The following is a 111156-nucleotide window of genomic DNA, read 5'->3' as shown; positions in this document are numbered from 1 at the left end:
TCGTTGTCGAGCAGGACCGTCCCGCGGGCCGCCACGTCCGCCGCAATATCACGGTGGCGCTGACTGTCGATTTCACCCACCTCATCGTCGTTTTCACCGTCGTCGGCAGCAGTCCGGCCGCCGTCCAGTCGCCCGAACCGGTCCATCTGCCCGAGCACCCGCCGCGCCATGTCCACCAGTCGGTCGGCTGGAACCTCGCCGCTGTCGATGGCCGCTGCCAGCGGGTCACCGAACAGGCCCGCGCGTGTCGCGTCCGGGATGCCGTCGGGCCACTCGTAGCTCCCGGTTCCGTCGTCGGGGACTTCCGCCACGCCGGGCATCTCCACGTCAAGACCTGCGTTGGCCGCGCCGACGGTGCTCTCCAGCCCGTACCAGTCCGAGACGACGTAGCCGTCGAACCCCCACGCACCTTTGAGCACGTCACCGACGAGGCGCTCGTGGTCGCTCATGTGCGTGCCGTTCACTCGGTTGTACGCCGTCATCACCGAGCCGACGCCGGCGTCAACGGCCGAACGGAACGGCGGGAGGTACAGCTCCCGGAGCGTCCGCTCGTCCACTTCCGCGCTGACGGTCGTTCGGTGGGTCTCCTGGTTGTTAGCGACGAAGTGTTTCACCGTGGCGACGACGTCAGCGGACTGAATGCCGTCGATAAGGCCGGCTCCGACAGCGCCGGCGTGGACGGGGTCTTCGGAGAGATATTCGAAATTGCGGCCACACTGCGGGACCCGGATGACGTTCACACCGGGCGCGAGCAGCGCGTCCTGTCCGAGTGCCGTCGCTTCGCGTCCCATCGCCGCGCCCTGTCGCCGGGCCAGATCGGTGTCAAACGTCGCTGCCGTCGCAATCGACGCGGGAAAGGCGGTCGCGCGATGGCCCTCTGCACGGATGCCGAGCGGCCCGTCGACGAGACGAAACGGCGGAATCCCGGCCTCTTCGACGCCCGGGAGGTACCCCGTCGCTGTGCCCTCTGGGTCGGTTGCGCCGCGAACGAGCGCGAGTTTCTGTGCGCGAGACAGCCGGGCGAGCAGCGCTTCGATGTGGTCCTCATCAGCCATACCGAAGTTCACGACCGGGCGGGCCTTAGGCTGTCGACTGGCTATGACACCGACTCGGACCGTTGCGTTGATTCCGCTCCGAGTCCCGAGACGACGAGTTTCGCGCCGCCTGACCGGCTTTCCGTCATCTCGACATCCCACCCGTGGGACTCGACGACGTGCTGGACGATTGCCAGTCCGAGGCCGGTCCCCGACTCGGAACTGCTGACGCCGTGTGTGAATATCTCCGCTCGTTTCTCGGGTGGGACGCCGGGCCCGTTGTCGCCGATTGCGAACCCTTCGGGGGTGGCGTCGACGCGTATCGTCACTGCCCTGTCCGCGGCGTCGTCCGACCGCCCGCCTGCGGCTCCGTGCTCCACACTGTTCCGAACCACGTTCTCGAACAGTTGCAGGAGCTGGTCACGGTCGCCGATAATCTCTCTGTCGCCGTCGATCTGCAGCGTCGCCTCGCCGGTGTCGACGTGACCCCAGGCCGCCTTCGCCAGCGCCGAAAGCCGTAGCTCGACCCGGTCGGTCGTCTGCTCGTCGCGGGCGAAGGCGAGCACCTCGTCGATGAGGCTACTCATCCGTTCGTGGGCTTTCTCCACACGGTCGAACTCCTCGGGGTCGTTGCGTTCCCGGGCCAGCGCCAGTCGGCCCGAAGCCACGTTCAGCGGGTTCCGCAGGTCGTGTGAGAGGACGGCGGCGAACTGGTCGAGCTGCTGGTTCCGGCGTTCCAGTTCTCGCTCCCGCTGCTTTTGTTCGGTGATTTCGTGGACGAGAAAGACACGCCCGACCAGCGCGTCGCGGGCGTCGTGCAGCGGTGTGAGCCGGATGTCGAAAAATCGGTCGCGTTGCTCGACGACGGCTGCTGTTTCTTCGGCGTCGTCGTTCAGACTGCGGTACTTTTCGAGAAGCTCAGGCGACGTTTCGAGCGCAGCCGCGACGGGCTGGCCGACGAGAGCTTCGTCTCCGAGGAGGCGGCGGCCAGCGTCGTTGGCTTCGAGTATCCTGTCGTTCGTGTCGACGACGAACACAGCGCTGTTGAGCGACTCGACGACCTCACGGTGGGCGACCGGCGAGATGTCCAGCAGTCGCCCCCTGAAGAACGCCCACGAGAGCGTGATTCCGGTTCCTGCCAGCAACAACGGTGTGAGTTCGATGCTGGTGTCGCCGAAGATGCTGAGAACGCTCCCGAACCACGGGAGGCCGATAGCCAGCAGAACGGCGTACACCTGCTTTCGGTACAGTTCACCGGAGCCGAGCCCGTAGTGGATGATGAGCGCACTCGACGCGGCGATGAGTGCGTAGGAGTACACGAGATGTCCCCAGAAAACAGGCCCGGCTGTGATCGTCCAGCCGTACATGCCGGTGTCCGTCGGGCCGGATACAGTGTATACCAGCCCGTCAGAGCCGGCGAGCAGCGCAGTAAAGAACACGACTGGCTCGATGCTCAGGAGCGCGTAAGTCCACCGATTGAGATACCGGTCGCGGTTGGTGTATGCCAGAGAGAACACGAACAGTCCGGCTATCGCGGGCATTACGCCGACGTACAGGCCATATGCGAAGAGAAGAGCCACGTCGGTCCCGCGCGTCAAGACACCGGCCGCGACACAGAGGTCCCAGACCGAGAGCCCGGCAAGCAGGACCGCGAGTGCGGTCCCGCCGGTGTAGTCGCGCCGCCCCCACGCGTACGCCGACAGCGTCCCGAGAACAACGGCCACGACGAGCAAAAGAAAGGCGTACGCAACAAGCAGCGTTGCCATTACTGAACACTCCTGCCCAGCGAGTAAATGGGTTCCGCCGGTTCGAGGGATTTACCCACTCGCTCGGCATACCGGCAGGTATGCCTGTCGACAAGCAGGAGTTCGACGAGATACTGTCGTTCGAGCTCCACGAACCTGCGGACATTCTCGACGCCGACAAACTGTACACTATCCCGGAAATCGCCCGCCTCCTGCAGGGGCTCCCGGCGGACGCCGAACTCAGCGAGGCCAACGAGTCGGTGTTCATCGACTGGGCCATCCCGTGGATGATATTCAATCAGGACGACCTCGTCATCGCCGACCCGCAGGACGATGATGTCGTCGGACTGTACGGTCTTGCCGAGTCATGAAGCTCCTCGTCGCCGGCAATGACCGCGTCGACGCGGGCAAGACCACGTTCAGCGTCGGCCTGCTCAAACGGACCAGCGCCCAGGGATTCAAGCCCAGAGCGGGCAACAACTACTGGTTCGACCACGACGACTATCAGCGGGCAACAAGCGAGGGGCGGCTGTACGGCAAGGACGCCAAGCGCCTCGCGGCCGCGTCCCCGGGCGACGTGGTCCCCGAGGAAATCAACCCGATTCACCGGCTGTGGCATCCCTCGCCGGGCGCGGAGACGGGCCTGCTCGGCAAGGACAACCAGCAGTTCGTCGTCGACCGGGTCGGCCGCCCGAGTGCCGAAACCGGCGTCGAGTACGTCGTCAACGGGACCGTCGACGTGCCCGACTCCGTCGCCGAGCGTCTCCCGCTCGCCGACGCGCCGCGGGTCACCTCGGTCGCCGACTTCAACGACCTGATGCGCGTGATGCACGTCGAGGCCCTGGAGTCACTCGCCGCTGACATCGAGTCGGCCGACCGGGCGGTCGTCGAGTCCTACGGCGACGTGGCCCGGCCGCTGTCGGGTATCGAACCCGACGCCGTGGCCGTCGTCGAACCGGGCCGAGCGCGTATCTACGACGGCGACCGGTACGCCAAGGCCTGTCAGATTGCCACGGGCGGCCCCGGCGACGGCCAGCTGGAGGAACGGGTGCCCAACGTCGTCGACCTCATCGAGCAGGTCGCGGCAGTACGGCTCCCCGCGCTCGACAGCGAACAGCGCAGTGACCCGGCGGCTGTCGCCGATGCCTACGACCACGCCTACGACGCGTTGCTGGCCTGTGCGTTCGACTGAAAACTGTGCGCTCGGCCGCGCTCTCAGAACTTTGCGGCTTGCAGCGCCAGTTCGATGTCCTGATACGGCGCATCGGTAACGCTCGGTCCGTGACCGGTGTGCATCTCCTGTAGGTCCTCGTCGACAACCGACAGCATTCGGTCGATGCTCTCGACGAGCAGGTCACGATTCCCTTCGTCGAGGTCGATCCGGCCGAAGCTCCCGTTGGCGAACACGAGGTCGCCGGCGAACAGGACGCCGGCGTCCGCAGAGTAGAAGCAGAGATGGTCGTTCTTGTGGCCGGGCGTGTGCAGCGCCCGGTAGCCGTGGTCGCCCAGCTGTATCGTCTCGTCGTCGGCGATAGCGTTCTCGATGCCGTCCTGCTCCGTGTCGTAGCCGTACACCGGCACGTCGAAAGCGTCGACGACGCTGTCGAGGTTCTCGACGTGGTCGTAGTGGGTGTGAGTGACGGCGATAGCGTCGATATCGTCGACGTGCTCTTTGACAGCCGACACCACGTCGAACTCGTTGCCGACGTCGACCAGCACGGTTCGGTCCCCGGTGACGAGGAACACGTTGCTCGTGAAGGCCTGTTGCCCACGGGCGAGATTTCGAATCATTACCCGCCTATTTGCCGTCATGCCGGATGTGGGTGTCGTTCTGTCACCGGTCGAGACGCGCTGCACGCCCGCACCCACAGGGCTATGTACGTGGATATGCAAACGGGGGATAGTAGAACATCATGTCAGATTCGGACCTACCTGTAGTGCTTATCGTCGAAGACGAACCAGACGTTGCCGAGACGTACAAACTGTGGCTCCAACAGGAGTACGAGGTCCGCATGGCACAGAACGGCGACGAGGGCCTGGAGCAACTAGACGCGGATGTCGACGTCGTCTTGCTCGACCGGATGATGCCCGGACTCTCCGGGGACGAAGTGCTGGAACGCATTCGAGAGCGTAATCTGGGCTGTCGGGTGGCGATGGTCACCGCCGTCGAGCCGGACTTCGACATTCTGGAGATGGGCTTTGACGCATATCTCTCGAAGCCGATCCGGAGCGAACAGCTCCACGAAACGGTCGACAATCTGCTGGACCGCTCCGAGTACGACTCCCTGCTACAGGAGTACTACGCACTCGTCGAGAAGCAGGCAACGCTCGAAGCGACGAAATCGAGCGCAGAGCTGGCGGAGAGCGACCAGTACGACGAACTGACCCAGAGAGTCGCGGAGATGCGAGACGATCTCTCGGACACACTCGGTGGCATCGAAGACGACTCCGATTTCATCGCGACGCTTCGCGGACTGAGCAACGATGAAGACAACTGAGCGACAAACAATGTATGATCTCACCTCAGTACTAGAGTTCGATGCGCTCAGTGAGGTCCGGCCAGGGTCCAGCATCCTGATCTCCGGCCCGGCAATGAGCGGGAAGGACCGGCTCGCATACGATATTCTCGCCGACGGTCTACGCGAGGGGGACGGCGCGGTGGTCGTGACGACCGGTGACGGCGCAGGCAGCGTCGTCGAGGAGTTCCGGTCGCTCGTTCCCGACCTCGACGACTCCCAGCTCGGTGTCATCGACTGTCGCGGCGAGGGTGGCACGGACGAGGAGGTAATCGGCAACGCCCACGCGCACCACGTCTCTTCGCCCGGTGACCTCACCGGCATCGGTATCGGCATCACGAAGGCGCTGGAGGGGCTGCACAATGCCGGCAACGAACAGGGCCGGCTGGCCCTCGTCTCGCTGTCGACGATGCTGACCTACACGGACAAGAAGACCGTCTTCAAGTTCTGTCACGTGCTGTCCTCGCGGCTGGATTCCGCGGGCTACATCGGCGTGTTCACCATCGACTCGGGCGCCCACGACGACCAGACCCTGCAGGTAATCAAGCAGGCGTTCGACGGGATGATCGACGTGCGCGACGCCGAGGGCGGCGGCCGAGAGGCCCGCGTGCTTGGCCTCGCCGGCGAGCCGACAGACTGGCAGGATATCTGAGTTCGGAGTCATCCGCGGGAGGTCCGAACGCCCTGCCGGCCCGGGAAGGAAGTATTTTGCCGCTCCGGGACACCCACCCGATATGGACGTAAAGCTGCTCGAAGCGACAGACGACCCTGAGGATCTCATCTGCAAGGCAGCACGCAACGACTACAGCGACACCTCCGTCGGCAGCCAGTCGTTCGAAGCGACGATGGCCGAGGTCGACGGCGACACACTTGACGACAAAAAGGAGACGCTCATCGGGCATCTGCTCGACCACGGCCACTTCGGCCCCTTCGAACACGCGCAGGCCACCTTCGCCGTCGAAGGCGTCTCCCGCTCCTGTATGGCACAGATCACCCGCCACCGCCACGTCTCCTTCGACGTGCAGTCGATGCGGTACGTCTCCTTCGACGACGTGGACCCAGAAGCCGTCCGCGAGGGCGAACTGGTCGTGACACCGCCGTCCGCGACAGACCCGGACTGGATCGGCCGGAACCAACAGAAAGCGAGCGTCTCCGACGAGGAGTTCGAGAAGCGCACGGAGGTATTCAAAGACACCATCGAGCAGGCGGTCGAGTCGTATCAGGAACTGCTCGAACTCGGAATGCCGCCGGAGGACGCCCGGTTCGTGCTGCCGATTGGCACCAGGGTGAACATTGTGATGTCGATGAACGCCCGGATGCTGATGCACGTCGCGGATATGCGAGCGGCGGCAGACGCACAGTGGGAAATCCGGGAGATGACCGAGGAGATGCTCGACCTGGCGGCCGACTGGTGTCCCAAGACCTTCGAGTACTACGAACGGGAGATGAAGGGACGCAAGAACCGGCTCGCGCCCTGACGTATCTGGGACCCCTCACGGCGATTCAGCGCGGCTGTCTCCGGCCGTTGGCATCGACGATTGTTGAATCGGCCTTGATACTCACAACGGTAATGGCAAGACGTAAGTCGTTTTCTTGCGTATACGGTCGGATTTCAGAGTATCAAAAGACGAAACGAGTACGACACATTCATTACCGCACATCCTAGATGAACAATTGTGTCTTACGAGGTTGAACGTCCCACCCGTCGGTCGGGAACTGCGTCTGATGTGATGTGTGCTGTCGACGATGTCGACGGCCAGCAGCGGTTCGTCATCGCCGATATTGCCCACGATGACACCTGGATTTCGATGGTAGCGGACGAGACCTGTACACTTACAGCCTGGCGATAGCGGACGACCACTGGCTGAAAAGTTTTTGGTGGCTGCTCTGTGACGTTGGAGTATGGAATACGACGATATGCTCGACCGGGCGATGGAGGAAACGCCGGATATCGACGGCACAGGTGAACGGTTCGAGGTCCCGGACCCGGATGTCCGACAGGAAGGGAACGTCACCGTCTACGAGAACTTCCAGTCGACGTGTTCCCGACTCGGACGCGAGGACGACCACGTGATGAAGTTCCTGCAGAACGACCTCGGGACGAGTGGCCACATCGACGAGAGCGGGCGGGCGCGGTTGACCGGCGAGTTCGACGCCGACCGTATCGAGGCGTCCATCGACGAGTACGTCGAGGAGTTCGTGCTCTGCTCGGAGTGTGGACTGCCGGACACGCAACTGGAACGGGAACAGGGCGCGCTGTTGCTCCGCTGTGAGGCATGCGGCGCACGCTCGGCAACAAGCGAGTAGTTACTGCAGTCCTTTCAGCGTCTGCAAGTCGTTTTCCGTGCGGGTAAAAACAGCGAGCCGATGGCTCGCATGACAGTTCGGGCAGTGGAACGTCGTGTCGTGTCGCGGCAAATCTGTCGGCGTCGACTCCCAGTCTTTCTTACACTCGGGACAGAGCAATCGGACGTACGCTTCTTCCATGTATGTTACTCACACACATATCCGATGATTAAAAGCCTTGGCGTCTCCCCATAAGTCTGCCTTCACCCGGGCGTCAGGCCGGGAGGTCCTCGGCTTCGAGGAGTTCCTTGTACCGGTTTCGGATTGTCACTTCGGAGATGTCAGCGACGTCGCTGACCTGACTCTGCGTGACTTTCTCGTTTGTCAGCAACGCGGCGGCGTAGACGGCTGCAGCGGCGATGCCGACCGGCGACTTGCCGGAGAGCATCCCGGACTGACGAGCGCCTTCGACGAGGTCGCGGGCCTGTCGCTGAGTCTCCTCGCTGAGGTCAAGATCGGAGATGAACCGCGGGAGGTAGTGTTCCGGGTCTGCCGGCTGGACTTCGAGGCTGAGTTCCCGGACGATATAGCGGTAAGTCCGTGTGAGCTCCATCTTTTCGACGCGGGAGACGCGGGCCATCTCGTCGAGCGACCGGGGGTTTCCAGCCATGCGGGCAGCCGCGTACAGGGCGGACGTGGCGACGCCCTCGATGGAACGGCCCGGGAGCAGATCGTCACCGAGTGCGCGGCGATAGATGACGCTGGCCGTCTCACGGACGTTCTGGGGCAGGCCCAGCGCAGAGGCCATGCGGTCGATTTCGCCAAGCGCCTGCTTGAGGTTACGCTCTTTGGAGTCGCGGGTCCGGAACCGCTCGTTCCAGGTCCGGAGCCGCTGCATCTTCTGGCGCTGCTCGCTGGAGAGGGAGCGCCCGTAGGCGTCCTTGTTCTGCCAGCCGATGTTCGTCGAGAGGCCCTTGTCGTGCATCATGTTTGTCGTCGGCGCGCCGACGCGGGACTTGCGGTCCTTCTCGGCGGAATTGAATGCACGCCATTCCGGGCCGCGGTCAATCTCGTCCTCTTCGATGACCAGTCCACAGTCTTCACAGACTGTTTCGCCATGCTCGGCGTCGGTAACGACGTTGCCACTACATTCGGGACAGGTCTCTACAGCCTCCTGTTCCGTCGGTTCGGTTATTTTCTCGTCTCGCTCTCGTGTGTTTGTCCGCGTTGTTGATTCACTCATGATTGGGAGTCCTGTTCTGCCGGGTGCAGAAATTTTAATATTGGTTGGGGAACTGTCTTACCCTATAGTTAGTTCGTAAAGTATATAAATCTTTCGCCGCTTTTTCCCTCGAACCGCAATACAACGGCATGATAGGTTTCACCATGGCTCGCTGTAAGGGTATATAATTTTGGCGGTCGTCTCCGACTCCCGTGTGTAGCGCACAAATCGGGGGGCCGCAACATCGTGTGACTCTGTCGGTGTACTGCAGAACAACCGCCGCCTTGCTGCTACAGTCACCCCGATTCAGTCGGAGACAGCGAATGGGCCCCGAAATTATCGGGCCAGTGGGAGTCACAGTGTGGTTCCGCACATCGTGGAGGGGTGATGAGGTGTAAAGAACGATGTTACCAGTCACTACATTTTAGTTACATATACATTCCAGATACGTACAGCAAGGACGGTGACATCCTGTTTGGGAAGTATCGCTGCGACCGCTCAATCGAGCGAGATCCACGCCAGAAACAGCAGCCCACCCAGTTCCAGTATCGCGACAAACGTCATCGCGCGGCCGGCGACAGGGGCGGCGTTTCGTAACAACACGGCGACCTCTGGGTCAAGCACGTAGTAGTAGACGGACAGGCAGTTCTCGGCGAGCAACAGGAACCCGAAAACCGTCAGTCCGAGTGCGTGTTTCGAGCCCACCGACAGGTAGTTGCGGGCCCAGACAGATAGCAACGCAAGCAGCACCACGACGTTGAGCGCAGACGCGACACTTGCCGCGGTCATCCAGACTGCCATCTGTCCCCTCCTATGCCGGCTCGTGGTAAAACTCCATGCTCGATTTCAGCCATTGTCACTCTATCTCCGCAATGATTTCTTCGATGGTGTCCCAGTACTGTTCAGTCCTGTCCGTCAGCGTGTAGACGGACCCGTAGTCGCCGCCGGTGTTGTCGACAACGCCATTGTCCAACAACACGTCGAGGTGATGCCGGACAGTTTTGTAGTCGAGGTCGAGGTCCTCCGCGAGTTGGTTGGCATTCCGAGGCCGTCGCTTGAGGGCTTTGAGGATACGGGCTCTGTTTGGCCCCCCACGGGTCCCTGAAAGAACATACCAGAGGACACCCTCCATCAGCGGACTCAACTCTCCGGGCACACGTATATCCTCTGGCCAACTCCATGATAGCTGCCTACGACCGAAACCAGGGCGGCTATGCATCAGCGGACGCAGCGGGACCCGGGTCGACCCGGCTGGACAAAAAGGAGGTGGTCGTCGGAGGAGGGCCGTTCTGGTTTGCTGTCATACCCACGCAAACTGTGGTGTGCGCCGGGCTATGGAAGCAAGACACCAGTGCCATCGACGTTGTCGCCGTTGATGGCGTGAATGTACCCGTTTGAGGCTTCGATGTTCGTGTCGACGATGGTGGCCTGGCCGCCGTTGAGGACGGTCCCGTCCACATCTATTTTCGCTCCGTTGAGTGTCGGCACCTGATCGGAGGTAGTGACCGACTCGGCGTCGCGACGACCCGGTGCCACGTGGTACGTGAGGATTTCGGCGAGGTCGTCTCGTTCCAAGAGTTCGTCCTTGCTAATACCTAAGACGTGCAGCAAGTTTTCGAACGCCGTATTAGTGGGCGCAAACACGGTCAGTTGTCTGTTTCCGTCGAGTGTCGCCACAAGGCCTGCTTCGCCCAGTGCCTCAACCAAGATCGTGAATCGGTCGTCATTCGAGGCAATGTCGGCAATTGTCTCGCCGTCTCTCGGCGGCGCGGCGCTCGCGGCACCGACGCACCCGACTGCGACTGCTGTTCCGGCACCGATACTCCGCAGGACACTGCGCCTGGTCTGTTTCATGATGTGACCCGGGAGATTCGGAGGACTGTTGACACTTAACCGATTGCCGAACTGAGACCCAAATTAGACCATAGTTTCAGACCGTAAACAGATGTCCTTCGGTCGGGACATCAAAGAGCCCGATACGTGCGCCCGCGTCCAGCCACGCGTGCCCGTACGAAAACGACGCCAGCGCGTTCACGAGGTCGTCGTCGTCTCTAAAGTGACGCCCATCTTCAAGATACGACGACGCCATCTCCTCGCACTCCAGAGCGGCGTCGTGCATCGGCGTTCCATCTGGAGGAGCGACTGATGCCGCGTCAAGTGCTTCGGCAAGCAGTCCCTCGTACCGGTCGGTTTTCTCTTCGAGGTCGGCGGCCATACCCCCAGCGAGCGGCGGCAGCGGCCTAAGCGTGTCGTCACGGTTCGAGTTCGGCGCACGACAACACAAGCTAAATACGGCCTGGTAGTCTAACTTGGCTAATGACAGAATCGGTCGAACACCGACGACTCATCGTCGCTGGAACGGGCGCAGCGGGACTGACAGCGGCTATCTACGCCGCCAGAAGCAACAATGACCCACTCGTTCTGGAAGGCGACGAACCCGGTGGGCAGCTCACGCTGACCAGCGAAGTCGAGAACTTCCCCGGCTTCCCGGAGGGCCTCTCCGGTCCGGACCTCATCAATAACATGAAAGAACAGGCCCAGCGCTTCGGCGCTGAACTCGAACACGGTATCGTCGCCGACATCGACGACAGCGAACGGCCGTTCCGCGTGGAACTGTCGAACGGCGATGTCTACACCTGCGACGCGTTCATCGCCGCTTCCGGGGCCAGCGCCCGCACGCTGGGCGTCCCCGGCGAGGACGAGCTGATGGGCTATGGCGTCTCGACGTGTGCGACCTGTGACGGCGCGTTCTTCCGCGGCGAGGACATGCTCGTCGTCGGCGGCGGCGACGCAGCCATGGAGGAGGCCCACTTCCTTACGAAGTTCGCCGACACCGTCTACATCGCGCACCGCCGCGAGGAGTTCCGCGCCGAGGACTACTGGATCGACCGCGTTCAGCAGAAGGTCGACGAGGGCGAAATCGAGATCATGCGGAACACCGAACTGCTGGAGATGCACGGCTCCCCCGAGGACGGGGTCGACCACGTCACCCTCGCACAGAACGACGAGGGCCATCCCAGCGAGAAGCTCGACGACGACGGGACCGAGAGCTTCGACTTCGACGTGGGTGCGGTCTTCATCGCTATCGGCCATACGCCGAACACCGACTATCTCGAAGACACCGGCGTCGAACTGGACGACACTGGCTACATCCAGACCCACGGCGGCACCGGCGGCGACCAGACCGCGACCGACGTGGACGGTATCTTCGGTGCCGGCGACGTGGTCGACTACCACTACCAGCAGGCCGTCACCGCCGCCGGGATGGGCTGTAAGGCCGCCATCGACGCCGACGAGTACCTCGAATCCCGGGCCGAGGCCGCCGCCGAGGCGGAGTCCGAGGCTGCGGCAGAAGCCGACGACTAGCGGTTCTGTTTCGCTGTCGTCGCTACATCCACAGACCCTTTAGGATAGCCCCCTGAGTCGGTGGCATGGCAACCGACACTGTCACGCTGACTATCGACGACGGCGAGGAGACCGACGAACTCACAGTCCCGAGCGAACTCGTGGACATCCTCCGGGAATCGCCCGAGGAGACGGACCCGCAGGTCGTCGGCGACATCGCGATGTTCGGCATGACCCAGCGGATTCACAGCGCCGTCCACCACGCTCAGGGCGAGCCGGACGAGCAGATCGTCGCGCTCGAAGCGGAGACCAGCGAGCTGTTCGAGGAGCGGTTCGGACAGTCCTTCGCCGAGCTGACCGGCCACGACCACTGATTTCCGACGGCCGAGTTCCTAAAACGTCCAGTGCAACACCACGCCGTCGTCAACCCGGTCGACGTCGGCCAGTTCCGGCTCCGGGAAGTCCTCGATGAAGCCGTCGCCGTCGGCCAGCGTCGGCGCGTCCCGGCCGCCGATGACCTTCGGACCGATGTAGACGAACAGGTCGTCGACCAGCGCCTCCTCTAGCAGGCCGAAGATGAGTTCGCCGCCACCTTCGACCATGAGCTGGTCGATGCCGTCGCCTTCCAGCTTCGCGAGCGTCGTCGTGAGGTCGACCCGGTCCTGGCCGGCAGCGATGACGTACGCCCCGGCGTCTTCCATCTCCTCAACGAAGTCCGGCGGCGCGGCTTCGCTGACGAGGAGGTAGGTCTGGGCGCGGTCGTCCAGTACCGTGGCGTCCGGTGGCGTTCGGATGCGGGAGTCAGCGACGACGCGTGCGGGGTTTTCCGGCTCGCCGCGGTCAGTCCGGGCGGCGCGGCGGTCGGGGTCATCGATAGTCAGTGAGGGGTCGTCGGCGAGAATCGTGCCGACACCGACCATCACGGCGTCGCTGTCGGCTCGGAGCTGGTCGACCCGGTCGAAATCCTCCGGTCCGGAGATAGCGATTTGTTCGCGGCGGCGGGAAGAGAGCTTCCCGTCGACACTCATCGCGGCGTTGACGACGACGTGCATACTCGTTCGTGCCGGTGACACGTCAAACGGCTTTTGGGTTACGCTCGGGTGGAGGTCGTCTCGGGGCGCTTCGAGAGCTTCCGGACATCGAGTTTCTTCACGGTGCCGTCGGCGGTTTTCAGCTTCAGCACCGTCTTTTTCAGTACGAGTTCTTCGACGTCGAGCGTCGTCTCGCTGGTCCAGCCCCGGAGTCTGACCATCCCTTCCTCGTCGATTTCGAGGAACGTGCGGGGCTTGCGCTGGGAGCCCATCGTCCACTCCTCGTCACCGACGGAGAGTTCCTGCCCGCCGCTTTTCGACCAGCGGAACACGCAGGCGAACTGCTCGCGGGGCTCGTCACCGCGATCGTGGTCGACGCGGGTCCACTGCTCGAAGTCGACGCCGAAATGTGCGGCCCACAGTTCCAGATACTCGAAATCGAACTTCTTCGTGCCGCCGTTGTTCCGACCGCTCCGCCAGATGACGTGGGCCTCGGATGGTTTCGACCCGAACAGACTTCCCATAGTCAGGCCCCCCGATGTCCGCGCCCAGTATCAGCTCCGATATTTTCCTGCCCGGTTAGCTTGACAGATTCGGTAACGGGACCTTCGGCCGTCTGAAACACACTAACTCGGTCAGAGAGCATACACTGAGAGATTGCAGTATCACAAATAAGAATTTTGGGCGATTTCAAACAGGTGTCGACGGCCATGCCCGCAAAGGCTGGCCGAAAACGCTTTTGAGTGCTCCCGTCGAACCGTCAGTCGATGTCTCTCGAAGACCATGCCGAGGAGCTCGCCTCCGACCTCGGTGTTGACAAAGAGGAGGTCACACGCGACCTGGAGAACCTCGTGAACTACTCCGTCCCGATGGACGAGGCCAAGCAGAGCCTCAGACGGAAGTACGGTGACGGCAGCTCGGGCGGCGACAACACGCCGTCGAGCAAGGCCATCAGCGAGGTCACGACCGACGACTCGAACGTGACGGTCACCGCCGTGGTGCTCACGTCCGGTCGGCGGTCCATCCAGTACAACGGGGAACAGCACGTCATCCGCGAGGGCGAACTCGCCGACGAGACGGGGAAGATATCCTACACCGCCTGGGACGGCTTCTCGGGCGACCTCCAGCCCGGCCAGACCGTCCGGCTCGGCAACGCCGGCGTCCGGGAGTGGGACGGCCAGCCCGAACTGAACCTCGGCGACAGCACCGACCCCGAGGTCGTCGACGAGACGCTGGACATCGACTACGAGGTCGGCGGCCGCGCCGCCCTACAGGACCTCGCGCCGGGCGACCGCGGCATCACTGTGGAGGTGCAGGTGCTGGAGTGCGAGCAGAAGGTCATCGACGGCCGCGACGGCGAGACGACGATTCTCAGCGGCGTCCTCGGCGACGAGAGCGGCCGGCTCCCCTTTACTGACTGGGAGCCCCACGCGGAGATCGAGGAAGGGGCGTCCGTACGCCTCGAAGAGACGTTCGTCCGCGAGTTCCGCGGCGCGCCGTCGGTGAACGTCTCGGAGTTCTCGACCGTGACCGCGCTGGACCGCACGGTCGAGGTAGCCGAAGACGCCCCGCGGCTGTCCATCCGCGAGGCCGTCGAGAGCGGCGGCCTGTTCGACGTGGAACTGGCCGGCAACGTCATCGAGGTGCGGGACGGCTCAGGCCTCATCGAGCGTTGTCCGGAGTGTGGCCGTGTCATCCAGAACGGGCAGTGTCGCTCCCACGGCGCGGTTGAGGGCGAGGACGACCTGCGGACGAAGGCGATTCTCGACGACGGGACCGCCACCGTCACCGCAGTGCTGGACGACGAACTGACCGCCAGGGTGTACGGGGGCGACCTCGACGACGCACGCGAGCACGCCCGGGACGCGATGAACAAGGAGGTCGTCGCCGACCGCATCGCCGACCGCATCGTCGGCCACGAGTTCGTCGTCCGCGGGTCGCTGTCGGTCGACGAGTACGGCGCGAACCTCACCGCATCGACGTTCGCCGAGGCCGACGACGACCCGGCGACGCGTGCGCGGACCCTGCTACAGGAGGCGGAGTCATGAGCGAATCCGGAGACAGCGGCCCCGGCCGCCGTGAAGTCGCCCATCGACTGTTCGCCGCGGAGTTCGACGACGCCGACTTCTCGTATTCTGAATCCGACGAGGAGCGCGCGCCGAACTACGTCGTCACGCCGACCGGCGCGCGGGTCAACCGCCTGTTCCTCGTCGGCGTCCTCACCGAGCTCGAACAGGTCAACGACGACGTGTTGCGCGCCCGTGTCGTGGACCCGACCGGCCCCTTCGTCGTCTACGCCGGCCAGTACCAGCCCGACGAACTGGCCTTCCTCGAAGCCGCCGACCCGCCGATGTTCGTCGCCGTCACGGGGAAGGCCCGGACCTTCCAGCCCGACGACAGCGACCGGGTGTTCACCTCGGTTCGGCCCGAGAGTATCAGCGAGGTCGACGGGGACACGCGGGACCGCTGGGTCGTGCAGGCTGCCGAGCAGACCGTCTCGCGCATCGGCCAGCTGGCCAGCGCGAAGCAGGCCGGCCTGACCGGCGACGAACTCAGACTCGCGCTGCTGGACCAGGGCATCGACGAGAGCGCCGCGGCCGGCATCACGCTCGCGCTGGACCACTACGGCACGACCGGCGACTACCTCGACGCGCTCCGAACGACGGCGCTCGACGCCGCTCGCGTCGTCGCCGGCGACACGGATGAAGCGGAAGGGTTGTCGCTATCGCCGGGCGACGGGACCGACGACCCGATTCCGCTGCTCGCCTCCCTCGACCTCGATACTTACCCTTCCACCCCGGAGACGACTGACGAAGACATCGCCGCGACGGCCGAATCGGGGTCGCCATCGGAGGCAGCGACTGACGACGGGGAAGCGACCGGGCCGAGCGCACAGACGGCCGAAGCGTCAGATATCGAATCATCGACGGCCGACGAGGCCGACGCGGCCGAGAGCGGTGCGCCCGCAGACGCCGCCGACGCCGAGCCGGCCCCAGAGTCGGCCGGGGCCCCGGCCGGCGACGAATCGCCCGAACCGGACGCCGACGCGGCTACGAGCGACGCACCCGCCGAAACACCCGAGCCAGCGACCGACGCCGAACCCGACGAGACGACCGCCGGCGACTCCGCGGGTGAGGACGCGCCCACGACGCCCACACCGAGTGAGTCCGTGAACGGATCTCCGGCACCGAGCGAGCCGGCGACCGACGCCGATTCGACGGTGGAGGACGAGCCTGAATCGTCGTCGGAACCCGGGGCGGACGAGGACCTCGGCGACTTCGACACCGAGTTCGAACTGGACGACGACGAGCGCGAGGAGATAGAGCAGGAGTACGGCACAGACTTCCAGAGCGGGACCGAGGTCGACGAGCCCGGTGAGGCCGACATCGAGACGCCGGACCCCGAAGACCTGGCCGAAGCGGCCGAAGAAGGGGCACCCGCAGACGCCGCCGACGCCGAACCGGCCCCCGAATCTCCGGGCGCACCCGCCGGCGATGAATCCCCCGAACCGGACGCCGACGCCGCCACCAGCGACGCTCCCGCCGAAACCCCCGAGACTGCGACCGACGCGGCGGCCGACGAGACCACTGCCGGCGACTCCGCAAGCGAGGACGCCACAGAGGACGTGGACCTCGAAGACGCCGCTATGGAAGTCATGGACGAACTCGACGACGGCAGCGGGGCCGACCGCGAGGAACTCCGCTCGACGGTCGCGGGCCGCTACGGCGCGGACGCTGACGCCGTCGAAGACGCCATCCAGGACGCGCTGATGGGCGGTCGCTGCTACGAGCCCGAGGACGGCAAGCTCAAGCCAATATAACCGAACGACGGCTCATAGCCAGTTCCGGGAGCGCTCTGGGATCGAGCCGCGGTGCTTTTTTCGCCCGACGGCTAACACAGGAGCGATGCGCGTCGAACCGCTTCCCGGCGTTCCGGCAGCCACAGTCGATACCGACGGAGAGCGGTTGCTGGCGGTGGCTGATTACCACGCTGGCATCGAAGCGGGGCTCAGATACGAGGGCGTCGAACTCAAGTCGGCCGCCGCGGACCGTCGGGAGCGGTTGCTGACGTGTCTGGACCGCGCCCGTGCCGACCGGCTGGTGGTCGTCGGCGATCTGGGCCACGCTATCGGCGACCCGTTCGACGACGAGCGGGCGGAACTCGAAGCGCTGTTCGACGCACTCGACGTGCCCGTGACGCTGGTGAAAGGGAACCACGACGGCAGTCTGGAGCCGGTCCTATCCGACCTTCCCGCCGATATCGAGGTGACGCCGGGACACGGGACCCGCATTGGTTCGGTCGGGTTCGCCCACGGCCACACCTGGCCTGCACCGGACGTGCTCGAAGCGGACGTGCTCTGTGTCGGCCACGAACACCCGGTCGTCCGACTCGAAGACAGCGTCGGCGGCGCACAGAAAGAGCGGGCCTGGCTCCGCGGCTCGCTGGTGAGTGAGCCCTTTGCCGAGCAGTTCGACCAGCCGGTCGACGACGCGCCGGATATCGTCGTCTTTCCTGCCTTCAACGACCGCTCCGGGGGGACGTGGGTCAACGTCGACGGCCAGGAGTTCCTCGCCCCGTTCCTGCCCGAGGGGCTGGCCGACGCCGAGGCGTTCCTGCTCGATGGCACGCGGTTAGGGGCCTACCAGCAGGTCTGAGCCGGCTGTCTACCTATTCTTCCGAAAGCGCTGCTTCGAGGTCGTCGACAAGTTCGGCGTTGCCGAGGAACGTCGGCGTCCGGTCGTGGATACCATCCGGTTCAACGGCGAGTAACGACTGCGACCCATCGCTGGAAGCGCCACCGGCCGCTTCGACGAGATATGCGAGCGGGGCCGATTCGAAGTGGACCCGGAGTTTACCGTCCGGATACCCCGTCGTCGCCGGATAGCCGAACAGTCCGCCGTACTCGAGGACCTGCGCCAGATCGGCGACAGTCGCCCCACCGTAGCGGAGCTTCAGGTCCCGCTCGAAGGCCTGGGCGATGTCGTTGAACTCGTCGCTGCGCTCGCCGGTCTTGCCCGCTAACCCGACTACCGTCGCCTCTGCTGGCAGTTCGAACTGGCCCCAGCGCTCGCTGTGCCCGTCCCGGAGGAGGTGCTCCTGGACGACATCGCGGTCGGACCGGGCGATTGTCAGCGTCGTGTATGGGCCGTATAGTACCATCAGCGACGCGACCATTTCCCGGCCCGCCGCGGGCAGTTCGGCGTCGTAGACCCCGATTATCGTCCCAACGGAGTTGTTCGAGGCGAGGTTCGAGGAGCCATCGAGCGGGTCGATAGCGATACTGTAGCCCTCGCCGCAGTCGACTACGCCGCTGCGCTCCTCGCTCGCGTACGCGCCGATACCGTCGATGTGTGCGAGCGCGTCGAAAAACAGGTCGTCGGCCCACACGTCGCCCCCGACCTGTTGTTCCCCGCTCGGGTTCTCGCCGGCAGCTCTGTTGGCGTAGTTCGCCAGGTTCCCGCTGACGTAATGCGCCGTATCCTTCACCGCTCGTTCGATTTCATCGAGCGTGTTCACGGGCCATCACCGGTCGCAGTTGCACAGGCGTCAGTCATGGTTTCACATGTCTCTGTGCAACGACATAAGGTTGTACCCGCCATTCCCCTGCAACGCCCGCAGTCCTTCGGTTACCGACAGCGGACGAGACGATGTGACACAACGTGTTTAACCCGGTGTAGTCGCTAGAAAGGGGCGATGACTGACGGGGTCGCTCGCGGCGATGACGCCTTTACCGCACTCGGTCCAGCCGTCCGCAGTGCGCTCTCAGAGCGCGGCTTCACGACGCCGACCGACCCACAGCGAAAAGCAATTCCGACCCTGGCTGACGGGCGGGACGCGCTGGTGGTCGCACCGACCGGTACCGGGAAGACGGAGACGGCGATGTTGCCGGTCTTCGACGCATTAGCACAGTCCGAGGACCGTTTTGGCATCGGCGCGCTGTATATCACGCCGCTTCGGGCTCTTAACCGCGACATGCGCCAGCGTCTGGATTGGTGGGGCGAAACGCTCGGCCTCGAAGTGGATGTTCGCCACGGCGACACGACGGACTACCAGCGCCAGAAGCAGGCCGACGACCCGCCGGACGTGCTCGTAACTACGCCCGAGACGCTCCAGGCGATGCTTACCGGGTCGAAGCTCCGGACTGCGCTGGCAGATGTCGAACATATCGTCATCGACGAGGTTCACGAGCTCGCCGCGGCCAAGCGCGGCGCGCAGCTGACCATCGGACTCGAACGGCTCCGAGAGCTGTCCGGGCAGTTCCAGCGCATCGGACTCTCGGCGACTGTCGGCGACCCACACGAGGTCGGCCGGTTTCTCACCGGCGGCCGGACGTGTGCCATCGTGGAAGTGGACATCGGCAGTCGACTGGACATCGAGGTGGTCCGGCCCCAGATTACCGACCGTGACGAAGAACTGTCGAGCACGCTCGTCACCGACGCTGGAACGGCCAGTCACGTCCGCTACATCGCGGACCTCATCGATGACCACGAGTCCGTCTTGCTGTTTGTCAACACCCGACAGACAGCCGAGGCGCTGGGCTCGCGGTTCAAAGAGTTGGGAACCGATCTCGGCGTCCACCACGGCTCGCTGTCGAAGGAGGCCCGTATCGACGTGGAGGACCGGTTCAAGGCCGGCGACCTCGACGCCCTGCTGTGTACCTCCTCGATGGAACTGGGCATCGACGTGGGCCACGTCGATCACGTCGTCCAGTACGGCAGTCCCCGGCAGGTGTCCCGTCTCGTCCAGCGGGTCGGCCGGGCCGGCCACCGGCGTGACCTCGTCTCCTCGGGCACGGTTGTCACCACCGACACCGACGACACGCTGGAGGCGCTGGCGATTGCGAGACAGGCCGAAGCTGGCGACGTTGAACCGGCCGAAATACACGATGGCAGCCTCGATACCGTTGCTAACCAGGTCGCCGGGCTAGTGATGGACACCGGCGAAATCCGGGCGATGCGGGCCTACGAGATACTGACCCGCGCGTACCCGTTCCGTGATCTCGGCGAGGCCCAGTTCAAGCAGGTCGTCGAAGAACTCGCAGCGAACAACGTCATCTGGCTCGACGAGGACCGGGACACCTTAGAGAAACGCCGCGGGACCTGGCAGTACTTCTATCAGAACCTCTCGATGATCCCTGACGAGGCCACCTACGACGTGGAAGACGTAGCCTCGGGCCAGCAGGTCGGGACCCTCGATGAGAAGTTCGTCGTCAACTTCGCCACGCCCGGCGAGGTGTTCGTCCAGCGCGGGGAGATGTGGCGCATCACGAACATCGACGAGGAGGAGGAGAGCGTGACCGTCTCGCCCATCGAGGACCCCGCCGGTGAGGTGCCATCGTGGGTCGGTCAGGAGATTCCCGTTCCGAGGGCCGTCGCTGCGGAGGTCGGTGAACTCCGCCGCGTGGCCGGTCGGCAGTTACAGGATGGGGCCGAGACTGACGCCGTCGCCAGAGACGTAGCGACTCGCTATGCCGCCGGCCCGGAAACCGTCGCGGACGGCCTCTCGCAGGTCGAGAAACACGAGGGGCCGATTCCCGACGACACGACCATTCTGGTGGAGTTCCACGGCCGGGAAGTTATCATCAATGCCTGCTATGGGCACAAAATCAACGAGACGCTGGGACGGATCCTCTCGGCGCTGCTCGGCCAGCGAGCGGGCGAATCAGTCGCGATGGAGGTCGACCCCTACCGGATTACGCTGGAAGTCCCGCGACGAATCACCGCCGGCGACGTCATCGAAGTCATCGAGGACACCGACCCCGACCACCTCCCGGCGCTTATCGAACTCAGCCTGAAAAACGCCGACGCGCTGAAGTTCAAGCTTGCACAGGTAGCGACGAAGTTCGGCTCGCTCAAGCGCTGGCGCGGTCGCGGGTCGACGGACTTCGGCCGCGACCGTCTGCTCGCTGCGCTGGAGGACACGCCGATGTACGACGAAGCCCTGCGCGAAGTGCGCCACGAGGACCTCGCCATCGAGGCGACGGCCGACCTTCTCCGAGACATCCAGAGCGGCGACGTAGCGCTCGAAACAGTGGGTGAGCACACGCCCATCGGGACCGGCGGTAGCTCCTCCGGGCGGGAGTTGCTCTCCCCGGAGAACGCCGACGCGAGCGTCATCAACACCGTCAGGGAGCGCATCCAGAGCGACCGTGTCATCCTCATGTGTTTACACTGCAAAGAGTGGGACCGAAAACAGCAGGTCAAGCGCGTGCGCGACCAGCCGTCGTGTCCGCACTGTGGCTCGACCCGCATCGCCGCGCTGAATCCCTGGGCCGAGGAAGTCGTCTCGGCCGTCCGGACCGATGACAAGGACGAGGAGCAGGAGAAGATGACCGAACGAGCCTACCGCTCAGCCTCGCTGGTCCAGAGTCACGGGAAGCAAGCGGTGGTCGCGCTGGCGGCCCGCGGCGTCGGTCCGCACAACGCCGCCCGCATCATCAATCATCTGCGTGAGGACGAAGACGAGTTTTACCGGGACATCCTTCGTCAGGAGCGAGAGTACGCGCGGACCCAGTCGTTCTGGGGTTGAGGGCCAGCGTACGCCAGCAGCCTAGCTCAATTCCCGGATCGCTTCCGCGAGTCGCGGCTCGATAGCAGCAGGCTCAGGCGCTTCTATCGTGAGTTTCGTGTGTCGCTCGTCGGCGTCAGTCATCTCCGAGAGCAGTCCGGCGCTGCGGTCGACCTCCAGATACACCGTGAGATGGCTGTCGTCGAACACCGGGACGACTTCCACCTCGTCGACCTGCTCCGCGAACTCGCCGCGCTGTGGCCGGAACTCGAACTCCTGAACGAAGTTCGTCGAGGTGGTAAACAGACTCCCGGCTGTGGCCTCACAGGCAGAGGCATGGAGCGAGAAGCCGAGCGAATCGAGCGCGTCGAACACTGCCTGCGTGCGGTGTGTCGGTTCGACCTCGATGTAATCCTCGTCACCGGGGTCGACCGCCATCGAGATATCGAGTCCGGTCTCGATTTCGACGGCCGTCGAGCGTGTCGTTACAGGCGTCACCCGGGGAATATGGACGGTCGTCTCGAAGCGACGTTCCTCACCCGCCTCGATGGTGAACGGCTCGGTGAGTTGCCACTGGTCGATGATGGCGTCCTTGTACCCCTCGTCGGATCTGTACTCAGTTTCCAGCGCGAAGTAGATCGCGTCGATATCCTGGTCCGTCGAGCCGCCCTCAACGTGAACTTCGGCACGGACGGACTCACCGGCTCTGACGGAATCTGCCGGCAAGACCGTGTCCACCGTAGCAGACCCGATGCCGATTCTGGAAAGCACGTCTTTCATTGGTAGTGTGCAATTCAACCGTCATATAGTATAAAGTTCAGGGCGATACGGGGCGAAGAAATTGCGTATCGACGGACACGGGCGCCTGCGCGTGGCGGCCCGTCAGCACATAGAGCCGTCGATACCGACTGGTATCTGCGACAGTTGCCCAATCGATCAGGTGTCAGGGGCATCCTGACCGAGTATGACCAGCCCCGCTATGTTGTTATCCAGATCAGTCAGAGAGTGGGCGCGGAACTTGTATGGCTGTCGCTGACCGCTGTCGAGTCGAAGGCTGGCCGTGACAGTCGTTCGGCCAGTACGGAGTGCGTTGTCAACCGCGTCAGTAATCATCTCCCGCTCGTCGTCAGGAAACAAGTCAGTGATCGCCGTTCCAACGGCTGTCTGTTCGGTGTGGCCAGTAGCCTCGAGTGCGCGGCGGTTACAGTGCTTGAGGGTGCCATGAGTATCTGTAACGAACAGTGGCTCATCGAGCGTGTCGAGCGCTTGTTGAATGACCGCCCGCTCCTCGCGTAACTCCTGCTCACGGGCGTACCGTTCGGTGATGTCGGTAAACGCGACGACGAGTTGCTCGACCTCACCGTCTCTGATAATCGGCGTGGTATTGACTTCATGGACGACTTCGCCGACCGGATGAGTAAGGGTCACCGTATATGAAATTGTTTCTCGCATGTCGACGCATTTCCGATACGCGCCGGCGACCGCTCTGGCATTCTCGTCGCCGAGTGCCTCCTGTGGGGTCTTACCGATAAGTTCTGACTCTGCAAGTCCGGTAAACTCCTGAACCCGTGAGTTACACCGACGGAAGCGAAACCCGTCTTGCTCGACATCAACAAGCAGGAGTCCGTTCCGCGCGTTCTCGAAAACAGCGGCGTACTCCTCTTTGGTCTCGCGTAGCTGTTTTTCCGAGTGATACCGGGTGACAGCGTTGTTAATACGGTTGGCCAGTAGTTCGTACTGATCAGTTCCGGATTGTTTCTGTAGGTAGTCAGTTGCGCCAGCAGAGATCGCATCGCTTGCGATCTCTTCGCTTCCTCGGCCAGTAAACAGAATGAACGGGAGTTTGGAGTGTTCCGCCCGGACGGCTTGTAAAAACTCAAGTCCGTCGATACCGGGCATCTCAAAGTCGGAAACGATGCAGTCAGGGGAGAAATCGTCGAGTAGCTGTAGCCCCTCTGTCGCGCTTGCAGCAGTCTCCACGTTGAACCGACTGTCCTTGCGTTCGAGGAGGTCGGCAGTCAGGCTAGCAAGCCCCTTATCGTCATCGACATGTAGAATGTCAACGCCCCCCATATGCTTTGGTTGGACTGTACTGGATTATTTCTTTCTATCATCCAACTGATACTACGGCCCGGAAACACACCGCAAAGACAGCGCATTCTACTCCACTGGTCGTGCAATGCTGTGGCTTAGTATCATAGCATCTAACGACCAAGTTCTGTGTATTTGACACTATCCGGGTCACTCAAACCACTCGGGGCACAAAGGGAAGCATGACCGAGTGGCGTGACGCGTCGGCTCCCACCTGTCCAGAGTGTGATGAGTCGCTGGAACCCACCGCGATGACCTGCCCACACTGTGACGCGACGCTGCTCACCGACGAACAGACCGAGATGCTCGACGAGCGCCTGACCGAGACGCTTGAGTCGATGGACTCCGGTGCGCCGACGTGGGCAGTCACGCTCACTGGCCTCTCGCTCGGAATCGCCATTGCGCCGCTCGTGCTGTACGCGGTCGTCATCCTCGTCGGCGATCTCTCGCTTCCCGTGGCCGTCGGCGTCCTGCTGGCCGGCTGGCTCGTCCCGGCCGCATATCTCTCTCGGCTTCGCAATCCCAGCGAGGTGCTGGCCCGCGGGCTGTACCTCGTCGTCGCCGGTGTAGCCGTCGTCGTGGTCGTAGTGGGATATGAGGTCTGCCTGTCGAATGGCCCATCAGTCGTCTCCGAGCAAACTGCGCTCGTGTCGCTCGGTCTGGCGATTCCGGCGGCACTGGGCGCGCTCATCGCGCGTCGCGCCGCCCGACGGGCTGACCGGCAAGCCCGCGGAGAGCCGGGGCCGCTGCACGAGCGATTCAGTATCGACGACGAGTCCGACGACTGAAAACGCCTAAGCGGGCCGCCGTTCTCCACCCGTGCATGCGACTGGAGGAGTACTGGGGCATCGGCCCGAAGACGTCCGAACTGCTCACCGAGGAGCTGGGCGTCGAGCGGGCCATCGAGGCAATCGAGTCGGCGGATACACGAGCGCTAACCACGGCTGGCCTCTCTCGGGGGCGCGCAACGCGCATCCTCCGGCGGGCGACCGGGGCCGAATCGATGGGCCTGCTCGCCACCAGAGACACCCGCGACGTGTACAAGGAACTGCTTGACCTCGCCGAGGAATACGCGGTCACGGCGGCTGCGGCCGACAGCATCCGGGTGCTGACGCCGCTGCCGACCCGCGAGGCGATGGACGAGCGGCTGGACGACGTGCTCGAAGCGCGGGACACGTGGGCCGGCCTCGCCGACGAGGACCAGCGGGCCGTCCTCGACGCCTTCGATGCCTTCGACGCGGACGGGGGAGAACTGGCCGCGGTCGACGTGGCGCTCGCCCTCCGTGACACCGGCATCGAGAGCGGTGTGTTCGAGCCGCTGGCGGCTATCGACGGTGAGTCCCTGTCGGCCGGCCGGGCAGCTCTCGCCGGCCTCGCGGGCGACGGTAACTCCGTCGGCGAGGGAGCCGACGAGGGACTGGACCGCCTGCGCGACCAGCTGGGGCAAATCGAAGACCTCGCGGCCGCCTCGATGGAGGTCGTCGAGGCCGTGCAGGAAGGTGCGCGGCGGCCCGACGAGTTCCAGGACGCCCTCGTTCGCCACGTCACGGATGAGACGGGCATCGACGCCGCCAGGGTGCGCGATGCGATGCCGCGGGAAGCAACCGATGCCCGTGATTTCGTCGACGTGGCGCTCCGAGAACTCCGGACCGCGCTACGAAGCGACGTGCAAGAACGTGAGCAGGCGGTCGCCGACCGGTTGGAAGACGACCTCGCCGATGCGCGTGCGGAGATCGACGCCGCGGTCGAGGCGGTAGACGACATCGCCTTCTCGGTGTCGCTGGCCCGGTTCGCCATCGCGTTCGACCTGACCCGCCCCACCTTCGTCGAGGGCCGCAAGACTATCGCGGTGCAACAGGCCCGCAACCTCACAATCGCCGACGTGGAGAGCGTCCAGCCGGTCACCTACGCCATCGGCGACCACACGCTAGAGTTGGACCGGGCGAACCGACCGCCCAGCGGCGACCGGGTGGCCGTTCTCACTGGCGCGAACTCCGGCGGGAAGACGACCCTGCTGGAGACGCTGTGTCAGGTCCAGTTGCTCGCCCAGATGGGGCTGCCCGTGCCCGCCGACGCCGCCGAGGTGAGCGTCGTCGACACCATCGTGTTCCACCGCCGGCACGCCTCGTTCAACGCCGGCGTCCTCGAATCGACGCTGCGCTCTGTCGTGCCGCCGCTGACCGAGAGCGACCGGACGCTGATGCTCGTCGACGAGTTCGAGGCCATCACCGAACCCGGCTCCGCCGCCGACCTCCTCCACGGACTCGTGACGCTGACTGTCGACCGCGACGCACTGGGCGTGTTCGTCACTCACCTCGCGGACGATCTCGAACCGCTGCCCATCGAGGCCCGTGTCGACGGCATCTTCGCCGAAGGGCTGAATCAGGACCTCGAACTGCAGGTCGACTATCAGCCCCGGTTTGGCACGGTCGGAAAATCCACACCGGAGTTCATCGTCTCCCGACTGGTCGCGAACGCCAAGGACCCCGTCGAGCGAAACGGGTTCGAGACACTCGCCACGGCCGTCGGCGAGGAAGCGGTCCAGCGGACGCTCTCAGACGCCCTCTGGACCGACGAGTAGGGTTACGCCGTAGTGGCCTGCGCTTTGCCTTCGACTGCCTCGGCGACGTTGTCCAGCAGCCGCCGCACCTCCCGGCGGTTGTACCACCGGATAAGCGGTGCGAGGAGCGCCTCTGGGAGTGGGCCCGGAACCTCGTAATCGGCCGCGTAAGTGAGGCGCGTGCCGCCGTCCTCGGGTTCGAACCGCCAGGCGATGCGTCCCGTCAGGTCACCATGCATCTCGTAGACAATTCGCGCCGGCGGTTCGTACGTCGACGCCTGCACCTCGCCGGTAAACGTGAGTCCGAACATGGTGTACTCGTAGGCGGCACGGTTCCCGGCGTTCGGCAACCGCTCGATGCGCTCGGCGCGGGTCAGGCTCGGCGTGACGGCCGCCTGGTTCGACGGCTCGTCCATGAACGCAAACACCGTCTCGACTGGCGCATTGAGCCACCGGTCGTCGGACGTATGGACGGTCATACATACCGCTTCGTGCGCCAGTATCTTACAGGCTCGGCTCACAGTGACCGCAAGCGAGGGTACCGGTTGTGACCGGCCCCGGCGGCTACAGCCGCCGAGTGCGGCGTGACCGGGTTCTGTTCTTCGAGTCGCGTCGCCGCCTGCCGATGACGGCGGCGAGGTATATTCGATGCATGGGTGTGGACTTCCCGGCAGGAATCGAACCTGCACCGGGCGGAGGCCCGGATCCGTCTGGAATGTTCGGGAAGACAGCGACGATGGAGGAAGGCGGGACTTACGCATCACCGGTCACGTCGACGCGGTTGACCGCCATCACGCCGAACCCTTCTTGCAGGAGTTCAGTGCGGTCGCCGTCGACCTGCATCGTCAGCGACACATCTGCGTCGACTCGGATATCGGTCCAGGTGGGCCGCACGCTGGTCACGCGGTCGACGGCCACGTCTTCGACGCCGTCGACGGCCGCGAGGACGTCGGCGACACCGGCTGCGAGGGTCTCGGACCCGCCACGCGGAACGCGCAGTGATACGTCGGCCGATACCTCGGTCGGGGGGGTCGCCTGCAGCGACATAACGCCGACGGCCGGGGTCGAACCGGGCCACGAGGGCACTCACCAGTCGAGTCGCGTCGGTCGGGAACCGCACGGGTGGCGGGCATGTACGTCCGGCCCGGAGCGGCCGGTAGGGGATTCCCACACCGGGACGATGGGGAACCCGAGGCTGGACAGCGAGGTAGCTACGCGATGCAGTACAGGCTCAGGGGCGAGTGGCGACACACCGGTAGGCCACACTGGCCGGCGTAAGCCTCTCAGGCGGAACAGTCGAGCGGTGGGTAGAGTCCCGCTGCTCGACAGTGAGCCAGATCAAATCGCCGCCGCAGTGCGGCGTCCATGAGTGGGAGGCCGGTCCCACGGCGGCGAACTAGTCTATGGTGCCACGTGCGGAATTTTCACCGAACAGGTGTCCGCGGCGGCCCGTTCCCCAATAAGGGGTGCATACTCGATCGTAGCATCAAGGCTACGTTCGATAGCCGACCGCCCGCTGTACAGCCAGCGAGCGAACGACGTTGGCGCGGGAACGGGAATTGCGTAGGTCATGGGTCACCACGTCGGTGAAAGCGACGTATATACGACCAGAACCGGTGATATATTAAATCTGTTTCAGACATGATACCAGATGACAACCGGCTGCAGTTACTGAGACGGCTGCAGTCCACAATACGATGTCAGTCGGCCGCTGCTGGCTGTTTCGGTGCGGCCGGTTCGTCAGCATTCGCCTCGCCGTGTGACGCTGTCCCCGCCAGCGTCCGCGTGGAGTTGCCCACGACGAGCAGACTGCTCGCCGTCATCGCCAGGGCCGCAAACAGCGGATTGAGAACGCCGAGCAGCGCGAGCGGGAGCGCAACGGCGTTGTAACAGAACGCCCACGCGAGGTTCTGGCGGACGCGGGTGCGGGTCGCGGCCGTCACCGCGAACACGTCGGGGACGGCCCGCAGGTCGTCGGTCGTCACGACCGCGTCGGCCGCGTCGGCGGCCAGCGACGTGCCCGACGCCATGGCGATACCCACGTCGGCGGCGGCGAGCGCCGGCGCGTCGTTGCTCCCGTCGCCGACCATGGCGACGGTCCCGCGGGACTGCAGCCGCTCGACGACCTCGGCTTTCGCCTCCGGCGGGACGCCAGCAAACACCTCGTCGACGCCGTCGTGGCGGTCGAAGGGGGCGGCGGCCTCGGGGCGGTCGCCGGTGATGACGACCACGTCGCGGTCCCGGGCGAGCGTCGAGACGACCGACTCCCAGTTCGCGCGGAGCCTGTCCCCCGCGACGAGCACGTCCCGCGCCGTGCCGTCCCAGCCGACCAGCGCCGGGACCCGCCCGTTCTCGGTCGCGCGCTCACACCGGCTCCGGAGCCCGCTTGGCACCTCGAACCCGAGGTCCTCGAGCAGCGCCCGGGTCCCGACGACGACCCGGTCTCCGTCGACCGTCGCGCTGACGCCCTGGCCCGGGTGTTGCTCGAACTCGGAGACGGCCGCGTCGGGGACCGGAACGGCGTCGGTCACCGCCTCGGCTACGGGATGGTCCGCGAACTGCTCGACTGCGGCCGCCCGGGCCATCGCCCGGTCGTCGGCCCGCTCCAGCAGTTCCATCTCGCCGGTCGTCAGCGTGCCCGTCTTGTCGAAGGCAACCACGTCCGCGTCGGTCGCCGTCTCGAACACCGCGTCGCCGGTGACGACGGTGCCGCCGTCCAGCGCCCGGCGGATGCCGGCCGCGGTCGCAAGCGGCGTCGCCAGCCCCAGCGCGCAGGGACAGGAGACCACGAGCACCGCCAGCCCGGTCAGCATTGCGTCCGTCAGCGTTGCGCCGGTGACGAGATGCCCGCCGGTGGCGAGCACAGCCAGAACGACCACCAGCGGGACGAAGACGGCGGCGATTCGGTCGACCAGCCGCTGGACGCCGCCGCGCGTGCTCTGGACCTCCCACAGCAGGTTCGTCAGGCGGTCGACGGTGCTCTCGGCGTCGGGCCCGACGCGGGCGACGACGCCGCCCTGTGTCACCAGCGACCCGCCGATGACCTCGTCGCCCGCGGTCTTCCGGACGGCCAGGGACTCGCCGGTGACGAGGGACTCGTCGACGGCCGCGGTCCCCTCGACGACCGTGCCGTCGACCGGGACGCGCTCGCCGGACCGGACGACGACTTCGTCGCCCGGGTCGAGGTCGCTGACCGCGACCTCCTCGTGGTCCCCGTCGGCGCGTCGCCGGGCGCTGTCGGCCCGCTGTGTCGTGAACTCGGTGAGGCGGTCCAGCGCCCGCCGCCGGACCCGGTCCTGGTAGTAGTCGCCGACCGAGACTGCCATGACGATGACCGTCGCCACGTCGAAGTACACCTCTGTATGTCCCAAAATGACGGCGACGACGCTGTACAGGAAAGCGGTCACGGCAGCCATCGCCACCAGCAGGTCCATGTTCGGCCGGCCGGCCCGGAGGCTGACGTAGGCCCCGCGAAGCAACGGCCACCCGGTGTAGCCGACCACGACGCCGGTCATCACGGCCATGTTCCACAGCAGGTAAGCTCCTGCCTGCCCCGACGGGTCGAACAATAACAGGGACGAATCGACGCCGAGATACGCCGGGTAGAGAAAGAGGATGTACCAGAGCATGGTCATCATCCCGAAGAAGCCGCCGACGATGAGCCGGCCCTCCAGTTCGTACTCGTCGTCGGTCTCCGTGGCCTGCAGGCTGGCGCCGTAGCCGGTGCCGGCCACCGCGTCTGTGAGGTCCGATTCCGTGAGTGCGTCGGCGTCATAGGTGAGTTTCATCGTCCCCGTCGGATAGCTGGCGGCCGCGGCGACGATGCCATCGTGGTCTGTGGCCCGCGCTTCGAGGAACGTTTCGCAGGTCGCACAGTGCATCCCGTCGACCGAGAGGAAAGCCGTTTCACCGTCGGCGTCGTCCGGATCGGGTCCAGTGTCGGCTGCGTCGCGGGTTTCCGTCGCCGGGTCGTCAAGGGTTCGCGCGACTTCCAGACAGCCGCGACAGCAGAACGTCCCCTCCACGGCATCGTCGGTGACGGGCGTGTCGACCGGCAGATCACAGAGCGTACAGTGGGTCATGTCCAGGGCATCGGCAGGGGTGGTTTCGGGATGGCGATACCGAACGCCGCAAGCCCGTTCGACAGCGGGACGAGCGCGAGCGCGATGAAAACGACACCGAGCGCCCGGTGCAACGTCGCGCGATGGCCCGGCGACAGTGTTCCGAAGGCAGTCCCGTAGGCGAACACCAGCGGAAACGTCCCGAGACCAAGCGCGGCCAGCGAGAGGCCGCCGGTGAGCGCGGAGCCGGTGGCGAAGGCGTACAGGAACGCCGGGTACAGCAGCGGGCAGGGGAGCAGGCCGTGCATCGCACCCAGCGCGACCATCCCGGGGCCGTCGACCCACCGGTCGACCCTGGCGACGAGCGACGCGGAGAGTCGCTGGAACAGGTCTCCGACCAGCGGCAGCGACCGGGCCACGTCGACGGCGCGGCCACGGGAGAGATACCCCAGTCCAACGGCAATGATAGCGAGGCCGACAAAAACCCCGACGGTTCCACGAACGGCGGTCCCGAAGCGTGCCAGGCCGGCCACGTCGTACAGTACACTGCCAGCAGCGCCAAGTACCGTCCCGACGAGCGCGTAGCTCACCGTCCGTCCAGCGTTGAACAACGCGTGTTGGCGTATCTCGTGGCCTGACACCGGCCCGCCGTCGTCGAGTCTGTCGGCGTAGGTTGTGACTAACGGCCCGCACATCCCAAGGCAATGGACACTCCCAATGAGTCCCAGCCCGACGAACGCCGCGAGCCCGGCCGTTTCACCGGAACTCAGCCCCGCCGTCCCGAACTGCATGTCAGACGGTACTCGACTCTGTTGGTTGTGTCATCCAGAACAGACTGCCGGCGATGATGACGACGCTAACCAGCGAGAGCGCGACGATGGAGCGGCCGGTTCCCTGCATGTAGTATGCGACCGGCGCGAGTCCGAGCAACACCAGCAACGTTACCAGCCGGGGGCTTGACGCAGACATGTCTGGCCGTACGTTAGAGGGATTATAAAAAGAAATGGGTCGTTCCTGCCTGCTGAAAACACCATCAGGGGTTTTTTTAGGTAATCTGCTATTCTCCCAGATATGGTACGGCACGAAGCTAGAGGCAGTCAGCTGCCGGATTCGCACGACGCGGTGGGGGTGCGACGATGGCGCTGAGTCGTCGACAGTTCGTCGGTGCCGCAGCCGGGACAGCGGCACTGGCCGCAACCGGCACGGCGACAGCACAGGAGGAACCGGACTACGGCGGCTGGTTCGATGACGTTTCGAACTACGACGGGACCGTCGACAAGCGCGGGCAAGACACCGTTACGATCACTGTCGGCGCGCAGGGGAACAACGGCGCGTTCGCCTTCGACCCGGCCGCGGTGATGGTCAGTCCTGGCACGGAGGTCGTCTGGGAATGGACCGGCGAGGGCGGCGGCCACAACGTCGTCTCGGACGGCGACGGGCCGCTCGACTCCGGGGGCGCGGTCAGCGAAGCCGGCACGACCTACAGCCACACCTTCGAATCGGAGGGTATCTTCAAGTACGTCTGCGTCCCACACGAGGCGCTCGGGATGAAAGGTGCGGTCGTCGTTCGGCCCGGCAGTTCGGGCGGGGGCAGCGGCTCCGGCGGCCAACAACAGCAAGGACCGCCAGCGAACCCAGACTACGGCGGTTGGTTCGATGACGTTTCGAACTACGACGGCACTACCGTCGACAGAACTGGCGACGACAGCGTCGAGATATCGGTCGGGGCACAGGGGAACAACGGCGCGTTCGCCTTCGACCCGCCCGCAGTGCGGGTGACGCCTGGGACAGAAGTGACGTGGAAGTGGACTGGTGAGGGTGGCGGCCACAACGTTGTTTCGGATGGCGATGGCCCGCTGGACTCCGGTGACCCAGTCAGCGAATCGGGGACCACCTACAGCCATACCTTCGAAGAGATGGGCGTGTACAAGTACGTCTGTACGCCTCATGCGTCACTCGGGATGAAGGGCGCTGTCGTTGTCGGTGGCCCGCTCGATGGCAGCGGTGGCGGCAGTGGCGGCGGAAGCGGACAGGAAGGTAGCGGTATCGAACTCTCCGGCCCGCAGTGGCTCCTCTCAGGCTCGGTCCTGCTTGCGTTCTTCTCGCCGCTGTTGTTCGCAGTCGCGATGCGACGCCGCCAGAACGGGCGGCCGCCACAGACGGGAGACAGTGGCGAGCTGCGTCGGGCGACCGGCCCGGAGCCGGTTGAAGAGGCTGCCGAAACTGAACCGGCCGTCGAGCTGGGCCACGACGAGTACGACCCGAAGGGAACGGCGGCGCTGGTCGCCTTCTACTTCGTGTTGATTGCCCTGCTGTGGGTGTTCATGTACTTCGTCGAGTTCCTCGGCCGCGTCTCCATAATCGGGTGATACCATGCAGGTTCATAGATTCGAAAAAGTTTGGCTCGGTGCAGCGATACTGCTCATCGTCGGGTTCATCGCGACCATCGCGTACGGTTCGGTCGGCGTTGGCGTCGGGATGGTCGATGATTCGGGCGGACAGATCAGCGCACAGGAGGTACAGAACGGGAACACTGGCACCCAGTTCGACGACCCTGGTGTCGTCAAAGAGGACGGGCAGTACGTCGTGTACGTCGTCGCCCGGCAGTTCCAGTTCGTTCCGGGAAGCGGAGACAATCCGGTGCAGGTGCCCGCAGGTGCCAATGTAACGTTCAGAGTAACCAGTGCAGACGTGGTACACGGCTTCTCTGTGGTCGAAACCAACATCAACACGATGGTCATCCCGGGCCAAGTTTCCGAAGTCTCGGCCCGGTTCAACGAACCCGGTACCTACGGGCTCATCTGCCACGAATACTGCGGGGCGGCCCATCACACGATGGGTGGCTCCGTCGAAGTCGTCCCGCCGGAGGAGTACGATATGCAACAGGAGAACATCAGTCAGTCCGCAGATGATGCACAGGCCCAGGAGGAGGCGGATCAGTAATGGTGTTCGTCGACTCCTATCCGAAAACGTCGAAACTCGTCCGGAGCGAGTTTATTGTGGCATTTGCCGCCCTCGGAATCGGCGCGCTATTTGGCATCATCCAGTCGCTTCACCGCACTGGCGTGTTCCGCGGGTTCGTCAGTTCGGCGGACTACTACACGATTCTGACGGGCCACGGCGTCCTGCTGGCGCTCGTGTTCACCACGTTCTTCATCGCGGGGCTGTTCACGTGGGCTGTCGCTAACAGCCTCGAACGCGAGCTACCACACCGCATCGCTTGGTCGGCCTTCTGGGTAATGCTCACGGGGACAGTGCTCGCGGCCGTGTCCATCATCGGTGGTATCGTCGGCGCGCCGTCGGTTCTGGGTCACGACCTCGAAGCCGACGTGCTGTTTACCTTCTACGCCCCGATGAAGGCGCACCCGGCGTTCTACATCGGTGCCGCGCTCATCATCGTCGGTTCGTGGATCGCCGGCCTCGCGTACTTCAAGGCGCTGTGGGAGTGGCGCTCTGAGAACCCGGATGAGCGCATTCCCCTGCAGACGTTCATGGTCCTGACGACGATGCTGATGTGGTACGTCTCCACCATCGGCGTCGCCGTCGAGGTCGTCGTATTCCTCATCCCGTGGTCGCTCGGACTTATCCAGAACATCGACCCGCTGCTGACCCGGACACTGTTCTGGTACTTCGGCCACCCGGTCGTGTACTTCTGGCTCATGCCGGCGTACCTCGTCTGGTACACTATCCTGCCGAAACTGGCCGGCGGGCGACTGTTCAGTGACCCGCTCGCTCGCGTGGTCTTCGTCGCTTTCCTCCTGCTGTCGACCCCGGTCGGCTTCCACCACCAGTACACCGACCCCGGTATCCCGTCAGGGTACAAGTTCATCGCGATGACGAACACGATGTTCCTCCTGTTGCCCTCGCTGTTGACCGCGTTCACCGTGGTTGCCTCGGTTGAGCATGGGGCTCGCCAGCGGGGTGCAAAGGGCTACATCTCCTGGCTTCGGGATCTGCCCTGGGGTAAGCCGGCCTTCGCCGGCTGTATGCTCGCCGGGCTGATGTTCGCCGCCGGTGGCTTCTCCGGCATGATTAACGCCGGGATGAACATCAATTACCTCATCCACAACACCATCTGGGTGCCCGGCCACTTCCACCTCACCGTCGGGACCGCGTTCGCACTGACGGCGATGGCTATCAGCTACTGGCTGGTCCCACAGATCACCGGGAAGAAACTCCGACAGCGAAGCCTTGCTTCAGTGCAGCCGTACGTCTGGTTCGTGGGCATGGCAGTGATGTCGAACGCAATGCACCGTGCGGGCCTCGCCGGTATCCCGCGACGGACTGCCGAACCGACCTACGACGAGTTCGCGTTCGAGGGTGTCGCCGGAACGGTCGGCGAGATGCGCCTGCAGATCGCTATCGGCGGCTTCCTGCTGTTCGTCGGCGCGGCGATGTTCCTCATCGTCATGGCCGACACCCTGCTCGCTCGCCGTGGCGGGACGCTGTCGGTCAACGGCAATATCCCGGAACCGCTGTCCGGCGCCGATCACAGCCCGCGCATCCTCGACAACTACAAGCTCTGGACGGCGATTGCCCTGCTGCTCATCGTCATCGCCTACGGGCCGCCGCTCGCCAGCATGGTTGCTGACGGACTATTCGCGCCCGGTAGCCCGCCAATCCCAGTCTAACACCACTTCACTACTCTCTCATCATGTTCGAAGACGTCGACGGGCCGGAGCAGAAAACGCTGCTACGACTCCTCATCATCGTCGGAATCGGTTTGCCCATCCTCATCGAAGTCGTTACCTTCGGGAGTATGATGGGGCATCACTTGCTGGGAGACACCGGCGCTGAAGCGGTCCCCGAAACGCCGACAGCGGCGGAGACTGGTGCCGGCGTCGGTGACCCGATTCTGGAATCCGCGGATGTCTCGGCCCGGATCGATGCGGCGTCTGTCGTCACCGCTGACGAGGGGTGGCGGTTCACGCTTACGGTCAACGTGACGAACACCGGGGCAGACCCCGCAGCGGTTCGTCTCGACAGCGTTACCACCCGCGGCGGGGAGACGGTTGCGGATACCGCGAGCACTGGACAGCTACCAGTGGGAAACACTGATAACGTAACGCAGTCGTGGCTCCTCCCTCCCGGCGAGCGCCCGGAAAGCGTCTCTGTAACGGTGTTTGTGTATCCGGACGGGGACGGAGTACAGTCGACGCAATACACCGTCGCACTCGGTGATATTCCCGTTTCGAACCGCTGACCGCCTCACCCGTCGACAGGGTCGTCACAGGACGGGCAGATGTCGGCATCAGACGGAAGCGACTCGCCGCATTCGCTACAGTACGACTGGCCGGCGTCGCGGCCGCCCGGCGTGAAGACAGACGTATCATCCATCCACGCTTCGTCGGTTGTCTCATTCGTATCGCCCGGTCCGGCCGTCTCCGAGTCCATGTCTGTACCACTGTGGTCGACCGGGCCCTCAGGGTCCGCGTCGTCGTCTGACGACTGCGCGTTGTTCTGTGCTGATTCGTGAGCTGCCGGTTCCGCCGCCGGAACCTCGTCGGGTGAAAACACTCGTGTCCCGGTGTGCCCCGGTGACTCCACGTCACTGCCAGCGGCTTCCGTGTCGGTTTCCTCTCCAGTCTGGTCCCGGGACTCCGGTGCGGCGTCGGCAGCCTGTTCGGCAGCTGGGCTCCCCTCGCCGTTTTGCGCCGTCCCGACCGGCGGCATAACCGGGAACCGCTGGTCAGGACGGCGCTGCGGGTTCGAAAGCGGTGCGCGGATTCTGACGACGGCCCCGGCGAGCAACTGGAAGAGGAGGTACGCACTCGCCAGTACACCGGGGACGGCAATGCAGAGGAGTGTGGCCTGTGCTGGCTGGACGCCCATCAGTTGGAGTGCCGCCTCACCCACGGGACTAACGCCGGCCTGAGTCAGCCACGGTGACAGCCCCGACTGGACGCCGGGTGCGGTGACCATCTGGACCAGCCACCCAGTACTAAGCGAGACTGCGCTTACAAACACCAGCAGCGACAGGAATGAGGGGACCGAAAGTGTGTACACACGGTGACCGTAAGCGACGGTCCGAACGACCAGATGCACTGTTCCGAACAGTGCAACCACCGTGAGCGGCCCTCGCTGACCGAGACTCAGACTCACCAGCAGGCAGCCGAGGAGCACACTGCCGGGGATAGCGAGCAACAGACTCGGGTGGTCCAGCCGATACGCGTCGACGAGGTTGCCGTGCCTGTTCCGAAGCCGGCGGTTGATGAGGACGACGGTGGCCAGCGACGGACCGCCGAGCCAGAGACCAGTGGCAAGTACAGTTCGTAGCGAGACGGTTCGACCAGCAAATGTCGCGAGAACAGGTCGTTCGAGCCCCGAGAACTGCGCCAGCAGCAGCCCCGTCGCGAGTACCCAGCCACCGTAGACGAGCCATGCCACGCCCATGCCAACAAACAGCCAGGTTTCAACTCGCAGTAATGCGGCGGACTCACGGACTTCCAGCAACAGTCGACCACGCTCCATCAGCCTGATGTTTCCCGACCGACCGCTTAATTATGGGTGGTCACGCCGCCCGAATTGTCATCGTGGCGACACCAGACAGTTCGAGTTCGTCGCCCGGTTGGATTGGTTCCCGGTCGCCCTTCTGCAGTTGGGTCTCGTTCAGCCGCGTCGGGTTGTCCCCGAGATCGACGACATAGTACCCGTCGGGCTGTCGGTCAAACCGGACGTGTTCGCGGTGGATTCGGACCGCTTCGTCTTCCGGTCGCCCGGCGTCCAGTAGCGCCGCCCGGATTTCCCGGCCGATGCGGTCCCCGTCTTCGACGGTGATGTCTCGACCTTCGACCGCGAGGACGAGTTTGTCCGGGACCGTCGCGTCGTCGGTGGACTGTGAGGCGAGTGTGTCGACGGCGTTGCCCGTGGCTGCTGGCTCACTCTCCGTCTCGTCGGCAGTCGACGACTCAGCTGTCGAATCAGCCGTCGATGTGTCACGGTCGCCGCGATGCGCGTCGAGATCTTCCCCACAGTTGACACAGAAACTGGCGTCGTCGTCAACAGCGGTGTCACAGGACGGGCACGCGTCGAGTGAACCGTCGTCTTCCGGTGTGATGTCCTGTACGTCGGCACCACAGGCGACACAGAAATTCGCATCGGCGTCAAGTTCGTGGTCACAGTCCGGACAGCTAATCGTCGCCACGTCGTCATCTGCCTCCGAGGTTTCGTCGGATGTCTCGGCGTCCTCATCAGAGTCACTGCTGTGCTGTTTCGAGGTCCCATCGGCCTCGTCGGGTTCCGTCGTACCGTTCGGCCTGGTTCCGTTTTCGGCCTCGATGTCGGCGTCAGTTTCGTGTTCCGTCACTGTCTCTGCCGTTTCCGCCGTCTCGTCACCGACCTCGGCTGCCCCAGTATCCGAGGCCGCATCCGCCGATGCTTCGTCTTCGGTGTGGCTATCAGGGGTGTCGGATTCGTCGGTAGCCTCTACGGCCCGGCCATCCATTGGGTCCGTCTCGTCCGTGCCTTCCGGTATCAGGTCGGCGTCGTCCGGTACCCCATCATCGGTAGCAAAATCGGCGGCGCTTTCGTCAGTGTGTTGCCACTCACCACAGTCCGGGTTTGTGCACCATCCGCCCGCGACTGTCGGATCAAAATCCTCGTCGCATATGGGGCATTTTACCGTGCGGTCGGATTCAGGCATGGATTTCGTTAGGCCCTACAGAGTCGAGAAATAAAATACTTGTCCCACGAAACTTTCTCTCTACTCGTCTGTCATGATCACTGTGTCACGTTCGGAAATATCGAGGTCTGGATCGATATCTCGAACTGGCATACCGCCGCTTTCCGGCGTTTTCGGGAGCGCACTATCAGCAAACAGGAGCACGGAGATGTTGTCCTTCCCGCCGCGGTTGTTTGCCAGTGACACGAACTCCTGACTCGCCGCGTCGAGGGACGCTGCGTCGAGGACAACGTCACGGATCTCGTCGTCCGTGACAGCCGCTTCGCGGATACGCTCGGCCACCGTATCGGCGTGGTCCGAATCGACGTACTCCTCGTACAGTTCCGGTGCGTCGGTCTGGGCGTCGATGAGTCCGTCGCTGGTCGCCAACACCGTGTCTTCCGCGTACAGCCTGACTGTGCGCGTGTCCACCCCGACAGTCGCCTCGTCGGGGTCCTCGTAGCCGGACCCGCCCAGCGCGCGTGTGATCTCGTTCCCGTTCGGGTGGACGTGTGCCTCGACGGGGTCGATTTCGTCGTTGTCGACCCATTCCTGAACGACGGCGTGATCTCTGGTCAACGGCGAGATCGTTTCACGGACACTGTTGACGACGTAGGCCCGGCTATCACCGACCCAGCCGTAATGGAGCTTGCCGTCGGCGTAGATCCCCGCGACAACCGTCGTGTAGGATTGGGTCCCGGTCTCGTTTGCGTACCGGATGATCTCGCGGTGGGCCGCCGTAATCGCCTCCGCCACGGCAGTTTCGAGTTCGCGCTCACCGGGCGGGTCCGGAAGGACGTCACGGGCCACATCCACATCGAAGCCTCCGGGATAGCTCCGGGCCGTCCGGATCGCCACGGGGGCAAGCTGTTCAGCCACAATAGTCGTCGTGATGTACGACGCGATATCGCCGGCATCGTGTCCGCCAGCGCCGTCAGCGACCACGAACACGCCGGCCGAGCGGTTCATCGGCTTCCCATCGCCATCGGTGTCAGACGTATCTGCGTCGGCAGTGTCGGCTGCGTCCGTGTCGTCAGCGGTATCGGCCGCCGTCTCAGTACCGGCTGTCTCGCCTGTCACATCCGCCGTCTCGTCGCCGCCTGCTGTGACCGGCTCCTTCGACTGTGGTCTGTCTTGCCCGCGGTAGCCGTCTCGATGGCCCTCCTCAAACACCGTCAAAGAGACGCTGTCCTCGTTGATGCCCTGTCCTCGCTTCCTGTCGCCGATGTCATAGTTCGTACTGTATCTCATGACTCCTCCGGGTGGAACTCGAACGTGACCCCGTAGGTCGGATGGACCAGCGACACCAGATCGCCGTCACTGAGTGTCACCGATTCGGGGGGCACGTCGCCGTGTCTGTCGGTCGGGTCCTCGCCTTCGGAACGCAGGCGGTTGCGTCCGGGTTCGGAGAGGACTCGCTGCCAGCCAGCCCCTTTCTGGACGAATGTCCCGTTGAGGCTCCGGTCGTGGAGGGCCCACTCGCCGTCCTCGATATCGAACTGTACCTGCACCGAGGAGATGTACTCTCCCTGCGGATCTTCGATTGTTATCGATGCCGGGGGACCGCTCGCGCCCTGTCGCCCGATAGTGTCGCCCGGTTCAACGGTGAACTGCCTGTCCGCCTGGATGTACGTCACCGACGCTGTCGCGGGCGGCGTCGGATCGCGCCGTTCAAGCACCTCCTTGAGGACCGTCGCGTTCCGGTATCGGTCGCGGTAATGTGACTGCGTGGCCCGTTCGACGATTTCAGCCAGATAATCGTCGCAGTCAGCCCCGAAGGCCTGCGGGTTCACCCCGTCTTTTTTCGGGACGCTCCCTTTCAGGAGGAACAGGAGTATCTTTCCGATCGAATACACGTCCGACCAGGGACCTTGCCGAACGTCGGTTCGGCTGGCCTCGGCAACTTCCCGGGGCTTGAACGGCCCCAGAATCGTCGTCCCGGTGTTCCCGGAGGACGGATCCTCTGTAGCATCGAAGCCCGTCGCCGTATTGAAATCGATCAGCGTGGGCGTGATGTCGGGCGTAAGCATCACGTTCTCCGGTTTCAGGTCCCGGTAGACGATTTCGTTCTCGTGCAGAAATCCCATCGCATCACAGAGGTCGATGCCGATCTGACGGACCTGTTCGCTGTCGTCAATCGGGCCGTGCTGGTCGATGACCTCGTCAAGTTCGATCCCGTCGACGATTAGCTGAACGACCAGGAACGGAACGTCACGCTCCGTGACTTGGTCGTAGTAGTCCATCACGTTCTCGTGGCCGCCGGCCCGACGAATGCGTTCCAGCGAGCCGACCTCCTTTTTGAAGTATTCCTCGATGATGTCGGGGTCGTTCTGGGATTCGGTGTAGTTGGGGTATTTCACGGCGACCGACTCGCCGCTGTCGATGTCTCTGGCGCGGAACGCCTTTGCGAACCCCCCCTTGCCGAGGAACTCCTTAAGTTCGTACTGGCCGGCAATGACATCACCGCTCTCAGGTTCCCAGTTCATGAATCACCTGTTTCTCCGGCCAGTGGCGGCCATGCTGACAACACAGATCCGGACAGTCACTTCTGGATACCTTCGTCAGTGACGATTTTCGTCGCTTTGTTCTGCTCTTTGCGCCCGCCTTCCATCACGATGCGCGTCTCCCGCTCGGCTGTCTGGACGGCTTCGGCGTCCTCACCGTGGATGCGCGTCATCCGCTCCAGTTGCGTCTGGGCTTCGGCGACGTTGCCCTTGCCGAGTTCCGTCTTGATTACAGTCTGGCGGTGGTCCACGTCGACCTGTTCGTTGTGCTCGGCAAGTTTCGACTCGTCGTCGGTGTAGTCGACGGTGATTGATTCCCGCGTCGTCTCACCGCCGGCGTGCAGCGTGACATCCGCCAGAGTCACGGCGTTTTGCGGGTCATTGGCCGGGGCGTGTATTTTCAGTACGACCCGCTGGGTTTCCCGCTCAAGCAGGTCGGGCAGCGGCACGACCGCCGTGTTGTCCTCCCAGTCGGGGTTCACGGACTGCGTCTGTGGGAGCGAACGGTACACCTCGCTCACTTCGACACCGTCAGCCACGTCGAGTTCGAGACGGGCGTCAGGAGCAACAACGGTCCCGGCCTCTTCAACTGCGTCGCCAAAGAACGACTCGATGTCACCGGCGGCGTCCAGATGTGTCCACTCGCCGCGAGCAACGGTCCCAAGCGTCCGAATCGTCTCCTCGCGGTAGTCGCTCCCGATGCCGGCCGCCTTGATTCTGATGCCCTCAGTGTCGATTTCGCGTGCTAGCGTCCCGAACGCTTCCGGGTCGTGGGAGTTGTCCTTCCCGTCAGAGAGGAGCAGGACCCGCCGGGCCGTGTTGTCGTCGGTCGGTAAATCCTGCAGGGACGCCTTCGCTTCCAGCAGGCCGCTGTACATATCAGTGCCCCCGCCAGCGGAAATGTCGGCGACCGCGTCCACTGCCGTTTCGCGCGAAATAGTTCCCCACCGCGTCGGCGCAAGCACCGTCGTGACCTCATTGTCGAAGGCGATGATCGAGACGTAGTCGTCTTCGTCGAGAAGCCCGAACACCCATTCAGCGCCGGCGCGTGCCTGCTCGATGTCGTCGCCGGCCATCGACCCACTGGCGTCGATACAGAGGGCGATCTGTCGCGTGGGTGGTTCCTCCAACCGTCCGGGCTCAACTTCGATTTCAGCGGTCAGTTTCGCCCCGCCCGTCGGCACGTAGGGTCGGTTGACCTCGCTCACGACAGTAGCGGTCATACTGGTAGATGGGTCGTACGGAGTAATTATATGTTTCCCTCAAATCGAGGAAAAAAGTTTCACGCACCGTCCGATTCGGTAGCCTGTTGCTACTATCTGCTCTGCGGCGGTAGGAACTATCTACGGTGCCCGTCACGCTGTCTCAACTCGACTCCCCACCCAGAGAAGGGTTCCGAACAGCGCCACGACAGTGAGCGGGAGGAGCCACTGGAACAGTGAGAGCAGCCCAGCGCTTGCCTGCACGCCGATAACGAGCAGGATAGTGGGCCCACAGCAGGCGAACCCAGAGAGCAGTCCCGGGAGTCCCGACACAGCCCCTGCACCCGGGCCGAGACGGCAGGCCGCTGGACCGCGCCACGCGACGACGGAGACAGCGAGGTTGAGTCCGACCAGCAATGCCAGGACTGCCCCAAGAAGCATATTCAGCGGGGCGACAAGCAGTTCGACCGGGCCGACGACCACTAGTGCAATCGGTTCCCACTGGAACGGGCCGACCTGTCGGAACGTACGGGTAAACGGGTTACTGACGACAGACACCTCGTAGCCGGCGGGGCCGAGACCGAGGTGTCTGAGACCAGCGAGGTACAGCAGGAAGTACGTCAGTCCAGACACAGCCAGACCCACTTGTCCGTCACGGCGGCTAAGCGCTCCGCTGACCGCAACCACGGTGTTCCGAAACAAGCGTTGGATGCTGGCAGCCACACCAGCCCAGTCGGTCGGATTGTCAGTTGACATACGCACTCTCCGGATAGAAACCGGCCCAGGCGAACCACATCGCGTCGAAGGACAGCGTGCGGTCCAGCGGGAGCGAATCGGCATCATACGCCGTCCCGTCAATCGTGTAGCCGTCGTCCGACGCCGTAACTGACAGCGATTCCGGGTTCGCGTACACGTACCCGGTTGCGAGGGCAGTATCCGCGACAGCGACGTACAGCGTGTCGTCGATACGGCCGGTCAGCACCCGCTGGCGCAGCAGTGTTTCCTTGTCGAATGCGAGCGCCCCTGTTTCGGTCCGGGTTCCGATGACGACAGCCTTCGGATGTGCGCGGCTGTCGTCGTGTAGCGGCTCGAACAGCGTCCGCGTACTCGAATAGTAGCCGCGCTTCTCGTTGTACTGGCCGTACGGGTCAACGCCGTAGCGCCGCTGGAAACCGGTGTCTTCGGTGAGGATTCGCGTCTCCGGGTAGGTTCTAGACCAGCGATCCCACGTCGTCCAAGTGACCCGGAACTCCTGCAGTGACTCGCCAGTTAGCGGGCCTGTAATCGCTGTTGCCAGCATCTGTGGCCACCAGCTATCCGTGCCCCGGTCGTACATCGTCAGATTTGAGTTTACCAGTCGCCCGGAGACACCGAACTCCACCGGGCCACGTTCGAACCCCTGTGCGGTGCCCGTCAGCGGGCAGTACGTCACAGCGACGGCGTCGCCGGCAATGGTGTCGTTCACGATTTCGTGGTGGACAAGAATATACTGCGGATAGGCTTTCACCTCCCCATCCCGGACCAGACCGAATACCGGGTCGTCCGCAGCCAGTCCGTCCGGGGGCGTGTCGGCGAACGTCGGGTCGTCGATGGCTGGAATACCGTCTTTACGAACACCGCCGCTGACGATGTTCTCTTCGAGTGTCCCGATTTCGAAGTCCAGATGCAGGCGGCTGTCCGCTGTCGGTGGTTCTGGTCTGTCGTTCTGATCGGTTGCCGTCGACGCCGCGCTGGTTCCAGTACTAGACCCCGGTGCCGAGCCGGCTCCAGTAGTAGCACCGTCATCTCCCGCGCAGCCTGCGCCGCCGAGCGTCACACCGGCTCCAACCGTAGCGAGAAACCGTCGGCGGGAAATTTCCATATCATATATGCATTTCCCAACCACTAAGTCTCGCGGTGAGGGACCGGTAACTCCCTGCTCAGCCACTTATGCAAGAGATTTCGGTGAACGGTCCAGCGGTCGGGCCGCCTAACTGACGAGGGTATCGACCAGCGACGAAACGTATGTCAGTTCGTCCTCGTTCACGCCGTGACCCATTCCCTCGTAGATGCGTTCCTCCACGTCGCCGTTGAGTTGCTCGAAGACCGAGGCCGTGACGTGAACGCGCTCTTCGGGGATGTGCGGGTCAACATTGCTACAGCCCAGAAACACCGGCGTCTCCTCAAGGTCGCCCTCGTACTCACGCTCGTCGATAGACTCGCCGATGAGACCGCCACTGAGGGCCACAAGGCCGCCGTAGCGTTGTGGGTTACGAGCAACGAACTCGCTTGCGAGACAGGCTCCTTGAGAGAAGCCCAGCACGAGCACGTGCTCGGTCGGAATCCCGGCTTCCTCGGCCTCCGTGACGGCGTCCTCGATAGCCTGCAGTCCCGAGGTCCGACCGGGTTCGTTCTGCTCAACCGGCGAAAGAAACGAATTGGGATACCAGGTGTTTCGCGCGGCCTGTGGCGCGAGGAGAGCCAGTCCGTCCTGCTGGAACTCCGCCCCCATCTGGACGATGCTTCGAGCCGTCGCACCCCGACCGTGGACCAGCACTGCCGCTGCACTCGCCTGCGACGGCGCGGTGCCCGCGGTCACGAGCTGCTGCCCCTGATGAGGGCCGGTCATCGCTCTCTTCCCGGCCGTCGGCCGCGTCCTGTCACGCCCGTCCAGTCAGTTTCTGTTCTCGGTCGCCCGGCGTTCCAAGTCGGCCACAGTGTCGAGTGCATACTCCAGATAGCGCCCGGAGACACTTGACTTGGCACATCGGTCAGTCGGCCTAACTGTCACGTATTCAGGTTCGCAGGCGGAGTTCGATGTCGTCGCCGTCGCGTACTGTGAGGCCAGTACCGGTTTCGGAGACAGCGTAGTCGGACTGACGCAGGCGCTTCTGTGTCGCATCAAGGGTCGCTTCGTCGGGGAGCCGAATTTCGAACCATGCCAGCCCCTGCCCGGCGTGGGGCTTGGATCGCCGTTTCCAGACGTTGGCCCCGATATGATGATGGTAGTCACCGGCCGCCAAGAACACCGCGCCGTCGTATGTGGCCCTGACGCGGAGTCCGAGTGCATCAGCGTAGAACGCCCGGGCCGTCTCCACTGACGAGACTTCCAGATGCACGTGTCCGATATCGGAGTCGGCGGGCATCGACTGTTCGCCGGTCGCAGCGGCCGCGACTGACTGCGTATCGAGGGGGTCGGTTACCATTTCGACGTGACCCGACGGTGTCTCCTCCCACGACGCCCGCGGAAAGTCCCGATAGATTTCGACGCCGTTCCCGGCCGGGTCCGACAGATACAGCGCCTCGCTGACACCGTGATCCGATGCGCCGTCGAGTGTCCACTCCGAGTTGATACGCTGGAGTGCGTCACCCAGCGCCGCTCGCGATGGGACGCGAAACGCGACGTGATACAGCCCGGTCGCTGAATCCTCTCTCACTGGTGCGTCTGGACGGTGATTTAGAATCAAGAGCGCCTGTCCGCCCGCACCGAGTATCGCGCGGTCGGCGTCTGCGTCTATAACGTTGAGGCCGACAACAGCACGGTAGAACTCGACAGTCGGTGATAACTCAGCAACAGTCAGGGCCACCCGACCAATCTTGGTGTCCGAGGGAAGGGTCGCTTTATCCATGTTGAAAATAGGCGTAGCCGGTCCATAATTCTGGGTGCCGGTCGTCGGCACCTGCAACACGTTTGAGCTGGCTGGCTCGGTCCGTCAACAGTAGTGTGTATTTTGCTACCAATCCTCCATGATATTTTAGAAATGATAAAATTTAGCGCAAAATACCTAGAATATACTCCGTGGCAAGAATTATGCATAAACTATTACGTAGTACTAGCACAGCCGTGTGTTAACCTTCATCAGAGTAGTACTATAACCTTCGAGTTGTTACCTTGGGTTGACTATGAAAAAGCAGGAGCTCATCCACCTTCACGGCCTGCTTGCACAGGTACAGAACCACTACGAAGCCGAATCCGGGACAGAAGTAGACCACGACGAATACGAGGAACTTGGCGTCAAGCCGACATCGATTCACAAGTCGAAAACAGACCACAAGGCCGCTGTCTTTGCGATTGCTGACGGTATTGCCTCCGAGATGGCTGACGAAACCAAAGAGCCTGTTTCTGCCGCCGCGGACTAACGGTTCTCCGTAGCTTCTACGCGATTTACCCGACGAGCACTGCGGCTAGTGACTGTATAACCGCTATCAGAGATATGCTTGAGTTACAATACGCCGAGAGTGTCGCGCACTCCGCTGCTCGGAAGCCAGACTTACTCGTCGATTAATTCCTCGAACTCGGGTAACACGTCGTCCGATTCGTCTCCGGACTGGTCCGATGGCAGGTCGCCGGATTCGGCTGCCGGTTCCGCGGACGAGGACTCGTCTTCAGTCGTCTCGTCGGACTCCTCTGGAATCTCCTCGATTTCCAGCACGTCGAGCGGGATGTTCTCCAGCCGCTGCCCGATCTCCTTGCGGGCGATCCGGGCGGCGTGTTCGTCCCGTTCGACGTTGAACACAGTCATCTCCAGTTCGAGTGCGACGAGACTCTCGTCGGCTGCGAGAAAGGCAGGTTCCAGTGTCTCACCGCAGTGCGGACAGTGCCGGTCTCCCATGTTGATTTCGACGTAGTTGAGGTCAGGATTCAACATCTCGCCCGTCTTCGAGATGGCGATGCGAACTGCCTCATCCGCAGATGCCACGTCGTACACTGGGACTGCGGCCTCGACAACAACTCGGCAATTCATGGTAGTATGTTTGTTTCCCAATATAATGAAGGTTAGCCCTGACCCAGAGAGTACCACACGCCACGGATATCAGGAGTCAGCAAGACGGAACGGACGATCAAGCGGTACACAGACGGCTACTCCAAAACATCACGACGACGAAACGCAGGGATATGCGAGCAACCCGCGGTTTCCGAGTTGCGAGTGTGTGCCAACACAGCGCGGACAGAACTCGTAACGCCATTACCTCCGGGGCCGTATACTCGGACAATGGAGCAGGGCGTCATCGATGTCGGGTCGCTTGCCGGCGGTATCGATTTGCAGGCAACTGTCGAGAGCGGACAGTCTTACCTCTGGAACCGAGAGGATGGCGAAATGTACCAGCGCGACGGGGCAACCGGCGGCGGCGCGTGGTACTGGACGACAATCCAGCGAGACGGGTCACCAGCGGTCATCCGCGTCCGGCAGCGAGACGGGGTGCTCGAATGGGAATCGACAGTCGACGCTGAGACGGCGCTCAGGCGACTCCTTCGACTTGACGACGACCTCGACGCGATTCGGGCGACGGCACCGGACGACGACGTGGTCCAGTCGGCCTATGAGACGTTCTGGGGGATGCGACTCGTTCAGGACCCCCCGTTTGGCGCCCTCATCTCGTTCATCTGCTCGGCCCAGATGCGCGTGGCGAGGATTCACAGTATGCAGCAGGCACTCCGCGACGCGTTCGGCGAGGAAATCGAGTTCGGCGGGCGGACGTACAACGCCTATCCGACGCCGTCCGCGCTGGCAGAGACAACAGAGGAGCGGCTCCGGGACCTCGGACTGGGCTATCGCGCGCCGTACGTCCAGCGCACCGCGGAGATGGTCGCCACTGGCGAAGCCCATCCGGAAGAAGCCGTTGGACTAAGCTACGAGGACGCCAGAGAGTCGCTCACCCGCTTTGTCGGCGTCGGTGACAAAGTCGCGGACTGCGTGTTGCTGTTCTCGCTTGATTACCTCGAAGCGGTCCCACTGGACACCTGGATTCGGACGACCATCGAGGAGTATTACCCGGAGTGTGAGCGGGGGAACTACGCTGACACGTCGCGGGCCATCCGGGCCGCACTGGGTGGGGAGTACGCCGGCTACACGCAGACGTACCTGTTCCATTATCTCCGAACGGGCAGTAACGAGGAGTGAGACGCGTAGCGGAAGGCGACAGTATAACGGAGTCCGCCAGCAAACTCTCGGCCATGGCTCAAACGCGAGCACACGTATTCGTCTCCGGTCGTGTTCAGGGTGTCTATTACAGAGCGACCACGCGGGAACGCGCACAGGACCGGGACGTCGACGGGTGGGTCCGAAACCTCGACGATGGGCGCGTCGAAGCGGTGTTCGAAGGCCCCGAAGCTGACGTGGAAGCGATGGTCGAGTTCTGTCACGAAGGGAGCGAACGCGCGAACGTCACCGACGTCGAAGTCGAGTACGGGGACCCCGAGGGCATCGAGGGCTTCGAGGTCAAGTGGTAAGTCCCGTAGAGTTACTTCGCTGGCGGGCGAACCCGCGGGTATGCTCACCGGCTCCGAAATGGGTGTCGTTGATGAGAATGCCGCCGCGCTCGGCGTCCCGCGCAAGCAGCTGATGGAGTCGTCCGGTCACGCCGTCGCGCAGGCGATCCGTACCATCGCTGACCCCGGCGAACAGGTCGTCATCGTCGCTGGACGGGGAAACAACGGTGGAGACGCGCTCGTCGCCGCCCGCTTTCTCGACGACTACGACCTCCGAGTCCTCCTGTTGGGCCGACCGGGTGCTATCTCGACGACGATTGCCAGGGAGAACTGGGACGCCCTCCAGCGCGCCGAGTATCCGACAGAGTCGGTCAAGGATTCCTCGGCACTGGACCTCGGCACCCCCGACATCGTCATCGACGCGATGCTTGGCACAGGTATTGCCGGCGATCTCCGGGAGCCAGCGGCGACGGCCGCCGAGGCAATGAACGAGAGCGACGCGACCGTTCTTTCGGTGGATGTGCCGTCCGGCCTCGACGCCGAGACGGGACGGCTGGCCGACAACGCCGTCGACCCCGACCACGTCGTCACGTTCCACGACACCAAGCCGGGCCTCCCCGCCCTCGACGTGCCGGTCACCGTCGCCGACATCGGCATCCCAGAGGCGGCGGAGCTGTTCGTCGAGCGGGGCGACCTCTCTCGCCTCGAACGGGACCCCGCGAGCCACAAGGGCGACAACGGCGAGGTGCTGGTCGTCGGCGGCGGCCCGTACACCGGTGCACCGGCACTCAGCGCACAGGCCGCGCTCAGAGGCGGGGCCGACCTCGTCCGGGTCGCCTGCCCCGCTGTCGTCGCGCGCGAAATCCAGTCCTACAGCGAGAACCTCATCGTGCGGCCGTTCGACGGGGACCACCTCGCGCCGCCGCACGTCGACCACCTTGCTGAGCTGGCGGCGGACCACGACACGCTGATTCTCGGGCCAGGGCTCGGAGACACCGACGCGACGCTGGATGCTGTCGCGGACCTGCTGTCCGGGTTCGAGGGAACGGCCGTCGTCGACGCCGACGCGCTGTCAGTGGTCCCGGACGTCGAGACGGACGCAGAACTCATCTGCACGCCCCACCAGGGCGAACTTCTCGGGATGGGGGGTGAAACAGCCGAGGACTGGCGGGAACGGGCAGACCTCGTGGAGTCTTTCGCAGCGGAAATCGGACACACGCTGCTGGTCAAAGGTCCGTACGACATCGTCTCCAACGGCGAGCGGACCCGCGTCGGCCGGACGGGCAATCCGGGGATGACGGTCGGCGGAACCGGCGACGTGCTTGCGGGTGTGACGGGCGCACTCGCCTGCGGTCAGGACCCACTTGATGCGGCCGCTATCGCTGCCTACACTGTCGGCAGCGTCGGTGACCGGGTCGTCGACGACCGTGGCTACGGGCTGGTCGCAACGGACCTGCTAGACGAGATACCGAGCGTACTGTGGCAGCAAGAAGCAGAAGCGTAGCGTCCGCAGTCAGGCCGACGCACCGACCAGTTCCCCCGCTTTTGCCCGCGATTGCTCGATGATCGCCGGCCGCGCCTCGAACTCGATGACCACCTGGTCGCCGTAATCGACTGTCTCGACGCTGGCGTGGTCGTGAATCCACGAGACGAGGCTCATCGTGTCGTCGGTCATCGGGAGGACGAGCCGCTCGCGCTCGTAGTCCGGCAGTTCGTGGTCGATGCGCTCGGCCAGGTCATCGATGTTGAGCCCCTGTTTGGCGCTGACGGCGACGGGGTTCGGGGCCAGCGAGGAAAGGGCGTCCTTCTTGCGGCGGACCTCTTCGTCGTCGACCGTGTCGGTCTTGTTGAGGACCGTGACGATGGGAGCCTCGTTGCGCTCGTACAGCGTATCGTGGCTCGTCACCAGTTTCTCCCGGATTTCCTCGACAGACTCCGAGACGTCGACGACAAGCAAGACGAGGTCAGCGTGGTACACCGACCCCAGCGTCGACTTGAACGACTCGACGAGCCAGTGCGGGAGGTCCTGAATGAACCCCACCGTGTCGGTGACCAGCACCTCGCGCTTCCCGACCTCGGCGCGGCGAGTGGTCGTCCCGAGCGTTGTGAACAGCCGGTCTTCGCTCTCGGCCGTCGTGTCGAGGTCGGGGTGGAGGTCGTCGTTTTCGTCGACATCGAGGTCGTCGGCAAGGCGGCGCAGGAGCGTCGACTTCCCGGCATTGGTGTAGCCGGCCAGCGCGACGAGGTCGAAGCCGGACTCCCGACGCTGTTCCCGGCGATGTCGCTCGGTCTCCTCGATGGATTCCAGTTCATCCCGGATGTTGGCGATCTGCTTTTTGATGTCCTCTTCGCGGGACTCGTCGTACTCGCCGAGACCCATAAATCCCGGACGCTCGTCGCGTTTGGCGAGGCTGGCCTTGGCCTCGGCACGCGGAAGTTCGTACCGAAGCTCCGCGAGTTCGACCTGCAGCTGTGCTTTCCGCGTCTGGGCCCGCTGGCCGAAGATTTCGAGAATAAGCCGGAAGCGGTCGATGACACGCACCCGCTCGGGGAGTTCGTTCCCGATATTGTATGTCTGGTACGGCCCGAGCTGGTTGTCGAAGATGACGACGGCAGCCCCTTCGCGGGCGACTACGTTGCTCAGCCGCGTTACTTTCCCCTCGCCGAGGTGGTACGCCGGGTCCTCCGTTCTGGTCTGTGTGACCTCGCCGACGACATCGTACCCGGCCGCCCGGGCAAGGTCCCGGATTTCCGTCGTATCAGCGGTACCACTGTCGACGCGTTTCGCGATGACCGCTCGTTCGGTGGTGTGTGTCGCCGTCACTCGTCGTGAAGATACGGTGTCCGATTATTTAACCCCCCGGGCGGTTCACGGCAACATCCAGTGAGCCGGCAGTTCGGCAGTAACACGGCAGATTCCGTGGGTGAATAGCGACCGGTAGCTGAGATGGGAGCCCCCGGCTCGCGATAGCCACCACGGCAGTGGCGTTGCGCTGGCCTATTCGAGGTCGAAGCGGTCGAGCTTCATGACCTTGCTCCACGTGTCCACGAAGTCATGGACGAGCTTCTCCTCCGCGTCGGCAGAGCCGTAAACTTCCGAGATGGCTCGCAGTCGGTCATTCGAGCCGAAGATGAGGTCAATGCGTGTAGCTTCCCACTTGACCTCGCCAGTGTCGCGGTCGAGACCCTTGTAGACATGTTCGGAGTCCGCTGCCGGCTCCCACTCCGTGCCCATGTCGAGCAGGTTCACGAAGAAGTCGTTGGTCAGCGTCCCCGGCTCGTTGGTGAGGACGCCGAGGTCGGTGTCCCCGTGGTTCGCACCGATGGAGCGCATCCCGCCGATCAGAGCCGTCAGTTCCGACGCCGTGAGGTTCAGCAGGTCCGCGTTGTCGACCATCACTTCTTCGGCCGGTCGCGTGATGTCGTCCTGGATGTAGTTTCGAGCCCCGTCGACCGTCGGTTTGAGAGCGTCGAAGGAGGCGGCATCGGTGTGTTCCGGCCCGGCATCCACTCGCCCGGGTTCGAACGGAACCTCGACGTTGTAGCCGGCGTCGGCTGCCGCCTGCTCGACGGCCGCGTTGCCACCGAGGACGATGAGGTCGGCCAGCGAGACACGCGTGTCGTCGTCCCGAGCGCCGTTGAATTCCTCTTGGATGCCTTCGAGCGTGGTGAGGACCGTCTCCAACTGTTCGGGCTCGTTGACTTCCCAGTTCTTCTGGGGTTCGAGGCGGATTCGCGCGCCGTTGGCCCCGCCGCGCTTGTCGCTGTCGCGGTAGGTCGACGCCGATGCCCACGCGGTCTTGACGAGCTGGGAGATAGAGAGGTCCGAGTCGAGGATTTCTGCTTTGAGCTCGGCGACCTCTTCGTCACCGATGAGGTCGTAGTCGGCGTCCGGGAGCGGGTCCTGCCAGATCATCTCCTCGTCCGGAACCTCCGGTCCGAGGAACCGCTCGGGCGGGCCCATGTCGCGGTGGGTAAGCTTGTACCAGGCCTTCGCGAAGTTCATCCCGAACTCCATCGGGTTTTCCTGAAAGGTTTCCATGATCTCCCGGTAATCCGGATCTCGCTTCAGGGCGATGTCCGTCGTGAGCATCATCGGCGTCTGCTTCTCGTCCGGGTCGTGGGCGTCCGGGACGCTGTTTTTCAGCTCCTCGCTCTTCGGAGCCCACTGCCACGCGCCGCCGGGGCCCTTCTCCGGCTCCCACTCGTAGTCGAGCAGGTTGTTGATGTATCCCATATCCCACTCGGTCGGCGACTGGGTCCACGGCCCTTCGATACCGCTCGTGATCATCTCGCCGCCCTTGCTGTTCCCGTTCTCGTTTTGCCAGCCAAGACCCTGTTGCTCGATGGGGGCTGCTTCGGGTTCGGGACCGAGATTCTCTTCGGGATCGTCAGCACCGTGGACTTTGCCGAACGTGTGTCCACCGGCGATGAGTGCGGCTGTCTCCTTGTCGTTCATCGCCATCCGGTCGAACGTCTGGCGGATGTTCTTCGCCGACGCTTCCGGGTCCGGGTTACCGTTTGGCCCTTCCGGATTCACGTAGATGAGGCCCATCACGGATGCGCCGAGCCCTTCCTCGATTTCACCGGGCTCGTCGAAGCGCTCCTGGGTTTCCATCTCGTCTTCTGGCCCCCAGTTGACAGCCTTGTCCTCCTCGAAGGCGTCTTCGCGGCCGCCAGCGTAGCCGAACGTCTTGAATCCCATCGACTCGATGGCGACGTTCCCTGCGAGAATCATCAGGTCAGCCCACGAGATCTTTTTGCCGTATTTTTGCTTGATTGGGAGGAGCAGCCGCCGTGCCTTGTCGAGGTTCGCGTTGTCCGGCCAGCTGTTGATAGGTGCAAAGCGCTGTCGACCGCCAGCCGCGCCGCCGCGACCGTCGGCAGTCCGGTACGTCCCCGCGCTGTGCCAGGCCATCCGGATGAACAGCGGGCCGTAGTGACCGTAGTCAGCCGGCCACCAGTCCTGTGAGGAGGTCATCAGCTCTTCGAGATCCGACTTCACCGCTTCGAGGTCGAGCTTCTGGAACTCCTCGGCGTAATCAAAGTCGTCTTCCATCGGGCCGACGTCCCGAGCGTTCTGGTCGAGGATCTCCAGATTGAGCTTGTTTGGCCACCAATCCTGGTTAGATTTCGGTCGCTTCGAACGTCCGCCTGCGGCACCGCTCATATCGGAATTCGGTGTTTCTGCCATCTTAACAGTAAGAAGGATTCGTCCCTCGGATACAAATCTTTGGATATGAGTAAAGAAATAGTACCGTGTCGAAAATAATTCCCTGAACTCTTCGGGTAACCCAGGCAGCAGAAAAACTATTTCTTTCTGACACACTCGGATATAAGCAGAGACAGAGGCGAGCACAAAGGATTTAAAAGCAGACGGTCAGGTACGCGGTATGGGTGAGTTCGTACTCCAACTAGATGGGTTGGGCCTCCAGCAGATGGGCCTCGAATTCGGTGGCGGCGGCCTTATCGGCGGAATCATCGGGTTCGCTGCCAAGAAGGTCGCAAAGCTCATTGCCGTCATCGTCGGCATCGAACTGGCGCTGTTCAAGTTCCTCGAGACACGCGGAATCCTCGAAGTGAACTGGAACGCGATAGGCGGAGCCGCACAGAACGCGACTGGGACTGCCGGGAACGCGGCAGCGACACAACCGCCGTCTTGGGTCACGTCGCTGCTCTCGGCCCTGCCGGTCAGCGCTGGTTTCACGGCCGGCTTTCTCGTCGGCTTCAAGAAAGGGTAACGCGACGCCGCGGCGTTAGCGCGTACTGATGTCGTCTTCGTCTTTGATGATTCGGGTCTCCGCCTCGCCGCTTGTGTGTTCGTTTACCACGTCGTAGAAGTCGTTCTGGAGACCGGCCGGGAACGTCAGCACGCCAACCCACGAGCCGTCTGACTGCCACTCCTCGCGTTCGAGGTCGCCGAACTGCCGGATCTGTGCCTGTGCGCTCCCGGCGTAGTCTGCGGGGACCTGCACCGCGACGGTGACCTCGTCGAACCGGATCGGAATGACCGGCCGGAGTGCATCGAGGGCGTCGTCAACCTGTGCCTCGACGGGCTCCATCGGGTCGACCCTGAAGTCGGTCTCTTCGAGGGCCGACTCGATACGTTCCGGCGGGTGTGGCGCGTCGTCCATCTGGGGGTTGACCGCGTTGCGCGTGATGCGCTGGATGAGCTGTTTGTGCTTTTGCTCCTGCATCTCGCGGCGCTGGTCGGCCGTGATCTGAATCTCCCCTCGCTTGATGACCTCGGGGATGATGGCCATCGGGTCCGTGGTGTCGAACACCTCTTCGAGCATGTTCTCGGGCGGTCGGTCACCCCGAGAGGCGTCCTCGAACACGTCCTCCGCGGCGATAACGTCTTCGAGGTCACCGTCGAAGTCATCGCGTTTTATCGCTAGCGCAGCGTCCGGTTCCACCAGTACCTCGAACCGCTGGCCGTGGGATTCGAGGCGCGCCGTCACCGCCTCGTCAAGCGATATCATACCCATCGGTAGCAGTGGACCACTTAAAGGCCTTACTGCGTGGTCGGACAGAAAAGAGCCGAGCCGCCCCGAAGGCTGTCGGAAGCGTTACTCTTCTTCGGTGTCTTCGTCGTCCTCGTCGTCGCCAGTGTCGAGCAAGTCGGCCTCCGCGAGATGGGTCTCCTTCTCCTCGTCGGTCAGCTGGCCGAACGTCTCCGTTTCGACGTCAACCGTGGCGACGCCGATGCCTTCCGGCGTGAGTTCGTCGTCATTGACCGACGCGAGCGCGGCCAGTGCGAGGTCGACGCCCTCATCGAGGTCCATCCCTTCGTCGTAGTGCTCTTCGAGGTAGTCCCGGATGTCGCCGCGGTCGGCCCCGACGGCGAGGGCCTTCCACTCGTAGGGTGTGCCAGAGGGGTCGGTCTCGAACAGGCGGGGCTCGCCGTTGACGATGCCGCCGATGATGAGCGCGACACCGAACGGGCGCGCGCCGCCGACCTGCGTGTACTGCTGGATGTAGTCGGTGATTTCCTTGGTGAGGGTTTCGACGCCGACCGGCTCGCCGTAGCGCAGCTGGTTCACCTGCGCCTGTCGGCGGGCGAAGTCGATGAGCTGTCGGGCGTCGGCGACGTGGCCGGCCGAGGCGATGCCGATATGGTCGTCGGCCTTGTGGATTTTCTCGACCGAGGAGCGCTCCATCAGCGGCGACCGGATGCGCTTGTCCACGGCGAGAACGACGCCGTCGCTCGTTCTGACGCCGATGCTTGCTGTGCCGCGTTTGACCGCTTCGCGGGCGTACTCGACCTGGTAGAGGCGTCCGTCCGGGGAGAAGATAGTAATCCCGCGGTCGTAGGCCTGCTGTTGGTTTTGTCCCTGCATAGTTATCGGAAATCGAGTGCTGTCGCGCCGACGAACGCGCCATCGGAGGCCGTTTCGACGTCGTAGCGTGGCGGCCGAACGGTAGCGCTCCGGTCTGCGTTCTCGAACACGACGTGTCTCTGTTCAGTGGCTTCCGGCGGCCCGCGTATATACTTTTCTTCACAGGCGCGGACGGTGCCGCTAATCCCCCGGATGCGGACCCGAACCTCGTGGTCGTCGACGGTGTTCAGGCAGGTCAGTGCGGCCCGTGCCGGGTCCGTCTGGCCGCGTCTGGTCCGGACGATGGCCTCGGCCGTGCCGTCGTAGTCGTGGAACTGGAGAACGGTCATATCCGTCTCGGCGCTGCCGGTGTCGCCCAGCAGGTTCTGGGCGGCGTACCACACCTCGCGCTGGAACGCCCGGCGGTCCAAGGCGGCATCCGGCCAGGTCTCGATGGCAACGGCGAGATACCGCCACCGGGGCCGGAGGTGTTTCGGGAGGTGTTTCATACACAAGCGTTGGAACGAAGCACAATGAGCGGTGCGGTGTGCTGACCAGTCAGGGTGGCGGTAGCAGAGCTACTGCTCGCCACCGTCGGCATCGTTTGCGTCGTCTGCCATCCGAACGCCCGGCTCGATGACGGCGTCGCTCTGGCGCCCGCGGTTGCGCTCCGCGACTCGGCCCCACTCCGCCAGTCCCTCGCGGACGGTGTCGGCGTCGAAGCCGATGGTCTCCCCGACCGCGATGAGGTCCCGCGGTGCGCGAATCTGGAGATGGTTGCTCGGCGACGCCGAGACGACGAAAGGTGCGCCGGCGTCCTCGACCAGTTCCCTGAGCTTCCGGAGTTCCTTGATAGCCCGGACGCGAGTGCCGCCGGAGGCCCGGAGCACCGGGCCGAAGTCGAACTCGACGCGGACGCCGTTGTCGGCCGCCGCGTTCGCCAAAACGTGGTTGAAGTCGCCGTCCTCTCGCATCGGGTGGGCAAGCACGTCGACGGTCGGTTGCTCGACAGCGAACCGATTGATGCGGCGGTTGCCGCCGTGGACGACGACGACCGTCCGGTCGCTTCGGTAGTTCCCGACGAACCCACTCGCTCGTGAGGGGTCGTCCGCCCGGACTTCGACCCCGGCCGCGACATCGACGCCGCACGCGTCACTGATAGCGTCAGCCTCGTACTCGGCTGGCTTGTCGCCGTGGTTCCTGACGACGATACCGTCGTAGCCCGAATCGGCGGCCGTCAGCGCGTGCCGGGCGACGGTACTGTCACCGTCAGGGTGGGCGTAGACGGCCTCGTACATCACAACTCCTCTAAGAGTTCGCGGGCGTTAGCGACGGCTTTCTCCCGCTTTGCGGGGTAAGCCTCGACTTTCGCCCGGAGCGTGATGCCGTCGCCACGCTCGACGTCGCCACCGAACGCGGCCTGTTTATCGAAGGTGACGAAAAACGAACAGTTGTCGTCGACCCGGTCGTCCAGTTCCGCACGCACCGCGTCGATGTCCGGCGCTGACGCGACCTGCGTGAGCACATGCCGGATATCGTCGGCGTTCTCGACGCGAGCCGAGAGGACGATGATACGGTCGCCGTAGTGTCCCTCGCTCTGTGCGCGCTCGATAGGGTAGTCCTCAGGCAGGAACGTTCGGAGCGCTTGCTCGACACGTTTGTCGTCCTCCGTCGCGTAGCAAAAGGTCCGAAGGTCGACGTAGTGGAACGGAACCGACGACATCGAGGCCCTACTCGTCCTCAGCGGCTTCGAGGTTGTCTTCGGGGACGCCCTGCTCCTGCCCGTCCTCGAAGGAAACCGTGTAGTTGGCGTCGCCGAACATCGTCTCGACGACCTGCGTGATAGTGCCTTCCTCGCCGTCGTAGTCGCTGTGCTCGTCGTGGAGAATAACGCTGTCGTCCTCTTCGAATGCCATACCGTGCGGTACTCGGTGGCTCGTCAAAAAGGGACTGATTCGGGTTTGCTCGACTCAGCCGCGGACGTGGTCGGAAGTGTACCGTGATACGTCCTGTTTGAACCAATCGGGACGGCGACAAAACTCTGTCGGACGTAGGGTAGGCGGTGTGGCCACAAGAGACGACCGCCTCGATTGGGTTCTATCGCTTCCGTTACGAAATGGGCGAGATTAGACCAGTCTAAATATTTACTTAGATAAATAGAATTAAGTGGACAGGAGTTCCACATTGGCGTGCGTTCCGTGATTGACGGAACGCAAAGGCGTACAGATCGAGTGGGTAGAACGACCCGTCAGGTCGTCACAACAGCTAAAGAGTTCCTGCTACACGGGAGCGTGGCTATCATTGTTCGGACCGCTTCCCGTGTTTCGCTTCGGCTGAGTCAGCCCAACATGTATCCGCAATAATATGTCTATTTATTGATAGCAGCGCATTGGATACAGCGGCGGAATCGCCCGGGAGAAGCCACGACAGCCCATCTGTCACAACAACTGTTATGGGACTCTCTAAACTATCAATCGACATGGTCAGCCCACCGCCTTCCCCCATCGAGACGGTTGTTTCGTCGAGGTGTCAGACACAGATAGGACACAGATGACGAGCGTCGACGACCTGTGGTACCTCTCCGACGGAGCCTGTCAAACGGCCGAGCAGACGTATCACGACCTCCGGAAGCGCTACACGGATTTCGTCGAGTTCACGCGCCATCGGAACGTCCCGCGGAACCGGTTTCGAGACGTGGCCACCGTCGCCCGGGACCACGGTGCGCCCTACGGCGCGCACGCGCTCACCTACCGACCCACTGGCGAACTACTGCTTGTCCGCCACGAGGGTGTCGACATGTGGGTTCTGCCCGGCGGTGAACTCGACGCCAGCGAATCGTTTCAGGAGGCTGCACTGCGGGAATTAAACGAGGAGAGCGGCATTGAAGCGACAATTGAGGGACTGGCGATGCTCGGACGAGTCGAGTTCTACTGTGACGGCAACATGGCCTGGGGCGTCCTACCGGTGTACGAGGCGAGAGCGGAGACAACCAGCATCGCCGTCGACGACCCGGACCACGAAATCAGTGAGGCCCGGTGGTTCGACGAACTGCCGGCCGACACGCGCGACCGCGAGGAGATTCTGCAGTGGCGCGGACAGCGGTTCGGCGACGGGGCGTAATCCGTCGAGATTGAACCCGCTACTCCGGCCCGAAAGACTGTCCCTCGCGGGCATCGGCGTTCATCCGCCGGATGGTCGCGCGGGCATTGCTGGCGTCGTACCCGAACAGCACGCTCTCGGCGTACTCGTCAGCCACCTCGACAGCCTTCGAGAGGTCGTCAACGTCCACGTCGACGGCGTATAGCTCGATGCTGAACGGAGTTGAGAGGCGGTCCTGCCAGCCTTTCGCGAGAATCTCCAGCCAGTAAGTCGTCGAGTACGCCATGTCGTAGATGGGGACGACGAACTCGTCGACGTGCTCGGCGATGTCGTCGACAGCAACGCCGGAGCGGGCTTCGAGATGGCCGGGATAGGGGTCCGGATACAGCGTGAGGTACATCTCACCGGGTACGCGCTTGCGGGCCTCGGCAACGAACTCCGTGATGACGTTCGTGCGCCAGGCCGACCAGTCATCAAAGTCGCTCTCGGCGAAGCGCCGCTCGCACCGGTCGCAGTGGCAGTACTCGTCCCGGGGGAAGCCCACATCGTCGAGGCGGACATCCTCGTTGACAGTTGCCGCCTCCTCGATGATGTCGAGCAGTCCCTCGCGGTAGCGGTCGTGGGTCGGACAGACGTACGTCCAGTCGAAGTAGGGCTGATTCCGTGTCGCCGGCGTTCCTTCGTCGTCGAACGCGAGCAGGTCCTCCTCGCTCTCGACCGCGTTGTCGCCAAAACAGGACACCATGTTGACCGCGCCCGCAATCGGTTCGACAGCGCGGCCGGTCACGTCCTTGACCTCGTAGAACGCCCGGTCGAACTCGGACCACTCCGTCTCCTCCTCGTTACGGGTGACGACGCCGTACATACACGCTGGTACGGCGGTTCACCGGGTAAGGGTTCGGAAAGCGACGGCACTGCCGACGAAACAACTGAGAGAATACTGCCGACCGTCGGGCCCCCTCATACGACGCCGTTGGGGACCAGTGGGCAGGGCGGCCGACAGTAGGTTTAGAGGGCGATACAGCCGAGTTAGGCAGCCTTACCGCTTGACAACGTACACGAGGGCAAGCGCCGCGACCGCGACGAGGGCGATGACTTTCTTTTGCATCATTTCAACAAACGAACACCGATTATAAAGAACTATCGCCGTGCTAATCGTCGGCATGCTCGCCGGTATCAGAGCCGGTGTCGGCGTCAGAGCCGGGAATATCCGCCTCGTCGTGGGTACCGACGGGCGGTCGGTTTACCGCTGCCGCTGACGTGTCTTCGAGAGTCGTCCGGTCGTCGGCGTCTAGCGACTCCATCTCGCCGCCGGACCGCGCGTCCTGGTCGATGCGCATCGAACAGAACTCCGCGCCACACATCGAGCAGAAACGCGCCTCCTTGTAGTTGTCACCGGGGAGCGTCTGGTCGTGGTACTCGCGGGCGCGGTCGGGATCTAGCGCTAACTCGAACTGTTCGCGCCAGTCAAAGGCGTAGCGGGCCTCCGAGAGCGCGTCGTCCCAGTCCTGTGCGCCCTCGCGGCCGTTTGCCACGTCGGCGGCGTGAGCGGCGATGCGATAAGCCGCGAGTCCGTCCCGCACATCGGCTTTCTGCGGGAGCCCGAGGTGCTCTTTGGGAGTTACGTAACAGAGCATCGCCGCGCCGGCGCGGGCCGCCTCCGTCGCGCCGATGGCGCTCGTGATATGGTCGTAGCCCGGCGCAACGTCGGTCACGAGCGGGCCGAGGACGTAGAACGGCGCGCCGTCACAGACGTTCTGCTGGCGTTCGACCTGCTCTGTGATCTGGTCCATCGGGACGTGGCCCGGTCCCTCGACCATCACCTGCACATCGTGTTCCCAGGCGGTCCGCGTGAGGTCGCCGAGCGTGTCCAGTTCGGCGAACTGTGCGTCGTCGCCGGCGTCAGCGAGACAGCCCGGCCGGAGCCCGTCGCCGAGGCTGAAGGTCACGTCGTACTCGCGGAATATCTCGCAAATCTCCTCGAATTTCGTGTACAGCGGGTTCTCCATGCCGTTCTCCTCGATCCACTTCGCCAGGATGGACCCGCCGCGAGAGACAATCCCCGTTTTGCGGCCGTCGGTCAGCGGCAGGTGTTCCATCCGGACGCCAGCGTGGATGGTCATGTAGTCGACACCTTGTTTCGCCTGCTTCTCGATGACATCGAGCAGCAGTTCGTGGGTAATCTCACCCGGGTCGCTGGCGCGCTTGACCGCCTCGTAGATGGGTACTGTTCCAATGGGGACCGGCGAGTGCTCGACGTTGGCCGACCGTATCTCGTCAAGGTTGCTCCCGGTCGAGAGGTCCATCACGGTGTCCGCGCCGTAGTGGACAGCCGTGTGTAGCTTCTCCAGTTCGCCCTCGATGTCGCTTGTCTCCTCGCTGTTGCCGATGTTTGCGTTGACTTTCGTCGCAAACTCCCGGCCGATAATCATCGGGTCCAGCGCGTCGTGGCCGACGTTCGCGGGAATCACCGCCTGTCCGTCAGCGACTTGCTGTCGGACGAACGCCGGGTCGACGTTCTCGCGTTCGGCGACTCGCTCCATCTCCTCCGTGACGGTCCCGTTCTGCGCTGCTTCCATCTGCGTCATGATTACTAGGTTATACTACTTAGTTATAAAACACCGTGGTCAAAAATGTGAAAGGCGCCCTGTCAATACTGGGAACAACCCCAACACAGATGTACCCGAACAAGAAATGACCGAATAATGGCCCGACGTACCCGGCGTGCAGTGCTTGCGGCACTGGGAAGTGGTATCGCCGCAACTGCAGGCTGCGGGGCGTTCGGTCGAGGGCGAGTGGACGTGCTGGTCGCGGGGAGTCTGCAGAACGCGGCCAGTGAGACGCTCCAGGGCCAGACAGACATCGAGCTGGCCGTCGAAGCCCGCGGATCAGTACAGGCTGCTCGTCTCGTTGCCGACGGGAAACGAGACCCCGCTATTGTCGCCCTAGCGGACCCGACCCTGTTCAGCCGAGTCATGGACACTGCCTGGCACGCAGTGATCGCCGGCAACGAGATGGTGCTTGCGTACAACCCAGAAACGACCGACGGGACGCGCATCGCGGACGCAGAGCCGTGGTACGCCCCGCTTAGACGCGACAGCGTCTCGCTCGGCCGCACCGACCCGTCGCTCGACCCGCTTGGCTATCGAACGCTGTTCGTGCTGGCCCTCGCGGCGGACTATTACGACGAGCCCGACCTGTCCAATGCTATCCTTTCGCCGGACCAGACGTACCCCGAGACACAACTGCTCGCGCAGTTCGAGACGGGGGCCGTCGACGCCGCCTTCGTCTACCGGAGCATGGCGGTCGAACGCGACTACCCGTTCCGAGAGTTCCCGCCGGAGATACACCTCGGTGACCCCGCGCAGGCCGAACAGTATCAGGCCGCCAGCTACGAACTGCCGAACGGCACGATACTCACTGGCAGCCCTATCGAGTACGGGGCTGTCCGCCGTGCTGCTGCAGAACCGGCGCGTACAGCCTTCGAGGCAGTCCTGTCCGGAGACTGGCTCGCACCACACGGATTTACCGTCCGTCAGGCGTATCCTCGACTGGTGGGAGATGTCCCGAGCACTGTCACGCGGTGAGACCAGAGCCGGCCATACGGTCGGCGTGCGCGAGCTCGTTCCCGTTCTGGGAGCGGTGCTGCTCCTGTATTTCGTCGTTCCAGTGCTCGTGCTCGTTCTCACGTACTCCCCGACGGCGCTGCTGACGAGTCTGACAGAGACGTACGTCATCAACGCCGCAGTCACGTCTCTCGTTGCCGCACTCGGCAGTACAGTCATCGCTGTCGTGTTCGGCCTGCCACTGGCCTACTGGCTCTCGCGGACCACGAGTGTGCTGGCGACCGTCGCGATGGGTGCCGTCGTCCTCCCGCTCGTCCTCCCGCCAGTCGTCAGCGGGATGTTGCTGTTGACAGTCGTCGGCCCGAACGGACTCGGCGGTCTCACCGACCTGACGGTGACGCGGTCGCTACTTGGCGTCATCGCCGCCCAAACGTTCGTCGCGTCGCCGTTTTTCGTCGTCACTGCCAAAGCCGCCTTCGATGGCATTGATGACCGGCTCGAAGAAGCCTCACGGTCACTCGGGCGCGACTGGGTTGGGACGATGCGCTCGGTGACGGTCCCACTCGCAAAGCCCGGGCTACTCGCCGGCCTCGTCCTGACGTTTGCCCGCGCGATGGGCGAGTTCGGCGCGACGATGATGCTGGCGTACTACCCGCGGACGCTCCCCGTCCAGATATGGGCCTCGTTTATTTCGGACGGGTTGGACGCGGCGCTGCCGGTGGCGGTCGTCCTGCTGGGCGTCGCGCTCGGAACGCTGCTGGTGGTCCACGCGCTCCGGGCGACGCCGTGGCGGTAGCGGGCCGGCAACGCGAAAAGAACGCCGACTTACCGCTCGTGGGCCCAGAACTCCTCGTCGACGGTGACTTCCTTCTTGAACAGCGGCACTTCCTCCTTGAGGCGGTTGATGCCGTCCTCGACTGCACGGAACGCCTCGCCGCGGTGGCCGGCCAGGATGACGACGAAGACGATGTCCTCGCCGGCCTCGACCACGCCGGTCTTGTGGTGTAAACGGACCGCATAGACGCCGTCGCGTTCTTCGAGGTCCCGCCGGAGCGCGGCCATCTTCTCGGCGGCGACCTCGTCGTAGCGCTCGAACTCTAGCAGTTCCGTCGGCGGGTCCTCCGGCCCCTCCTGTGCGCGGACGCGCCCGGTGAAGGTCGCAATCGCGCCAGAGTAAACTTCGTCTGGGTCCCGCTTGACATCCGCGACGAGTGTTTCCAGCGTGATGTATGGGTCCCGTTCCTCCAGCGCCGTGACGATGTCGTCGAGGTCAGCGTCCGCGCCGTGGGGCGCGCGGTGGAGGACGGGGTCGGCGGCCTCGCGGTCGCCGAGGACCACCTTCGGTACCGCCGCGTCCGAGTACCCCTCGACGAGTGCGTAGTCGTAGTCGGGCGCAAGGGCGTCCAACGCCTCATCGAGGGTCTGCGACCGCCCCGTCGCGTACCACTCGCCGTCGTCAGTGAGTGCGACCGTTTCGGCCGCCCCGGCGTCGCGGTGACGAGCCGTGTCCTTCCCGTCCGTGTCGACATCCGGCGGGTGCGTACAGTGTTTCACCGTCGCGACACGTCCGGTCTCGGAGAGCCGCTGTGTCAGCCGCTCTACCAGCGTGGTCTTCCCCGACTCGGAGTGGCCGACGATTCCCAGCACGTGCATGCGCGCCTCTAACACAGGAACGTAGATAGGCCTTGTTCCTGACCGCGGGGCCGTGTCTACCGCTCGGCAGTAGCCGACGCGGTACCCGGCTCCTACCAGTCCGACGGGGGCATGCCGCGGGTGGTCGTACTCTATATTGATTACCTACCGGAGAGTAGCGACGCTATGACTGTCGTGGCCGAGTTCACAATCGACTCGGACGAGTTCATTCTCGGGAAGGTGCTGGCGAGGGGCGACAACACGCACGTGGAGATGGAGCGGGTGGTGCCCGCCTCGGGGCGGGTGATGCCGTACATCTGGGTCCACGGCGGGGCGTTCGACGAGTTCGAAGTCGCTGTCGAGTCGAGTACGTACGTCCAAGCACTGCGCTCGCTCGACCGCATCGGGGAAAGCGCCCTCTACCGCGTCGAATGGGCCGAGGACGTGGAGAGTCTCATCTACGGCATGGCGGAGACGAACGCCACGATTCTGGAGGCCAGAGGCAACGTCGAGTGGTTCTTCCGTATCCGGTTCGACGACCACAGCGGGCTCACGGACTTCCACAACTTCTGTACGGACCACGACATCGTGTTCCAGCTGGACCGCGTGTACACGCTCGCGGAGGAGTACGACGGCGGGTATATGTTCGACCTGACCGACTCACAGCGGCGGGCGCTGGTCCTGGCCGTCGAATCGGGCTACTTCGAGGTGCCGCGTGGCACGACGCTGGGCGAACTCGGGGCGGAACTCGGTATCTCGGAGCAGTCGGTCTCGGAGAGCATCCGCCGCGCGACCAACAAGGTACTCCACTCAGTGATGTTCGACTCGCCGAAATGGGAGCGATAACAGGCGTCGACATATAAATGGGTGATATAACAGGTAATAGTGCCTTACCCTTCCGGGACGTTCCTCAGAACAGATGTCCAAGAGAGAGACGCTGAACTGGAGTTCGGTCTTCGATTGCCTGGCGAACGACGAACGGCGGGCCATCCTGAGCTTCCTGGTCGACGAGGACGGCCAGGTGACGATAGACGACGTGGCCGGACACCTCGCAGTCGACGACGACGACGACACCGCGGTCGGCCGGGCGCGCGTCCAGTTGCACCACGTCCACCTCCCGAAGCTCAACGCCGCGGGGCTCATCGTCTGGAGCCGCGACCAGGGCACCGTCCGGGAGACGACACTCGCGTACCAGCTCCCCGTCGGAGCCATCACGACCGCGCCGGTGACCACGGCCCAAGGTACTGAAACCCAACAGGTGAGCGACTGACGGAGACGATGGTCGATAGCACAGACAATAACGAGATCGTGGATGCGATGACCGAGCCGTACGACTCGGTCACCGGCGTCGTCGTCCGGGCCGTCTCGACAGCGAACGACTGCGACCCCCTCGACCTGCCGCCGCTGGCGGACACCGTCGACGGGGACGTTCTGGAGGCACTGTTCCCCGTGCCGGACAGCGACCTGACGGTGTCCTTCGAGTTCGCCGGCCGGGCCGTCGTCATCCAGAGCCCGGCGACGGTGTACGTACAGCCGGCGTCCCGGAGCGAGTAACCGGGGCGGTCCGCCTCGCAGGGCTTACCGCTCGACGGTTTTCTCGACGACGCGGATGTCTTCGATGGCCGTGGTCGGGTACTCGCCGTCGGCGTCTTTCTCGTTTGCCTTCACCATATCCCAGACGACGTTGAGGCCGGTCGTCACGCCCTCCAGCGCTTCCATCTCGCAGCCGGTTTTGCCGACTGTCTCGACGGCAACCGTGAGTTCGACGGCCTCGTCGCCGACGGTGAACTCGACTTCGACGTTCGTGATGGGGATCTGGTGGCACATCGGCACCGTCTCCCACGTGTGTTTCACCGCCTGAATCGCGCCGATGCGGGCCGTCGTCAGCACGTCGCCTTTCTCCACCTCGTCGGCGTCGATGGCCGCCAGCGTGGACTCGGTGAGCCGAATCTGTCCGCGCGCGACTGCGCGGCGCTGGCTCTCGGCCTTGTCGCCCACATCAACCATCTGTGCGTCCCCCTCCTCGTCGACGTGCGTGAACTCCTCGGGCATACCTCCCTGTAGCCGATGCCGGCCCAAAACCGTGCGGGTCCGTGCTACCGGCGGACGAGCCCCAGCAGGTGGCCCACAGCGGGCGCGACGAGTCGCTCCGCGCCCGTCCGAGCGGCGTTCTCGCTGCCGGGGAGACAGAACACCAGCCGGTCGTCGACGATGCCGGCGGTCGCCCGCGAGGCCATCGCCATCGGCCCGACTTCCTCGTAGGAGAGCCAGCGGAACAGTTCGCCGAAGCCGGGAATCGGCCGGTCAAACAGCGGTTCGATGGCGTCGACAGTCACGTCGTCGGGCGTGAGACCAGTCCCGCCGGTCGTCAGAACCACGTCGACCCCGTCATCCAGCAGGCTGGCAACGGCGTCTTCGATAGCGTCCATCTCGTCTGCGACGAGCCGACGCTCGGCGATCTCGTGGCCCGCGGCTTCGCAGGCCGCAGCGATGCTGTCACCTGCTGGGTCGTCGTCCAGCGTTCGCGAGGTCGAGACGGTGAGGACGCCTATTTCAACCCCTTCAGCGTCGTGGGCGTGATGGTCGTCGTGGGTGTGTTCCCTGTGGTCGTGTCCCACCTCGCTGTCGCTGGCGTCCTCGTCGTGGTCGTGTCCCATACAAGGGATGACAGTCGGCGGCAAAATATACCCTCGGCTGCGTGGCCGGCGGTCGCACTAACTCTAGCAGCGTCCACGACAAGTGCCAGTCGATAGGAGCGGTGCTTATTCGTAGTATGGGAGCCGCTCGACGATCTCAGCGAAGGCCACGTTCTCGCGGACCTGATTCATTTTGACACGGAGGCGCTCCCCCACATCGGCGTCGGAGACGATAACGACGTACCCGCCGTCGATACGTGCGACGCCGTCGCCCTTGTCGCCGATGTTGTCGATTTCGACGACACGCGTTTCACCCTCAGCAACGGGCGGGGACGACGGTTCGAACTCAGGTTCCCCGCCCGGTTTGTTGGACCGGGAATCGGACTGGGTCTCAGACTTGGATTGTGAATTGGACCGAGGCCCGGGCTCCGAGTGGGAATTGGACCGAGGCTCGGGACTGGATTGAGACGGTGACTGGGGTGTGGGTGCCTCGGCCGCCGGCTCGAACAGCGCGATCCGGTACAGCGTCTCGGAGGCCAGCGTTCCCAGTTCGACCTCTTGTTTCGGAATCTCGATCACGTACGAGTCGTTGTGCTCCTCGACGGGTGCGGTAAAGAGACAGTGAAGATCTGAATCGGTCGCCATTAGTATAATTGGTTCGGCTAGGACCGGAACTGCATTGATTCTGGTGTTTTCGATCCGCCGGGCCGACCGCTACCGGAGGGGAGGCGAACAGGCTGTGCACGCCCGCTATCGAGCGAGCCGTCGGGCAGCGATCGGGGATTACTCGAACTCGAACAGCCGACGGAGCTCGCGCTCGATGGCGTCAGTGAACGCCGACAGCACTGTGTCGAACGTCGCTTCGTCGCCCGGCAGAGACTGCGCACGCGCCGCAGTGTCGTCGGGCAGCCGGATACTGAACGTCCCGTCCCCCTCGTACACCGGCTCGCTCTCGCTGAGAATCTGCCGGTCTATCCCGCGAAGGACTTCGGAGTCGTACTGCCCATGCAGTTCCTGATACGCGTTCGAGTACGCCGCTTCGAGCTCCTCGAAGTAGTAGGCGTACTTCTCGTCGAATTTCTCGGCGTCGAACTCGGTCATGGCTGCAGTGTCGCCGGGGCGAGGGTAAAGGGTTCTGTGACGCCGGGGACAGCACACTCGGTCGAGACCGACGCGCTCGAAGTCGGGTTTCGGTGCCTATCGGCTCCGGCCGGACACCGGCTATCGCTCCCCCGTAACCCCGATTTCACCGGCGAATTGCGTGAAGAACTCGTCCATGAATTCCCGACGCTGCTGACCAAGACGCCGGCCGGGGTAGGTGTACAGCATATCGACGCGTTCCTGCGCCCAGTCCCGGAGAAGTGCGATATCCGGAGAATCGGTGGACTCGACATCGGTAGCTGACGTGTCATCGATGACCGCGTATTTCTCACCCATCCGCCCGGACCGCTCGCCGACGATACAGGCCAGTCGAATGAGGCCGCGCGCGCCGGCAGCGTCCAGCTTGTCCGCGTCGAAGAGGAGTTTCGCCTCCAGCGTTTCCGGTTCCGGGGAACTCGCCCGGATACTGTGTGTTCGGATACAGTGTTTCAGACGGCCGATTCGATCAGGTTCCACACCTTCGGCCGCGAGTAGTTGCGCGGCTTCTGCTGTGGCCCATTCGTCGTGGTCATCGATGTCACCGGCCCGCTCCCGGGGCCGACCGATATCGTGGAGCCACGCCGACGCGGCGAGGATATCCCGGTCGACCGAGCCGTCGCAGTCGTCCGCGAGTCGAAGTGCGATGTCTCTGACTCGCTTGGCGTGAAACTGGTCGTGGGCTGGGAGGGCGTCTTCGTAGTACGGGACCGACAGTGTTCGAGCGAGGGGACCAAGTTCCTGTGTCATTGGCAGCGGTGGCACCTCGCGTTCGGGCTGAAATAACTGCTGTGAAATACGTCAGTATCGTTGACATGTTTCGAGGGCGTGCCACTCAGCGGGCGTCAAGCAGGTCGTCGAGGAGCTTCCGCTGGGCGGCAGCGAGGTGTTCGGTGAACGTCGAGGTAGAGATGTCCAGCGCGTCGGCCACGTCGCCGGCGGTCGCCTCGCGCGGGTGCTCGAAGTACCCCATCTCGTGGGCCCTGGTCAGCACCTCACGCTGGCGGCTGGTCAGTTTTGCTCGGTCGAGGACGACCGGCTGGTCCGTCTCTGTGGACGTGTCCTCCAGTAGCCGTCGGAGTTTGACCGTCTCACCCTCGGATTCGAGGTCGTCGACGATGTCTCGCAGGGTCGGGATGTCGTCAACGAGGAACGTGACGACGATGGAGTCGGTGTCTGCCGAGAACTCCTGAACGACGCAGCCGGCTGCTTCGATACGTTCACACACGCAGCCCTGTCCGGCTGCCCGAGACAGCTGAAACACGTGTCGCTGGTCGTAGGCGAACACGTGGTCGGCGCTTGGGTCTGCACTCTGTAGCACTGACGGCGTTCCCTCACTGCCTTTGAGCGTGAACTCTTCGACAACCCGGCCAGCACCGCCACTCGTTGCGCTCCGGGAGACTGACGACACCGACCACTCCTCGTCAGCGTGCGGTTGCACCTGACACGACCGAGGGCCGAACACTTCGACCTCGGCAAGCATTCGGCCCGACATGTGTGGGGAATCCCCCGGCTAGCATAAAAGAGTCTGTGCGAACATGTTCGTATAAAAAACCGCCATATAATGGGCCTAAGATGTCGGGCTGGCAGTTCATCGGGGTGCTGGGACAAACCCCGAACACAGCGACGCAGATAGCCGTTCGAATCGCTGGCGAACCGAGATGACACAAGATTATGAGACGCAACACGATACTCATCGGTCTGTTGATAACGGCGGTGCTGCTGCCGATGTGGTACGTCGCATTGCACGGCGAGCCACCGTCGGAGGAAATCGCTATCGACGAGAGCGTCAGCGACATCCGTCCGCTCGAAGGCCCGGTCGAGACGCCGAACAAGCTGTCGCCGAGCCAGGTCGGCGTCGTCGTCTGGGTCGCCCTGTTCGGCCTCGTGGGCGTGCTGACGGCCGCCCACCAGTTCATGAACAGAGCGGTCCGGCCACCCGACGACACCGAACCGGTCACCGACGGCGGAACCGTCTCGCTGCCGTGGCTCGACACGGAGAACCGCTGGGTCGTCGAGTACCACGACGCCTCGGACGCCATCGAAGGACTCGTCGCCATGAGCGGACTGACGGTCCTGTCTATCGTCTTCGCGGCGTTGTTCACCGGCGAGTACCTCACGCTCGCCCGGACCCAGTACTTCGGGCTGTACGCGACCGGGATGTTTCTCTCGCTCGCGCTCTCGACGGTCGCGTACTACGCCTGGTTCATGCCGCACGTCGAAGTCGCCGAACTCAGGGGGCACGAATGATAGAGTATCCGAAACCCGATGAAGACGACGAGGAACAGGGCAACGACTGCTCGTGTGACGGGGCCGCCGGTACGTCTCCAACGCTGTACGGGGACGCCCGCGCAGAACTCCGCCGGCGTGACTTCGCGAAGTTCCTCGCGACCGTCGGCGGTCTGACTGCCGTCGCCAGCCTCACCGCACCCCTTGCCAGCACCACGCAGGTGTTCGAGCGAGGGTACAAGGGGCCGGTGTACTCCGACGGCATCCACCTCGTCGACGGCGAGGGCGAGCGCATCACGGAAAGCCGGCTCTCCGAGGGCGAACATATGACCGTGTTCCCGGAGCCCCGGCCCGGCATCGAGGACGCACCGACGCTGCTGGTGCGCTACGCCGAGTCCGACTACGGTAGCGGCGTCGCGGAGGGGTTCACCGTCAGCGGCTACGCCGCCTTCTCGAAGGTGTGTACCCACGCCGGCTGTATGGTCTCCGACAGGGAGGAGGACCTGGTCGTCTGCCCCTGTCACTTCGGGAAATTCAACGTCCTTGAGGGCGCAGCGGTCAGCGGCGGCCCGCCGGGGCGCGCGCTCCCGCAGCTTCCGATTACCGTGACCAGCGACGGATTCCTCGTCGCCACGGGTGACTTCGAGGGGCCAGTCGGCCCCGGAGGTGGATAATGTCCCGCGCCAAAGCCGTCTACGACTGGTTCGACACCCGCCTCGACCTTCAGAACGGCCAGACGTTCCTCGGCAAGGCGTTCCCGGCCGAGGACTCGTTCCTGCTGGGGGAGGTGGCGCTGTTCTGTTTCCTCCTCCTGATCCTGTCGGGGGTCTTCCTCGGGTTCTTCTTCGAACCCTCCACGTCCGACGTGGAGTACGACGGCAGCGTCCAGAAGTTCCAGGGCGAGGAGATGCCCGAGGCGTTCGTCTCGGTGTTGCACATCACCTACGACGTGCCCTTCGGGATGTTCATCCGCCGGCTCCACCACTGGGCGGCTCACCTCTTCGTCGCCTCGATAGGGTTGCACATGTTACGGGTGTTCTTCACGGGCGCGTACCGCAATCCGCGGGAGCCAAACTGGGTCGTCGGCACCGGGCTGGCGGCCCTGTCGATGGGCGCGGCCTACACCGGCTACGCCCTGCCGTTCGACGAGTTCGCCGCCACGGCCACCAGCATCGGCTACAACCTCACCATCTCCATCCCCCTGTTAGGTGATTTCCTCGGCCAGGTGGTGTTCGGGGGGGAGTTCCCCTCCAGCGCCACCATCCCGCGGCTGTACTTCCTGCACGTCCTCGTGATACCGGCGGCCATCGCCGTGGGGCTGGCCGTCCACATGGCCATCCTCATCCGGCAGAAACACACCGAGGCCCCGCGGGAGAGCGACGTGACCGCCGGCCGCCAGCCCGTCGACGAGGACGACGACAGCGTCATCATCGGCCTGCCCGCCTTCCCGAACCAGGCCGCGGTGTCGGCCGTCGTGTTCTTCACCACGGCGGCGACGCTGTCGGCGCTGGCGGGCCTGCTGCCGGTCCACAACGTCGCCGAGTACGGTCCGAACGACCCCGCGTCCACGCCGGAACTCATCATGCCGGACTGGTTCCTGATGTGGGTGTACGGCTTCCTGAAGCTCCTGCCACAGATCAGCTTCAACGTCGGCCCCGCCCACATCAACGGGGAGTTCGTCGGCGGCATCGTCCTCCCGGGACTGGTGTTTGCCGCGGTCGCCGCCTGGCCGTTCATCGACCGGACAGAGCCGACCCACTTCACCGCGGACCCGCTGGACCGGGCCTGGCAGACCGGCGTCGGCGTGGCCGCCGTCGCGTTCATCATGATCGCCTCCATCGCGGGGATGAACAACATCCTCGCGGGCCAGGTGCTCGGGACGACGACCGGCGTGGTCAACCCCATCCTGACGGCCGCGCTGCTGGTCGTCCCGCCCGTCTTCGGCGGGATTACGTACCTCCTGTTGCGCGACGGAGAGCCGTCGCCGTCCCGGGAGGGGGACGTGGCCGCCGACGGCGGCGCTGTCGACAGCGACGCGGACGCCACCGAACGGGAGGGAGACGGATGACGACGAGCGTCGAACTGAGCGAGCGACAGTATCGCCTGCTGGATACGACGAGTAAACTGGTCGGCCTCGCGCTGGTCGCCGCCGGCCTCGAAGTCGGCGGCAGCACATCGACCGGCATCGCACTAGCCGTGGCCGGCACCGCCTGCGCGACTGCGACTGTGTTCATCACCAATGAGTAGACACGACCCGACCGACGACGAGGCGGACAGTGCTGGAATCAGTCGCCGCGACTTCGTGCGCGGCCTCGGAGCCGCGTCGCTGCTGGGCGCAACGGGGCTGTCCTTCGCCGACGACGGCATGGACGGCCTGCAAGCGGTCGACGACCCCATCGGCAATTACCCGTACCGGGACTGGGAGGACCTCTACCGCGACGAGTGGGACTGGGACTCCGTCGCCCGCTCGACCCACAGCGTCAACTGCACTGGCTCCTGTTCCTGGAACGTCTACGTCAAGGACGGCCAGGTCTGGCGCGAGGAGCAGGCCGGCGACTACCCGACCTTCGACGAGAGCCTCCCGGACCCAAACCCGCGTGGCTGCCAGAAGGGGGCTTGCTACACCGACTACGTCAACGCCGACCAGCGCGTGCTCCATCCGCTCCGGCGCACCGGCGAGCGCGGCGAGGGCCAGTGGGAGCGGATTAGCTGGGACGAGGCGCTGACCGAAATCGCCGACCACGTCATCGACGAGGTACAGGCGGGTCGGTACGACGCGATTTCCGGGTTCACGCCGATTCCGGCGATGTCCCCGGTGAGCTTCGCCTCCGGCTCCCGGCTCGTGAACCTGCTCGGCGGCGTCTCCCACAGCTTCTACGACTGGTACTCGGACCTGCCGCCGGGCCAGCCGATTACGTGGGGCACCCAGACCGACAACGCCGAGTCCGCCGACTGGCACAACGCCGACTACATCATCGCCTGGGGGTCGAACATCAACGTCACGCGCATCCCCGACGCGAAGTATTTCCTCGACGCCGGCTACGAGGGCGCAAAGCGGGTCGGTATCTTCACCGACTACTCCCAGACGGCCATTCACACCGACGAGTGGCTCTCGCCCCACGGCGGCAGCGACACCGCGCTCGCGCTTGGGATGGCCCAGACCATCGTCGACGAGGGGCTGTACGACGAGGAGCATCTCAAAGAGCAGACCGACATGCCGCTGCTCGTCCGGGAGGACACCGGCAAGTTCCTCCGGGCCAGCGAAGTCGGCCTCGCCGAGGACGCCGACGACCCCGAGAAGGTGTTCGTCATGGTCGACGCCGACGGCACCCTCCGGCGCGCGCCCGGCTCGCTGGGCGAGCGGGACGGCCAGAAGGACTACTCGTTGAGCATCGAACTCGACTTCGACCCGCAGTTGTCGGTCGAGCGGAGCGTCGAGACCGACGACGGCAGCGTCGCGGTCAGGTCGGTCTGGGAGAACCTCACCGACGAACTCGGCCAGTACACGCCGGAGTTCGTCCACGAGGAGACCGGCGTCGGCGAGAACACCTACCAGCGAGTCGCCCGCGAGTTCGCCGAGGCCGACGCGGCCAAAATCATCCACGGCAAGGGCGTCAACGACTGGTACCACAACGATCTGGGCAACCGCGCCATCCAGTTGCTCGTGACGCTGACGGGCAATCTGGGCGACCCCGGCACCGGCCTGGACCACTACGTCGGCCAAGAGAAGATCTGGTCGTTCCACGGCTGGAAGGTGCTCTCGTTCCCGACCGGCAGCGTCCGCGGGGTCCCGACGACGCTGTGGACGTACTTCCACGCCGGCATCCTCGACAACACCGACCCCGACACCGCCGAGAAGATACGCGAGTCCATCGACGAGGGATGGATGCCGGTCTACCCCGAGGAACGCGAGGACGGGAGCCGGCCGGACCCGTCGACGATGTTCATCTGGCGGGGCAACTACTTCAATCAGGCCAAGGGCAACGTCGCCGTCGAGGAACAGCTCTGGCCCAAACTCGACCTCGTCGTCGACATCAACTTCCGGATGGACTCGACGGCGATGTACTCGGACATCGTCCTGCCGGCGGCCAGCCACTACGAGAAACACGACCTCTCGGAGACGGACATGCACACCTACGTGCACCCGTTCACGCCGGCCGTCGAGCCGCTGGGCGAGGCCAAGACCGACTGGGAAATCTTCCGCCTGCTCGCCGAGAAGATACAGGAGCGGGCCCGTGAACGGGGCGTCGAGCCGGTCGAGGACCGGAAGTTCGACCGGACCATCGACCTGACGACCATCCACGACGACTACGTCCGCGACTGGGAGACCGGCGAGGAGGGGGCGCTGGAGGAAGACAGGGCCGCCGCGGAGTTCATCCTCGAACACTCCGAGGAGACCAACCCCGAGGACAGCGACGAACAGATAACGTTCGACGACATCGAGGACCAGCCCCAGCGGTTCCTCGAAGCTGGCGACCACTGGAGTTCCGACATCAAGGACGGGGAGGCGTACGTCCCGTGGCAGGACTACGTCCACGACAAGAACCCCTGGCCCACCTTCACCGGCCGCCAGCAGTACTACATCGACCACGACTGGTACCTCGAACTCGGCGAAGAACTGCCGACCCACAAGGAGGGGCCGGAGAACACCGGCGGGGACTACCCGCTGTCGTACAACACGCCCCACGGCCGGTGGTCAATCCACTCGACGTGGCGCGACGACCCCAAGATGCTCCGTCTCCAGCGAGGGGAGCCGGTGGTGTACATCAACCCCGAGGACGCCGAGGAGCGCGGCATCGAGGACGGCGACACCGTCGAGGTGTACAACGACCTCGGGGCCGTCGAGGTGCAGGCCAAAATCTACCCGTCCAGCGAGCCGGGGACCGTCCGGCACTTCTTCTCCTGGGAGAAGTTCCAGTACCCCGACCGGGACAACTTCAACACGCTCGTCCCGATGTACATGAAGCCGACCCAGCTAGTGCAGTACCCCGAAGACACCGGCGAGCACCTGCACTTCTTCCCGAACTACTGGGGGCCGACGGGGGTCAACAGCGACGTGCGCGTCGACGTCCGACCGACCGGAGGTGACAGCGAATGAGCACCGACCAACAGGACGAACAGGGCGAGGACGATACGCTGGTCAACGTCGCCGACGGCGTCGACCACCAGGTCGCGATGGTGATGGACCTGAACAAGTGCATCGGCTGCCAGACGTGTACTATCGCCTGCAAGAGTCTCTGGACGGAGGACGGCGGGTCGGAGTACATGTACTGGAACAACGTCGAGACCAAGCCCGGCGAGGGGTACCCGCGGGGCTGGGAGGACTCCGGCGGCGGCTGGGAGTCCAGCGAGCACTCCGACCGCTCACCTGGCGAGATTCCAGACGAGGAAGACTACGGCCGCGCCTGGGAGTTCAACCACAGCGAAATCATGTACGAGGGCAGCGACGAGCCGCTCCGGCCCCGCGAAGGCGCGGAATGGGGCCCCAACTGGGACGAGGACCAGGGGGCCGGCGAGTACCCCAACAGCTACTACTTCTATCTCCCGCGCATCTGCAACCACTGCACCCACCCCTCCTGTGTCGAGGCCTGCCCGCGCTCGGCGCTGTACAAGCGCCAGGAAGACGGCATCGTTCTCGTCGACCAGGACCGCTGTCGGGGCTACCGCTACTGCGTCGAGGGCTGTCCCTACAAGAAGGTGTACTACAACACCGTCTCGAAGAAATCGGAGAAGTGCATCTTCTGTTACCCCCGCATCGAGGGCGAAGGTCCCGATGGAGAGACGTTCGCGCCGGCCTGTGCCGAGGAGTGCCCGCCCCAGCTCCGGCTGGTCGGCTTCCTCGACGACGAGGAGGGTCCGATTCACAAGCTTGTCAACGAGTACGAGGTTGCCCTGCCGCTCCATCCGGAGTTCCGGACCCAGCCCAACGTCTACTACATCCCGCCCTTCGCGCCCGGCCAGCACACGGAGGACGGGGAGACAGTCGACATCGACCGCATCCCACGACAGTACCTCCGGGACCTGTTCGGCGACGGCGTCGACCAAGCCCTCGACACCATCGAGCGCGAGCGCCAGCGGGCCCGACAGGGCGAAGACAGCGAACTGATGGAACTGCTCCAGGACAAGAACCCGGCCAAACAGTACCGATTGGAGGTCTTTGACGATGACTGACCACCGACACACGCTCACACTCACGGCGGTGCTGGCGGGGCTCATCGTCGTTTCGACGGTGGCCGCGCCGATGGCCAGCGCCCGGCCAGCACACGAGATACCGGTTTCGGAGGTATCGACGGCCGACCTCGCACAGCCGGACGCCGACGGGTGGACGGGGGTGCCGGCCTCTGACGTGCCGCTTTCGAGCGCCCCGAGTAGCGTCCCGAACGCCGACGACACGTCCGTCGAGACGGTCGACGTGCAGGCGGCCCGGACTGACGAGCGCCTGTACGTCCGTCTGCAGTGGCACGACGCGACACGGGATACAAACGCCAGCGCCACACGGGCGTTCGCCGACGCGGTCGCGGTCCAGTTCCCGGTCAACACGAGTTCTCGGCCGCCGATAGCGATGGGCGGCCCGGACAACCGCGTCAACGTCTGGTACTGGAGCGGGTCGACCGGGACGCAGGAACTGCTGGCCGGCGGAGTCGGTTCGACAACCGCCTTCGAGAACCCGACCGTCTCGGCCAACGCGAGTCACAGCGGCACCGGCGGCAACGCCACCTGGACGGTGGTCTACTCGCGGCCGCTGGACGTCTCCGGCGAGAACCGGACCGACCTGCGGACCGACGGCGACCTCGACGTGGCCTTCGCCGTCTGGAACGGCTCCAACGGCGAGCGGTCCGGCCAGAAAGCGGTCAGCGAGTGGCACTACTACCCGTTCAGCGGCGGCCCGCAGGGCCCGCCCTACGAGACACTGCTGTGGACCGTCGCCGGTATCGCCATCGTCGCTGTCGTCGGCGTCACCGGCTTCGGCATCTATCGGACACGGGGGGTCGAGTGATGGCGAGCACGCCAGCCGACTCGATAGATGACCTCGATGAGACTGCCGCTGCCCGCGGCGCGGTGTACGCGACGCTCGCCAAGGCGTTCGAGTACCCCGAGGAGTCGTTCCACAGCGCGGCGGCCGACGGGACGCTGGAAGCGGATTTGCAAGCGTGTCTCGACCGGACAGGCCTCGACGTGACCGTCCCGTCGCTCACCACCGGTGATGACTACGAGACGCTCGCGGCCCGCTACAACGACATCTTCGAACTCGGCTACAGCGAGTACACCGACCGCACCGACGGCTCGCTGGAGGCCGAGGGGCCGCCAGTCCCGCTGTACGAGTCCAAATACCGGCCGGACCACTCCTGGAACGACGTGAATCTCGACCTCTCGCGGGCCTACAGCCACTACGGCCTCGAAATCGACCAGGAGACCCGGGACAACCACGACGCCGTGACCTACGAACTGGAGTTCGCGGGCTACCTGGCCCGCCGGGAAGCCGCCATCGGAGACGACGCCGCAAGTGCCAGGCTTGACTTCCACGACCGCCACCTCGGCCACGCCGCGGCCGGCGTCGCCGACCGGCTGGCCGACGAGCCGGGGACCGACATCTACGGCGGCTTCGGCGAACTGCTGGAGGCGTTCGTCCGGGCCGACCGAAACGACCTCGCGGACCGACTGGAGGGGAAGCGATGACAGCCACCTTCCAGCAGCGAGTCCGGCCGCTACTGCTCGGCGGGGACCGCTCGCTCGCGGACCTCGCGGTCGGCACGGCGGCCGTCGCGGTGGCCGCCCGCTACCTCGCGGTTCTGTTCGTCAACGCGCCGGGATACGGGGTCCCGGTCGCGCCCGGCCCGTTGACGGTCGCGTCCACGGCCGTCGTCGCCGCCGCGGCGGTCACCGTCGCCGTCACCGACGCCGACCCGGCCGCCGGCGTCGGCCTGCTGTTCGTCGGCGTGTTCGGCCTGCTGTCGGTCGTCAGTAGCGCTGTGGCGCTCCCGGCGGCCGCCGCCGTCGTCCTCGGGACGGCGACGGTCGCGGCGGTCTCGGGCCGACGGCTGGACCCCGTCTCGGCGGCCGCGTCCGCCCTGCTCGTCGCGGCGCTGAGCGTCGGGCTGGCGAGCGGCGTCGGCGGCTGGACGGGGCTCCGACCGGCGGCCTCGACCGCGGCGCTGCTCGGGGTCGCGGCGACGCCGGCGTTCGCCGCGACGGACTGGCGATCGCTGTCGACGGCGGACTGGGGCGCGATACTCGGCGGCGTCGCCGCCTTCGCCGTCGTCCTCGCGGTCGGCCGCGCCGTCCCGTTCGTCACCGGCGCGGTCACGCTCACCGGCAGCGGCGTTGTCGGAACGAGCCTCCCGGTGGTAGCACTGGCCGCGGCCGGCGCGGTGACGACGGCCAGCGCCGCCAGCCGGACCCGCCGCTGGACGCTGCTTGCCGGCGTCGCGCTGGTCGCGTTCGCCGGCGTCCCGGCCTCGCTCCCGCGGGCGCTCCCGTTCGCGCTCGGGGTCGCCGCGCTCACGCGCGGGGAGGGACAGCCATGACCGGGTGCCACGACGACGACGAGTTCGAGAAGCACCTCGAAGAGGACCCCGACCCGCAACTGGACCCCGAGCGCAGCCCGGGCCTGCACACCGACATCGAGGCGCTAGAGGACATCGAGGTGAGCCGCGAAGACGTGACCATCGGCGAGGCGACGCCGGAGGAACTGGCCGCGAGCGACACCGAACCTGTCGAGGACGACGCGGCGGCGTCGCTGCTGTCCGACATCGAACACGGGGAAAAGACCGAGCGCCGCCGCGCCGCGCTCGAACTCAAAGACCGCGCGTCCACCGACGAAATCGTGGCGGCACTGGCCCGCGCCGCGACGACCGACGACGACAGCGACGTGCGCCAGTTCGCCGTCGAGGCGCTGACCGCCCACGGCGGTGAGCGGGCCGCAGCGGTGGCGGTGGAACTGCTTTCCGACCCCGACCCGTGGGTCCGGGCCGAAGCCGTCGTCACGCTCGACAACGTCGACCGCGAGGCCCACGAAGAGGATATCGCGGCCGCTATACACGACGACCACCACGCGGTCCGGCGCAACGCGGCCATCTCGCTGTTCAAACTCCGCGGCGAGGGGATGGCCGACCTGCTGTTAGAGCAGAGCCGGGACGACAGCGAGCGGGTCCGCGAGTGGGCCGCGCACATGCTCGGCGGCGTCGACGAGGACCGCGCTCGCGAGCGACTCCGCGAACTCACCGACGACCCGGCAACCGTGGTCCGCCAGACCGCCGAGCGGTCCCTCGAAGCGGACCCCGGACGGTTCCGCCGACAGTTCGGCGGCGCGCTGGAGAACGACGCCCGACTCCTGCCCGGCGAAGACAGACTCAATCGGATGCCCGACCTCTGACGATGACTGACGGAACGCCCACCACACTGACCGACCGTATCGAAGCCGCACTGCGAGACGTGCGCGACCCGAACGCCGACCTCTCCGTGTTCGACGCGGGCTTCGTCGAGAACATCGACGCGGCCAACGGCGACGTGACGATCGAGGCCGACCTGACCGCGCTGGACGGCCAGACGAGCACGCAAGTCGTCCAGGCGATGCTCCACGCGGTCGACGACGTGGACGGCGTCGACAGCGTCCACGTCGAACGGACGACGCCATCGAGCGAGGGGCAGGCCGGTGTCGAGTCGTTCGACCACGTTATCGCCGTCGCCAGCGCGAAGGGCGGCGTCGGCAAGTCGACGGTCGCCACGCATCTGGCCTGCGCGCTGGCCGCCGACAGCGACGTGGCGCTGTTCGACGCCGACATCCACGGCCCGAACGTCCCCGAGTTGCTTGACGTGAGCGGCCCGGTCCACTCCAGCGAGGAGGGCGACCCGCTCCCGGTCCGAGCGGGCGACATGGACGTGATGAGCGTCGGTCTGATGGAAAGCGGCGCGCCGCTGGCCTGGCGCGGCGCGATGGCCCACGACGCCCTCGACGATCTGTTCGAGAACACCGCATGGCGCAACGACGAGATACTGGTGCTTGACCTGCCCCCCGGAACCGGTGACGTGGTGCTGACGACGCTACAGGAGGTCCCCGTCGACGGAGTCGTCGTCGTGACGACGCCGTTTCACGCCAGCGTCAGCGACACCAGCCGAACGGTCGAGCTGTTCCGCGACAACGACGTGCCGGTCCTGGGAACCGTCGTCAACATGGCCGAATACGTCTGTGATTGCTGTGGCGAGCCCAACGACCTGTTCACCGGTAGTGCGCTTGAAGACCTCGATGCCGAGGTGCTGGCCGAACTCCCGTTCTCGCAGGACCTGCAGGAAACGCCAGTGCCCGGCGACGTGCCCAGCGCGGTCAGCGATTTGGGGGATGCCGTGGAATCGGCCCTCGACACCGCCGGCGAGGTGGGCGTCGAACCAACCGCCGATATCCGGGGCCTGCCGCCACAGGAACGCAAGGATCTGGTTCGAGAGCAGTTCACCGCGCTGGACAGCGGCGAGTCGTTCGTCCTCGTCAGCGACCGCGACCCGACGCCGGTCGGGCAGTTCCTGGGCCGGCTCGCGGAGGCCCCGCGAGAAGCCTTCGACCCGTTCGAGGTCCGCCGAGCGACACCGTCCGACTGGGTGCTGGAGACTGTCAAGCCGTAGGACGGTCGCTGGCAGTCGACAGTGATAGCCGGGGACATACCTCGCGGGCAGGACTAAAGGCATAATTGTCCGCACCCGTAGTAGTAGCATAATGACCGCGATACTCGTGACAGCGGGTCGACTCCCCCGGGGTCGCGCACGCACCGTGCCCCGGCGGGTCGGAGGGGTAGCGTGACCGACGCGTTTGCGGTGATGAACGCTATCGGGCTGGTCGGGTTCGCGTTCGTCGGCGCGGCGAAGGCTGTCGAGGAGCGCTACGACGTGTTCGGCGTCACGGTCGTCGGCGTGATGACGGCGCTGGGTGGCGGGACGACGCGGGACCTGCTGTTGAACCGCGTTCCGAACTCCCTGCAGTCGCCCGGCGAAGTGGCCCTGTCGCTCCTCGGCGTCGCCGCCGCCGTTTTGCTCGTGCATTTCCTCGACGACGGCCACCAGCATCCGGTCGTCCTGACGGCCGACGCCATCGGGCTGGCGGCGTTCACCACCACCGGAGCGCTGCTGGGTCATCAGGCCGGCCTCCCGGTGTTTGCCGTCGTCGCGCTGGCGACGGTCAACGCGGCCGGCGGCGGCGCGATATCGGACCTGCTGCTGGGCCGGACGCCGTTCATCCTCCGCGAGGACTTCTACGCGTCCTGTGCCGTTATCGGTGGTCTCGCCTTCTGGGCGCTGGCACAGATGGGCGTGCCGCTCAGCGTAGCATCGGCTGGGTGCGCGCTCGCGGTGCTGTTGGCCCGGGGGCTGGGCATCGGTCGCGGATGGTCGCTCCCGACGGTGCAGGCGTGGGAACGACGCGACGCACAGTAGGACCGCGCCGCCGCTCCGGATTCTCGTCTGTCATGCCCCGCTCTCCTGCATCCGCTGGGCTTCGTCGCTGTGACCGACTGTGCGACCGCCTGCGGGAGCTGTCTCTCGTACTCGTCGCGATGGCGATGACGGCGCACACGACTCTGAGCGGGTATTGACCGCGAAAATGGATGAGGAAACAGTCAGCCGCCGCGACAAACCCGGTCAGTGCCCCGCAGGTCCGCTATTGCCCGAGCATCTCCCGGGTCGTGGCTGCCAGTGACGCGTAGAACGCTTCGCGTGTCTCTGCCTCGACGTGGCCGAGGAACTCGTCAGCCCACGCATCAAGATGCTCCGCACGGAACTGGGAAAGCCGTTCGTCGAGACCCGCTTCTGCCAGATAAGCGGCGAACTCCAGTTCGGTCGCAATGTGGTCGGGGAGGTCCGGATGGTCGGCCGCAGGCTGGACGCCGAACTCCCGGTACCAGCGCACGACAGCCATCGTAGCTGGTCCCTTGACCGGGCCGAGTTCGTCCGGGTCGTCGCCGTCGCGATAGACGCTCTCGTAGGGTGGACACGGTGGCCCTTCCGGCCCGATAAACAGCCGGGTGTACTCGGCGCTGAGACGGCGAAGGTCAACAGAGCCAACGTCGCCGACTACCGGGACCAGTTCGCCGGTCTCGACGGCTTCGACCAACTGTTCGGTCGGTTCCCGCCAGCATTCGGCGAGGACGGCGTAGGTCGCTGCGGCGTCCGAGCGGAATCCGTCGCTGTCTGTGCTGCGCTCGGATGCTCGCTCACGCTTGGCGGGGGCATCAGTCTGTCCAGTCATTGTCGCTCCTGTCGACCGCCGTCAGTCGCGTACGACTCCGGTCTCTCGACTCGCTGAATCGGGACGTATTTCAGGCCGAGCGTGACAATGAGTGCGCCGAAGGCGACGATACCGAGGGTGACAACCACCTCGACCAGCGTCGGGGTGTAGGCCCCCGCAGTCGCCCAGATGTCTGTCGTGATGCCGGCGTACTCGCCACCGGTCGAGATGCCCGGTGGGAGGTCGATGTTAGCGACTTCGTATCCCGTGAACACCAGCCGGATCCCTTCGAACATCGTGCCGAAGACCGCGAGGAGGCTCGCGGTGAAGATGACCGACACGCGCTTCCGAAGCGATGGAATCATCAGCATGATGAGCGGGACTGCCCCGCCGACGACGGTCCAGAGCCAGAAGTAGACGGACTCGCCGATGAGGAAGCTGCTGGTGATGGCCCAGAACTCGAAGTGGTTCGCCCAGGCGTGGGGCAGTCGCTCGGCCGCAAGCAGGTAGACCACGTGCAGCGCGAGGAAGATGCCGAGTATCTTCCCGAGACTCGTGAGTTCCTCGCGGTCGACCTCGTAGTTCGTGAGCCGGTCTGCGAGTACCGACACGACCAGCAACAGCCCGAGCCCGGAGACAAGCGCCTTGGCGATGAACACCGGTGCGACGAGGGGGCTGAACCAGTCGCCACGTCCGATCTGCGTCGCGAAGATCCACCCGGTCACTGAGTGGAGTGCGACGGCGGTCGGGAGGGCGAGTGCCGCGGTCCAGAACATGAGCGTGCGGTCACGCTTGCGTCCGGCGTCGGTGTCATCGACACCCAGTGCGAGCGGCGACCCCCGCGCAGCAAGGTCGCGGCGAGTCAAGAGCCACAGATACCAGAGGTTTAGCACGCCATAGAGGATGACAATGCCGAAGTCCCACACCATCGGCGAGCGGAAGTCCGGCGAGGTGACAAACTGGTAGAGCCGCTCGGGCCGCCCGATGTCCGGGAGGATGAGCAGGCCCGCGACGGTGATACAGGCGAGACTGACCAGCACGCCGAGCCGTGCGAACCCCTCGTAGCGGTGTGAATGGAAGAACTTCGGTGCGCTGGAGATGATGAGCCCCCCGGCAGACAGCCCGACGAACAGGACGAACATCATGATGTACAGCCCCCACGAGAAGACGTTGCGCATCCCCGTGGCGACCAGCCCAGTGGTAAGTTGGTAGCCCCAGGCTGCCAGTCCAGCGACCATGAGGGTCGCGAGCAGCCCGAGCCACAGCTTTCCTTTCGTCCCGAAGGCCGGAATCGCGATCCGTGACGAGTCAGCGGCCATCAGTCATCACCTCCGGACCCCACTGCCGGGACGTGTGGATCTGCATCACCCTCGATGGAGTGGTGGCTGCCACCCGAGCCGCTACTGTCGCTGCCACCGGCCTCAGATGGCACGTCCTCGGTCCCATCGGACCACGGAGAAACATCGTCGAGTTCGCTCTCCATCTTATCCGACGTCTGCGGCCGACCGGGACTCATCTCGCCGCTGATGTAGTGCGTCTTCGGGTCCGTTCCGCGGTCTTCGAGGAGCTGGTCCGTCTCGTACTCGTTGATGTACTTCGAGACGGTACTCCCCTCGTCGTCGAGGTCGCCGAAGATGCGTGCGTCGGCCGGGCAGTTGACGACACAGGCCGGGTCGAGTCCCTCGTCGACGCGGTGGCTACAGAACGTACACTTCTCGACGACGCCCTGTGGCCGCGCGGCAACGTCGCCCGTCCCCTCCTCGGGCATCTGCTCGGGTTCGTCCCAGTTGAACACCCGCGCGTTGTACGGGCAGGCGGCCATACAGTAGCGACAGCCGATGCACTTGTCGTAGTCGATCTCGACGATCCCGTCGTCCCGGGTGTACGTCGCGTTGACCGGACAGACCTTCACGCAGGGGGCGTTTTCGCAGTGCTGGCACGCCGTCGGCTGGTACTCCATATCCAGCGACCCGCTCCCCCCGTCTTCGGGATAGCCACCGGACGGGGTGTCGATCTTGTCGCCGCCCTCCGTCAGGACACGGTTCCAGAACTGTCCCATCGGGACGTTGTTCTCCTGTTTACACGACACTGCGCATGCCTGACAGCCGATACACCGCTCCTGGTCGATTACTAGGCCGTAGTTCGTCATCGTTAGTCACCTCCTGCGCGTGGTGCGTCGGCACCTGCTCCGCGCGGGTTATCGGCTTCGTACTTGTCTGTGTCGACATCATCGGGGGCGGGTTCGACTTCGACCCGGACGTCGTAGAACGCCATCGTCTGGCCGACCTCACTGACCTCGTTGTGCGTGAGGTCGTTGTGGTGGCCCGCGATGTAGTCGCGTGACCACCATCCCTGGTCAGTGTTTACCAGCCCCGGTTGGAACGCCTCGTTGTACTTCGCCTTCACGATCATCTCGCCGCGGTCGTTGTACACCCGGACGTACTCGCCGTCCTCGATGCCGCGGGCCTTCGCATCCGACGGATGGATGTCCAGCTGTGGTTCGGGGTTGACCTCACGCACCCAGTTCAGCATCTCGTACTGCGAGTGGATTCGGAACCGACTGTGCTTCTGCATGAACATCAGCGGGTACTCGTCGGCCTTCTCGTAGTCGTCGGCTGTCCGGTCTTCGAGTGGCCGCGGGAGGTCGAACGTCACGCCCTCCTCGCTCGGGGCGTCATCGTCGTACATCTTGATTCGCCCCGTGTCGGTGGGGAACGCATCGGTGAACTTGACGATGGGAATGTTCTGCTTCTTCTGTGTGCCCTGCTCGGACAGCGTCTCGAAGTCGATGGCGTCGTCCCGGCTGGCGAGTTCCCGGAGCAGTTCACGTTTTGTCTCCGGGAAGTAATCACCAAATCCAAGTCGCTCCGCGAGCCCGCGGATCGCGTAGTAGTCATCTCTGGCCTCCCACATCGGCTCCTGGACCTTGTGTCGATAGCTGATGTGTGGATGGGACCCCCAGCTGGAAACGATGTCCTCCTGTTCGAACCAGTGTGGGACCGGGAAGATTATGTCTGCATGCTGGACCGTATCCGTGTGATGCATGTCCGCGACGACGAACATCTCGAGGCTCTTGATAGCCTCTCTGAACCGCTGTCGGTCCGGGAACTGGTTGCCCATCATGTTCGACTCGATTGAGTAAACGGCCCTGACCTTGTGCGGGTCACCGTCGATCATCGCGTCCGGGTAGTCGGAGAAGCGCACCGATGGTCCGGGATCAGCATCTTCGGGCGTACTCCAGCCGCCGGTACTGAGCGTTGCACCGCCGGAGTGGTGCGCGTGGATGTTTCCGTGCCGGCCGTAGTCACCGGTCAGCCCCATCAGCATCGCATAGGTCTGGCCGAAGATGTGCCCGTGTTTGTACCGCCCGAGCGCGTAGCTCGGGGCGATGCCACCGGGGCCACGAGTCGCCAGCCACCGGACTGCAGTGCGGATGTTCTCCGCGTCGACACCAGTCTGCTCGGCGACTTCCGACGGCGCGTAGTCAGCTACGTGGTCTCGGAGTCTGGTCAGTGCCGTCTCACACTCGATGCCGTCGACAGTGAACTCCCCGAACAGCGCATACGGGCCGTCGGTCTCGGGTTCGAGTTCGACTGCCGTGTTACTTCCCTGTTCGACAGCGACGACCTGATCATCACTGCCGTCGTCGAAGACAGTGCTCGACTTGAGCAGGTCGCCGGTATCTTTCCGGACTAGCGCAGGACCGGTCGTCCGCTGCCGAAGGAACTGTTCGTCGTACGTCCCGTCCTCGAAGACGGTGTGCATCATCGCAAGCGCGAGATGCACGTCTTTCCCGGGTTTGACCGGGAGCCACAGGTCGGCTTTCGATGCCGTCGTCGTGTACACTGGGTCGACCACGACGAGCTTCGCCCCGTTCTCGACGGCATCGAGCACCTCCGAGGCGTCCATCTGGAACTGGCTGGAGAAGAGGTCCGACCCCCAGACAATGATGGTGTTCGCGTTCTCCCAGTCTTCGGCTTCGTTCGTCGAGGGCAGGTAGAAGCCGGTCCCGGTGACACGGTTGAAGCCGCGGCCGACGTTCGTGTCAATTGTGGACGCAGGCTGGGTCGAGCCGAACAGAGAGGCCAGGCGGCTGAACGCCGTTCCGGACTGTCCGTAATTCCCGAATCCCACATGGAAGAGAACACTTTCTGGGCCGAAGTCTGCTTTCAGCGACTGCATCTTGTCGGCGACTAAATCAAGCGCCTCGTCCCACGAGACGCGCTCGAACTCGGCGTCCGGACCGCGTCCGTCGGGGTTTGGCGCGTCGGGCGACCAGTCTGTGCGCTTCATCGGGTACTTCAGTCTCGTCGGGTCGTACACACGCTGGGTGTGTGAGAGGCCGAGCACACAGGCCCGCTTGTACTGCTCGTCTTCCGGCGGGTGTGGCTCGACCTTCTTCACCTGGCCGTCGCGGACGTGGACGTCGATGGGACACTTCCCGCGACAGTTCGGCGAGCAGACGGTCTGGATGACCTCGTTTTGCCCGACGTAGCTCTCGATACCGGAATCGCGGTTTGACGGCCCGGTTCCGTCTCCGCTTTCGACCAGCGTCTGGAAGAACTCGCCCCCGCCAAGACCGAGGGCAGCGGCTGCTCCGCTGGCTTTCAGTACGTCACGTCGGTAAACGCCGTCGTCGTCAGTCATCGTCGAATCCCTCAGGTTTGGTCGGCCGCTCGTCTTCACCGAACTCCGCCAGTACCTCCTCGTGGTACTTTTCATGGAATTCGGCGTCGCTCAGTTCCCCGTTCGAGACGCGAATCGCGTCACGAGCCATCCGTAGCCCCAACTCAGTGTCGTACTCGACGCCGTCAAGCATCGCTGTTGCTTCATCTTCCCACTCATCAATCGGCGTCAATCTCGGCTGCTGTGGGTTATTCATGGCTCTAGTTGTCGATTTCTTTCGGACCTCGGTAGGACGCGCGCTGTATTATGAAGGGATTTAAGTACCGGCGGGTGTACCCGTCCGCGGTCAGACCGATCGAGCGTATGCCAGAGACCCAGGACATAGCCGAAACAGACACTCGGAGAACGCTCTGTTCACGCGCAAGTCGTTCGATGACTGGGAGGAGTCACTCCGTCGCCAGTGCATCCAGCCCGAAAAGGCGAGTCTACGGATCGAAGGCGGCCGTCGCGAGTTTCGATTCGACGGCGTTCAGGCGCTGAGAGAGGGCTGATTTCGAGATACCGAGTGTCGATGCGAGTTCGTCGAGGGTCGTCTGTCGGGGCTGCTGGTAGTAGCCTTCGTCGACCGCAATTATCGCAGCTTCCCGTTGTTTTGTCGTGAGACAGGAGAGGTCGACAGTCGCGGGCTCCGACTCAGTCTCGTCGTCTTGACGGGATGTCAGCCGTCGCAGACGGACTCGTTCGGCGGCCGATTGCAACTGCTCGACTAGCTCGCTGATGACGCTTCGGTCTGAGACGTACGTTTCGATGAAAAGCGAGTCACCGTCTACGCGTCGCGTTCGTGGGACACACCCGACCTCGCTAAACGCGAGACAGAGACAGGCGTCACCGACCTGATTTGTCGAATGGAGGACCCGTGCGGTACCGGTCTCGTCAGTGACAGTCACCTCCGCGTGACAGACGCCATCGTCGATCTGGTTCTGAGCGTTTTCGATGTCTGCATCCGGCTCCGAAAGTGGACACGAACAGTCATCGGACAGTTCAATTTCGAACAGAACCTTGAGGGTCCGTTCGGTGGCGGTCCCCGATGTCGCCCCTGTAGGCCCGCTTTCGGAGTGTCCCATTCTGACTGTCACTCGACTATCTTCACTTAAATGCATTGTGTCGTATATCGCCATAATCGGTAGACAGCGATGGGTTCGTATCAAACGTTCATGCACAAATACGCGCCAGCGGTCACGACGGCCGCGGATGTGCAGTGTGGTTCGTCGCGATCCGTAGACGGCGTCGGTTGGCACGTGGGATTGGTGTCACCAGAGTCACAAGATAAATGCCGCCTCCGCCTGATACACAGGTAATGGTCCTCTCGGACGTGTTGCTTGCCCCCCTGGGGCTAGCTGCCCTCCTTCTTGCGGTGCCGATTGTGGTACTATACCTCATTCGACCGGACCCGCAGGAACTCACGCTACCGACGTTCCAGTTTCTCGTCGCTGGGGAGCGCCAGCAGTCAGCAACGCCGTTTCTCGAACGGATTTCACGCAGCCTCCTCCTGCTGTTACAGGTGCTAGTCGTGCTGGTACTCGCGGTCGGACTGGCGACGCCGTACGTCACTGTCTCCGAGCGGGCGACAGTGGAGGAGACCGTCATCGTCGTCGATACGAGCGCGTCCATGCAGACCGACGCCGACGGCCAGACGCGCTTCCAGCGGGCCGTCACAGCCGCCCGGGAGGAGGTGACGGGGACGACCTCTATCGTCACCACGACCAGCGGTGGGGAGGTGGTACTACAGCGCGGTACGCCGACAGCGGCGGAGGGAACGCTTGACGGACTCAGCCCGACAGACACGCCGGAAGCGCTCAGCGGTGCCATCTCGCAGGCGACCTCGTTAGCCGGCGAGAACGCCAGAATCGTCGTTCTGAGCGATTTCGCGGGCGACGAGTGGACCACCGCGGTCACGACAGCCCGTGGACGTGGCCTCTCCGTGGACCTCCAGCAGTTCGCCGGCGGGGGCGACGGGAACGTCGGCTTCATCGACCGCCGATTCTCTGGCTCGGCGGTGACGCTGTCGGTGAAAAACTACGGCGACTCGTCAGTCACCCGGACTGTTCAGCTCGGCAACGCCCAGCGAGAACTACAGCTCGGGCCCGACGACGTGGGGTCAGTGACGCTACCGGTCCCCGCCGGCGGGAGCGAAGCCCGGCTCAGCCCGGGCGACAGTTTCACCACGGACGACAGCGTCTATATCGCCGCGCCGGCTGACGCGGCCGTCGACGTGCTGGTGCTGACAAACGACCGGAACCGGTACCTGATTACCGCGCTGTCGGTCGTCGACCGGGTGAACGTGACGGTCAGGCAGCCACCGACGACGATTCAGGGCGACTACGACGTGATTCTGTACAGCAACGTCGACAGGAGTTCGTTGCTCCCCGGGAACGTCGAAACCGGGCGCGAACTGGTCGAAGACGGCGGCGGCGTTGCGGTGCTGGCACAGGACACCCTCCCGCAGCGATACCGAGATCTCCTCCTCATCGAACCCGGCGAGACCCGGACAAGCGCGACGGTGGGCCAGACGGCACAGACACAGCTCACCCGCGGCATCGACTTCCAGCCCCCGGACGAGTACATTTCCGGGTCGCTACGTTCCGGGTCGGCCCAGGTCCAACTGGGTGACGGGACGCCGCTCATCGCGACGGAGGACCGGAACGGCGGGCGGGTCATGTACTACGGCTACATCGAGGACCGATCCAGCTTCAAGTTCAACTACCAATACCCCGTGTTCTGGAAACGAGCGGTGTACTACCTCGCCGACAGGGAACAGCTCCCGGCCCTGAACCACGCGACCGGCGAGACCGTCCGGTTCGGCAACACCACCGTGGAAGGGCCGTCCGGTTCCGTCTCCGGACCCACGGTCCCGCTCCAGCGGGCCGGCTTCTACCGGAGCGAGACCCGGCAGGTCAGCGCGTCGCTGCTGGACGAAAGCGAGTCAAACACCGCCGTCGAGGCGCTCGACCAGCGCTCCGGGACGGCTGGAAATCTCACCCGAATCGAGCGACGGTCGGTGCCGCGGCCGCTGACCGAGTACTTCGCGCTGGGCGGGCTGGTGCTCGCACTGGCCGAGGTCGGCTATCTGCGCCGCCGGGGTGACCTCTGATGGCGGTCTCGTACACCGTCGCGGAGGGGCTCACCGTCGGCGTCGAGCACCTCTGGCCGCTGGTCGTCCTGCCGGTCGCCGTCGGCCTCCTCGCGTACCTCGTCCGGCGTGGCGACGCCGGACCGCGGTCGGCTTCGAACCGGAGTCGCCGACTCCTGCTTGCCAGCCGCGTGCTTATCGTCTGCCTGCTCGTCCTCGGCGCGATGGGGCCGTACACCGTCCAGACCAGAGAGACGCCGGGCGAGCCGGGCGTGACACTGCTGGCGGACGAGTCCGCGAGCATGGGCATCTATCCGAACACGACCGACGAACTGGTACGGGACATCGAAAACGAGGGTGTTCCGGTGACGCGAGCGACGATCGGCAGCGGGTCGAGTTCGCGGCTCGGCGACGGCGTAGCGGCAAATCTCCGGGAGAACGGGACGGTCGTCGTCGTCTCCGACGGCCGCGTCACAGAGGGGCGGAGCCTGTCGAGGGCCGCAGAGGACGCCGGTACACTCAACGCCACGGTCCACAGCGTCCGGCCGCAGTCGCCACGCACCGAACGCGCTGTGGCGATAGCGGGGCCGTCGACGGTGAGTCGCGGCGTCCAGTCGCAGTACACCGTCTCGATGGCGGGCGTGAGCGTCCTCGAATCAGTGCCCGTCGAAGTGACTATCGACGGCGAGACGGTCACCGAGGGCGAACTCCGGCCAGATGGCACGCTCACCGTCGACCACACGTTCGAGGAGATTGGTTCACACCGCGTGACTGCGACACTCTCCGGCGACGACGAGTACGCACGAAACGACGTGTTCTACAAGAGCGTCCGCGTCGTCGAACAGCCCGACGTGCTGTATGTCTCGCAAGGCCAGTACCCACTGCGGAACTATCTCGACTCGCTGTACAACGTTTCGACGGCCTCGTCGGTCCCGGCGGACCTCGATGACTACGCCGCCGTCGTCGTCCAAGACACACCGTCGAGCAGTATGGGGAACACGACCGCGCTGCAGGACTTCGTCATCAACGGCGGCGGGCTGGTCGTCGCGGGCGGCGACAACGCCTACGAGAACGGCGGCTACGAAACGTCGCCGGTGGCCTCGATGCTCCCGGTCCGCGTCGGGAACGCGACCGGCGGCGAGTCGAACATCGTCATCCTCGTCGACGTGTCCGGGAGCGCCGAGAGCGGTCTCTCGGTACAGAAAGCCGTCGCACTGGATGTACTCGACCAGCTCGGCGACGAGAACCGGGTTGGTGTCGTCGCGTTCAACCAGAACGCGTACCGCGTCTCGGAGATGCAAGCGCTCGGTCAGAACCGCGCGGAGACTGTCGACAAGATACGGCGGCTCAACAGCGGCGGCGCGACTGACATCGCCGTCGGACTTCAGGGGGCCGACGAACTACTGGGCGACCGCGAAGGGACGATCATCCTCCTCAGCGACGGCCAGGACCGGCTCGGCCCGCCGGCGGCCGTCGCCAACCAACTCGGCCGCGAGGGGACCCGCGTCATCTCGGTCGGCGTCGGCAAGCGCGTCGGCGTCGCGACGATGCGCCAGATCGCCGGCGAGTCCGGCGGCTCGTACTTTGCCGCCGACGAGACAGAGCGGCTACGGCTCCTCTTTGGCGGTTCCTCGCGGCGCTACCAGGGGGAGAACCTCACCATCGTCACTGAAGACACGTTCATCACCTCGGGCGTCGAGCTGACGGCCAATCCCGGCCAGGCGAACAACGTGCAGGTCAAGCCCGGGGCCGACTATCAGGTCGCCACTGCCGACGGGAAGCCGGCCATCGCCTCCTGGCGGTTCGGGCTGGGCCGCGCGGTCTCGATCACCGCCTACGAGTCGGACAACACGATGGGCGGCCTGCTCGACCGGCCGGATTCGCTGGTGGTCACCAAATCGGTCAACTACGCGGTGGGCGACCCAATGCGCACGCAGACCGGCGTCATAGCGGTCGGCGATGCCCGGGTCGGGAGTCCGACGACGCTGACCTATCAGGGAGACAGCCGCCCTGCCGCGCCAAACATCTCCTTCCGCCAGGTCGGTGACGGGCGATATCGTGGTGAGTTCACGCCCAGAGAAGCGGGGTATCAGACGGCACTTGACACCGAATACGCGGCGAACTACCCCGTCGAGTACGCTTCGTTCGGGCCGAGTGAGAGCCTCGATGCGCTCGTCGAAGCGACCGGCGGGCAGACGTTCAGTCCGAACCAGGGCGAACAGATAGCCAGCGAGGCACGCCAGAAATCCACTCGAGTCCGAACCGTTCGAGAGAACTGGGACTGGGTCGCTCTGCTCGGCGCGCTCCTGCTTTTCACCGGCGAGGTGGTCGCCCGGCGCGTTCAAGTGTACCGCGGTCGCACCTCCCTGGAGAGTGGTCTCCCGTGAGCGCAATCGGCCGGCGCATCAACGTCGGACTCGTCGTGTTCGTCGTCCTGTCGATGGTCGGCACCGGCGGAACGACGGTGCTGTACCAGGACTCAGCCAGCGAACTGCGTGCGCAAAACCAGGAACTGCGCCAGCAAAACGCCGACCTCCGGGAAGATCTGGATGACACCAGGAGTGAACTGGACTCTACCCGGACCCGCGTCGACGAACTCGAAGACCAGTTGGAGACGCGGTCGGAGGACGTCGACCAGGTCGCAACTAACCTGAACCAGACAGAAGAGCAACTGAACGCGACAGAGAGCCAGTTGGCGGAGACTCGGCAGTCGCTCCGCGAGAGCCAGGACCGCGTCGAAGAGCTGGAGGTGACAGTCGGTGACCTGCGAGACGAGCGCGACACGCTCGAGAGCGAAGTCGATGACCTCGAGTCGACAATCGACGATCTGGAGAGCGAAAACGAGGAGCTAGAGGACGAGCGTGCCGAACTCGAGGACCAGGTGTCCGACCTGCAAGACGAGATCGACAGCCTGGAATCACGGATAAGTACGCTCGAAAGCGATATCGAAGAACTCGAAAGCCAAAACCAGGAGCTCCGAGACGATATCGAGACGCTCTGTAGCCAGCCCGAGAACCAAGACAAAGCCACCTGTGAGGGCTACTAATGGACGAACCAGACACAGACACCGGAGAAACCGGCGGCGAGGGCCCCGCAGAAGACGGGCGGGCGCAAGCCCGCGAACGCATGGCCGCCGCCATCGCCGAGGTTAGACGCGAGGGCAAGAAGGCGGCGTTCGTCTACGCCGTCGTCGACGCGATGTTGGTCTTTCTCCTCGTGAACATCCTCCTGACGGTCCTTTCGCCGGCCGAACTCCCGACGCAGTTGTCGGTTCCGGCGGCGGTGACCGAGCCGGTCGGGGCGGCCGTCGGCCGTTCGCTGTCGGGGCTATCCTTCCCCACGGGCGCAGTTGTCGGCATGGTCCTCGGAGTGGGCTGGCTCGTCGGCGAATATCTGTACCGGGTCCGCCAACCACTCGTCGAGCAGTTCGAGGCGGCGAACGCAAACGTCACCGACGCGCTCCGGACGGCCCGGGACGCGGTCGAGGACGGGGCCGAGACGCGGATGGCGGCCCGGCTCTACGAGGACGTCCTCGACGGCCTGAGACAGAGTTCGAGCGTCGCGCTTGTCGACAGCCGGCGACTCATCGGGACGCTTGTTGTCGTAATCTTGCTGAGTCTGGCGACAGTGCAGGTTGCCGTCGTCGACATCGGGCTGCTCGACCGCGACACAGTTGAGACGGACTCGCCAGCCGACCGGCCAAGCGAGTACGAGGGACTGGAGGACGGCGACGCGATACTCGGGGACAGCGAGGACGTCCAGGCCGGCGACGAGAACCTCACCGCCGAGATCGAGTCGACCGGCGGCGAGGAGGAGATCGACCGGAGCCAGTCGTTCCCATCCTCGCCGAACACCGGGGAGCCGGGGAGCAGCGGCGGTACAGTCGACAGCCAGCAGGCCGGGTTTGCCGGCCAGGAAAACATCGAGGACGCGGACCTCATCCGCGAGTACAATCTCAGGATTCGAGAGCAGGACACGGACGACGAGGATACCGACCCATGAGCCCAGAGCAAGACATCGACGAACTACAGCAGAAGATCGCAGACGCACGTGAACAGATCAGCACACGAATCGTCGGCCAGGAGGAGGTACTGGAGCAACTGCTCATCTGTATCCTGGCCGACGGCAACGCCCTGCTCGAATCGAACCCGGGGCTGGGGAAGACGACGATGGTCCGGACAGTCGCGGAGGTGACCGACCTTCAGTTCTCCCGGATTCAGAACACCCCCGACCTGATGCCGTCCGATATCACGGGGACCGAAATCATCCGCGAGACCGACAGCGGGCGTGAGTTCGTCTTCGAGAAGGGGCCGGTGTTCGCCAACGTGGTGCTGGCCGACGAGATTAACCGAGCGACGCCGAAGACACAGGCCGCCCTGCTGGAAGCGATGCAAGAGAAACAGGTGACCGCTGCGGGCGAGACCTACGAACTGCCCCGTCCCTTCTTCATCCTGGCGACGCAGAACCCCATCGACCAGTCGGGTACCTACGCGCTCCCGGAGGCCCAGACCGACCGCTTCATGCTGAAACTGCTGGTCGATTACCCCGACTACGACGAGGAGCGGACAATCGTCGACATGTACACCGCCGGCGCGGAGCAGGTGCCGGTCGAGCGCTCGCTGACCCGCTCGGAGATTCAGGAGATTCAGCAGCTGGTCCGCGAGATGCCAATCGCCGACGACCTGCGCGATCGAGCGGTCCAGCTCGTCCGCCGGACCCGTGAGGCCGACGATATCGAGTTCGGTGCCAGCCCGCGAGCGAGTATGGCGCTCGTCCAGACAGCGAAAGCGCGGGCCTTCCTGCAGGGCCGCTCGCACGTCACCGGCGCGGACATCGAGGCGCTGGCCGCGCCCGTCCTCCGCCACAGAATCATTGTGGACTTCCGGGCTGAGCGAGCGGGTCAGACAGCAGACGACCTTATCGCGTCGCTGTTGGAATGAGCGAGTCAGTGACCGCAGTTTGGCGGGCCTGCCCCCTGGAGGGTCGACCGTGACTATCGAGCCCGACTTCCTGGACGAACTCGGCCGGTTCACTGCCGCCCTGAACCGCCAGACGACCTCGATTCGACAGGGCGATCAGGAGTCCCCCCGAGTCGGCGAGGGGCTCACGTTCAGCGACTACCGGCGGTACTCGCCGGGCGACGACACGCGGCGAATCGACTGGAAACTGTTCGCCCGGACGGAGGAGTACTTCATCAAGCAGTACGAAGAGGAGCGGAGCCTGACCGTCCACCTGCTCGTTGACACGAGCGCGTCGATGGACTTCGGCGACGCGGCGAGTCACAAGTTCGAGTGCGCCGCCAAGCTCGGCCTTGGTTTCGCCTACCTCACCGCGGAGGAGAACAACGATTTCCAGTTCTGTACGTTGCGTGACCGGGTCGAGCGTATCGACACCGGCCAGTCGAACCGCGGCGAGATACTCTCGCTCATCGACCAGTTGAACGGGGTGACGCCCGACGGGACGGCGGACTTCCGCTCGTCGCTTGAGGGGTACGCCCAGCGCATCCGATCGCGCTCGCTCGTCGTCGTGTTCAGCGACTGCCTGACCGAGCCAGAGGCACTCGAATCGGGTATCGCCGCGCTTGCCCGCAACAACGCCGACGTACTGTTGGTCCGCGTGGTCGCCCCGGAGGAGCGAGACCCCGGCGTCGTCGGCGACGTGTTGTTCGCGGATCCGGAAAGCGACGAGACACGCCGGTCGTACTTCAGCGGCTCGCTGGCCGAGACGTATCAGTCGCGGCTCGACGCCCACATCGACTCGGTGTCGAACCGCGTGACCGCGCTGGGCGCGGACCACGTGCTGGTCGATACCGGTGAGGAGTACTTCGACTCGTTTGCGAGTATCTGGCTCACGTGAGACCGGTGGAAGTCAAGGCTCCGAGGCGGTCGAGCGGGGAGTCACTCACGGCGAGCGGCGCCAAGTATCGGCCTATGTGTGATGTTTAAGTATACCACAGCCATGGTATGTGTCATGCCACCATCCCCACTGGGCAATGCGGCTCCGTTCGGGATGCACGACAAGCGGTTGTCGATACTGCTTATCGACGACGACGCGGACCAGGTCGATCTCTCTGCCACCTTCCTGGAACAGGAGCTGCCGGATGCGGAGACGACAACGGTGGTCGAGCCAACGGCTGGACTCACCGAGGCCATCGAAGGCACGTACGACTGCGTCGTCTGTGATTACGATATGCCGTCACGCGACGGCCTGGCGGTGCTGGCCGAACTGCGAGACGCGGGGATCACGGTTCCGTTCATCCTCTTCACCGGAAAGGGGAGCGAGGAAATCGCGAGCCGGGCGATTTCCGAGGGCGTCGATGAGTACCTCCAGAAGGGAGGCACAGAAAAGTACACCATCCTCGCAAACAAGATCGAAAACCTCGTCGAGAAACACCGGGCGGAACAACAAGTCCAGCGCGGGTTTCGAGCCATCGAATCCGCACAGGAAGGAATCGGAATCATCGACGAGAACGGCGTTTACCAGTACCTCAACGACGCGTACGCGGCGATTTACGACCGAGGCCGCTCCGAGATAATCGGCGAGCACTGGGAGATGTTGTACCCTACCAAAGAGGTCGACCGATTCACGGACGAGGTCCTCCCAGAACTCTACGAGCGCGGGTCATGGAGCGGCGTCGCAACCGGGCTGACAAAGGCCGGCGATCCCGTCCACGAGCGGCTCGTCCTGACGCCGACGAGCGACGGCGGCCACGTCTGTCTCGTCCAGCGCGTCGCCGAGGACACTGGACCGTCGAGCGAGGAGGCGCTCGAGACCAGGGCCCTGAACGCGACCTCCGTCGGCGTGACGATTACGGACCCGCACCGAGACGACAACCCGCTCATCTACGTAAACGACGGGTTCGAGGACCTCACCGGCTACGACCGGGACGCGATCCTAGGTCGGAACTGTCGGTTCCTGCAGGGCGAGGGAACCGACCCCGAGACGGTCGCCTCGATTCGGGACGCCATCGCCGAGGGGGAGACGACATCGACGACAGTGCTGAACTACACCGCCGACGGCGACCCGTTCTGGAACTTTCTCGAAATCTCTCCAATCGAAGACGACAGCGGAACTGTGACGCATTTCGTCGGATTCCAGCGCGATGTGACCGAACTCATCGCACATCGCAACGAGATGGAAGATCAGATCGAGTGGCTGAATGAGTTTGCTGAGGTCGTCTCACACGATCTCAAGAACCCGCTGTCGGTCATACGCGGCAACATCGAACTGGCGTTACAGACCGGTGAGATGGACCGATTATCGGAGGCAAAGCAATCCGCGGCGCGGCTGGACGAGTTGATTGACGACCTCTCGAACGTCATGCGCCAACAGGAACTGGTTACCAACCCGGAGTCGGTCGATTTCGCGGCCGTCTTCCGGTCGCTAGACCAGTTCGACACCGTGTCGCGGTCGGTAGATATCGTCGATTCACGCAAGATCGTCGCAGACGAGCAAGCGCTGGCCCGACTGGCCGAGAATCTCGTCAGGAACACGCTCGAACACGGCGGGCCGGACGCCGGGATACGTATCGGGACGCTGTCGGACGGATTCTACTACGAGGACACCGGCGAAGGGGTCCCTGACGGAACTACCGACGAGGTGTTCAAGCCTGGCTTCTCAACGAAAGAGGACGGGACCGGATTTGGGATGGTCAGCATCCGACAGATCGTTCGCGCTCACGGTTGGACCGTTTCTCTCGGCGAAAGCGACGCCGGCGGCGCGCGGTTCGAGTTTACTGGTGTCGAGACCGTCACGTAATCAGCGCAGTCCGGTCGGAGCGCTCACTCCGCGAGAATGTGTGCCGGCAAGTCGTCGCGGATTATCGTATCGCAGTACTCACAGCGGACGCCGTCGTCGCCGACGGCAAAGCGGGAGTCGACGGGCTCGTCCTCGGTCGTGATGCAGTTGTGGTTCGGGCATTCGAGGACGCCCTCGACGACCGACGGCCGCTCGACGCGGCGCTTCTCGACGACATCATAGTCACGGATGATGTTGATCGTCGCCGCGGAGGCGATGAGCGAGAGCACGTCGACCTCATCCTGGGAGAGTTCGCGGCCCTCGACTTTGACCACGTCTTTGTGTCCCAGGCGGTCCGAGGGCATGTTCATCGCGACGGAGACAGAGTCGCCGCTGGTTCCGTCGATGCCGAGAATCGCCAGAACGTTCAGCGCCTGGCCGCCCGCGATGTGGTCGATGACGGTGCCGTTGCGAATCTTCGAGACGCGGAGTTGCTGGTCGTTGTCGCTCATTTGTCGCCTCCGAGCATCAGGTCGAGCAGCGCCATCCGTACCGGGACGCCGTTGTGGGCCTGCTGGAAGTACTGTGCATGGGTGGTCTCGTCGACATCGTGAGCGATTTCGTCGACACGCGGGAGCGGGTGCATCACGGTCAGGTCGTCTTTGGCCGCCGCAAGCGTGTCGGCGTCGATCTGGTACTGGCCGGCGACTTCGCGATACTCGCTCTCGTCGGGGAACCGCTCGGCCTGAATGCGTGTCACGTAGAGCACGTCCAGGTCAGGGAGAATCTCGTCGAGGTCGGTGTGCTCGCGGACCTCCGCGCCGGCCTCGTGGAGGTCGTAGCGGACCGAGCGGGGGAGCTGGAGCGATTCGGGACTGATGAAGTGCTGTCGGGCGTCGACGGTCGTGAGTGCGTGGGCCAGCGAGTGGACCGTTCGTCCGTACTTCAGGTCGCCCATGATACCGATAGTCAGGTCGTCGAAGCCCGCGTTCTCACGGATGGTGTAGAGATCGAGCAGCGTCTGTGTCGGGTGCTGGCCGGCCCCATCGCCGGCGTTGACGAGTGGCACGTCGACGAACTCGCTTGCCATCTTCGCGGACCCCTCCATGGGATGCCGGAGCACGAGCGCGTCAGTGTAGCCCTCAACGACGCGGACGGTGTCGGCCAGCGACTCGCCTTTCTTGACGCTCGAGGACTCGACCGAGCCCATGTCGACGATGTCGCCGCCGAGGCGCTTCATCGCCGTGGTGAAGCTCATCTTCGTCCGGGTGCTCGGCTCGAAAAAGAGCATGCCGAGCAAGGTGTCGCTGTGCCGGTCCGCAAACGCCCCCGGGTCAGCCGCGATGTCGGCCGCGTGGTCGAGCACCGTCTCGATGTCGCCCCGCGAGAGTTGTTTCGCGCTGATGATGTGGTCGTGCCGCATTTCACTCGGTACCGCGCTCCGGACGGTCTTGAATCCCCCGACACGGGAATTGAACGGTCGCTTACATCATCAGGGTCTACTTCGAGAGCGGCGGAATCGAGGGCAGAACTGCCAGCGGCGGGAATACAGTCCGAGTCAGGGATTGCTCTGCCAGACATCGACGCGTGGCTCTGTGTACGCCTTGCCGACGATGTCGGGAATGCCGTCACCGTCGAGGTCGACGACTTTCGCCTCGTGGGTGGGGATGCCGGTGTTCAGTTGTTTGCGCTCGAAGGTCCCCGCCCCGTCGTTGTGGAACACGAACTGTCGCGGTTCGTGTCCGTCCTCAAGACCCATTTCGGCGACGAAGATGTCGGGGTTACCGTCGCCGTCGAAGTCCGCCACGTCGAGGCTGTGTGGGTTCGAGAGGTCGTCGTGCAGTAGGGTCAGATCCCACTCGGGCGGGTCGAACACGCCCAGCCTGGCCGGGCGGTCGTCGAGATACGGTTCGTCGCCCTCGACGAGGATTATCTCCAAGTCGCCGTCGCCGTCGATGTCCGCGATAGCGACGCGGGTACACTGCCAGCCATCGGCGATCTGCTCTCTGTCCCAGCCGTCGGCCGTCCGATGGAAGACGTTCGGGCCGGCAACGATTTCGACCTCGCCGTCCCCGTCGACATCCTCGACAGCGACACCCTCGACATCAAGGTCCTCGGCGACGACGTGGCGGTTCGCCACCGGCCACGGTTCTCGTGTCGGGTCCTCTGGAATATCGTAGTAGAATACCGTCTTAGACTCCTGAGACAGTCCGACGACCTCGTTTTCTCCGTCGCCGTCCACGTCCGCCACGGCGGTGTCGTGATACTTCTCGAAGTCGTCGGTGATGAGCCGACGCGTCCACTGCTCTCGGGGGTCGTCCGGTATCTCGAACCACCACAGTTTGTGCCGGTAGATGTTCTGACCGGCCACCATATCCGGGCGGCCGTTGCCCGTGATATCACCGAGCGAACCGCCGACGGAGAGTTCAGGTGCGCTGGCAACGTCGTGGCGCTCCCAGCCGGGATTCTCGTACCAGAACACGTTCGTCTGGAGCCAGCGGGCCAGCGGCCCCATGCCGAATACGGACAGCAAGTCGACTGACTTATCCACGAGTGGGAACTCGACCTCGTGCTCGTCGCCGAGCGCCCCGACGATGATGTCCGGCCGACCGTTCCCCGTGAGGTCGGTCGTGAGACAGAAGCTCATCGTACTCGCCGGCGGCGAGGCTTCGATGCGCTCGTGATGGAGGTTCATGTCCCAGCCGTTCGGGTGTATCGCTATTGTTATGGCCGGGCTAACACCGACCAACGGCGATCAAGAACTCGTAGCAGGAATCCGTGTGGCGCTCCGCGAAGAGCCACTTCCGTCGAGGAGGCGCTCCAGCGTGGCCGCCCCGTGATCGATCTTCGCCGTCGGGTCGCTGTCGAGTTCGTTTTCGTAAATCACCCAGTCGACACCAGCGTCGCTCGCGGCGTCCAGAACCGCATGCATGTCCACGGTCCCCTCGCCATGCGGGACATCCTCGTAGCCCTGGAACGGCCCGGCCGGGGCCACGTCCCGGATATGGACCATCCTGATTCGGTCACTACACAGCGAGAAGAGGGCACACGGGTCGTAGCCGGCTTCACGGATCTCCGCGACCTCCGGCTCGAACATGAGCGCCGACGGCTTGGTCCGGGCAACGAGGTTCCACATAGGCGTCTCGCTCGGTATCGTTGTCGGGTCGTGTGCCCGGAGGGCGGTCAGCAACCGGTGTGTGTACTCCCCGACAGCGGTGGGTATCGGCGTTTCGTCGGTGAGCCGTCCCGCCGCGTCCGGAAGCAAGGGGCGGAACGTCCGCCGTCCCGTATGATACCCCAGCTGCATATCACACGCTTTGAGGTCGGCAGCGGCGTCGCGGAGCCGGTGGGAGAGCGACCGGATGTCGCTCCGGGTCCGAAGCTCGGACGCCGAGAGATGTGGGATAACGAGTGTCTCACACCCCACTGTTCGACACCGGACCAGCAGGTCTGACTCACCATCCAGCGCAGCCTCAACCTCGGGAAGGTCCGCGTGGACAGCAACCGGTTCAAGACCGACGTCATCAAGTGCCGTTGCGATATCTCTGGGCGATTCCTCGTGGAACCGGTGTGCGAATTCGACTCCATCGTAGCCTGCAGCCCCGACACGGCGGAGGATTTCAGGGAGCGGTTCGGATAGGGTACGGATACTGTATAACTGAAGGGCCGTGTTTGGTCCACTGCCCATATCCATAGTTGGAGTGTACTCATTATTGTTACATACACGTTATCAACCCACACTGAGGACGGCTCGAACAGTTCGCCTGTTGGGATCGCCGCCATCGAAGGCACAGACCTACCGTGGACAGCGGGTGTGGCAACAACGACCGTATAAAAGTAGGCAACAACCAACCGTCGTAAGTCAGTCCTTTCAGCCCACGGTAGTCCTGTTCGTGACGGCCGACACAAGGATTCAAACCCGATAGACAGTCCAGCCACAGTATGCTCGCAATCGCTGGCGGCAAAGGTGGCTGTGGCAAAACGACCATTGCCCTCGGCGTTGGGCAAGCACTGGGGACGCCGACTAGACCGGCGCTGGTCGTGGACACCGACCGTGATATGCCAAACCTCCACCGACGTGCTGGGGTCAATCCGTCGCCCGGAATCACAGATGTCACGGCCTCGGCTGAGCCGACCGCAGTTGCACAGCGCGCGACGGCCGTCGAAAGCGTCGACGTACTCCCCTGTCAGACCGCAGCCGGGACCGCTATCGACAATGCCATCAACAGGTTGTCCCGACCTGATCGGCCCGTAGTACTCGACTGCCCGGCCGGTGCTGGTCCGGACGCCGCTCGTCCGCTACGGGGGGCTGACAGAACAGTGCTCGTAAGTACACCAACACGTCAGAGTCTCACCGACACCGCCAAGACTGCGGCGATGGCCCGCGCGCTCGATGCACCGCCTGCGCTTACGGTCCTCGTCGGCAGCGACGGGTCCGTAGACCCGTCGACCCTGCTGTGCTGCCCGGAAACGATTCACGTCCCGTCGGTGTCGAAGCCGCTGGAATCGGACCGAGCGAGGGCACGATACGTCGAGATAGCGGACGTTCTCACCAAGCGGAATACTTAATCTCGTGGGAAAATAATTTCTCAGTGGTATGGCCAACCGGTTGCGAACGGGGATTGATGTCCTCGACAGAAAGCTCGATGGTGGCATCCCTGCGGGGAGTATCGTCGTGCTCTCTGCCCAGCCGGCTAGCCAAGCGGAGCTGTTCCTCTACGAACTCACCGCCACGCGCGGGACGCTGTGGCTGTCACTCGACCGGACCGCCGAATCTGTCATCGCGAGCATCGAGCAGACGCCGGCCAACACTGGAGATCCGACGGTGCGGCACATCTCCGGCGAAGCACCCCTCGATAACGCCGGCAAGCTCGTCTCGGCGCTGCCGGAAACCTCGAACCTCATCGTTGACCCACTGGACGTACTGGAAGCACAGGAGCCACACTCGCGTTTTCGGGCGTTCATGAACGACCTACAGAACCACATCGTCAACACCGGCAGCCTCGCTATCGTTCACTGCCTCGATGGACGTGACGTGCCACCGCTCCGGGATACGACCGAGCACTTCGCGGACGTGGTGTTCCAGCTCAACACCACAACGAACGGTGACGAGGTGGAAAACCGCCTCGCGATTCCGAAGTTCCGTGGCGGGCGCGCCCCCACAGACATCATCAAGCTCAACCTCGTCGAAGAGGTCAGCATCGACACCAGCCGCGACATCGCCTGATTCTATTCGCCGCCGGGCCGTGGCTCTCTGTCTGTCGACCCGAACTCAGTACCGACAAGTATCAACAGGAACAGTCCGAGACCAACACCGGCACCCGCTGCCAGTCCGGTGCCGATGCTTCCAGTCAACACGACCGTTCCGACGCCGAAGGCGATTCCCGGCGGGAACGCGAGCAGTGACGGGTACACCAACGACACTCGCATGCGTAGTGATGACGTGTCGTGCGTATAACGGTTCGCCCGTGTGTCCTCGGAGAATAGCAGTCGCTCGGAGTCATAAAGCCGCTCGCTGGCGCACAGCTCTGCAGACCCGATCGGCGTGTTCGCGGCGCAGTTACTCTTCAGCGCCTTCGATCTCTTCGACGATCTCCTCGGCGTCTACGTCGGCGTCTTCCAGCGCGTCTTCGATGTCTGCGCCGCCGGCACCGCCCATGCCGCCCATCATACCGGGCATGCCCATGCCGCCACCGCCGATCTCCTCCTGGACGATGATGCGATCGATGTCGAGCAGCTGGGTGAGCTGCTGGGCGATCTGCTGTTTGCCCATCATCCACTGCTGGTTCATCGTCAGCTGCGGCGTCGCCTCGATGTAGAGCGTTTCTTTCTCGACTTCGACAGTTTCGTACTCAGGCTCGGACTCTTCGTCCTCGTCTTCGTCGTCTTCACTCTCGACGAGCTGTTCTTCCTCGACGGTGTCGGTCTGGAACCACACGTCAAGTTCCATGTCGAGCATCATCTGAATGATGCCCTGTGCCTTCTCCTCGCGGTCTGTGACCTCTTCGAGAATCTCGTAGTCGTACTCGACATCTTCACCGGCCAGCGGATGGTTGAAGTCCACTCGCGCGCGCCCGCCGATGATGGTCTCGACGTGACCGTGCTCGCCCTCGATGTCGACGTGTGCACCGGGATAGCGGTCATCCTCGGGGATCTTGTCCTTTGAGACCGTCCGGACTTCTTCCTCGTCGTACTCGCCGAAGGCGTCGGCTGCTGCAACGGTCACGTTGCCCTCGTCGCCGACCTCTTTGCCGTAGATGTCCTGCTCGACGTCCGGGAAGATGTGGTTCTCGCCCAGCACGATGGTTCGCGGGCCGAACTCCTGCTGTTCGGTATCGATGCCGTCTTCCTCGGCGACCGCTTCGTCAGTCGTGTCGACAAGCTGGCCGCCGTCGACGGTGCGGGCGGTGTAGGCGAGCTTGACAACATCGCCCTTCTGGAGTCCCTCCGCCTGTTCTTCTTCGTCTGCGGTTTCTTCATCGACTTCAGTCTCAGACTCGTTGCTCATACCCTGTTCGTCAGTCGTGGCACTCTTAAGGACAACGTTTCCCGGTCAACAGCGGTCGAGCAACTTCGGAAGTGACCAGCTACTACTCGCTTTCAGCCAGCAGTCGGTCGAACTTCTCTCGGCCGATGTTCCGCCCCGAGATGGGGAGAACGACCGTTTCACCCCGTAGTTCGTCTCCAGCCTGAAGCGCCGCAGCGACAGCCGTCGCACAGGCCCCTTCCATGACAATTCGGTCCGTCTCGAACAGGCGTGCTACGGCGTCCGCAATTTCGTCTTCGGAGACGAGCCGGAAGTCAGCGAGTCCCGCCTGCAGTATTTGCGTCGGGAGCGCGAACGGCACCCGGGTCGCGACGCCCTCTGCGATGGTGTCGACGCTGTCGAGGGGCTCCAGCGTCTCCTCGTTCCAAGCGCGGTACACCGCGGGCGCACCCGCCGCCTGGACACCGACGACGGCGGCGTCGGTCATCGCCCCGAGCGTGATGCAGTACCCGGCTGCGGCGGTGCCGCCGCCGACGGGGCAGAACACGCGGTCGACATCGGGGCGCTCGTCGAGGACCTCCAGCCCGGCAGTGCCGACGCCAGCGAGCAACTTCGGTTCGTTGCCCGAGTGGACGTAGCGCGCCGCACGCTGGGTCGCCAGGGTCTCGATGTGTTCGCGGGCCTCGTCGTAGTCCTCGCCATGCTGAATGACTTCTGCGCCGAGTTGCTCCAGCGCATCGACTTTTCCGGCGTTGGCCTCTTCCGGGACACCGATGGTGACCGGTACGTCGAACTCGCGGCCGGCCCAGGCGATAGACTGGCCGTGGTTCCCCGTACTCGCGGCGAGCAGTCCAGCGTCTTGGAACTCCTCGTCTAGGGAGGCGACGAGATTTACACCCCCACGGACTTTGAACGCTCCAGTCGGGAGCGTATCCTCCCGCTTGAGCAGAACATCCGCGTCGAGGGCTTCGGAGAGGGCTTCGCTGCGGACCAGCGGCGTTTCCGGGAGATGCTGCCGGATGCGTTGCCGGGCGCGCGCGACCGTTGCAACTGTCGGCGGCGTCAGGTCGTGGTACGGAAAGAGGGTCGTCTCGTCCGGGGAGTCGATCGGCTCGTAGCGACCGGCCATACTACTACCCGAGAGAGCGGACACAGTAAATGGCGCGGTCGACGGGAGCGTTTTTCAGCGGCCCGGCCCAGCCCCACAGTATGTACGAAGTCGAGGTGAAAGTGCCAGCGGACATCGAGACTGTCGCGGAGCGACTCGACGAACTCGGGGCCGAGCAGGTCGATACGGTGATACAGACGGACACGTACTACGATGCGCCCCACCGGAATTTCGCCGAGACAGACGAGGCGTTCCGGGTCCGCCGTGAAACCAGAAAAGGCGAAACGGACGCGAAAGTTACTTATAAGGGCCCACTCCTCGAAGCGGAGTCGAAGAGCCGAGAGGAGTTCGAAACAGGCGTCGAGAACGGCGACGATATCGACGCAATCGTCCAGCACCTCGGTTTCGAGCCGGCGGCGACCGTCCGGAAGAACCGCCGGGTGTACGAAGTCCGGGAATACGACGTCACGCTTGACGCGGTCGACGGTGTCGGCGAGTTCGTTGAAGTCGAACGAGAGACTGACGGCGACATCGAACCCGTTCGAGAGGGGGCCTACGGGGTGCTTCGGGACCTCGGTCTGAATCCCGACGAGCAGCAACGGACCTCCTATCTCGGTATGCTACTTAGCGATGCGAACGAGTAATCATTCAGCCGTTATCTGTTCCCGTAAGTTATAGAACCCGGCCAGACGAAGTCGAGGCAATGACTGAGCGGAACATCCACGTCCAACCTGCGAGCGGGCTCGCCGTCGAAGATCAAGACATCGAAGTCGTAGAGCGCAAGGGTATCGGCCACCCGGACTCAATCTGTGACGGCATCGCGGAGACGGTGTCGCGTGCGCTGGCACAGACGTACATCGACCGCTTTGGCACAGTCTTGCATTACAACACAGACGAGACACAGCTCGTCGCTGGCACCGCCGCCCCGGCGTATGGCGGCGGCGAGGTGCTTGAGCCGATCTACATTCTGGTCGTCGGTCGAGCGACGAAGAAGTTCGACGGCGAACGCATCCCGGCCGAAAGCATCGCTCTTCGGGCCGCACGCGACTACCTCGACGAGCAGTTCCCACATCTCGACCTCGGGTCCGATGTCATCGTCGACGTTCAGTTCGGCGAAGGGTCGGGCGATCTCCAGACAGTGTTCGGCGAGGAGGCGACAGTTCCGATGGCAAACGACACGAGCTATGGCGTCGGCCACGCTCCGCTAACGGAAACAGAACAGATCGTCCGAAACACCGAGCAGAAACTGACCGGCGAATACGCCGAGGCAAACCCGGTCGTCGGCCAGGACGTCAAGGTGATGGGCAAGCGCGAGGGCGACCACATCGATGTGACCGTGGCCGTCGCAATGGTCGACGAACACGTCCCGGACCTCGAAGCGTACAAAACCGCTGTTTCGGACGTTCAAGCATTCGTTACCGACCTCGCAGAGGAGTACACCGACCGTGACGTAACGGTCCACGTCAACACGGCCGACGACTACGACGCCGAGTCAATCTATCTCACGACCACTGGGACCAGCGCCGAGCAGGGCGATGACGGCTCCGTCGGGCGCGGAAACCGCGCGAACGGGCTCATCACGCCGAACCGCCCGATGAGCATGGAGGCGACATCCGGCAAGAACCCAGTTAACCACATCGGAAAAATATATAATCTTCTCTCGACAGAAATAGCACAGTCCGTCGCGAATGAGGTTGACGGCATCCGACAGGTCCAGATGCGCCTTCTCTCACAGATCGGGTCACCGATTGACGAACCCCACGTCGCCGATGCCACAGTTGTCACCGAAGACGGTATCGCGGTCGGCGACGTCGAATCGGAGATTCAGGCCACGATTGACGACGAACTGGCCGACGTGACCGACATTACGCGACAAGTCATCGAGGGGAACCTCTCGACGTTCTGAGACGGCCAAGCGATATCCCTTTACTCGCTGGTAGTCAACTCGCAGACATGCATCCCCCAGACGCCGACAGCGTACTCGTCCGCCACGGCGAGCTCGGCGTCAAAAGCGACCAGGTCCGCCGGAAGATGGAACACCAGCTGGCGGACAACCTCCGTGCGATGCTCGACGCCCGCGACCTGCCGGGAGATATCGACCAGCGGCGGAACCGACTGTTCATCTACACCGACCACCCCGAGGGCGTGACTGCGGCTGCGGCCGACACGTTCGGCGTCACCTCCGCATCGGCAGTCGCGACGACCGACCCGACGCTATCCGAAATCGCAGACACATTGGCCGAAACCACGCGAGAGCAGTACGACGGTGGCACATTTGCCGTCGAGGCCCGCCGGGCGGGGCCACCATCGGCACATCCCTTTTCGAGTTCGGACATCGAGTCCACCGGCGGGACCGCTGTCGGGGAAACAATAACCGACATGGGCGGCGAGCCCGTTGTCGACCTCGACGAGCCCGATTTCGAACTGTTTGTCGAGTGTCGCGCCGACAAGGCGTACGTCTTCTGTGAGAAGCGCGCCGGCCCGGGCGGGCTCCCGCTGGGGACCCAGCGACCCGTCGTCGCGCTCGTCAGCGGCGGCATCGACTCGCCCGTCGCCGCCTGGAAGCTCATGAAACGCGGCGCGCCGGTGATTCCCGTCTACGTCGACCTCGGTGACTACGGCGGCCCCGACCACCGGGCCCGGGCCCGTTCGACCGTCGAGACGCTCGCCGCGTACGCGCCCGGACACGACCTCTCGCTTTCCGTGGTCGACGCCGGGGACGTCGTCGCCGACCTCTCGGAAGACCTCGGGTCGCTCCGGATGCTCGCGCTCCGCCGGTTCATGCTCGCGGTCGCCGAGGCTATCGCCCGCGAGCGCGACGCCGTCGGCATCGTCACCGGGGAGGCCATCGGCCAGAAGTCCAGCCAGACCAGCGCGAACATCGCGGTCACGGACGCCGCGACGACGCTCCCGGTCCACCGGCCGAACCTCACCGTCGACAAATCCGAGATAACCGACCGCGCGCGGGCCATCGGAACCTTCGAGGACTCGACAATCGACACCGGCTGCAACCGTGTCGCGCCGTCACACCCCGAGACCAACGCCTCGCTCGAAGCGGTCCGAGCGGCCGAACCCGACGACCTGCTCGACCGAGCCGAGGCCCGCGCCCGGGACCGCGCCGTCGTCCCCATCGAAAGCTAAATTTCCGGAGCGGGCCAGAGTTGAGCCATGACGCAGGTCTGTCTCGTCGGGAGCGAGGACGTGAACCTCCGGTACGAACTCCTCTCGCGCGAGACCGCACGGAACGCGCTTGCCACCTACGACCTGCAGGAACCGTTCGCGAACACCGTCGCCGTCGACACCGTGAGCCTGGGGGCGGCGGTGGCGCTCCTGAACGACCTGAACTGGTATCTCGTCCGTTTCGCCGACGCCGCCTTCGTCCGCGACCCCTCCATCAGCGAGACGGAGTGGCTCTCCCGAGACCTCGCCGCCGCGATTCGGGACGACGACATTGCCCCCGAGGACACCGGGCGCTTTCTCAACGTGTACGGCATCGTCGAGAGCGAGACATCGGACGCGGACGAGACGGCTGACACCCAGGCAGCGGCCGAGCGACCGCCGGAACTTGTCGAGCCGATGCTTCTGACGCGGACCGGCGACACGATTCCCGAGTACGACCTGCAGGACGTGGACGACACGCTCGTCGTGCGGGTGACCGAGTCCGAGTTCGGTGCCTGAGAAAAGCGCCCGGGTGTCAGAGGCACGGGCACTCCGGGTGGGCGCTGCCGGCGGGCTGTTCGCCCACGGTCCCCACCACTCGTCCGAACCGTATATACCGAATGGCCGGGAAAGTTCCCGACCCCTGATTATCAATGCCTGTTTTCCGAAATACTGGGGCGAAGAGCAAGAACGATACCGGATAGCGACGAACGACGAGACGGACATGGGACAGCCCTCACCGGTGGTCGACGTCGTCACGAAGCGATACGAGTTCCTCGTCGCGTTATCAGCGCCGAAAACAAAACCCGAACTCGTAGCCTCGCTCGACCGGTCGCGGTCCACCGTCGACCGGGCGGTCGGCGCGCTCCGCGAGGCCGACCTCGTCGAACGGACCGGCAGCGAGTACGTCGTCACCTATGCGGGCCGACAGGCGACGGCAGCCTACGAGGGGTTCTGCGACCGGCTCGACGCCCTCCAGCGTGCCCATCCCGTTCTCTCCGCGCTGCCCGCCGACGTCGACATCGACCCGGCTGTCCTCCACGGCGCGGACGTAGAGACCGCGTCGCCGGCCGCACCGACCGTCCCGACCGAGGAGACCGTCGACGTCCTGGACGGAACGACGTCGTTTCAGGGGACCGGCCCGGCCGTCCTCCCGCGCTACGTCGACGTCATCGAGTCCCTGTGGAGCGACACGACCGTCGACGTCGAACTGGTGGTGACGGAGGCCGTCGCCGAGTCGCTGGAGAGCGCGCTCCCCGACAGGCGTGAGACGCTCGAAGACCTGTCGAACGTCTCGCTGTACGTGACCGGGGAACCGATGCCGTACGCGGTCTGGACCGCCGACAGGGCCGACGGGGCCGTCAGCGGTATCGTCGTCTACACGGAGACAGGTATCAAGGGGACCATCAACAACGACACCGCGGCGATGAACGAGTGGGCCCGCGAGAAGTACGAGGCCTACAGGCGGGACGCGCGCCCGCTCGACTAGTCGTCGAACATCCCGGTCGACATGTACCGCTCGCCGCTGTCCCAGTAGACCGTGACGACAAGCGGGTCGTCGACGCCGTCGGCGACGAGTTGCCCGGCCACCTCCCGCGCGGCGAGGTTCGACGCGCCCGAGGACTGACCGACGAGGATGCCCTCCTCGCGGGCGAGGCGGCGGCACTCGTCTTCCGCGTCCGCGAGTTCGACCGTCACCACGTCGTCCAGCAAGTCGGTGTCGAGGTTGTCACTGACGAACCCCGGCCCCATCCCCTGGAAACTATCCTCGCCGGTTCCCGGTTCCATTCCCGAGAGGACGGCGTTGTCCGCCGGCTCGACCGCGACGATGTCCATCTCGGGGAACGCCTCGCGCAGCCGGCGGCCGGTTCCGGTGAGGGTCCCGCCGGTCCCGACGCCCGCGACCAAGGCGTCGACGGTCCGGTCGCCGACCTGTTCGAGTATCTCCTCGCCCGTCGTCTCGTAGTGTGCCCGCGGGTTCGCCGGGTTCTCGAACTGCCGGAGCTGGACGTGGTCGTCGCGGTCACACAGTTCGTCGGCGCGCTCTTTCGCGTCGGAGATGTCGCCCTCGACCAGTTCGATGTCCGCGCCGTAGGCCTTCATTATCTGGCGGCGCTCGGGCGACTTCGAGGCCGGCATCACCAGCACCACGTCGTACCCCTTCGTCGACCCGACCATCGCCATCCCAATGCCGGTGTTCCCACTTGTCGGTTCGACGAGCGTATCACCCGGTTCGAGTGCCCCGTTTTGCTCGGCGTCGTCTATCATGTACTTGGCCGGCCGGTCCTTGGCGGAGCCGCCGGGATTGAACGACTCGACCTTCGCCGCGACGGTTGCCCCCTCCGGCGCGCGGACCGAGACCAGCGGGGACCCGATTGTATCGAGAATGGAGTCTTTCATCGCCGCCGGCTACGCGGCCCCGACTTAAACGCCTACTGAAGGTCCCAAACAGTTCGTTGTCTCCCGGGCCGCGGCAGCGCTTTCCGGCGTCGACACCATTCAGGTGAACATGTTTATGTCGTCGACCGGCAGTACCGAGTAATCAACCGACAGCGTGTCCTTCGTCGCCCGGACCTTGCCGACGAACGCGGAGATGTCGTCGAGTTGTCCCTCCAAGACGAACAGTTCCATACAGTACCGGTCGCCGACGTGACTGTGGAAGTTCGACGCGACGATCGACTCGTGGTCGTGGCGGAGGTGCATCATCTTCTCCTCAACCGTGGTCGTCTCGTAGTCAAACAACACAGTGACGACCGCCATCAGTTCGCGGTCCTCCAGTCGCTTGTCCTCGAACTCGCCCATCAGGTTCCGGACTGCTTCACGAACTACTTCGCTGCGACCCGTGTATCCGTGTTCGTCGGCGAACGTGTCGATTCGCTCTTCCAGTTCGTCCGGCATCGAGATGCTGACTACGCCCATGTAATAACTCGGTCGCGTTGGGGTATTAATATTTCATATCCAACGCATCGGACGGCGCTGCGGCTGTCCGCGTGCGCTCGTCTATAAATACAGAAAGCCCACTCGGGAGAGATGTCTCTCCCGGGTGGGCTGTGTAAGATATGAATGGTGGCGGCGAACCGGATTTCCCAGAGGCTCGCGCACTCCAGTACTCCCCGGAACGCTGGCGG

The 111156-nt window shown here is 64.2% G+C and carries 117 protein-coding genes (1 of these 117 only partly in view); 56 read left to right on the top strand and 61 right to left on the bottom strand.

All coding sequences use genetic code 11. The features are described 5' to 3' along the window. On the bottom strand, positions 1-1055 hold the 5' end (the start) of the coding sequence (locus DVK01_RS15090) for a glycoside hydrolase family 3 protein (RefSeq protein ID WP_101351446.1). 1075 nt of this gene lie to the left of the window's left edge; the window shows 1055 of its 2130 coding nt (coding positions 1-1055); its start codon is at positions 1053-1055; the stop codon falls past the left edge of the window. A 41-nt stretch (positions 1056-1096) separates the two neighbouring features. After that, a complete protein-coding gene (locus DVK01_RS15085; RefSeq protein WP_121537412.1) occupies positions 1097-2800 on the bottom strand; it encodes a histidine kinase N-terminal 7TM domain-containing protein in 1704 nt (567 codons plus the stop codon). Positions 2801-2880: 80 nt separating this feature from the next. On the opposite strand from DVK01_RS15085, the gene DVK01_RS15080 reads away from it, so the two are divergent. Together DVK01_RS15080 and DVK01_RS15075 are read left to right on the top strand one after the other, a co-directional pair. After that, a complete protein-coding gene (locus DVK01_RS15080; RefSeq protein ID WP_008308902.1) occupies positions 2881-3150 on the top strand; it encodes a DUF5827 family protein in 270 nt (89 codons plus the stop codon). Continuing rightward, on the top strand, positions 3147-3971 hold the full coding sequence (locus tag DVK01_RS15075; protein ID WP_121537410.1) for an ATPase: 825 nt from the start codon (positions 3147-3149) through the stop codon (positions 3969-3971). Before DVK01_RS15080 ends, DVK01_RS15075 begins: the two co-directional genes overlap by 4 nt. A gap of 23 nt (positions 3972-3994) precedes the next feature. Here the strand turns inward: DVK01_RS15075 and DVK01_RS15070 are convergent, their stop codons facing one another. Next, on the bottom strand, positions 3995-4570 hold the full coding sequence (locus DVK01_RS15070; RefSeq protein ID WP_121537408.1) for an MBL fold metallo-hydrolase: 576 nt from the start codon (positions 4568-4570) through the stop codon (positions 3995-3997). A gap of 122 nt (positions 4571-4692) precedes the next feature. On the opposite strand from DVK01_RS15070, the gene DVK01_RS15065 reads away from it, so the two are divergent. From DVK01_RS15065 to DVK01_RS15050, 5 genes are all read left to right on the top strand, one after another. Continuing rightward, positions 4693-5277, top strand: a complete 585-nt coding sequence (locus tag DVK01_RS15065) for a response regulator transcription factor (protein WP_101350220.1) — start codon at positions 4693-4695, stop codon at positions 5275-5277. Positions 5278-5287: 10 nt separating this feature from the next. Further along, positions 5288-5947, top strand: coding sequence for an ATPase domain-containing protein (locus DVK01_RS15060; protein WP_121512308.1), 660 nt, complete (start codon positions 5288-5290; stop codon positions 5945-5947). 82 nt (positions 5948-6029) lie between these two features. Then, positions 6030-6773, top strand: coding sequence for an FAD-dependent thymidylate synthase (gene thyX / locus DVK01_RS15055; protein ID WP_101350221.1), 744 nt, complete (start codon positions 6030-6032; stop codon positions 6771-6773). A 198-nt stretch (positions 6774-6971) separates the two neighbouring features. Further along, positions 6972-7145: a hypothetical protein gene (locus DVK01_RS21880; protein WP_154021034.1), complete on the top strand. Its 174-nt coding sequence runs from the start codon at positions 6972-6974 to the stop codon at positions 7143-7145. A 52-nt stretch (positions 7146-7197) separates the two neighbouring features. After that, positions 7198-7602: a translation initiation factor IF-2 subunit beta gene (locus DVK01_RS15050; RefSeq protein ID WP_101350222.1), complete on the top strand. Its 405-nt coding sequence runs from the start codon at positions 7198-7200 to the stop codon at positions 7600-7602. Here the strand turns inward: DVK01_RS15050 and DVK01_RS15045 are convergent, their stop codons facing one another. From DVK01_RS15045 to DVK01_RS15020, 6 genes are all read right to left on the bottom strand, one after another. Then, positions 7603-7782 (bottom strand): hypothetical protein, encoded by a 180-nt coding sequence (locus DVK01_RS15045; protein ID WP_004515550.1) that lies wholly within the window; start codon positions 7780-7782, stop codon positions 7603-7605. 73 nt (positions 7783-7855) lie between these two features. Next, complete coding sequence (locus DVK01_RS15040; RefSeq protein WP_101350223.1) at positions 7856-8824, bottom strand: transcription initiation factor IIB family protein; 969 nt, start codon at positions 8822-8824, stop codon at positions 7856-7858. 477 nt (positions 8825-9301) lie between these two features. Continuing rightward, positions 9302-9604, bottom strand: a complete 303-nt coding sequence (locus DVK01_RS15035) for a hypothetical protein (RefSeq protein WP_101350224.1) — start codon at positions 9602-9604, stop codon at positions 9302-9304. 55 nt (positions 9605-9659) lie between these two features. Next, the gene (locus DVK01_RS15030) at positions 9660-9935 is read right to left on the bottom strand and encodes a winged helix-turn-helix domain-containing protein (RefSeq protein ID WP_014040537.1); all 276 of its coding nucleotides are present in this window, start codon (positions 9933-9935) and stop codon (positions 9660-9662) included. Between the two features lie 200 nt (positions 9936-10135). Continuing rightward, the gene (locus DVK01_RS15025; protein ID WP_101350225.1) at positions 10136-10657 is read right to left on the bottom strand and encodes a fasciclin domain-containing protein; all 522 of its coding nucleotides are present in this window, start codon (positions 10655-10657) and stop codon (positions 10136-10138) included. A gap of 76 nt (positions 10658-10733) precedes the next feature. Continuing rightward, positions 10734-11018, bottom strand: a complete 285-nt coding sequence (locus DVK01_RS15020; RefSeq protein WP_101350226.1) for a DUF357 domain-containing protein — start codon at positions 11016-11018, stop codon at positions 10734-10736. Between the two features lie 101 nt (positions 11019-11119). Here DVK01_RS15020 and DVK01_RS15015 point away from each other — a divergent pair, with 101 nt between their 5' ends. Together DVK01_RS15015 and DVK01_RS15010 are read left to right on the top strand one after the other, a co-directional pair. Beyond that, positions 11120-12169, top strand: coding sequence for an NAD(P)/FAD-dependent oxidoreductase (locus DVK01_RS15015; protein ID WP_101350227.1), 1050 nt, complete (start codon positions 11120-11122; stop codon positions 12167-12169). 65 nt (positions 12170-12234) lie between these two features. Then, entirely contained in the window at positions 12235-12522 is a 288-nt protein-coding gene (locus tag DVK01_RS15010; RefSeq protein ID WP_101350228.1) for a hypothetical protein, read from the top strand. Positions 12523-12540: 18 nt separating this feature from the next. Here the strand turns inward: DVK01_RS15010 and DVK01_RS15005 are convergent, their stop codons facing one another. Both DVK01_RS15005 and DVK01_RS15000 read right to left on the bottom strand, forming a co-directional pair. After that, positions 12541-13200 (bottom strand): 2,5-diamino-6-(ribosylamino)-4(3H)-pyrimidinone 5'-phosphate reductase, encoded by a 660-nt coding sequence (locus tag DVK01_RS15005; protein WP_101350229.1) that lies wholly within the window; start codon positions 13198-13200, stop codon positions 12541-12543. 38 nt (positions 13201-13238) lie between these two features. Beyond that, positions 13239-13703 (bottom strand): hypothetical protein, encoded by a 465-nt coding sequence (locus tag DVK01_RS15000; protein ID WP_121537406.1) that lies wholly within the window; start codon positions 13701-13703, stop codon positions 13239-13241. A 243-nt stretch (positions 13704-13946) separates the two neighbouring features. On the opposite strand from DVK01_RS15000, the gene DVK01_RS14995 reads away from it, so the two are divergent. From DVK01_RS14995 to DVK01_RS14985, 3 genes are all read left to right on the top strand, one after another. Beyond that, positions 13947-15227 (top strand): Single-stranded DNA binding protein, encoded by a 1281-nt coding sequence (locus DVK01_RS14995; protein WP_121537404.1) that lies wholly within the window; start codon positions 13947-13949, stop codon positions 15225-15227. Further along, positions 15224-16999 carry a hypothetical protein gene (locus tag DVK01_RS14990; protein ID WP_121537402.1) on the top strand — a complete coding sequence of 592 codons (1776 nt, stop codon included), beginning with the start codon at positions 15224-15226 and terminating at the stop codon, positions 16997-16999. The genes DVK01_RS14995 and DVK01_RS14990 overlap by 4 nt, the downstream gene beginning before the upstream one ends. A gap of 85 nt (positions 17000-17084) precedes the next feature. Further along, positions 17085-17834 carry a metallophosphoesterase gene (locus DVK01_RS14985; RefSeq protein ID WP_121537400.1) on the top strand — a complete coding sequence of 250 codons (750 nt, stop codon included), beginning with the start codon at positions 17085-17087 and terminating at the stop codon, positions 17832-17834. Positions 17835-17847: 13 nt separating this feature from the next. Here DVK01_RS14985 and DVK01_RS14980 read toward each other — a convergent pair whose 3' ends face one another. Beyond that, positions 17848-18696 (bottom strand): class 1 fructose-bisphosphatase, encoded by an 849-nt coding sequence (locus tag DVK01_RS14980; RefSeq protein ID WP_121537398.1) that lies wholly within the window; start codon positions 18694-18696, stop codon positions 17848-17850. Between the two features lie 177 nt (positions 18697-18873). Between DVK01_RS14980 and DVK01_RS14975 the strand changes: the two genes are divergently transcribed. Then, the gene (locus tag DVK01_RS14975) at positions 18874-21708 is read left to right on the top strand and encodes a DEAD/DEAH box helicase (protein ID WP_121537396.1); all 2835 of its coding nucleotides are present in this window, start codon (positions 18874-18876) and stop codon (positions 21706-21708) included. 21 nt (positions 21709-21729) lie between these two features. On the opposite strand, the gene DVK01_RS14970 is transcribed toward DVK01_RS14975, so the two are convergent. Next, entirely contained in the window at positions 21730-22467 is a 738-nt protein-coding gene (locus DVK01_RS14970; RefSeq protein ID WP_101350236.1) for a sporulation protein, read from the bottom strand. Positions 22468-22623: 156 nt separating this feature from the next. Continuing rightward, on the bottom strand, positions 22624-23760 hold the full coding sequence (locus tag DVK01_RS14965) for a PAS domain-containing protein (RefSeq protein ID WP_121537394.1): 1137 nt from the start codon (positions 23758-23760) through the stop codon (positions 22624-22626). A 200-nt stretch (positions 23761-23960) separates the two neighbouring features. On the opposite strand from DVK01_RS14965, the gene DVK01_RS14960 reads away from it, so the two are divergent. Further along, complete coding sequence (locus DVK01_RS14960; RefSeq protein ID WP_121537392.1) at positions 23961-24566, top strand: zinc ribbon domain-containing protein; 606 nt, start codon at positions 23961-23963, stop codon at positions 24564-24566. A 35-nt stretch (positions 24567-24601) separates the two neighbouring features. Further along, positions 24602-26359, top strand: coding sequence for a DNA mismatch repair protein (locus DVK01_RS14955; protein WP_121537390.1), 1758 nt, complete (start codon positions 24602-24604; stop codon positions 26357-26359). 2 nt (positions 26360-26361) lie between these two features. On the opposite strand, the gene DVK01_RS14950 is transcribed toward DVK01_RS14955, so the two are convergent. The 5 genes from DVK01_RS14950 to DVK01_RS22300 all read right to left on the bottom strand — a co-directional run bounded on the left by DVK01_RS14950 (position 26362) and on the right by DVK01_RS22300 (position 31368). Continuing rightward, positions 26362-26817 carry an SRPBCC family protein gene (locus DVK01_RS14950; RefSeq protein WP_121512162.1) on the bottom strand — a complete coding sequence of 152 codons (456 nt, stop codon included), beginning with the start codon at positions 26815-26817 and terminating at the stop codon, positions 26362-26364. Between the two features lie 274 nt (positions 26818-27091). After that, complete coding sequence (locus DVK01_RS14945; protein ID WP_101350240.1) at positions 27092-27385, bottom strand: hypothetical protein; 294 nt, start codon at positions 27383-27385, stop codon at positions 27092-27094. A 653-nt stretch (positions 27386-28038) separates the two neighbouring features. After that, positions 28039-30420, bottom strand: coding sequence for a cation-translocating P-type ATPase (locus tag DVK01_RS14940; protein WP_121537388.1), 2382 nt, complete (start codon positions 30418-30420; stop codon positions 28039-28041). Beyond that, positions 30417-31190, bottom strand: a complete 774-nt coding sequence (locus tag DVK01_RS14935; protein ID WP_101350242.1) for a sulfite exporter TauE/SafE family protein — start codon at positions 31188-31190, stop codon at positions 30417-30419. The genes DVK01_RS14940 and DVK01_RS14935 overlap by 4 nt, the downstream gene beginning before the upstream one ends. Position 31191: 1 nt before the next feature. Beyond that, positions 31192-31368 (bottom strand): hypothetical protein, encoded by a 177-nt coding sequence (locus DVK01_RS22300; protein WP_198560171.1) that lies wholly within the window; start codon positions 31366-31368, stop codon positions 31192-31194. A 167-nt stretch (positions 31369-31535) separates the two neighbouring features. Here DVK01_RS22300 and DVK01_RS14930 point away from each other — a divergent pair, with 167 nt between their 5' ends. The 4 genes from DVK01_RS14930 to DVK01_RS14915 are packed head-to-tail and all read left to right on the top strand — an operon-like array spanning position 31536 to position 35602. Continuing rightward, entirely contained in the window at positions 31536-32768 is a 1233-nt protein-coding gene (locus DVK01_RS14930) for a halocyanin domain-containing protein (RefSeq protein ID WP_101350243.1), read from the top strand. A 4-nt stretch (positions 32769-32772) separates the two neighbouring features. Next, positions 32773-33342: a cytochrome c oxidase subunit II gene (locus DVK01_RS14925; RefSeq protein WP_101350244.1), complete on the top strand. Its 570-nt coding sequence runs from the start codon at positions 32773-32775 to the stop codon at positions 33340-33342. Then, a complete protein-coding gene (locus DVK01_RS14920) occupies positions 33342-35030 on the top strand; it encodes a b(o/a)3-type cytochrome-c oxidase subunit 1 (protein WP_101350245.1) in 1689 nt (562 codons plus the stop codon). Before DVK01_RS14925 ends, DVK01_RS14920 begins: the two co-directional genes overlap by 1 nt. A 23-nt stretch (positions 35031-35053) precedes the next feature. After that, positions 35054-35602 carry a hypothetical protein gene (locus DVK01_RS14915; protein ID WP_121512156.1) on the top strand — a complete coding sequence of 183 codons (549 nt, stop codon included), beginning with the start codon at positions 35054-35056 and terminating at the stop codon, positions 35600-35602. Between the two features lie 5 nt (positions 35603-35607). Here DVK01_RS14915 and DVK01_RS14910 read toward each other — a convergent pair whose 3' ends face one another. The 9 genes from DVK01_RS14910 to DVK01_RS14870 all read right to left on the bottom strand — a co-directional run bounded on the left by DVK01_RS14910 (position 35608) and on the right by DVK01_RS14870 (position 45373). Further along, positions 35608-36870 carry a zinc ribbon domain-containing protein gene (locus DVK01_RS14910; RefSeq protein ID WP_121512155.1) on the bottom strand — a complete coding sequence of 421 codons (1263 nt, stop codon included), beginning with the start codon at positions 36868-36870 and terminating at the stop codon, positions 35608-35610. Between the two features lie 40 nt (positions 36871-36910). Then, the gene (locus DVK01_RS14905) at positions 36911-38041 is read right to left on the bottom strand and encodes a zinc ribbon domain-containing protein (RefSeq protein ID WP_121537386.1); all 1131 of its coding nucleotides are present in this window, start codon (positions 38039-38041) and stop codon (positions 36911-36913) included. Between the two features lie 60 nt (positions 38042-38101). Further along, positions 38102-39310 carry a PP2C family serine/threonine-protein phosphatase gene (locus DVK01_RS14900; RefSeq protein ID WP_101350249.1) on the bottom strand — a complete coding sequence of 403 codons (1209 nt, stop codon included), beginning with the start codon at positions 39308-39310 and terminating at the stop codon, positions 38102-38104. Beyond that, complete coding sequence (locus tag DVK01_RS14895; RefSeq protein ID WP_121537384.1) at positions 39307-40545, bottom strand: FHA domain-containing serine/threonine-protein kinase; 1239 nt, start codon at positions 40543-40545, stop codon at positions 39307-39309. Before DVK01_RS14895 ends, DVK01_RS14900 begins: the two co-directional genes overlap by 4 nt. 56 nt (positions 40546-40601) lie before the next feature. Further along, the gene (locus tag DVK01_RS14890; RefSeq protein WP_101350251.1) at positions 40602-41786 is read right to left on the bottom strand and encodes a VWA domain-containing protein; all 1185 of its coding nucleotides are present in this window, start codon (positions 41784-41786) and stop codon (positions 40602-40604) included. Between the two features lie 132 nt (positions 41787-41918). Beyond that, positions 41919-42521 carry a hypothetical protein gene (locus tag DVK01_RS14885; protein ID WP_121537382.1) on the bottom strand — a complete coding sequence of 201 codons (603 nt, stop codon included), beginning with the start codon at positions 42519-42521 and terminating at the stop codon, positions 41919-41921. Beyond that, positions 42511-43626, bottom strand: a complete 1116-nt coding sequence (locus tag DVK01_RS14880; RefSeq protein ID WP_199722356.1) for a DUF3179 domain-containing protein — start codon at positions 43624-43626, stop codon at positions 42511-42513. The genes DVK01_RS14885 and DVK01_RS14880 overlap by 11 nt, the downstream gene beginning before the upstream one ends. Positions 43627-43734: 108 nt before the next feature. Beyond that, positions 43735-44373 (bottom strand): alpha/beta hydrolase, encoded by a 639-nt coding sequence (locus tag DVK01_RS14875; protein ID WP_101350253.1) that lies wholly within the window; start codon positions 44371-44373, stop codon positions 43735-43737. A gap of 166 nt (positions 44374-44539) precedes the next feature. After that, complete coding sequence (locus DVK01_RS14870) at positions 44540-45373, bottom strand: VOC family protein (protein WP_121537380.1); 834 nt, start codon at positions 45371-45373, stop codon at positions 44540-44542. A 274-nt stretch (positions 45374-45647) separates the two neighbouring features. On the opposite strand from DVK01_RS14870, the gene DVK01_RS14865 reads away from it, so the two are divergent. After that, positions 45648-45884 carry a UPF0058 family protein gene (locus DVK01_RS14865; RefSeq protein WP_004592453.1) on the top strand — a complete coding sequence of 79 codons (237 nt, stop codon included), beginning with the start codon at positions 45648-45650 and terminating at the stop codon, positions 45882-45884. A gap of 131 nt (positions 45885-46015) precedes the next feature. Here DVK01_RS14865 and DVK01_RS14860 read toward each other — a convergent pair whose 3' ends face one another. After that, entirely contained in the window at positions 46016-46489 is a 474-nt protein-coding gene (locus DVK01_RS14860) for a DUF555 domain-containing protein (protein WP_101350255.1), read from the bottom strand. Positions 46490-46738: 249 nt separating this feature from the next. Between DVK01_RS14860 and DVK01_RS14855 the strand changes: the two genes are divergently transcribed. The 3 genes from DVK01_RS14855 to DVK01_RS14845 are packed head-to-tail and all read left to right on the top strand — an operon-like array spanning position 46739 to position 49459. Then, positions 46739-47647, top strand: a complete 909-nt coding sequence (locus DVK01_RS14855; RefSeq protein ID WP_101350256.1) for a DNA-3-methyladenine glycosylase — start codon at positions 46739-46741, stop codon at positions 47645-47647. Positions 47648-47700: 53 nt separating this feature from the next. Next, positions 47701-47976 carry an acylphosphatase gene (locus tag DVK01_RS14850; RefSeq protein ID WP_121537634.1) on the top strand — a complete coding sequence of 92 codons (276 nt, stop codon included), beginning with the start codon at positions 47701-47703 and terminating at the stop codon, positions 47974-47976. A gap of 40 nt (positions 47977-48016) precedes the next feature. After that, complete coding sequence (locus DVK01_RS14845; protein WP_121537378.1) at positions 48017-49459, top strand: NAD(P)H-hydrate dehydratase; 1443 nt, start codon at positions 48017-48019, stop codon at positions 49457-49459. Between the two features lie 9 nt (positions 49460-49468). On the opposite strand, the gene hflX is transcribed toward DVK01_RS14845, so the two are convergent. Further along, positions 49469-50779: a GTPase HflX gene (hflX, locus tag DVK01_RS14840; protein ID WP_101350259.1), complete on the bottom strand. Its 1311-nt coding sequence runs from the start codon at positions 50777-50779 to the stop codon at positions 49469-49471. A gap of 174 nt (positions 50780-50953) precedes the next feature. Continuing rightward, positions 50954-53149 carry a catalase/peroxidase HPI gene (gene katG, locus DVK01_RS14835; protein WP_101350260.1) on the bottom strand — a complete coding sequence of 732 codons (2196 nt, stop codon included), beginning with the start codon at positions 53147-53149 and terminating at the stop codon, positions 50954-50956. A gap of 199 nt (positions 53150-53348) precedes the next feature. Here katG and DVK01_RS14830 point away from each other — a divergent pair, with 199 nt between their 5' ends. Continuing rightward, positions 53349-53696, top strand: coding sequence for an FUN14 domain-containing protein (locus tag DVK01_RS14830; protein ID WP_004960824.1), 348 nt, complete (start codon positions 53349-53351; stop codon positions 53694-53696). A 15-nt stretch (positions 53697-53711) separates the two neighbouring features. Here the strand turns inward: DVK01_RS14830 and DVK01_RS14825 are convergent, their stop codons facing one another. The 6 genes from DVK01_RS14825 to DVK01_RS14800 all read right to left on the bottom strand — a co-directional run bounded on the left by DVK01_RS14825 (position 53712) and on the right by DVK01_RS14800 (position 57190). After that, entirely contained in the window at positions 53712-54437 is a 726-nt protein-coding gene (locus tag DVK01_RS14825) for a ribosome assembly factor SBDS (protein WP_101350261.1), read from the bottom strand. 87 nt (positions 54438-54524) lie between these two features. Further along, entirely contained in the window at positions 54525-55295 is a 771-nt protein-coding gene (gene psmA / locus DVK01_RS14820; protein WP_101350262.1) for an archaeal proteasome endopeptidase complex subunit alpha, read from the bottom strand. Positions 55296-55297: 2 nt separating this feature from the next. Further along, entirely contained in the window at positions 55298-55783 is a 486-nt protein-coding gene (locus DVK01_RS14815; RefSeq protein WP_101350263.1) for an Rpp14/Pop5 family protein, read from the bottom strand. A gap of 69 nt (positions 55784-55852) precedes the next feature. Beyond that, positions 55853-56572 (bottom strand): RNase P subunit p30 family protein, encoded by a 720-nt coding sequence (locus tag DVK01_RS14810; protein ID WP_121537376.1) that lies wholly within the window; start codon positions 56570-56572, stop codon positions 55853-55855. Continuing rightward, entirely contained in the window at positions 56572-56997 is a 426-nt protein-coding gene (locus DVK01_RS14805; protein ID WP_121512147.1) for an RNA-binding protein, read from the bottom strand. Before DVK01_RS14805 ends, DVK01_RS14810 begins: the two co-directional genes overlap by 1 nt. Before the next feature lie 7 nt (positions 56998-57004). Further along, positions 57005-57190 (bottom strand): hypothetical protein, encoded by a 186-nt coding sequence (locus DVK01_RS14800; RefSeq protein WP_004515500.1) that lies wholly within the window; start codon positions 57188-57190, stop codon positions 57005-57007. A gap of 634 nt (positions 57191-57824) precedes the next feature. Here DVK01_RS14800 and DVK01_RS14795 point away from each other — a divergent pair. After that, a complete protein-coding gene (locus DVK01_RS14795) occupies positions 57825-58394 on the top strand; it encodes an NUDIX hydrolase (RefSeq protein WP_101350266.1) in 570 nt (189 codons plus the stop codon). Positions 58395-58413: 19 nt separating this feature from the next. Here DVK01_RS14795 and DVK01_RS14790 read toward each other — a convergent pair whose 3' ends face one another. Further along, positions 58414-59238: a hypothetical protein gene (locus DVK01_RS14790; RefSeq protein WP_121537374.1), complete on the bottom strand. Its 825-nt coding sequence runs from the start codon at positions 59236-59238 to the stop codon at positions 58414-58416. Between the two features lie 286 nt (positions 59239-59524). After that, positions 59525-60961 carry a phosphomethylpyrimidine synthase ThiC gene (gene thiC, locus DVK01_RS14785; protein WP_101350268.1) on the bottom strand — a complete coding sequence of 479 codons (1437 nt, stop codon included), beginning with the start codon at positions 60959-60961 and terminating at the stop codon, positions 59525-59527. Between the two features lie 117 nt (positions 60962-61078). Between thiC and DVK01_RS14780 the strand changes: the two genes are divergently transcribed. Both DVK01_RS14780 and DVK01_RS14775 read left to right on the top strand, forming a co-directional pair. Beyond that, positions 61079-61960 carry an extracellular solute-binding protein gene (locus tag DVK01_RS14780; protein ID WP_121512145.1) on the top strand — a complete coding sequence of 294 codons (882 nt, stop codon included), beginning with the start codon at positions 61079-61081 and terminating at the stop codon, positions 61958-61960. Continuing rightward, positions 61935-62735 (top strand): ABC transporter permease, encoded by an 801-nt coding sequence (locus DVK01_RS14775; RefSeq protein ID WP_101350270.1) that lies wholly within the window; start codon positions 61935-61937, stop codon positions 62733-62735. Before DVK01_RS14780 ends, DVK01_RS14775 begins: the two co-directional genes overlap by 26 nt. A 29-nt stretch (positions 62736-62764) precedes the next feature. Here the strand turns inward: DVK01_RS14775 and DVK01_RS14770 are convergent, their stop codons facing one another. After that, positions 62765-63592 carry a molybdopterin synthase gene (locus tag DVK01_RS14770; protein ID WP_121537372.1) on the bottom strand — a complete coding sequence of 276 codons (828 nt, stop codon included), beginning with the start codon at positions 63590-63592 and terminating at the stop codon, positions 62765-62767. Positions 63593-63757: 165 nt separating this feature from the next. Here DVK01_RS14770 and DVK01_RS14765 point away from each other — a divergent pair, with 165 nt between their 5' ends. The 3 genes from DVK01_RS14765 to DVK01_RS14755 all read left to right on the top strand — a co-directional run bounded on the left by DVK01_RS14765 (position 63758) and on the right by DVK01_RS14755 (position 65125). Next, entirely contained in the window at positions 63758-64417 is a 660-nt protein-coding gene (locus DVK01_RS14765; protein WP_101350272.1) for a helix-turn-helix domain-containing protein, read from the top strand. 73 nt (positions 64418-64490) lie between these two features. Beyond that, on the top strand, positions 64491-64841 hold the full coding sequence (locus tag DVK01_RS14760) for a hypothetical protein (protein ID WP_121537370.1): 351 nt from the start codon (positions 64491-64493) through the stop codon (positions 64839-64841). An 8-nt stretch (positions 64842-64849) separates the two neighbouring features. Beyond that, entirely contained in the window at positions 64850-65125 is a 276-nt protein-coding gene (locus DVK01_RS14755) for a HalOD1 output domain-containing protein (RefSeq protein WP_101350274.1), read from the top strand. 24 nt (positions 65126-65149) lie between these two features. Here the strand turns inward: DVK01_RS14755 and moaC are convergent, their stop codons facing one another. The 6 genes from moaC to DVK01_RS14725 all read right to left on the bottom strand — a co-directional run bounded on the left by moaC (position 65150) and on the right by DVK01_RS14725 (position 68839). Then, the gene (gene moaC / locus DVK01_RS14750; protein ID WP_101350275.1) at positions 65150-65623 is read right to left on the bottom strand and encodes a cyclic pyranopterin monophosphate synthase MoaC; all 474 of its coding nucleotides are present in this window, start codon (positions 65621-65623) and stop codon (positions 65150-65152) included. Between the two features lie 44 nt (positions 65624-65667). After that, entirely contained in the window at positions 65668-66228 is a 561-nt protein-coding gene (locus tag DVK01_RS14745) for a molybdenum cofactor biosynthesis protein B (protein WP_121537368.1), read from the bottom strand. Positions 66229-66333: 105 nt separating this feature from the next. Further along, the gene (locus DVK01_RS14740) at positions 66334-66852 is read right to left on the bottom strand and encodes a TRAM domain-containing protein (RefSeq protein ID WP_121537366.1); all 519 of its coding nucleotides are present in this window, start codon (positions 66850-66852) and stop codon (positions 66334-66336) included. 138 nt (positions 66853-66990) lie between these two features. Next, the gene (locus tag DVK01_RS14735) at positions 66991-67308 is read right to left on the bottom strand and encodes a DUF5783 family protein (RefSeq protein ID WP_101350278.1); all 318 of its coding nucleotides are present in this window, start codon (positions 67306-67308) and stop codon (positions 66991-66993) included. Positions 67309-67428: 120 nt separating this feature from the next. Further along, the gene (locus DVK01_RS14730; RefSeq protein WP_121537364.1) at positions 67429-68094 is read right to left on the bottom strand and encodes an HD domain-containing protein; all 666 of its coding nucleotides are present in this window, start codon (positions 68092-68094) and stop codon (positions 67429-67431) included. A gap of 85 nt (positions 68095-68179) precedes the next feature. Beyond that, on the bottom strand, positions 68180-68839 hold the full coding sequence (locus DVK01_RS14725; protein WP_101350280.1) for a helix-turn-helix domain-containing protein: 660 nt from the start codon (positions 68837-68839) through the stop codon (positions 68180-68182). Positions 68840-69018: 179 nt separating this feature from the next. On the opposite strand from DVK01_RS14725, the gene DVK01_RS14720 reads away from it, so the two are divergent. From DVK01_RS14720 to DVK01_RS14665, 12 genes are all read left to right on the top strand, one after another. Beyond that, positions 69019-69594: a hypothetical protein gene (locus DVK01_RS14720; RefSeq protein WP_101350281.1), complete on the top strand. Its 576-nt coding sequence runs from the start codon at positions 69019-69021 to the stop codon at positions 69592-69594. Continuing rightward, entirely contained in the window at positions 69591-70247 is a 657-nt protein-coding gene (locus DVK01_RS14715) for a ubiquinol-cytochrome c reductase iron-sulfur subunit (protein WP_101350282.1), read from the top strand. Before DVK01_RS14720 ends, DVK01_RS14715 begins: the two co-directional genes overlap by 4 nt. Further along, a complete protein-coding gene (locus DVK01_RS14710; protein ID WP_121537362.1) occupies positions 70247-71641 on the top strand; it encodes a cytochrome bc complex cytochrome b subunit in 1395 nt (464 codons plus the stop codon). The genes DVK01_RS14715 and DVK01_RS14710 overlap by 1 nt, the downstream gene beginning before the upstream one ends. Then, positions 71638-71820, top strand: a complete 183-nt coding sequence (locus DVK01_RS14705) for a hypothetical protein (protein ID WP_101350284.1) — start codon at positions 71638-71640, stop codon at positions 71818-71820. Before DVK01_RS14710 ends, DVK01_RS14705 begins: the two co-directional genes overlap by 4 nt. Next, positions 71813-74671 carry a molybdopterin-dependent oxidoreductase gene (locus DVK01_RS14700; RefSeq protein WP_121537360.1) on the top strand — a complete coding sequence of 953 codons (2859 nt, stop codon included), beginning with the start codon at positions 71813-71815 and terminating at the stop codon, positions 74669-74671. Before DVK01_RS14705 ends, DVK01_RS14700 begins: the two co-directional genes overlap by 8 nt. Next, positions 74668-75744, top strand: a complete 1077-nt coding sequence (locus DVK01_RS14695; protein ID WP_101350286.1) for a 4Fe-4S dicluster domain-containing protein — start codon at positions 74668-74670, stop codon at positions 75742-75744. Before DVK01_RS14700 ends, DVK01_RS14695 begins: the two co-directional genes overlap by 4 nt. Continuing rightward, on the top strand, positions 75737-76570 hold the full coding sequence (locus DVK01_RS14690) for an ethylbenzene dehydrogenase-related protein (RefSeq protein ID WP_121537358.1): 834 nt from the start codon (positions 75737-75739) through the stop codon (positions 76568-76570). The genes DVK01_RS14695 and DVK01_RS14690 overlap by 8 nt, the downstream gene beginning before the upstream one ends. Next, complete coding sequence (locus tag DVK01_RS14685) at positions 76570-77250, top strand: molecular chaperone TorD family protein (protein ID WP_101350287.1); 681 nt, start codon at positions 76570-76572, stop codon at positions 77248-77250. The genes DVK01_RS14690 and DVK01_RS14685 overlap by 1 nt, the downstream gene beginning before the upstream one ends. After that, positions 77247-78098: a phosphate ABC transporter permease gene (locus DVK01_RS14680; protein WP_101350288.1), complete on the top strand. Its 852-nt coding sequence runs from the start codon at positions 77247-77249 to the stop codon at positions 78096-78098. Before DVK01_RS14685 ends, DVK01_RS14680 begins: the two co-directional genes overlap by 4 nt. After that, entirely contained in the window at positions 78095-78946 is an 852-nt protein-coding gene (locus DVK01_RS14675; RefSeq protein WP_121537356.1) for a HEAT repeat domain-containing protein, read from the top strand. The genes DVK01_RS14680 and DVK01_RS14675 overlap by 4 nt, the downstream gene beginning before the upstream one ends. A 2-nt stretch (positions 78947-78948) precedes the next feature. Then, on the top strand, positions 78949-80187 hold the full coding sequence (locus DVK01_RS14670; RefSeq protein WP_121537354.1) for a P-loop NTPase: 1239 nt from the start codon (positions 78949-78951) through the stop codon (positions 80185-80187). A gap of 192 nt (positions 80188-80379) precedes the next feature. Further along, complete coding sequence (locus DVK01_RS14665) at positions 80380-80991, top strand: trimeric intracellular cation channel family protein (protein WP_101350291.1); 612 nt, start codon at positions 80380-80382, stop codon at positions 80989-80991. A 223-nt stretch (positions 80992-81214) separates the two neighbouring features. Here the strand turns inward: DVK01_RS14665 and DVK01_RS14660 are convergent, their stop codons facing one another. The 6 genes from DVK01_RS14660 to DVK01_RS14635 form a co-directional block, all read right to left on the bottom strand. After that, complete coding sequence (locus DVK01_RS14660; RefSeq protein WP_101350292.1) at positions 81215-81802, bottom strand: molecular chaperone; 588 nt, start codon at positions 81800-81802, stop codon at positions 81215-81217. Next, entirely contained in the window at positions 81799-83100 is a 1302-nt protein-coding gene (gene nrfD / locus DVK01_RS14655) for an NrfD/PsrC family molybdoenzyme membrane anchor subunit (RefSeq protein ID WP_101350293.1), read from the bottom strand. Before nrfD ends, DVK01_RS14660 begins: the two co-directional genes overlap by 4 nt. Further along, the gene (dsrO, locus tag DVK01_RS14650; protein ID WP_101350294.1) at positions 83100-83930 is read right to left on the bottom strand and encodes a sulfate reduction electron transfer complex DsrMKJOP subunit DsrO; all 831 of its coding nucleotides are present in this window, start codon (positions 83928-83930) and stop codon (positions 83100-83102) included. Before dsrO ends, nrfD begins: the two co-directional genes overlap by 1 nt. 2 nt (positions 83931-83932) lie before the next feature. Beyond that, entirely contained in the window at positions 83933-86428 is a 2496-nt protein-coding gene (locus DVK01_RS14645; protein ID WP_121537352.1) for a molybdopterin-dependent oxidoreductase, read from the bottom strand. Further along, a complete protein-coding gene (locus tag DVK01_RS14640) occupies positions 86421-86663 on the bottom strand; it encodes a 4Fe-4S ferredoxin N-terminal domain-containing protein (RefSeq protein ID WP_121512128.1) in 243 nt (80 codons plus the stop codon). Before DVK01_RS14640 ends, DVK01_RS14645 begins: the two co-directional genes overlap by 8 nt. A gap of 229 nt (positions 86664-86892) precedes the next feature. Continuing rightward, complete coding sequence (locus DVK01_RS14635; protein ID WP_101350297.1) at positions 86893-87531, bottom strand: helix-turn-helix domain-containing protein; 639 nt, start codon at positions 87529-87531, stop codon at positions 86893-86895. Positions 87532-87764: 233 nt separating this feature from the next. Here DVK01_RS14635 and DVK01_RS14630 point away from each other — a divergent pair, with 233 nt between their 5' ends. The 7 genes from DVK01_RS14630 (at position 87765) to DVK01_RS14600 (ending at position 97295) form a co-directional block, all read left to right on the top strand. Further along, entirely contained in the window at positions 87765-89558 is a 1794-nt protein-coding gene (locus DVK01_RS14630; RefSeq protein ID WP_121537350.1) for a VWA domain-containing protein, read from the top strand. Then, positions 89558-91924, top strand: coding sequence for a VWA domain-containing protein (locus DVK01_RS14625; protein WP_101350299.1), 2367 nt, complete (start codon positions 89558-89560; stop codon positions 91922-91924). Before DVK01_RS14630 ends, DVK01_RS14625 begins: the two co-directional genes overlap by 1 nt. Then, complete coding sequence (locus tag DVK01_RS14620) at positions 91921-92583, top strand: chromosome partitioning protein (protein WP_101350300.1); 663 nt, start codon at positions 91921-91923, stop codon at positions 92581-92583. The genes DVK01_RS14625 and DVK01_RS14620 overlap by 4 nt, the downstream gene beginning before the upstream one ends. Then, the gene (locus DVK01_RS14615) at positions 92583-93539 is read left to right on the top strand and encodes a hypothetical protein (RefSeq protein WP_121537348.1); all 957 of its coding nucleotides are present in this window, start codon (positions 92583-92585) and stop codon (positions 93537-93539) included. The genes DVK01_RS14620 and DVK01_RS14615 overlap by 1 nt, the downstream gene beginning before the upstream one ends. Further along, the gene (locus DVK01_RS14610) at positions 93536-94477 is read left to right on the top strand and encodes a MoxR family ATPase (protein ID WP_101350302.1); all 942 of its coding nucleotides are present in this window, start codon (positions 93536-93538) and stop codon (positions 94475-94477) included. The genes DVK01_RS14615 and DVK01_RS14610 overlap by 4 nt, the downstream gene beginning before the upstream one ends. Before the next feature lie 49 nt (positions 94478-94526). Further along, entirely contained in the window at positions 94527-95393 is an 867-nt protein-coding gene (locus tag DVK01_RS14605; RefSeq protein ID WP_121537346.1) for a DUF58 domain-containing protein, read from the top strand. Between the two features lie 114 nt (positions 95394-95507). Next, positions 95508-97295, top strand: coding sequence for a PAS domain-containing protein (locus DVK01_RS14600; protein WP_121537344.1), 1788 nt, complete (start codon positions 95508-95510; stop codon positions 97293-97295). Positions 97296-97318: 23 nt separating this feature from the next. On the opposite strand, the gene pyrI is transcribed toward DVK01_RS14600, so the two are convergent. The 4 genes from pyrI to DVK01_RS14580 form a co-directional block, all read right to left on the bottom strand. After that, positions 97319-97786 carry an aspartate carbamoyltransferase regulatory subunit gene (gene pyrI, locus DVK01_RS14595; RefSeq protein WP_101350305.1) on the bottom strand — a complete coding sequence of 156 codons (468 nt, stop codon included), beginning with the start codon at positions 97784-97786 and terminating at the stop codon, positions 97319-97321. Then, positions 97783-98697 (bottom strand): aspartate carbamoyltransferase, encoded by a 915-nt coding sequence (gene pyrB / locus DVK01_RS14590; protein ID WP_101350306.1) that lies wholly within the window; start codon positions 98695-98697, stop codon positions 97783-97785. The genes pyrI and pyrB overlap by 4 nt, the downstream gene beginning before the upstream one ends. A gap of 135 nt (positions 98698-98832) precedes the next feature. Further along, entirely contained in the window at positions 98833-99969 is a 1137-nt protein-coding gene (locus tag DVK01_RS14585; RefSeq protein WP_232794457.1) for a VCBS repeat-containing protein, read from the bottom strand. A gap of 60 nt (positions 99970-100029) precedes the next feature. Beyond that, the gene (locus tag DVK01_RS14580; RefSeq protein ID WP_233562790.1) at positions 100030-100968 is read right to left on the bottom strand and encodes a sugar phosphate isomerase/epimerase; all 939 of its coding nucleotides are present in this window, start codon (positions 100966-100968) and stop codon (positions 100030-100032) included. A gap of 248 nt (positions 100969-101216) precedes the next feature. Here DVK01_RS14580 and DVK01_RS14575 point away from each other — a divergent pair, with 248 nt between their 5' ends. Continuing rightward, complete coding sequence (locus tag DVK01_RS14575) at positions 101217-101843, top strand: CDP-4-dehydro-6-deoxy-D-gulose 4-reductase (RefSeq protein ID WP_101350307.1); 627 nt, start codon at positions 101217-101219, stop codon at positions 101841-101843. Between the two features lie 28 nt (positions 101844-101871). Next, a complete protein-coding gene (locus tag DVK01_RS14570) occupies positions 101872-102501 on the top strand; it encodes a hypothetical protein (protein WP_004960685.1) in 630 nt (209 codons plus the stop codon). 2 nt (positions 102502-102503) lie between these two features. Here DVK01_RS14570 and DVK01_RS14565 read toward each other — a convergent pair whose 3' ends face one another. From DVK01_RS14565 to DVK01_RS14555, 3 genes are all read right to left on the bottom strand, one after another. Continuing rightward, positions 102504-102704, bottom strand: coding sequence for a hypothetical protein (locus tag DVK01_RS14565; RefSeq protein WP_053969274.1), 201 nt, complete (start codon positions 102702-102704; stop codon positions 102504-102506). A gap of 130 nt (positions 102705-102834) precedes the next feature. Next, entirely contained in the window at positions 102835-103782 is a 948-nt protein-coding gene (locus tag DVK01_RS14560; protein WP_121537342.1) for a peptidylprolyl isomerase, read from the bottom strand. An 82-nt stretch (positions 103783-103864) separates the two neighbouring features. After that, a complete protein-coding gene (locus tag DVK01_RS14555) occupies positions 103865-104890 on the bottom strand; it encodes a threonine/serine dehydratase (RefSeq protein ID WP_121537340.1) in 1026 nt (341 codons plus the stop codon). A gap of 80 nt (positions 104891-104970) precedes the next feature. On the opposite strand from DVK01_RS14555, the gene cyaB reads away from it, so the two are divergent. From cyaB to DVK01_RS14530, 5 genes are all read left to right on the top strand, one after another. After that, positions 104971-105513 (top strand): class IV adenylate cyclase, encoded by a 543-nt coding sequence (gene cyaB / locus DVK01_RS14550; protein WP_232794459.1) that lies wholly within the window; start codon positions 104971-104973, stop codon positions 105511-105513. Between the two features lie 59 nt (positions 105514-105572). Next, positions 105573-106775 (top strand): methionine adenosyltransferase, encoded by a 1203-nt coding sequence (locus tag DVK01_RS14545; protein WP_101350311.1) that lies wholly within the window; start codon positions 105573-105575, stop codon positions 106773-106775. Positions 106776-106822: 47 nt separating this feature from the next. Continuing rightward, positions 106823-108010: a tRNA sulfurtransferase gene (locus DVK01_RS14540; RefSeq protein ID WP_121537338.1), complete on the top strand. Its 1188-nt coding sequence runs from the start codon at positions 106823-106825 to the stop codon at positions 108008-108010. A gap of 27 nt (positions 108011-108037) precedes the next feature. Further along, the gene (locus DVK01_RS14535) at positions 108038-108547 is read left to right on the top strand and encodes a DUF5804 family protein (RefSeq protein WP_121512113.1); all 510 of its coding nucleotides are present in this window, start codon (positions 108038-108040) and stop codon (positions 108545-108547) included. A 205-nt stretch (positions 108548-108752) separates the two neighbouring features. Further along, positions 108753-109517 carry a winged helix-turn-helix domain-containing protein gene (locus DVK01_RS14530; RefSeq protein ID WP_121578075.1) on the top strand — a complete coding sequence of 255 codons (765 nt, stop codon included), beginning with the start codon at positions 108753-108755 and terminating at the stop codon, positions 109515-109517. Here the strand turns inward: DVK01_RS14530 and DVK01_RS14525 are convergent. Together DVK01_RS14525 and DVK01_RS14520 are read right to left on the bottom strand one after the other, a co-directional pair. Continuing rightward, a complete protein-coding gene (locus DVK01_RS14525) occupies positions 109514-110428 on the bottom strand; it encodes a PLP-dependent cysteine synthase family protein (protein WP_121512111.1) in 915 nt (304 codons plus the stop codon). The two genes, DVK01_RS14530 and DVK01_RS14525, sit on opposite strands and share 4 nt — an antisense overlap. 99 nt (positions 110429-110527) lie before the next feature. After that, the gene (locus tag DVK01_RS14520; protein WP_101350316.1) at positions 110528-110947 is read right to left on the bottom strand and encodes a CopG family ribbon-helix-helix protein; all 420 of its coding nucleotides are present in this window, start codon (positions 110945-110947) and stop codon (positions 110528-110530) included. Positions 110948-111156 lie beyond the last annotated feature (209 nt).

Origin of the sequence: Haloarcula sp. Atlit-120R (genome assembly GCF_003665885.1) — an archaeon.
Classification (GTDB): domain Archaea; phylum Halobacteriota; class Halobacteria; order Halobacteriales; family Haloarculaceae; genus Haloarcula; species Haloarcula taiwanensis.
This window is presented reverse-complemented; position numbering and strand designations above follow the sequence as displayed.

Coding starts and splice junctions, on each gene's coding strand:
- DVK01_RS14875 (WP_101350253.1), bottom strand. CDS start 44,373: ATGACCGGCCCTCATCAGGGGCAGCAGCTCGTGACCGCGGGCACCGCG.
- DVK01_RS15005 (WP_101350229.1), bottom strand. CDS start 13,200: ATGCACGTCGTCGTCAACGCCGCGATGAGTGTCGACGGGAAGCTCTCT.
- nrfD (WP_101350293.1), bottom strand. CDS start 83,100: ATGGCCGCTGACTCGTCACGGATCGCGATTCCGGCCTTCGGGACGAAA.
- DVK01_RS14885 (WP_121537382.1), bottom strand. CDS start 42,521: ATGTCAACTGACAATCCGACCGACTGGGCTGGTGTGGCTGCCAGCATC.
- DVK01_RS14705 (WP_101350284.1), top strand. CDS start 71,638: ATGACGACGAGCGTCGAACTGAGCGAGCGACAGTATCGCCTGCTGGAT.
- DVK01_RS14755 (WP_101350274.1), top strand. CDS start 64,850: ATGGTCGATAGCACAGACAATAACGAGATCGTGGATGCGATGACCGAG.
- DVK01_RS15015 (WP_101350227.1), top strand. CDS start 11,120: ATGACAGAATCGGTCGAACACCGACGACTCATCGTCGCTGGAACGGGC.
- moaC (WP_101350275.1), bottom strand. CDS start 65,623: ATGCCCGAGGAGTTCACGCACGTCGACGAGGAGGGGGACGCACAGATG.
- DVK01_RS14575 (WP_101350307.1), top strand. CDS start 101,217: ATGCTCGCAATCGCTGGCGGCAAAGGTGGCTGTGGCAAAACGACCATT.
- DVK01_RS14690 (WP_121537358.1), top strand. CDS start 75,737: ATGACTGACCACCGACACACGCTCACACTCACGGCGGTGCTGGCGGGG.
- DVK01_RS15020 (WP_101350226.1), bottom strand. CDS start 11,018: ATGGCCGCCGACCTCGAAGAGAAAACCGACCGGTACGAGGGACTGCTT.
- DVK01_RS14600 (WP_121537344.1), top strand. CDS start 95,508: ATGCCACCATCCCCACTGGGCAATGCGGCTCCGTTCGGGATGCACGAC.
- DVK01_RS14570 (WP_004960685.1), top strand. CDS start 101,872: ATGGCCAACCGGTTGCGAACGGGGATTGATGTCCTCGACAGAAAGCTC.
- DVK01_RS14680 (WP_101350288.1), top strand. CDS start 77,247: ATGACAGCCACCTTCCAGCAGCGAGTCCGGCCGCTACTGCTCGGCGGG.
- DVK01_RS15070 (WP_121537408.1), bottom strand. CDS start 4,570: ATGATTCGAAATCTCGCCCGTGGGCAACAGGCCTTCACGAGCAACGTG.
- DVK01_RS14960 (WP_121537392.1), top strand. CDS start 23,961: ATGACCGAGTGGCGTGACGCGTCGGCTCCCACCTGTCCAGAGTGTGAT.
- DVK01_RS14665 (WP_101350291.1), top strand. CDS start 80,380: ATGAACGCTATCGGGCTGGTCGGGTTCGCGTTCGTCGGCGCGGCGAAG.
- DVK01_RS14945 (WP_101350240.1), bottom strand. CDS start 27,385: ATGTCGCTGCAGGCGACCCCCCCGACCGAGGTATCGGCCGACGTATCA.
- DVK01_RS14700 (WP_121537360.1), top strand. CDS start 71,813: ATGAGTAGACACGACCCGACCGACGACGAGGCGGACAGTGCTGGAATC.
- DVK01_RS14930 (WP_101350243.1), top strand. CDS start 31,536: ATGGCGCTGAGTCGTCGACAGTTCGTCGGTGCCGCAGCCGGGACAGCG.
- DVK01_RS14855 (WP_101350256.1), top strand. CDS start 46,739: ATGGAGCAGGGCGTCATCGATGTCGGGTCGCTTGCCGGCGGTATCGAT.
- DVK01_RS14850 (WP_121537634.1), top strand. CDS start 47,701: ATGGCTCAAACGCGAGCACACGTATTCGTCTCCGGTCGTGTTCAGGGT.
- DVK01_RS14845 (WP_121537378.1), top strand. CDS start 48,017: ATGCTCACCGGCTCCGAAATGGGTGTCGTTGATGAGAATGCCGCCGCG.
- DVK01_RS14815 (WP_101350263.1), bottom strand. CDS start 55,783: ATGAAACACCTCCCGAAACACCTCCGGCCCCGGTGGCGGTATCTCGCC.
- DVK01_RS14870 (WP_121537380.1), bottom strand. CDS start 45,373: ATGGATAAAGCGACCCTTCCCTCGGACACCAAGATTGGTCGGGTGGCC.
- DVK01_RS14805 (WP_121512147.1), bottom strand. CDS start 56,997: ATGTCGTCGGTTCCGTTCCACTACGTCGACCTTCGGACCTTTTGCTAC.
- DVK01_RS15060 (WP_121512308.1), top strand. CDS start 5,288: ATGTATGATCTCACCTCAGTACTAGAGTTCGATGCGCTCAGTGAGGTC.
- DVK01_RS14585 (WP_232794457.1), bottom strand. CDS start 99,969: ATGAACCTCCATCACGAGCGCATCGAAGCCTCGCCGCCGGCGAGTACG.
- thiC (WP_101350268.1), bottom strand. CDS start 60,961: ATGACGCAGATGGAAGCAGCGCAGAACGGGACCGTCACGGAGGAGATG.
- DVK01_RS14800 (WP_004515500.1), bottom strand. CDS start 57,190: ATGGCATTCGAAGAGGACGACAGCGTTATTCTCCACGACGAGCACAGC.
- DVK01_RS14990 (WP_121537402.1), top strand. CDS start 15,224: ATGAGCGAATCCGGAGACAGCGGCCCCGGCCGCCGTGAAGTCGCCCAT.
- DVK01_RS22300 (WP_198560171.1), bottom strand. CDS start 31,368: ATGTCTGCGTCAAGCCCCCGGCTGGTAACGTTGCTGGTGTTGCTCGGA.
- DVK01_RS14780 (WP_121512145.1), top strand. CDS start 61,079: ATGGCCCGACGTACCCGGCGTGCAGTGCTTGCGGCACTGGGAAGTGGT.
- dsrO (WP_101350294.1), bottom strand. CDS start 83,930: ATGACGAACTACGGCCTAGTAATCGACCAGGAGCGGTGTATCGGCTGT.
- DVK01_RS14535 (WP_121512113.1), top strand. CDS start 108,038: ATGACGCAGGTCTGTCTCGTCGGGAGCGAGGACGTGAACCTCCGGTAC.
- DVK01_RS14880 (WP_199722356.1), bottom strand. CDS start 43,626: ATGGAAATTTCCCGCCGACGGTTTCTCGCTACGGTTGGAGCCGGTGTG.
- DVK01_RS14940 (WP_121537388.1), bottom strand. CDS start 30,420: ATGACCCACTGTACGCTCTGTGATCTGCCGGTCGACACGCCCGTCACC.
- DVK01_RS14935 (WP_101350242.1), bottom strand. CDS start 31,190: ATGCAGTTCGGGACGGCGGGGCTGAGTTCCGGTGAAACGGCCGGGCTC.
- DVK01_RS14865 (WP_004592453.1), top strand. CDS start 45,648: ATGAAAAAGCAGGAGCTCATCCACCTTCACGGCCTGCTTGCACAGGTA.
- DVK01_RS14530 (WP_121578075.1), top strand. CDS start 108,753: ATGGGACAGCCCTCACCGGTGGTCGACGTCGTCACGAAGCGATACGAG.
- DVK01_RS15010 (WP_101350228.1), top strand. CDS start 12,235: ATGGCAACCGACACTGTCACGCTGACTATCGACGACGGCGAGGAGACC.
- DVK01_RS14915 (WP_121512156.1), top strand. CDS start 35,054: ATGTTCGAAGACGTCGACGGGCCGGAGCAGAAAACGCTGCTACGACTC.
- DVK01_RS15000 (WP_121537406.1), bottom strand. CDS start 13,703: ATGGGAAGTCTGTTCGGGTCGAAACCATCCGAGGCCCACGTCATCTGG.
- DVK01_RS15025 (WP_101350225.1), bottom strand. CDS start 10,657: ATGAAACAGACCAGGCGCAGTGTCCTGCGGAGTATCGGTGCCGGAACA.
- DVK01_RS14955 (WP_121537390.1), top strand. CDS start 24,602: ATGCGACTGGAGGAGTACTGGGGCATCGGCCCGAAGACGTCCGAACTG.
- DVK01_RS14730 (WP_121537364.1), bottom strand. CDS start 68,094: ATGACACAGGAACTTGGTCCCCTCGCTCGAACACTGTCGGTCCCGTAC.
- DVK01_RS14995 (WP_121537404.1), top strand. CDS start 13,947: ATGTCTCTCGAAGACCATGCCGAGGAGCTCGCCTCCGACCTCGGTGTT.
- DVK01_RS14685 (WP_101350287.1), top strand. CDS start 76,570: ATGGCGAGCACGCCAGCCGACTCGATAGATGACCTCGATGAGACTGCC.
- DVK01_RS14890 (WP_101350251.1), bottom strand. CDS start 41,786: ATGACCGCTACTGTCGTGAGCGAGGTCAACCGACCCTACGTGCCGACG.
- DVK01_RS14900 (WP_101350249.1), bottom strand. CDS start 39,310: ATGAGATACAGTACGAACTATGACATCGGCGACAGGAAGCGAGGACAG.
- DVK01_RS14790 (WP_121537374.1), bottom strand. CDS start 59,238: ATGTACGGCGTCGTCACCCGTAACGAGGAGGAGACGGAGTGGTCCGAG.
- DVK01_RS15085 (WP_121537412.1), bottom strand. CDS start 2,800: ATGGCAACGCTGCTTGTTGCGTACGCCTTTCTTTTGCTCGTCGTGGCC.
- DVK01_RS14860 (WP_101350255.1), bottom strand. CDS start 46,489: ATGAATTGCCGAGTTGTTGTCGAGGCCGCAGTCCCAGTGTACGACGTG.
- DVK01_RS14795 (WP_101350266.1), top strand. CDS start 57,825: ATGACGAGCGTCGACGACCTGTGGTACCTCTCCGACGGAGCCTGTCAA.
- DVK01_RS14615 (WP_121537348.1), top strand. CDS start 92,583: ATGGACGAACCAGACACAGACACCGGAGAAACCGGCGGCGAGGGCCCC.
- DVK01_RS14560 (WP_121537342.1), bottom strand. CDS start 103,782: ATGAGCAACGAGTCTGAGACTGAAGTCGATGAAGAAACCGCAGACGAA.
- DVK01_RS14905 (WP_121537386.1), bottom strand. CDS start 38,041: ATGCCTGAATCCGACCGCACGGTAAAATGCCCCATATGCGACGAGGAT.
- DVK01_RS14910 (WP_121512155.1), bottom strand. CDS start 36,870: ATGGAGCGTGGTCGACTGTTGCTGGAAGTCCGTGAGTCCGCCGCATTA.
- DVK01_RS14985 (WP_121537400.1), top strand. CDS start 17,085: ATGCGCGTCGAACCGCTTCCCGGCGTTCCGGCAGCCACAGTCGATACC.
- DVK01_RS14645 (WP_121537352.1), bottom strand. CDS start 86,428: ATGACTGACGACGACGGCGTTTACCGACGTGACGTACTGAAAGCCAGC.
- DVK01_RS15040 (WP_101350223.1), bottom strand. CDS start 8,824: ATGAGTGAATCAACAACGCGGACAAACACACGAGAGCGAGACGAGAAA.
- DVK01_RS14735 (WP_101350278.1), bottom strand. CDS start 67,308: ATGACCGAGTTCGACGCCGAGAAATTCGACGAGAAGTACGCCTACTAC.
- psmA (WP_101350262.1), bottom strand. CDS start 55,295: ATGCAGGGACAAAACCAACAGCAGGCCTACGACCGCGGGATTACTATC.
- DVK01_RS15035 (WP_101350224.1), bottom strand. CDS start 9,604: ATGGCAGTCTGGATGACCGCGGCAAGTGTCGCGTCTGCGCTCAACGTC.
- DVK01_RS14770 (WP_121537372.1), bottom strand. CDS start 63,592: ATGCACGTGCTGGGAATCGTCGGCCACTCCGAGTCGGGGAAGACCACG.
- DVK01_RS14695 (WP_101350286.1), top strand. CDS start 74,668: ATGAGCACCGACCAACAGGACGAACAGGGCGAGGACGATACGCTGGTC.
- DVK01_RS14610 (WP_101350302.1), top strand. CDS start 93,536: ATGAGCCCAGAGCAAGACATCGACGAACTACAGCAGAAGATCGCAGAC.
- DVK01_RS14810 (WP_121537376.1), bottom strand. CDS start 56,572: ATGTACGAGGCCGTCTACGCCCACCCTGACGGTGACAGTACCGTCGCC.
- cyaB (WP_232794459.1), top strand. CDS start 104,971: ATGTACGAAGTCGAGGTGAAAGTGCCAGCGGACATCGAGACTGTCGCG.
- DVK01_RS14675 (WP_121537356.1), top strand. CDS start 78,095: ATGACCGGGTGCCACGACGACGACGAGTTCGAGAAGCACCTCGAAGAG.
- DVK01_RS15050 (WP_101350222.1), top strand. CDS start 7,198: ATGGAATACGACGATATGCTCGACCGGGCGATGGAGGAAACGCCGGAT.
- DVK01_RS14950 (WP_121512162.1), bottom strand. CDS start 26,817: ATGACCGTCCATACGTCCGACGACCGGTGGCTCAATGCGCCAGTCGAG.
- DVK01_RS15030 (WP_014040537.1), bottom strand. CDS start 9,935: ATGGAGGGTGTCCTCTGGTATGTTCTTTCAGGGACCCGTGGGGGGCCA.
- katG (WP_101350260.1), bottom strand. CDS start 53,149: ATGGCAGAAACACCGAATTCCGATATGAGCGGTGCCGCAGGCGGACGT.
- DVK01_RS14635 (WP_101350297.1), bottom strand. CDS start 87,531: ATGGGACACTCCGAAAGCGGGCCTACAGGGGCGACATCGGGGACCGCC.
- DVK01_RS14825 (WP_101350261.1), bottom strand. CDS start 54,437: ATGATATCGCTTGACGAGGCGGTGACGGCGCGCCTCGAATCCCACGGC.
- DVK01_RS14525 (WP_121512111.1), bottom strand. CDS start 110,428: ATGAAAGACTCCATTCTCGATACAATCGGGTCCCCGCTGGTCTCGGTC.
- DVK01_RS14625 (WP_101350299.1), top strand. CDS start 89,558: ATGGCGGTCTCGTACACCGTCGCGGAGGGGCTCACCGTCGGCGTCGAG.
- DVK01_RS14920 (WP_101350245.1), top strand. CDS start 33,342: ATGGTGTTCGTCGACTCCTATCCGAAAACGTCGAAACTCGTCCGGAGC.
- DVK01_RS14660 (WP_101350292.1), bottom strand. CDS start 81,802: ATGACTGGACAGACTGATGCCCCCGCCAAGCGTGAGCGAGCATCCGAG.
- DVK01_RS14640 (WP_121512128.1), bottom strand. CDS start 86,663: ATGAATAACCCACAGCAGCCGAGATTGACGCCGATTGATGAGTGGGAA.
- DVK01_RS14555 (WP_121537340.1), bottom strand. CDS start 104,890: ATGGCCGGTCGCTACGAGCCGATCGACTCCCCGGACGAGACGACCCTC.
- DVK01_RS14520 (WP_101350316.1), bottom strand. CDS start 110,947: ATGGGCGTAGTCAGCATCTCGATGCCGGACGAACTGGAAGAGCGAATC.
- DVK01_RS14545 (WP_101350311.1), top strand. CDS start 105,573: ATGACTGAGCGGAACATCCACGTCCAACCTGCGAGCGGGCTCGCCGTC.
- pyrI (WP_101350305.1), bottom strand. CDS start 97,786: ATGAGCGACAACGACCAGCAACTCCGCGTCTCGAAGATTCGCAACGGC.
- DVK01_RS14720 (WP_101350281.1), top strand. CDS start 69,019: ATGAGACGCAACACGATACTCATCGGTCTGTTGATAACGGCGGTGCTG.
- DVK01_RS14670 (WP_121537354.1), top strand. CDS start 78,949: ATGACTGACGGAACGCCCACCACACTGACCGACCGTATCGAAGCCGCA.
- DVK01_RS14925 (WP_101350244.1), top strand. CDS start 32,773: ATGCAGGTTCATAGATTCGAAAAAGTTTGGCTCGGTGCAGCGATACTG.
- DVK01_RS14540 (WP_121537338.1), top strand. CDS start 106,823: ATGCATCCCCCAGACGCCGACAGCGTACTCGTCCGCCACGGCGAGCTC.
- DVK01_RS14630 (WP_121537350.1), top strand. CDS start 87,765: ATGGTCCTCTCGGACGTGTTGCTTGCCCCCCTGGGGCTAGCTGCCCTC.
- thyX (WP_101350221.1), top strand. CDS start 6,030: ATGGACGTAAAGCTGCTCGAAGCGACAGACGACCCTGAGGATCTCATC.
- DVK01_RS14970 (WP_101350236.1), bottom strand. CDS start 22,467: ATGAAAGACGTGCTTTCCAGAATCGGCATCGGGTCTGCTACGGTGGAC.
- DVK01_RS14725 (WP_101350280.1), bottom strand. CDS start 68,839: ATGTCGGGCCGAATGCTTGCCGAGGTCGAAGTGTTCGGCCCTCGGTCG.
- pyrB (WP_101350306.1), bottom strand. CDS start 98,697: ATGCGGCACGACCACATCATCAGCGCGAAACAACTCTCGCGGGGCGAC.
- DVK01_RS14765 (WP_101350272.1), top strand. CDS start 63,758: ATGACTGTCGTGGCCGAGTTCACAATCGACTCGGACGAGTTCATTCTC.
- DVK01_RS14715 (WP_101350282.1), top strand. CDS start 69,591: ATGATAGAGTATCCGAAACCCGATGAAGACGACGAGGAACAGGGCAAC.
- DVK01_RS14965 (WP_121537394.1), bottom strand. CDS start 23,760: ATGGGGGGCGTTGACATTCTACATGTCGATGACGATAAGGGGCTTGCT.
- DVK01_RS14975 (WP_121537396.1), top strand. CDS start 18,874: ATGACTGACGGGGTCGCTCGCGGCGATGACGCCTTTACCGCACTCGGT.
- DVK01_RS14580 (WP_233562790.1), bottom strand. CDS start 100,968: ATGGATATGGGCAGTGGACCAAACACGGCCCTTCAGTTATACAGTATC.
- DVK01_RS14745 (WP_121537368.1), bottom strand. CDS start 66,228: ATGGGACACGACCACGACGAGGACGCCAGCGACAGCGAGGTGGGACAC.
- DVK01_RS14565 (WP_053969274.1), bottom strand. CDS start 102,704: ATGCGAGTGTCGTTGGTGTACCCGTCACTGCTCGCGTTCCCGCCGGGA.
- DVK01_RS14740 (WP_121537366.1), bottom strand. CDS start 66,852: ATGGCGACCGATTCAGATCTTCACTGTCTCTTTACCGCACCCGTCGAG.
- DVK01_RS14895 (WP_121537384.1), bottom strand. CDS start 40,545: ATGAACTGGGAACCTGAGAGCGGTGATGTCATTGCCGGCCAGTACGAA.
- DVK01_RS15075 (WP_121537410.1), top strand. CDS start 3,147: ATGAAGCTCCTCGTCGCCGGCAATGACCGCGTCGACGCGGGCAAGACC.
- DVK01_RS14710 (WP_121537362.1), top strand. CDS start 70,247: ATGTCCCGCGCCAAAGCCGTCTACGACTGGTTCGACACCCGCCTCGAC.
- DVK01_RS14760 (WP_121537370.1), top strand. CDS start 64,491: ATGTCCAAGAGAGAGACGCTGAACTGGAGTTCGGTCTTCGATTGCCTG.
- DVK01_RS15065 (WP_101350220.1), top strand. CDS start 4,693: ATGTCAGATTCGGACCTACCTGTAGTGCTTATCGTCGAAGACGAACCA.
- DVK01_RS15080 (WP_008308902.1), top strand. CDS start 2,881: ATGCCTGTCGACAAGCAGGAGTTCGACGAGATACTGTCGTTCGAGCTC.
- DVK01_RS15045 (WP_004515550.1), bottom strand. CDS start 7,782: ATGGAAGAAGCGTACGTCCGATTGCTCTGTCCCGAGTGTAAGAAAGAC.
- DVK01_RS14830 (WP_004960824.1), top strand. CDS start 53,349: ATGGGTGAGTTCGTACTCCAACTAGATGGGTTGGGCCTCCAGCAGATG.
- DVK01_RS14775 (WP_101350270.1), top strand. CDS start 61,935: ATGTCCCGAGCACTGTCACGCGGTGAGACCAGAGCCGGCCATACGGTC.